The following is a 114,643-nucleotide window of genomic DNA, read 5'->3' on the forward strand; positions in this document are numbered from 1 at the left end:
GGGGTGAGGCTTTGGGGGGGGCGGGGTCGGCGGGGGGGGATGTGCTGGCGCGGTGGGGGTGGGGGGCCGGGAGGCCTTTGTGGGGGGGGGGGGGGCGGCGCCCCCTACCGGTTGAGGGCCGCCGCGCGGGGGAGCCGGGCGGGACCGGGGGCACCGGTGGTGTCCGGTGCCCCCGCCCGCGCGACATCCACCGACGGTGGCGCCTCGCGCCGGTCAGCGACGGCGACCCCGTCGCACCTTCAGCTCCTCGAACCGGGGCGCGTCGCCGTCGAGGACCCGCTGCCAGGCCCTGCGGTACAGGTCCGCGACCGGTTCCGTCGGCACGATCACGCCGAACGAGACGTGTTCGCCGTGGACCACGTCGAACAGCGGCAGCTTCCAACGCTCCAGCGGGACCCGGGGCGCCGGCTGTTCGGCCCAGCCGCCGGGCAGGAAGAGGGAACGGCCCGCGCGGGTCCGGGTGGCCTGGACCACGAGGTCGGTGGCGGCCAGTTCGGCACGGGCCGCCTTGAGCCGGGCCGGCTTCCAGCCCGTCCACCGGGCGGTGGCCCGGTCGGTCGGGTCGGGCATGGCGAGCAGCATCAGGTACAGCGTGGCCGCGTCCTCCCCGAGCCCGTACTCCTTGGCCGCCTCGGTGACCAGGTCGGGCACGGAGCGGCCCGGGTCCTGCGGCCACCAGGTGCTGGACCGGTCGCCCTCGCCCCCGATCGGCTCTCCGGGGTCGGTGAGCAGGGCCGCGAAACGCGGGTCGGACACCAGCCGCAGGGCGACCTCGGCCTGGTACGGGTGGCCGTCGGTGCGCGTGGCGGGCAGATGGGGGTCCTGGCCGGCCTCGTCGAGGAGGTCGACGCGGATGCCCGGGGCGGGCCGGTCGTCGTGGGTGGCGAGGACGACGGCACCGTAGCGCTCGAATCCCGGGCCGGTCTCGGTGGGCGCACCCGCGGTCTTCCGGAACTCGGGGAGGTTGATGTAGCGGCCGAGGTCGAGCATGAGGCCGGGGGCCGCCAGTCGTGCCCGCACGGCGGTCAACGCGGCCGGCAGCGCGGCGCGGACCGGATCGCCCGCGGGCAGCCGGTGGGCGAGCCAGGCGGTCAGGGCCACCGTGCTGACCAGGGTCGACACGGTGAACCCGGCTTCGTCGCCGACGGGCCGCACCCGGTCGCCGTTGACCTCCCAGCGCAGGTCCCGGGTGAGCTGCGGGGCGCCGGCCGGGTCCAGCAGCGCGGGCAGGGCTTCCCGTACGGGCCACACCGAGTGCTTGAGGGCGCGGACGGCGTCGCCGAGCAGTTCCTCGGGCACGGCGGGACGCCTGCCGATCCGGGCGTTCCAGACGGCGGCACCCGCGGCCACGTCCGGGCCCTCGGTCCACAGCCGGGCCGGGTCGGCGGGCAGCAGGGCGGCCACGACCGCGGCGCGCACGGCGCTGTCGAGGGTGCGCAGTTCGTCCTTGGCGACCGCCGCGGGCGCGGCCTTCACCCCGATGACGTGGCGGGCCTCGGTGGTGAGGAAGGTCCGCTCGTAGGCGTCGACCCGCGGCAGCCCGGCGACGACGAGCCGGGCCATCGTCTCGGTGGTGCCGGTCAAGCGGGCGAACTCCTCGGCAGCCGCGGGGAACCACGGCGCGGGACCGCGCGCGGCGAGCTCGGCCAGGAACTCCGCCAGCCGGACCGGGTGTTCGCCCCGGTCGATCGGGTCGCAGGACAGCATCCGGTAGGGCTCCGGCGCGGCGAACCGGCCCGCGGGGTCGTGGAAGAGGCCGGTGAAGTCGCAACCGTCCTTGCCCGGGGACCCGTGTGAGGTCACCGCGAGGAAGGCGCCGTCCGCCAGCGGCAGCAGGCCGTTCCAGGAGCCCTCCCGCTCGTCTTCCGAGGCGGTGCGCAGCCGGTGCGCGTCCAGGCGCAGGGTCACCGTGCGCCAGCGGTCGGACTCCGCGGACCCGCCCATCCCCAACCGGTCGAATCCGGCCAGCAGGAGCCGCAGCGCCTCGCGGTGTTCGTCGGTGGTGGTGCCGGCGGCGGCCCGGTAGGCGACCGTCGACATCCGGGCGATCACGGTGGACAACTCCGGCCTTCCGACGGGCAGTTCCGGTCCACTGAGATGCAGCCGGCCGTCCGCCCGGCCCGGTCCCGGGTCGGTGGCCTCGGCAGCGCGGGTCAGCATGCGCAGGGCGCGGAAGACGGTGTCGGCCTGCTCGTCGCGGTGCCACCAGTGGCTGCTCGACGCACTGAAACCGCTCATCGCGTCGCGCAGCAGCAGGTCCGCAGGGCCGGCCGGGCCCTCGTCCGACGGGCCGCCTTCCAGGGCCCGGGTCAGCCGGGTCGCCGCCGCGTCCAGGACGCCCTGCTGGGCCGCCGCGTAGCGCACGACCGAGGCGACGCCCTTCAGCAGGGCGGGGTGGGTGACGGACAACAGGGAGCGGATCGCACCGCGCAGCGCCTCGGCGTCCCGGTCGGCGGCGGCCGTCAGCAGGGCGGCGGCGGTGTCGCCGTCGATGCGCCGCAGCCCCGCGGAGCCTTCCGGGTCCCGCGGGGTCAGGCACTCCCAGTACTGCACCGGCGGCAGCAGGAGGGTGCCCTCGCCGAAGGGGCCCGCCGTGCGGTCGGTCTTCGCCCAGGCGGTGACGACGCCCTCCGCGTCCACGAGGTCGAGCTGCCAGCCGTTGCGCACGACCGCGGTGGGCCGCTCGGCGCCGGGGAACATCACCAGCGTGTGCGGCAGGCCGGCCTCGGCCGGGAGCGTGAGGGCGTGCCCGGCGAGGTCTTCGACCCGCACGGAACCGTCCGGGAGCGTCAGCCTGCGCAGGCCGACGAGTCCGTCCACGGGCGCGCAGGCGGGGGCGGCACCGGTCGTGGGGGAGGGCCGCAGCCGGCCGCCCGCGAGGCTGCTGCCCTCGGGGGCGTCCCGCAGCGCGTCGGCGAAGAAGGCGGGCCGGCTCATCCGGCCACGGTCGCCGGTGACCGGGTCGTACTCGTACCAGCCGTGCGCCGCGCGGTCCTCGGCGTCCGCGTGCCACACCCAGTAGGAGGAGCCGTCGAAGAGCAGCGGGCTCTCCTCGGGCACGGTGGTGTCGCCCGCGTGCACGACACCCCGGCCGGTGGTCCGGCCGCCGCCGGGCAGCGGCAGGGTGATCGGGAAGTTGCCCCGGTACCAGTCCATTTCGGTGCCGCGGGTGGAGCGCGGGCCCGCCAACGCCTCGACGCGGTCGGCCCGGCCGTGCCAGTAGCCGCGCAGACCGCCGTTGCCGCTGTCCCAGTAGACGAGGAGTTCGCCGTCGACGTGGTGGAAGCCCGGGTCGCCGCGGCGCTCGCCCGCGGGGATGCGCAGGTCGTGGGTGAGCAGGGTGCCCTCGGCGCCGATCACCCGGGCCTGGGCCGTGCCGGCGACCACGAGGTGGGGCCAGGCGTCGGCGACGATCAGATCCTCCACCTGGGTCTTCGGTACGAGGTCGGCCACCGCCTCCTCCCAGGCGGGCCAGCCGAGTTCGTCGAAGAGGCCGGCCCGCAGGGTGCGCACCAGCACGGGGGTCAGGTCGGTGGCGACTGCCTGGCGCACCTCGTCCTCGGCGAGCGCCAGCGCCTCGGAGGGCAGCCACTTCAGCCGGCCCAGCGCGGCGGGCAACTGGGGCAGACCGGCCACGGCGAAGCGCTCGACGGCCGCCGTGACCCAGCGGGCCAGCAGCGGGCGGCCACCCAGGGACGCGGCGAGCAGGCGGATGGCCCGCAGCCCGCCCTCGTGGTTGCCGAACTGTTCGGCGCCCTTCAGGAAGGCGTCGTGGAACCGGGCGTCGGCGCCCAGGAACAGCAGGTCCCGGTGTCCCTCGCCCTGTGCCCACGCGGTCAGCGGCAAGGCGTCGTCGCGCTCCGGGGCGGCCACCGGGACGTCCAGGGACAGCAGCAGGTCGATCAGGTCGATGTCGTGCGTGACCCGCACCGCACCGCCGGACGCACGGAGTTCGGCCCGCAGGCGGTCCACGGTCCGTTCCACCAGCCGGTACAGCTCAGGCATCCGGGTCGAGCCGCGCCAGGAGCGCGCCCGCTCGCGGAAGACGAGGAAGCGCTCCAGCCAGCCCGCCGTGCCGTCCCCCGGACGCTCCTCCTCGGGCAGCGAGGCGTCCCACAGGCCCGCAGCGGCGCCGGAGTCCTCCAGCACCTTGAGCCACAGCGCGGGCATCTCGTCGTCGTGGCCCGCGGGGACCATGTCCAGCAAGGTGCCGCGTACCCGCCGGTCCCGGAAGGCCAGCGCCACCAGCGCGGTCCGGTGGCCCTTCCACCAGCCGGCCGCGGCACGCACGGTGGCCGGCAGGCCGAGGAGCTCGCGGAGGTACTCCTGCTCGGCGAGGTCGGCGTCCCGGGCGGCGGCGCGGGCCAGCTTGCGCAGGTCGCCCGCCATCTGCGCGGACGGCGGGAGGCCGCCCGCCGTGCGGCGCAGACACAACCGGGTGAAGCGCCGCAGCGCCTCCTCGGCCGGTACCCGGGCGGCCAGCTCCCTGCCGTAGGCGGACAGCACCTTCACCGGCAGCGCGCCCGCCAGGGCGAATTCGAGGAACACCGCGTCCAGGCGGTCCTCCTCGATGAGCAGCCCGTGCTCCGCCTCGGCCTTGCGGGCCCGGGTGAACAACTGGGCCGCGTACGTGGTGTTCTCCTCGGCGAGGAAGACCCGGGCCGCCTGCTCGTAGAAGGTCGGCAGGAAGTGCGGGACGGAGGCCGCCAGCTGCGCGCCGAGTTCCACGTAGGCGTCCATGGCGGCCTTGGGCCGGGACTTCACCTGCCGCGCCACCCGCTCCAGGTCCGGTACGACGCCGAGCGCGTGGTGCCCGTCCGCGGGGTGGTGCACCAGCACCCACTCCGGGAAGCCCAGCGACTGGCGCAGCCCCAGCCCCACCACGGCCGGTTCCGCGTCCTGCTCCAGGCCGAGGAAACCGGCGGCGAGGTCCTCCGCCGCGCCCAGCTCACCGGCCACCAGCCGCACCACCACCCGGTCGTCGAGCCCCGGGTGGCGGTAGCTGCGCGCCGTCAGCGCAACCGCCCGCTCGCCCGCGTCCCGTGTGTCCGGCGGCAGGACCGCGCCCGCCGCGAGCATGTCCTCGTACGACACCTGCGTCCCCCCGCTCATGCGTCCTTGCCCTTCTCGACGTCCCGTCCGGCGTACAGCGCCGCAGCCATCCGCATCCCCTCCGACCAGGCCACCGGGCCCACCTCGTGCAGCGGCACGGCACGGCCGTCCTGACCGTGCCAGGTGAGGCCACCGGTCTCCACCGAGTCCTCCCAGTACGGCTCCCCGATCCACACGGAGGCCTCGACGGTGTGTCCGCCGTCGCGCACCCGGGCCGTGGAGTAGCCGCCCGAGACGCGGTAACCCAGGGAACTGGCGCGCGCGGCGAGGGCGAAGCGCGAACGGAACGAGCCACCCGCGAACTCGCGTATCTCGGTGGCCTTGGGGTCGAGGTCGTCGGGCCGCTGCCAGGTCGCCCGGTGGATCTGCTCGACGCGCTGGACGACGCCCAGCTCCGCGGCGAACTCCCGGAGGTCGTCGAGGTCGGGCAGCAGGACCGGGTGCGGCAGGGTCACCGAGCGCGGGGAGAGGCGGACCGTCTCGCCGTCGAGGTTCACCAACCGCAGTTCGCCGTCCGCGGTGGTGCCCCGCAGGAGGCCGACCTCGTCGGGGTCGTCGCCGACCACGGCCAGGTCACGCAGGGCCGACTGCCAGGCCTCGTCCGGCCACACCCGGGCCAGCAGGCCGGTCGGCACGGGCAGCGACGACACCATCCAGGAGTCCACCTGCGCGACACATCCCGCGGCGTGCCGATCCAGCCATTCCGCGAACCGTCGCAGCCGGTCCACCTCGGGGTGGTCCTTGAGGGCGCGCGGCAGGGACTTCAGCTGCCGCCCCGCCGCCCGACCCGAAGTGGCACGTGCTGCCACCCGTCCATCCATCAGGGCGACTTCGTACCCGTCACCCGCCGACAGCCAACCCACGATCCCCGCCTCACGCGTCAAGACAGCAAGAAGAACGCACAGTTCAGCCGGGAGTTGCCGGCATCACTGCGACGACAAGCGGAACGTTAGCGGCGATCACTGACAATCGACCCGGGTCGCTGTGGGCGGGCTCCGGGAAGGGGGCGGCGAGAGCGGTGCGGGGAGCACTCCGGTACGCGCTTCGCCGCTGGTCGCCGGGGCCGGCGGGCCCTGCGCCGGGGGGCTGGTTCCGGCCACTGGTCCGGTGCGCGGTCCCGGGGCGGAGGACGCCCACCGAGGGGCGACGGCGTACGGCGACTCGGGCCGCGGCGTCCGCCACCGTTGCTGGGACCCCGGCCGCCGGTACCGCGCCGCTGTCGCCGAAGGGGTCGGCGTCCCGGTGACCAGGGGCGGACCACGCGGTGCGGCGGAGGACCGGCGGCCGGGCGGGCGGGGCGCTGTCCGGAGGGCCGCGGGTGGGTCATCGGGGTGCCGGGTGAGCCCCGATCGTGACCGTGCGGCGCGCGGCACCGCCCCGGCCGCCCCCGCCTACTTCTGGTCCTCCGCGCCCGCGGTGCCTGAGCCGGTCGGCGAGGTCGGACGGGGCGCGGAGGAAGCGTCGGCGGCGACGGGAGCGGGGCCCTTGCGGCCGAAGAGCCCGATGAGGGCGGCGAGCCCCGAGAGGGCGCCGAGCGTGGCCCACCCGGCACCGTAGCCCGCGGTGGGGACGATCTCGCCGAAGGCGATGGGGAGGGCGAAGCCGCCGATCGCGGCGAAGGTGAGCATGAGTCCGATCGCGGTGCCGATGTGCTCGGCGTCCACGCGTGAGATCTCGGCGGGGACGCACAGCCACGCGGGGAAGCTGAAGAGGAAGACGAACCCGATCAGGGCCGAGAGGAACCACAACAGGGGGGCCGACCGGACGGGGACCAGGAAGAGGGCGGCGCTCATGGCGAGGAACGGCACGACCATGATCAAGCGGTAGTTCTTCAGCCGGTCCGCCACGTATCCGCCGAGCAGACTGCCCGGGATGCCGGCGAGGGCGAACACCGCGCCGAGCAAGCCTCCTTGGCCGCTGGTGAACCCGAGTTCGTCGATGGCGTACTCGCCGATCAACTGGGACGCGGTGATGTAGGCGCCGTACACCCCGACCATGGCTGCGCCGTAGATCCACAGTTGCCGGTCCCACAACGCCTTGGCGAGGCCCGCTCTGGTGATCTCGGCGCCGGCGAGTCCCGCTACATCCGGAGGGGTGGCGAACCACGCGGCGACGGCTGCCGCCACGACGAGGTTGACGGCCCCGCAGAGGATCAGCATGGTGCGCCAGCCGACGGCATCGGTGAGGGCGACGCACCCGTAGAGGCCCAGTGCGGCCCCGACGCTGAACGCGGCGCCGCCGGTGATGCCCAGCGCGAAGTTGATCTCGTGGTTGCGGAACCAGACGCTGACCGCGCTCACGGACACCGAGAGGAAGATCGATCCGCCGATTCCGGCCAGTACGCGGTACACGGCGAGGTCGGTGTACTCGACGGCGACTCCGGAGAGCACGCCGCCGACGCCCTCCAGGACGATTCCCAGGACGAGCGTGCGCTTGAGGCCGAGCCGGGTCGCGAGGAGGCCGGCGGGAACGTGGACGACGCCGTACCCGATGAGGAACAGGGCGATCAGGAAGGCCAACTGGGAGAAGGACGCCCCCAGGTCCTCGCTGATCGGGGTGAACGCCGAGGCGATGTTGAACCAGTTGAGCGTCAGGCCCACGTAGCCGGCCACCAGGAGGGCGAGCATGCGCCATCGGGCGGTGTAGACGTCTTGGGACATGGCGGGAGATCCCTTCGATGAGGTGGACCCCGGGAGCGGGGCGAGTGGGGGACCGACCGTCGACCGGTGGGGGGAGCGCGTGTTCGTGGTGCGTGCACGGGAGGGCGGTTTCCTGCACCGGCGTCGCGGGGCGGCGGCGCCGTTCGGCGCTTCGCGGTTGCTGACGCCGGGGACCGTGATCCGGCTGATCCGTCTGATCCGGCCGACCCCTCCGAATCCGACTGAATCCGGAGGGGAGCGTGCGGGAGAGGGCGAGGGTTGTTCGGCGCGCCTCTCCCGCTGCCCTGCCGGGGGACGACCGCCGGGCTATCGCTTCCTGACCGCGATCGCCTCGAACTCGACGATGAGCTCCGGCTGCACCAGCCCCGCGACGAACACGAAGGTCGAGGGCGGGCGGGTCGGCAGCCACCGGTCGCGGACCGACCGGATCTCTTCCAGCGCCTCCGGCCTGGCGATGAAGCCGGTGATCTTGACGATGCGGTCCATCGAACTGCCCGCCGCCTCCAGGGTGCGGGCCAGGTTGCGGAACGCCTGCTCGGTCTGTGCGAGCGGGTCGTCCACCCCGACGACGTCGCCCTGCTCGTCCCAGCCGATCTGGCCGGAGGTGAAGACGAGCTCGTCCACGGTGCCCGCCCAGTGCCATGCCGTGCCCGACAGGACACCGGGCACCTCCGTGACGAGGCCGAAGTCGGCGGCCACGTCAGTCCTCTTCGACGAGCGCGATCGCCCGGACCGGCCCGGCGGTACCGTTGGCGATCTTCAACGGCATGGCGATCACCTGGAAGCCGTGCGGGGGCAACTGGTCGAGATTGGCCATCTTCTCCATGTGGACGTACTCCTTCTCCAGCCCCAACAGGTGACAGGGCCAGAGGAACTTGGGGTCGTGGCCGTGCTCGTGGTAGTCCGCCGCCCACGCGGCGTACGGCCGGTCGTAGCTCCACGCGTCGGTGCCCACGGTGGTGACGCCCTGGTCGAGCATCCACTCCAGGGCCTCGCGGCTCATGCCGCCGCCCCTGGTCATGTACGCGTCCGTACCGAAGTACTTGTCGTTCCCGGTCATCGACAGCACGATGTCGCCGGGCTTGAGCGTGTAGTCGATGTCGCGGAACTTCTGCTGGAGCGTGTCGAGGGACACCTCCTCGCCGTCCGCGCAGTCCTGGATGTCGATCACCACCCCGTCGCCGATGCACCGCTCCAGCGGCCATTCCTCGATGGTCTTGGGCCGGGAGCCGTCCGCCATCACCGGACCGAAGTGCCAGGGGGCGTCCATGTGCGTCCCCGTGTGGTCGGTGATCTCCAGGTTGCAGATGGCGTACGCCTCACCGGGGGTGGGCCAGTCCTGCGGGTCGATGTCGTAGTTGTCCTTGTTCCACTTCGCCCCCTCGGAGTGGGGGACGAGGGTGACGCCCTTGCCGTCGAGGGTCGGATCGGTGTCGACGGTCATCGAGAGGTCGACGATTCTTCTGGCCATGGGACGGCCTCACTTTCCGCTTGTATCCACTTAATGGATATGGAGTCAACTATGCGGACACTGTGTCCGAGAAGGTAGGGGTGGTGGCGGAGCCCCGTCAATGGGTGTGCGGCTCCTCTTGCGGCTCCTCCCGGTGGGAGGGGGCGGCCCCGCCCCGGGTCGGTGGGCGCGCCCCGTCGCGGGCCCACCGGGTCAGGCGTCGGGCACCTGGCCGCCCGACGGGGGCCGGACGCGACCCGGAAGGGGCAGGTCACGGGCTGGAGGTGATAGACCCTGGCCCGGAGCGGCGAGGTCCCGGACCGGAGGGGCGGGGGCAGGGCCCGGAGCCCGCCGCCCGTCCCGTCGCGCCGCGGAGCCCCGGACGAACGCCTCGACCCGGGCGCGCAGTTCCCCCGTGGGGGCGAAGCACGCACGACGCAGCGCGGCGGCGTCGACGGCGGGCCCGGACGGCGACGGAGCGAGCACGCCTTCGGTGATCCGTTTGTTGGCGGCGGTCGCCCCCGGCGTCAGCCGGGCCGCGCGCCGGGCCAGGTCCAGTGCCGCCGCGACGTGACCGTGCTCGTCGGTGAGTTCCGCCAGGACTCCGGCCCGCCAGGCGCGCCGGGCGTCCACGCGACGCCCCAGCAGGAGCATCTCGCGGGTCAGCGAGCCGCCCCAGACCGAAGCGAACCGCTGGACGCCCGTGTCGGAGTAGACCAGACCGAGGTCGCCGGCCGGTACGCCGAACACGGCGCTGCGGGTGGCGACGCGCGCGTCGCAGCAGCAGGCCAGCTCCAGACCGCCGCCCAGGGCCGGGCCGGTGATGGCGGCGACGACCGGGAACCCGGCGTTCTTGATGGCCCCGAACACGGCGTGCGCGGGATGGGCGATCAGTTCCTCGGCGTGCCGGGCGAACCCGGGGCCGGCGACGCTGTGCAGGTCGTAGCCCGCACAGAACGCCGGGCCGGTGCCGGTGAGCACCGCGGCCCGGGCGTCGATGCCTTCGAACGCCCGGGCCAGCTCGTCGAGCGTCCGGGCGTCGAGGGCGTTCCGGCGGCCCGGCCGGTCGATGCTGACGACGGTGATGCCCGGTTCCGCCTCCTCGACGCGGACCCGGGGGCGTGCGCCCGGGTCACCGGCCATTCCCGCCCGCCCGCTCTTCGGCCAGCCGCAGGAAGGGTTCCAGGGCCCCGGGGTCGGCCAGGGCCGCCCGGTCCACCACCCGACCGGGATCGGCGCCCATCAACAGCCGTTTCACCGGAACCTCCAGGGGCTTGCCCGTGCGGGTCCGGGGGACCGCCTCGATCCGGTGCACCGCGTCGGGAACGTGCCGGGGGGAACAGTCCGCACGCAGCCGGGCCGCGATCGCCCGGCGCAGTTCCTCGTCGAGTTCGTGCCCCGGGGCCAGGACCACGAACAGCTCCAGCCGTGAGGTGCCGTCCGGATCGGCGAGGTCGACGGCGAGTGCGTCGACCACCGGGTCGAGCGTCAGGACGGACCGGTACAACTCGCTGGTGCCCATGCGGATCCCGCCCCGGTTGATCGTCGCGTCCGAGCGTCCGTGGACGACCACCCCGCCGTGCGGCCCGACCTCCAGCCAGTCGCCGTGGCGCCACACGGGCGGGTCGACGGCGTAGTGGGCGAAGTAGGCGTCGTGGTAGCGCGTGCCGTCGACGTCGCCCCAGAACTTCACCGGCATCGACGGCATCGGCGCGGTCAGCACCAGTTCGCCCCGCTCGCCGATCACCGGGCGGGCGTCCTCGTCCCAGGCGGCGACGGGCGCGCCGAGCGACCTGCGCTGCAACTCGCCCCGCACCACCGGCAGCGTCGGCACCCCGCCGATGAACGAGGTGCACACGTCGGTGCCGCCGCTGCTGGAGAACAGCCAGAGATCCGGGCCCAGTTCCTCGTACACCCAGTCGAAGACCTCCGGGGTGAGCGGGGAACCCGTCGAACCGACCGCGCGCAGCCGCGCCAGTGCTCCGTGTGCACGCGGGCGTACGCCCTCGGCCCGGGACGCGGCCAGGAAACCGGCGCTGGTGCCGAAACACGTGGTCCGCGTGGCCTCCACCACGTCCCACATCGCGGCCGTGTCGGGATGGCGCGGGCTTCCGTCGTAGAGCACGATCGCGGCGTCGGTGAGCAGTCCCCCGACGAGGAAGTTCCACATCATCCACCCCGTGCTGGTGAACCACAGGACGCGGTCGTCGGGGCGGGCGTCGACGTGCAGGTGCAGCTTCTTCAGGTGTTCCAGCACGATGCCGCCGTGCCCGTGGACGATCGGTTTGGGCACGCCTGTGGTGCCCGAGGAGTAGAGGATCCACAGCGGGTGGTCGAAGGGCACCCGGGCGAAGGAGAGGGGTGTCCGTTCGCGGCAGAAGTCGTCCCAGGTGACGGCGGGGCCGAGGCCGGCGAGCGGGCTGCCCGGGCGCAGGTGCTCGACGAGGACGACCCGGTCGAGCGTGGGCAGCCCGTCGACCATCCGGCGCACCGTGTCCAGGCGGTCGACCTCGCGTCCGCCGTAGCGGTACCCGTCCACCGCGATCAGTACGGTGGGGTCGATCTGCCGGAAGCGGTCCAGGGCGCTCGCGGCGCCCGTCTCCGGGGCGACGACGGACCAGATCGCCCCGAGGCTCGTCGTCGCCAGCAGGGCGACGACCGCCTCGATCGTGTTGGGCAGGTAGGCCGCCACGCGGTCGCCGCGGCCCACTCCGGCCGCGACGAGCCCGGCCCGGGCCCGCGCCACGCGGTCGTGCAGTTCCGCCCAGGTGACGTCCACGGGCGGTCGGGACTCCGAGGCGCAGACGATCGCCACCCGCTCGGGGTCGCGCCCGGCGAGGATGTGCTCCGCGTAGTTCAGGGCGACCCCGGGGAACCAGCGGGCACCGGGCATGGTGCGACCGTCGAGCACGGTCGTGGGGTCGCCGTCGGCGCGCACCTCGAAGTGGTCCCAGATCGCTTTCCAGAACCCCTCGATGTCCTCGACCGACCAACGCCAGAGGGTGTCGTAGTCGGGGCAGCGGACGCCGCGCTCCGCGGCGAGCCAGTCCTGGAAGCGGGTGAGTGCGCTGGCGGCGATCCACGGTGCGGAGGGCGTCCACAGCACCGGACGCGGCTGATCGGGCGGGTTCAGCATGCGAGGGCCTTCATCAGGTGTTCGGTGTACCGCATGAGCTGGTGGTCCTTTCCGGGAGGGGCGATCAGCTGGAGCGCCAGGTGGTGGTGGCCCGGTCCCAGCGGCACCGAGACGGCCGGGAGTCCGTGGGCGCCGGCGGCCCGGGTGAAGCGCGAGGCGTCGACCACCGCCGCGGGCCCGGTGACGGGCGGTGCCGCCATCGGCGTGGTGGGCAGCACGACGACGTCGACGTCGGTGAAGGCGCGCCGGGCGTGACGGGTCTCCAGCGACAGGGCCGATCGGGCCCGCGCGTACGCGTCCGCCGCCATGCGGCTGCCGTGGTCGAGCGCCGCCCGCACGCCCGGCTCGTCCGGCTCGATCCGGCCGGCCCAGCGGAGTGCCAGTTCGTGGGTGAGGACGGGGCCCAAGCCGCGCGGTCGCAGCGCGAACCCGACCTCGGCCACCTGGTGACCGGTGCCGGCGAGGCGGTCGACGACGCTCCGGAACGACGCGGCGATCGCGGGGGCGAGCGGCCCGTGCTCCGTCAGGTCCGACGGCACCCCGATGCGCGGCGGGGCACCGCTGCGGTCGACGTCCGGTGCGTCCGGCACGCCCAGGGCCTCGGCGGCGGTGCGGCAGTCGCGGAGCGAGGTGGTGAAGACTCCGACGCTGTCCATCGAGGGGGCCAGCGGAGCACAGCCGTCCATCGGCACCGCGCCGTGCGACAGCTTCGCACCGAAGGTGCCGCACCACGCGGCGGGCACCCGTACCGAACCGGCGGTGTCGCCGCCGAGCGCCAGCGGGACGATCCCGGCCGCCACCGCGGCGGCCGACCCGCCGGAAGAGCCGCCGGGCAGGGCGCCGGGGACCGCGGGGTTCGGGCACGGCGGCCGGCCGGGGGCCTGTCCGGTCATGCTCCAGCCGAGTTGGTCCATCGCGGTCTTGCCGATGACGACGGCGCCGGCCGCCCGCAGCCGCCGGACGACCGTCGCGTCCGCGGCGGCCCGGTGGATCGGCGTGCGCAGCCCCGCAGTGGTGGGCATCCCCGCCACGTCGAAGCTGTCCTTCACCGCGACCGGCACACCGGCCAGCGGCCCCAGGGCCTCGCCGCGTGCCCTTCGGCGGTCGATCTCGCGGGCGGCTTCCAGGGACTGCCGGTCCACCGCCCAGAAGATGCCGTCCGCCTCGACGGCCGCCGCGAGCGCCCGGCGGCACACCTGCTCGGCGGACCAGGTGCCGGCGCGCACCGCCGCCGCGATCGCCGTGGCGTCCCGGGGTCCTTGACCCGGGTCGGTGCTCCGCGCCGTCACGGGGTGCTCCCGGGGAACCCCACGGGACCGGTCTCGGGGCGCCCCTCCCGACGGTTTCGGCGGGGGTGGAGCGGGCAGGGCCGGCCGGGACGTCCCACCGTCCGGCCCCGCCCGGGCAGCGGCTTCACCGGGAGGTCCCGGCGGACGCCGCCAGGGCGTCGCGCGCCTTCAGGAACGGTTCCAGGGGCAGTCGGGTGAGGCCGGCGCCGACCTGGCCGCGGCCCGCTTCCCGATGCGCGAAGCCGTTGTTGACGACCGGGGTGATCCCGGTCCGGCAGACCAGGTCGACGTCGATGCCGACGGGCGTACCCCGGAAGCCGTCGAAGGGGATCAGGAACCGCCCGCTGCTGCCGCGGCAGATCCGCCGCATCTCGTCGACCAGCGCGACGGCCTGCTCGTGGGAGCCCCCGATGAACGAGCTGATCGCCGGGGCCGCGGTCAGGGCGAACGCGCCGAGTCCGACCGTCTCGGTGATGAAGGAGTCGCCCATCGCCGGGCAGGCGTCCTCGACGGTGAACCCGGGGAACACCTTCGGTTCGCCCACGGGCGCGGGCGCGGTGAACCAGCCGTCCACCCCGCTCACCCGCACGCCCAGCCGGCGGCCGTTCGCGCACATCGCGGTGACCAACCCGCGGGTGTCCTCGGCCGCGTGCGCGGCGTCCCCGAGCACCTTGGCCGCCGCCATCGAGAAGGCCAGGAAGGCGTGCGGATTGCCCGAGAGGAACTCCAGGACCGCGACGGCCGTGTCCGGGTCGGGGGAGGCCCGGACGACCCCCGGTGCCAGACGGGCCACGAGGGCGGCGGTGCCGGCGACATTGCGGTTGTGGCACTCGTCCCCGCGGCGCAGGCCCTCCGCCTGGAGGGCGGTGACGTCGATCCCGCCCCCGTCCTTCAGCGCCGCGTCGAGCACGGGGACGAGCACGTCCCGCATCCACCGCAGCCGGTCCAGGACCCGTTCGTTCGTCGAGCCGAACCGCAGCGCCTCGCCGAGGCCCTCGTTGAGCGGGGCGAACGCGGTCCGGCCGTCCGCGCCCGTCACCTCGACGACGGCGGTGCCGGGGGAGACGACGCCCGCCATCGCGCCCACCGCGCCGACCGAGTGGCACGGCACCAGGGACACGCCGCCGGAGTCGAACAGTTCGCCCGCCGCGCGCAGGTCCGCGGCCTGACCTTCGAGCACGAGGGCCCCGAGCACGGCACCGCGCATCGGTCCGGGCGGTGCGTCCCCGTCCAGCGGGGGACCCGCGTGCAGGAACGTCCGGACGCCGACGGCGTCCGTCACCTCACCCGCCCACCGGACCCCCGTGGCCACGACCGTGCCCGCGGTGAGCGCGCTCCATCCGTCGCCGTTGCTCATGCGCGCGGCGGCGTCCACAGGACGGGGTCGCTGGCCGGTGTCATCTTCGCGAGGATCAGTTCGTCGAAGGCGTTGGCCGTTCCCCACTGGTCCTGCTCCTCGGGCATGGTGCCCCAGACCTTGGGCGTCCAGCCGTGCTCCTCGTCGATCTGGATCAGTTCGGTGGTGTACTCCATGACGAAGCCGCTCGACGGCTCCTGGAAGTACGAGTACGTGTTGTCCCCGGCGCCGTGCCGCCCGGGACCCCACAGCGGCTGGACGCCGGCGCGCATGATCCGGCCCGTTCCGCGCATGAACTCGTCGATGCCGTTGAGCTCGAAGGACACGTGGTTCAGGCTCGTGTGCTTCGACTTGGCGAAGGCGATGATGTGGTGCCAGCTCCCCGTGCGCATGAAGCAGAAGAAGTCCTGGAGCCAGTCGGAGATCTTGAACCCCAGCACCTCGCCGTACCAGGCGACGGTCCGGTTCACGTCGGTGGTGTTGAACACCACGTGACTGATGAACTTCGGCCGCGACTCACCGCGTTCGACCGGCCGGTGGGCGCGCTGCTCGACCTCGGTCGCCAGTTCCAGGGCGCGGCCGTCGCAGTCGAAGAAGGCGCAGGAGTAGCCGCCCCCCAGCTCCGGCCGGTCGCCTGGCTCGCGGATGATCTGCGCGCCGCTGCGGGCGACCCGCTCGAACAGGGCGTCCACCCCGGCCCGGTCGCGGACGTCGAACGTGGTCAGCTCGATCCCGGCGACGTCGTTCTGGCGCAGTTTGACGATGTAGTTGCTGGGACACCCGGACCCGAACCAGCTCCGGCCCCGTTCCTCCTCGACCAGGTCGAGCTGCCAGAGGTCCCGGTAGAAGCCCCGTGCCACGGGCAGGTCCGCCACGGCGATCGCGACGGACCGCACGCTCGTGATCGGATGCGGCCCGGAGGGCGAGGCGTGGGCGGAGGGGGAGATGGACATGCGACTCTCGCTTTCTGGCCGAGGGCTCGGCCGTCGTCGCCCGGCAGGGCGGTGGCCACGCTCACCACGCAGTGGCGATGTACTTCGACTCCATGAATTCGAGCATTCCTTCGAAACCGCCCTCGCGGCCGAGGCCGCTCTCCTTGACCCCGCCGAACGGTGCCGCGGGATCGGAGAGGAGTCCCCGGTTGACGGCGACCATGCCGGCCTCCAGTCGGTCGGCGATCCGCAGCCCCCGGCGCAGGTCCGCGGTGTAGACGTACGCCGCGAGGCCGAGACGGGTGTCGTTGGCGGCCCGCACGACCTCGTCGTCGGTGTCGAAGGCGATGAGGCTCGCGACCGGGCCGAAGACCTCCTCGCGCACGATGTCCGCCCCGGGCGGGACGTCGACGAGGACGGTCGGCGCGTAGAAGGCCCCTTCCCCCGGTGGCCGTGCGCCGCCCGTGAGGATCCGGGCCCCGGCGGCCACCGCGGACTCCACCAGGGCGGCGACCTTGGTCACGGCACGCTCGTTGATCAGGGGCCCGCATTCGCTCGCCGGGTCGGTTCCCGGGCCGACGGTCAGCGCCGCGAACCGGTCCGCGAGGCGGCGGGAGACCGTCCCGATGAGGGAGCGGTGGACGTAGATGCGGTTGGCGGCGGTGCACGCCTGGCCGCCGTTGCGCATCTTCGCGATCATCAGGCCCTCGATCACCTCGTCCGCGTCGGCGTCGTCGAGCACGATGAAGGGGGCGTTCCCGCCCAGTTCCATGCTGGACTTGAGCACCGTGTCGGCCGCTTCGTGCAGCAGGACGCGTCCCACCTCGGTGGAGCCGGTGAACGACAGGGCCCGCACCCGCGGGTCGTGCAGCATCGCGCTCACCACCTCGCCGGAGCGGCGGGTGGTGACCACGTTGATCACCCCGTCGGGGACCCCGGCCTCCGTGCACAGCCGGGCGATCAGATAGGCGGTCAGCGGGGTCTCGGTAGCAGGCTTGAGGACGACCGGGCAGCCGGCGGCCAGCGCCGGAGCGATCTTCCGGGTGGCCATGGCGGCGGGGAAGTTCCACGGGGTGACCAGCACGGCGACGCCGATGGGCTCGTAGGTCACCACGATCCGGTTGGCGCCGCCGGGCGAGACGCCGAGCTGGCCGACGGCCCGGACCGCCTCCTCGGCGTACCAGCGGAAGAACTCCGCGGCGTAGGTGACCTCGCCCCGGGCGTCGGCGAGGGTCTTGCCGTTCTCCGCCGAGATGAGCCGGGCGATCTCGTCGGTGCGCTCGGTCATCAGTTCCCAGCAGCGCCGCAGGACCTCGGCCCGGTGCCGGGGGCTGGTCGCACGCCAGGAGTCGAACGCCTCGGCGGCGGCCCGGACCGCGGCCAGGCCGTCCTCGGCGCTGCCGTCCGGCACGCGGCCGAGCAGCTTCCCCGAGGACGGGTCGCGGACGTCGATGGTGTCGCGCGGGCGGCCGGGCGGCGCCGCGCCGATGATGAGATCGGAGAACAGCGGTTCGGTGGACGTCGTCATCGAAGGTCCTTCGCTCTGCGGGCGGGGAGGCGGCATCAGGCCGGGTTGCGGCCGAGGAAGAACTCGTGGTCCGGGGAGTCGGTGACGTCCAGACCGCCGGCCACGGCGGCGGCGCGCAGCTGCGCCATCTGGCCGTCGTTGATGCGGGACAGCGGTGCGCGCATGGGGCCGCCGTTGAACCCGTTGAGCCATCCCTGGTACTTCCACAGGTAGCGGTGGACCATCGCAGTGCCCGCCACGGCCTGGCCGACCACCGCGGAGTCGGCTTCCCGCACCGGGTGGATCCGCCAGTAGATCTCCATCGCCTCGTCGAACTTGCCCGCGCGCAGCAGGTCGAAGTAACGCGCCACCCAGGGGCCGTACGCCTCGTAGTTCGAGGTGCCCATCCACTGCATCCCGTACATCGAGTGCCAGGCCGGGGAGTTGGATTCGATCGGGTCCATGACGATGACCTGGTCGCGGTACTTGTGGAAGATCTCCGCGATGCCGCCGACCCCGGGGCCGCCGACCTCGCTCTTCACCGCGACGACGTTGGGGATCTCGTCGATCATCCGGCCGATCAGCTGCGGCGAGAAGTGGCTCGGGTGCAGCCGGCGGAAGTTCCACAGGTGCATCGCGAAGACGATGACCCCGAGGTTGGTGCTGTCGGCGACGGCCTTGGTGTAGTCGAAGACCTCCTGCTCGCTCTGCGGATAGAAGGTGAGCGGGTAGGAGAGGAGAACGAAGGTCGCCCCGCGCTTCTCCGACTCCTGGACCAGGCGGATGTTGTCCTGGAGGGTCGGCAGCGCGGCGTGGACGACGGTCTGGAGGCCGTCCCCGGCCTCGTCGACGGCGATCTCGGTGACGCGGATCAGTTCCTCGAAGGTGGTGCCGCACTCCGCGACGATCAGCGCGGAGGACATCCCGAGTTCCTTCTCCAGGGCGATGTCGTGGCGGACGGCGCGTTCGTTGATCTCGGTCAGATCGCTGGTGAACGTCGGCATCAGGCATCCGCAGATGCCCTTCATGTTCTCCCAGGCCCAGGCGCGGGCTTCCAGACGCGAGTAGCTCATGGACGGATCTCCGTTCGACGGGATGGACGTCGATCACGACGGACCGACGCGGGTCGGGACGCGGCGGGCAGCGGGCCTCGGCGCGTCAGAAGCGGACCGAACGTCTGATATCCAGATAGTGGATGACGTGACCGCTTAGTGGATAGTGGCGGAGGCTAGCAATCCCGTCCGGGTCGGTCAATGGGTCGCGCACGCCCTTCTCGAAGGTGACGGCGGGCGGGGCGAGTCGGACGTTTTTCGATGCTTCCGGGGGCATTGACACCCGGTTTTCCCGGTTGTAGCTTCACCGCACCCACTTAGTGGACATGATGTCCACTGTGCGGATATTGCCTGCTCGGAGACAGGAGTCTGCGGATGAACGAGGCAGGAAAGACCGAAACCCGTGTGAGCCGACAGTCGTACTGGGGCGACGACGCGTTCCACCTGGAGATGGAGCGGATCTTCCGGCGATGTTGGCTCTTCGTCGCCCACGAGAGCGAGATCGCCCGCCCCGGCGACTACGTCACCAGGAACCTGGGCGGTGAGGACGTCATCGTGACCCGCGACGAGCGCGGGGAGATCCGGGCGTTCCTCAACTCGTGCACCCACCGGGGCACCCAGCTGTGCCGGGCCGACCTCGGCAACTCCTCGCACTTCCGGTGCAGTTACCACGGCTGGACCTTCGCCAACTCCGGTGACCTCAAGGGCGTCCCGGAACGCAAACAGGTCTTCGACGCGTCCTTCGACAAGTCCGCGTTCGGCCTGGTGCGCGTCCCCCACGTGGACACCTTCCACGGCCTGGTGTTCGCCAGCTGGAACCCGGACGCCCCGCCCCTGGCCGAAGAGCTGGGCCCCGCCGCCTGGTACCTGCGCGGGGTCCTCGACAAGGGCGGGGACCTGGTCGCGGCGGGCCCGCCCGCCCGCGCCCGCGTCCGTACCAACTGGAAGCTCGGATCGGAGAACTTCGCCGGCGACGGCTACCACCTGGCGACCACCCACCAGAGCCCGATCGAGCTGGGCACCTACCTCAACACCGACGCGTTCCCCCAGCTCGAAGGGGTGTCGATGGCCGACATGCGCGGACGGTGCATCGTCGCCGGCAACGGCCACACCTTCCGCGTGCAGCACTACGACCTGCCCGGGACGGAGCCGGTCTTCCTCGGCTACCCGTCCGAGAAGTGGCAGACGATGGCCGAGGGCCTGGACGCCGGACAGGTCGACCTGATGTCACGGCTCTCGGTGCTCCACGGGAACGTCTTCCCCAACCTGTCGCTCATCGACGCCGCCGCCCTCACCTCGGGCGACGACACCCCGGCCGTGTCCTACGTGCAGTTCCGCGTGTGGCGGCCCCTCGACAGCATGCACTGCGAGCTGATGCTCTGGGCGCTCGTCCCGCAGTGGTACGACGAACAGCAGCGCACCCATTCCCTGCGGGCGAACCTGCGCATGGTCGGCCTGGCGGGCATCTTCGACACGGACGACCTCCAGAACTGGACCAGCGTCGCGGACATGAGCCGGGGCGCCGTGTCACAGACCGAGGACTTCGTCTACGAGGGCGGCCTCGCAGCACCCAAGGACACCGAGAAGTCCTGGCCCGGCGACGTCTACGACATCGACCACTCCGAGACCAACCAGCGCGAGCTGTACCGCCGCTGGGCGGAGCTGATGAACGACACCTCGTTCGCCTCCACCGGGGCGGGACGGAGGACGGCCCGATGAACGCACTCGCCCGGCACCTCCCGCACGGCCGGACGCCCGACCCCGGGACCTCGGACGCGCTGCGCCACTTCTTCGACGTCGAGGCCCGGCTGCTGGACGCGTACGCCTACCCCCAGTGGCTGCCGCTGCTGGAGGAGGAGTTCGTCTACCGCGTCCCCGTCACGGTCACCCGCGACGATCCCGCCCTGCCGCCGAACGTCCCCGGGGCCTACCTGGTCGACGAGTCGCGGGAGTCACTGGCGTCCCTGTGGGCCCGCCGCTTCGAACCGGAGCACATCGACTTCGCCTGGGGCGAGGTCCCGCTCCACCGCATCCGGCGGTTCGTCACCAACGTGGTGGCGGAACCCGGCGAGCGGGACGGCGAGTTCCTCGTCACCAGCAACGTGCTGATCAGCGTCACGCACCAGTCGCACCCCGCCGTCCTCGCCCCCGCGGGCCGCTGTGACGTGGTGCGCCGTCGCCCCGACGGTTGGGGGCTGGTGAGCCGCACCGTCGTCCTGGACGAGAGCGTCGTCCGGCTGCCGCACCTGCGGATGGTGATCTGAATGACCCCGCAGGTCCCCGGGGCCGGCGGCCTCCCGGGCGACGCGGAGGACGTCGTCGAGACGGAGTTCACGGTGGTCAACGAGTTCACGGCCGTACGCATCAGCAAGGTGCGGACCCGCAACGGCCACCGGGTCGAGATCCGGTCGCTGCGACTGGGCTTCCACGTCCGGCTCGACCCGCTCGCCCTCGAAAGCCTCAGCTGGCAGTCACCCGACGTGTTCTCCCAGTTCCTCGACCAGCCCTTCGGGCCCGCGGCCGGCCCCGCCCCCCGGTGACCCGCCCCCGGCGCGCCCGCCCGCCCCGGCGCGCCGCCCCGACCGCTCCCACCACCGCTACCGAGAAGGACACCCAGGATGCTCCTCCTGACTGACGACGAGGTCCGGAACTGTCTGCGGATGGACCGGCTCGTCGACGCACTGCGCGACGGCTACCGCATCGAAGCCGCAGGCTCCGTACAACTCCCCGACCGCGTCAACCTCGCCGCCGGGCCCGGCTTCTTCCGCCTCATGCCGGCCGTCGTCGGCGGCGCCGGGCTCATGGGCTTCAAGGTCTTCAACCAAGTCAGCGCCGGCGGCGTCCAGTACCTGATCGGCCTGTACGACGAGCGCTCGGGCGAACTGCTGGCCCAACTCGACGGAGCCTTCCTGACCGCGGCCCGGACCGGCGCGGCGACCGGCGTGGCAGCGGGCCTGCTCGGTCCGCGCGGCCCGGTCGAGGTCGGACTGATCGGCTCCGGACTGGAGGCGGAGACCAACCTCGCTGGCACCTGTGCGGCCCTCGACGTCACCGCCGTGTCGGTGTTCAGCCCGAACGCCGAACGCCGGAAGCGATTCGCCGAACGGATGGCCGAGCAGTTGGGGATCCCCGTCGTCCCGGTGGACAGTGCCGAACGGGCGGCCGCGGCTCCGGTGGTGGTCGTGGCGACCAACACCGGCATGGGTACCGGGCGGGTGGCCCTGCGCGGACAGTGGCTCGGCCCCGGCGCGACCGTGCTGTCGATCGGCTCCACCATGCCGGAGCTGCGGGAACTCGACGTCGACGTGATCGACCGCGCCGGCCTCGTCGTCAGCGACGCACCCGCGCAGGCGCGCGGGGAGTCCGGTGACCTGATCGCCGCCGACGAAGCCGGGGTCCTGGACGGCAAGCTGAGGTCGCTCGCCGAACTCACCGCGGACGGGGCGCACCGGGCGGACCCGGCGGACATCGCGGTCTACAAGTCCGTCGGCACCGCGCTCCAGGACCTCGTCGCGGCCCGCCTGGTGTACGAGCACGCCCGCACCGCCGGCACCGGCCTCGAAGTCGACCTGCTGCGGGTCAAGAAGCCGGCCGGCTCATGAGCGCCCCCGCCGCCGGCCGGCGCGCGGCCCTGGTCACCGGAGCCGCCAGCGGGATCGGCGCCGCGACCGCCCGAGCCCTCGGCCGGGCCGGGTACGCCGTCGCGGCCTGCGACCTGTCCGGCCCCGGCGCGCACCAGACCGCCGACGACATCCGCTCCACCGGCGGGACGGCCATGGCCTACCGCACGGACGTCACGGACGGGTCCGCGGTCGCCGACGCGGTGCGCGCCGCCGAACACGACCTGGGGCCGCTGGACGTCGTCGTGCACGCGGCCGGCATCTTCGACCAGAACCAGCCCTTCACCGAACTACCCGACGAAACATGGGAGTTGGTGCTCCGCGTGAACGTCCGGGGCACGGCCAACGTACTGCGGGCCGTGCTGCCCGCCCTGACCGGTCGGGGTCGCGGCAGCATCATCACCGTGGCCTCGTCGGCGGGACTCGTTCCCCGGGGCGGCGGAGCCGCCTACATCGCCTCCAAGCACGCGGTGGTGGGCCTGACCCTGAAGGTGGCCGCCGAGGTCGCGGCCCAGGGCGTCCGTGTCAACGCGGTCGCCCCCGGCTGGATCCCGACCCGGCTCTTCGAGACCAGCGCGACCGCCCTGCGCGCCGGGTCGGCCCGGCCCGGCGCGGTCCCGGACGAACCGGCCCCCGTCGGCGGCACGATCCCGATGCGGCGCCCCGGCACGGTCGACGAGGTCGCGGACGGGATCGTCTTCCTCGCCGACGAGCGCTCCCGCTACATCACCGGCGCCGTCCTGCCGATCGACGGCGGCTATCTCGTCGCCTGACGAGGCCGTGCCCCCTCCCGAAACCGCCGGCGTCCCGGCACCATCCACGATCCAGAGGTACTGCCATGAAAGTGACCGCCCATCTCACCAAGTGCCGTGGGTACGGCAGTTGCATGCTCGAAGCCCCGACCGTGTTCGATCTGGACGAGGACGACAACCGGGTCGTCGTGCTCGACGAGGAACCGCCGGAGGAACTGCGCGCCAGGACCGAACGTGCGGTGCGCTCCTGCCCGGCCCGTGCGCTCCAGGTGACCGGCTGATGTCCCGTACCGAGCACGTGACGATCGTCGGTGCCTCCCTGGGCGGGATGTCGCTCGCCCAGGAACTGCGCCGGCTCGGCTACGACGGACGGGTCACCCTGATCGGGGCGGAGCGCACCCGCGCCCACTACGACCGCACCCAACTGTCCAAGGACCTGCTGACCGGCCGCGCCGAACCCGAGTCCCTCTACCTGGCGACCGAGGACGAGATCGCCGGACTCGCGCTCGACCTGCGCACGGGCCGCCGTGCCACCGGGCTGCGCACGGGCGAGGGGAGCGCGACCGTCACCGTCGACGACGGATCGTCCCTGGCCGCGGACGTCGTCGTGATCGCCACGGGTTCCGCCGCCCGCCGGCCCCGCTTCCCGTCCGACCTGCAGGGGGTCCACTGCCTGCGCAGCCTCGGGGACGGCCTCGCGCTGCGCGCCGCGCTGGCCGACGCGAAGGACGTGGTCGTCCTGGGGGCGGGCTTCATCGGCTGCGAGGTCGCCGCCGCCGCACGGGAACTCGGCCGCAAGGTGACGGTGGTCGACGTCCAGCCCGTGCCGATGCACGCCGTGCTGGGACGCGTGGTCGGCGACCACTTCACCCGACTGCACCGGGCCCGGGGCACCGTCTTCGCACTCGGGACCGGCGTCGACGGGCTGGTCGGGGACGACCAGGTCCGGGGGGTGCGGCTGACCGACGGCCGGGTCCTGAACGCGGACCTGGTGGTCGTCGGGTTCGGCGGCGTCCCCGAGACGGGGTGGCTGGAGGGCTCGGGCGTCGCGGTGGACCACGGTGTGCTGTGCGACGACGCCGGCCGGACCGACGTTCCCGGTGTGTTCGCCCTCGGGGACGCGGCCCGCTGGTACTCCCCCCGCCACGGCGGCCCCGTACGGTCCGAACACTGGAACCACGTCGGCCTCCAGGCGACCGTGGTCGCCGAGAACATCGTCGCCGGCGCGGTGAGCAACGGGTCCGCCGCGGCGGCCCGGCTCGACGAGCTGCCTTCCTTCTGGACCGACCAGTTCGGCACCCGGATGCAACTGGTGGGGGCGCCCGCCCCGGACGACCGGGTCCACGTCCTCGCCGGCGAACCGGGGGAGTCCGGTCTGGTCGCCGTGTACACCAGGGACGGACGGATCACCGCCGCCGTGGCCGTGGACGCGCCGCGGGCCCTGGTCCGCCATCGCGCACAGGTGGCCGCGAACGCCCCGTGGCCGCCCGCCCCCTGACCGACGACGGACACGAACACCGCGGCCGACCGCAGACGCCCGGAGGGTGACGTGCCCTCCGGGCGCACGGGCGTCGCGGTGCTCGCCCGCCCCGCTACCGGGATGCGATCTTGCCCCGCCACCCGAGCAGTTGGGACAGCGAGGCGGCCAGACCGAGCACGACGTCACGAACCTCCGCGGGCGCGGGTCCGTCCGTGCGTGCGGTGATGAGGGACGCCGACCCCACGACGACCCCTGCGGCGTTGCGCACCGGAGCGGCGGTCGCCGTCGTCGCCGCGGCGATGTCCGGATCGGTGGTCACCACTGCGGCACTCCGCACCTCTTCGAGCACCCCGAGCAGTTCGGCCGCGTCGGTGATGGCCGTCTCGTCCTCGACGGACGTGAAGTGGTCCACGTAGGCGGCGCAGAAGTCGTCCGGCGCGAAGGCCAGGAGGACCAGTCCGCGCGCACCGATGTGCAGCGGGTACGGGCGGTAGGTGTTCGCGTACGAGAGGCCGGGAATCGGAACCCGCGGCTCGACGCTCGCGATCGCGATCGAGGCGTACGCTTCCCGTTCGGCGATCTGGACGAAGCCGCCCACGCGGTCGGCCGCGGTCCGCATCAGGGGCTCACCCGTGTGGAAGAGCGGATGTTCGTTCAGGTACGACGACCCGATCGCGAACAGTCGCCGACCCACGTAGTGCAACCCGGTCGCCTCGTCGCGGTGCACGAATCCGTGCTCACGGAGGTACACGAGGGTGCGGTGCGCGGTCGCCCACTTCGAGGAGGTGCGTTCGGCGAGCTCCGAGGCCCGCATCGGCTTCTCGGCGAGGTACTCCAGCATCTGCATGGCCCGGTGCATGCTCTGCATCGAGCTGGACGTGGAACCGCGAGCCGAGTCCCCACTTTCGAACATCGCCAGAATCTACCACGGGCGCCCGCCCCACTGATCATCGGAGCCGGGCCGGAACTCCCGGTGGGGGCTGGGGCGCAAGTGCACACGGGCGATCGACTTGCCGTGCCGACGGGGAGTACGCAACGGCACCCTGCGCGAAGATCGCCAAGGCGTTGGAGGAGGAAGGCGACACGGCCGGGTGAGTGTGTCGGAGGTGTGTCGCGAACAGTGAGAGACAGTGAGAAAGGGCGGGAGTCAGTGAGACTGACTCCCGCCCTTTTTCGTCGGCATTCGCGCTGGTCAGCGATAAACGATGCTGACCGACTGGCGAGTGCCCCCGGCAGGATTCGAACCTGCGCACACGGCTCCGGAGGCCGTTGCTCTATCCCCTGAGCTACGGGGGCGATGTCGCTTGCCGTAGTGGCGGCGACGGGTAGAACCCTACCAGCTCAGGCCGGGTGGTCCTGAACGGGTTTCGGTGCCCCGGCAGGGGTCGCGGAGGGCCCGTGGACGGGATCGTGTACCCCGGTGGGGTGGAAGTGGGGAAAAGCCGGACGCGACCGTCGTCGCCGACCTACTCTCGACATGTGCCAGGCGCCTCGGGCCGGGTGCTTGTTGTGGACGACAACAAGGTCATCCGGCAGCTGATCAGGGTCAATCTCGAACTGGAGGGGTTCGAGGTCGTGACCGCGGCTGATGGTGCCGAATGCCTGGACATCGTGCACGAGGTGCGCCCCGACGTGATCACCCTGGACGTGGTGATGCCCCGTCTCGACGGCTTGCGGACCGCGGCCAGGTTGCGGGCGGACCCCCGTACCGCGCAGCTCCCGCTCATGATCGTCAGCGCCTGCACCCCGCACGAGGTGGAGAGCGGCCTCGACGCGGGGGTCGACGCCTTCCTCTCCAAACCGTTCGAGCCCGGCGAGCTCGTCGGCATCGTCCGGAGCCTGCTCGGCCGGGACCACGGACCCGCGCCGGAGCGGGACGCCGAACCCGAGGAGCCCGAACCCGCCCCCGTCGGCGGAGAACACGAGTAACGACCCGGCGCGGGCACGCCACGGCGGGCCATCCACACCCCGCGACCGTCCGGGGCCCGCACCCGATGGCCCCACGGCCACCTTGCGTCACGCACCCCACGACCGTGCCGTCCCACACCCCGAAACCCCTGAGCGTGCGCGCGTCCACCTCCCCTACCCTGGTCGCGTGACCCCCGTCGAGCTGTCCCGAACCGTGCTGCACGCCGTGCGGTGCGCCGTGGACGCCGGGGAACTGGCCGTCGACGGGGAGGCGCTGCCCGGGCGGGTCGTGGTCGAACCGTCCCGGCCCGGCGGCAGCGGCGACTACGCCACGAACGTCGCCCTCCAACTCGCCCGGCCGGCCGGCCGCCCCGCGCCCCAGGTCGCCGAGGTCATCCGCCGACGCCTGCTGGACGAACACGGCGTCGCCCGGGTCGAGATCACCGGGCCGGGGTTCCTGAACCTCACCCTCGACCGCACCGCGCACGGCGACGGTGACCGCGACCTCGTCGCCCGCGTCCTGGCCGAGGGCGAGCGCTACGGACACGTCGAGCCACGGAGCGGCACCCCCCGTACCCCCCGCACTCCCGGCGCCCCCACCGAGCCGGCCGTCGAGCTCGCCGTCCCGGACGAGCTCCGGGCCCGCATCGTCGCCGAGACGGTGGAACGGCTCCTCGCCAGTCAGGGCGTCCGAACCGTCCGCGCGACCACGGGCACCGTGCTGCGCCCCGTGCCCGCCCACGGGGTCCGGGAGCCCGCGGCCGGGGACCTGCCCGCCGTCGCCGCCCTGCGGTGGGCCTTGCTGCACCCCGCCCCGCACGATGTGCCGAGGGACCCCGCCGACCACCTGTCGCGCCGCGAGGGCAATCCGCTGTTCCGGGTCCAGTACGCCCACGCCCGTACGCACGCCCTGCGGCGCAACGCCCGTGACCTGGGGTTCTCCGCCGAACCGGGGGAGTGGGCCAGCGCGGACGCTCCTGCCGCGCGGGCGCTGAGCGACTCGCTGGCGTCCTACCCACGTGTCCTCACCGCCGCCGCCGGACACCGCTCGCCCGATCGCCTCGCACGGCACCTCGTGGACCTCGCCGACGGCTTCCTGCGGTTCCAGGCCGAGTGCCCGGTGCTGCCCGTCGGGGACGAGAAACCCTCGGCCGCCCACCGGGCCCGGCTCGCGCTCGCCGAAGCCGCCGGGACGGTGCTCGCCGGTGGCCTCACCCTGCTCGGCATCGATGCACCCGAACACCTCTGAGATCTGAGAGAAGCCACGCAGACATGAGCCGTTCCGCCCACCCCGCCGGGCCCCGTCACGCCGACGTCCTCCCCGAGGGCCACTACGCCGCCCCGCCCACTGACCTGAACGCCGTCGACGGCAAGGTGTGGGCCCGTACCGTCGAGCGGGACGCGGACGGGGTGCTGACCGTCGGCGGGCTCCCGGTCACCCGGCTGGCCGAGGAGTTCGGGACCCCCGCCTACGTGCTGGACGAGAGCGACTTCCGGGCCCGTGCGCGGGCCTGGCGGGACGCCTTCGGCGCCGACGCCGACGTGTTCTACGCGGGCAAGGCGTTCCTGTCCCGGGCCGTCGTGCGCTGGCTCCACGAGGAGGGGCTGAACCTCGACGTGTGTTCGGGCGGCGAGCTCGCCACCGCCCTGTCCGCGGGGATGCCCGCCGAGCGCATCGCCTTCCACGGCAACAACAAGTCGGTCGAGGAGATCGAACGGGCGATCACCGCCGGGGTGGGCCGGATCGTCCTCGACTCCTTCGCGGAGATCGTGCGGGTCGCGCACACCGCCGACCGGCTCGGGGTGCGCCAGCGGGTGCAGATCCGGGTCACCGTCGGGGTCGAGGCCCACACCCACGAGTTCATCGCCACCGCCCACGAGGACCAGAAGTTCGGCATCGCGCTGGCCGGCGGTCAGGCCGCCGAGGCCGTGCGACGGGTGCTCAAGCTCGACGGGCTCGAACTCGTCGGCATCCACTCGCACATCGGATCGCAGATCTTCGACATGGCCGGCTTCGAGGTCGCGGCCCGCCGGGTGGTCCAACTGCTCGCCGCGGTGCGCGACGAGCACGGCGTCGAACTGCCCGAGATCGACCTCGGCGGCGGGCTCGGCATCGCGTACACGTCCGCCGACGACCCCCGCGAGCCGCACGAGATCGCCGGGGCGCTGCGCGAGATCGTCGGCCGCGAGTGCGAGGCGGCCGCGCTGCGCACGCCCAGGATCTCCGTCGAGCCGGGCCGTGCGATCGCCGGCCCCACGGCGTTCACCCTGTACGAGGTCGGCACGATCAAGCCGCTCGACGGGCTGCGCACCTACGTCTCCGTGGACGGCGGCATGTCGGACAACATCCGCACCGCGCTGTACGACGCCGAGTACAGCGTGTCGCTGGTGTCCCGGACGTCCGACGCCGAACCGATGCTGTCGCGGGTCGTCGGCAAGCACTGCGAGAGCGGCGACATCGTCGTGCGGGACGCGTTCCTGCCCGCCGACCTCGCGCCCGGCGACCTCATCGCCGTGCCGGCCACCGGCGCCTACTGCCGGTCCATGGCCAGCAACTACAACCACGTGCTCCGCCCGCCGGTCGTCGCCGTCGCGGACGGTGCGGCGCGGGTGATCGTCCGCCGGGAGACGGAGGAGGACCTGCTGCGGCTCGACGTCGGCTGACGGGCCGCGCCCGGAGTCCGGTGGTGCGTGACGTCGGTCACCACCGGCGGGGTGCGGTGCCCCGGACGCCGAAAGATCTGCGTCCGGGGTGCCGCGTCCCGTGAAATTGATGTCTCATGATACGGACAACGGGCAGAAACTCCCGTCCGGTGAGTGAGACTGGACCAACCGTAGAAGTACGAGAAGCGAGGTCGGATGATGCGTACGCGTCCGCTGAAGGTGGCGCTGCTGGGCTGTGGGGTAGTCGGCTCAGAGGTGGCGCGCATCATGACGACGCACGCCGACGACCTCGCGGCCCGGATCGGCGCTCCCGTGGAGCTCGCCGGTGTCGCCGTCCGTCGGCCCTCCAAGGTCCGTGCCGGGATCGATCCCGCGCTGGTCACCACCGATGCCACCGCCCTGGTCAAACGCGGTGACATCGACGTCGCCATCGAGGTCATCGGCGGCATCGAGCCCGCCCGCACGCTGATCCTGAACGCCTTCGAGCACGGTGCGTCCGTGGTCTCCGCGAACAAGGCGCTGCTCGCCCAGGACGGCGCCGCCCTGCACGCCGCCGCCGAGAAGCACGGCCGTGACCTCTACTACGAGGCTGCCGTCGCCGGGGCGATCCCGCTGATCCGGCCGCTGCGCGAGTCGCTCGCCGGCGACAAGGTCAACCGGGTGCTCGGCATCGTCAACGGCACCACCAACTTCATCCTCGACAAGATGGACTCCACCGGCGCCGGCTACCAGGAGGCCCTCGACGAGGCCACCGCGCTCGGCTACGCGGAGGCCGACCCGACCGCCGACGTCGAGGGCTTCGACGCCGCGGCCAAGGCCGCCATCCTCGCCGGGATCGCCTTCCACACCCGGGTCCGCCTCGACGACGTGTACCGCGAGGGCATGACCGAGGTGACCGCCGCCGACTTCGCGTCCGCCACCCAGATGGGCTGCACCATCAAGCTGCTCGCCATCTGCGAGCGCGCCGCCGACGGGGGTTCCGTCACCGCGCGGGTGCACCCCGCGATGATCCCGCTCAGCCATCCGCTGGCCTCCGTGCGCGGCGCGTACAACGCGGTCTTCGTGGAGTCCGAAGCCGCCGGCCAGCTGATGTTCTACGGTCCCGGTGCGGGTGGCGCGCCCACCGCGTCGGCCGTGCTCGGCGACCTCGTCGCCGTCTGCCGCAACAAGCTCGGCGAGGCCACCGGCCCCGGCGAGTCCGCGTACACGCGCCTTCCCGTCAGCCCGATGGGAGACGTCGTCACGCGGTACCACATCAGCCTCGACGTGGCCGACAAGCCGGGCGTCCTCGCCCAGGTCGCGACGGTCTTCGCCGAGCACGGCGTGTCCATCGACACCGTCCGTCAGCACGGACGGCCCGACGGGGACGGGGACGCCTCCCTCGTCGTCGTCACCCATCGCGCGCCCGACGCCGCCCTCAGCGGCACCGTCGAGGTGCTGCGTCGACTCGACACCGTGCGGGGTGTCGCCAGCATCATGCGGGTTGAAGGAGAGTAAGCAGCAATGACCCACCAGTGGCGCGGAATCATCGAGGAGTACCGGGACCGACTGCCGGTCACGGAGAACACGCAGGTGGTGTCGCTCCGCGAGGGCGGCACGCCGCTCGTCCCGGCGCAGCTGCTCTCCGAGCGCACGGGCTGTTCGGTGCACCTCAAGGTCGAGGGCGCCAACCCGACCGGGTCCTTCAAGGACCGTGGCATGACCATGGCGATCACCCGGGCCAAGGAGGAGGGTGCGCAGGCCGTCATCTGCGCCTCCACCGGCAACACCTCCGCCTCCGCGGCGGCCTACGCCGTGCGCGCCGGCATGGTCAGCGCGGTGCTCGTGCCGCGCGGCAAGATCGCCCTCGGCAAGATGGGGCAGGCCCTGGTGCACGGGGCGAAGATCCTCCAGGTCGACGGGAACTTCGACGACTGCCTCAGGCTGGCGCGGGCGCTGTCCGACAACTACCCGGTGGCCCTGGTCAATTCGGTCAACCCGGTACGCATCGAGGGTCAGAAGACCGCGGCCTTCGAGATCGTCGACGCCCTCGGTGACGCCCCCGACATCCATGTGCTGCCGGTCGGCAACGCCGGGAACATCACCGCGTACTGGAAGGGGTACGGGGAGTACGCCGCCGACGGTCCGTCGACCCGGACGCCCCGCATGTGGGGGTTCCAGGCGTCCGGCTCCGCGCCCATCGTGCGCGGCGAGATCGTCAAGGACCCCTCGACCATCGCCACCGCCATCCGGATCGGGAACCCGGCCTCCTGGCAGCTCGCGCTCGCCGCGCAGCGGGAGTCCGGCGGGTTCATCGACGAGGTGACGGACCGTGAGATCCTGCGCGCCTACAAGCTGTTGGCCTCGCGCGAGGGCGTGTTCGTGGAGCCCGCCTCCGCCGCTTCGGTCGCCGGCCTGCTGAAGGCCGCCGAGCAGGGCAAGGTCGACCCGGGGCAGACCATCGTCTGCACGGTGACCGGGAACGGCCTCAAGGACCCGGACTGGGCCGTCGCCGGAGCCCCGCAGCCGGTGACCGTCCCCGTCGACGCGGAAATCGCGGCCCAGCGCCTCGGCCTGGTCTGAGCGAGCTCCGACGCCACGGCCGTAGCCCCGCCGCCACGGCGGTGGTCGGCGGTGAGCACCCCGTCCCGTACAGAGGGGGGGCGCTCACCGGTGCGGCCGTGGCTACGGGCCCGTCGAACGGTCGTGACATCGATCCGGACGGCGGTGCGCGGCGGGTTCCCGCCGGATTTCCGCCCCCCGTGGCGCCCAGGTGCACCCGCCGCGTCCCCGTGCCCCGGTCGCGGCAGAGCGCGATCTGCACCGACCGTCGGGTTACACCGGTTCGGGGATGCATGGGGGGCTTGCGACACGCATCGTGCGCCTCCCGTGCGCCCTATGTCGCGACGGAACCTTCCTTCGATAGGCTGTACCGAACCCGTCCGCCGCATATGCCGCGGCGCCGCCCCACGCGGCCAGAGGGTGTTCCTGCACGTTGTTGAGAATCCAGCAGTTCAAGGAGAGTCGTCGAGCGATGGCCGGTCCCGCTTTCCGCGCCGCCGCCGTCCGGGTGCGCGTCCCCGCCACCAGCGCCAATCTCGGTCCGGGCTTCGACGCCCTGGGCCTCTCGCTGGGGCTCTATGACGACGTCGTCGTCCGGGTGGCCGATTCCGGGCTGCACGTGGACATCGCCGGCGAGGGCGGCGAGACCCTCCCCCGCGACGAGAGCCATCTGCTCGTGCGCTCGATGCGCACCGCGTTCGACCTGCTCGGGGGCCAGCCGCGCGGCCTGGAAGTCGTCTGCGCCAACCGCATTCCGCACGGTCGGGGCCTCGGTTCCTCGTCCGCCGCGATCTGCGCCGGGATCGTCGCCGCCCGGGCCGTGACCATAGGCGGCGACAGCAAGCTCGACGACGACGCCCTACTGGAACTCGCCACCGAGATCGAGGGCCACCCCGACAACGTCGCCGCGTGCCTGCTCGGCGGTTTCACGCTGTCCTGGATGGACGGCGGCGCGGCCCGTGCGATCAGGATGGACGCGGCCGATTCCATCGTTCCGGTGGTTTTCGTCCCCGGGAAGCCCGTCCTCACCGAAACCGCCCGCGGACTGCTGCCGCGCACCGTCCCGCACGTGGACGCCGCCGCCAACGCGGGCCGGGCCGCACTCCTCGTCGAGGCCCTGACCAGGCGCCCCGAGCTGCTGCTGCCCGCCACCGAGGACCGTCTGCACCAGGAGTACCGCGCCCCGGCGATGCCGGAGAGCGCCGCCCTGGTCGAGCGGCTGCGCGCGGACGGCATCCCCGCGGTGATCTCCGGCGCCGGTCCCACGGTCCTGGCGCTGGCCGACGGCGAGGTCGCCGACAAGGTCGCCCGACTGGCCGGCGAGGGGTGGGCCGCGAACCGACTCGCGCTGGATGAAGCGGGAGCGAGCGTGCTGCCGCTTGCGCACTGACACCGGCTTGCCGGATGTGGAGAGGGGGAATGTTTGTTGGGTCCGGTAGTGTTAATCTCAAGTCTGCACCCGACCCCACCATGACGAGGTGCTTCGTGTCCCCGTCCGGGACAACCATTCTTCCGGGAGCCCCCCAAGCCGTTACGTGCACTGCACGCAACGGTCTGCGTTAAACGCTCCGGAACCGGCTCGACCCAGCCGCGCGGCACTGCAATTCCGTGGCACGGCTCAGGGGAGCGCCACTCATCAGCAATCTCCTCCGCCGCTTTGGGCGGACCACCGCCCCGGCGCGGTCCACACCACAAGGACCAACGCCGGACAGCACAACCGGTCGCCGAGCCAGACAGGCCGACGCCCGCTCCAGGGAAGGACCCTTCGTGAGCGACACCACCGATCTGATGGGCGTGAGCGCCGACAGCACGGTCGACACCGCTGCCGCGCCCGCCACGGACGCCTCCGCCGCGTCCGCAACCGGTGCTTCTGCGGGGCGGCGCCGTCGCGGCACCGGCCTTGAGGGCATGGTGCTGGCCGAACTCCAGCAGGTCGCCTCCGGCCTCGGCATCAGGGGCACCGCGCGGATGCGCAAGAGCCAGCTGATCGAGGTCATCAAGGAGGCCCAGGCCGGTGCCGGCGCGCCGGGGAAGGGCGCTGACGCCCCCGCCGAGACCAAGCCGAAGCGCCGCGCCACCTCCAAGGCCCGCACCGGTGAGGACACCGCCGCCGACGCCCGGGCCGACAAGTCCGAGGCGCAGCCCGACCGTACGGCCGCCGAGCCCGCCGCCGCGTCCGCGAAGACCACCGCCGAGGCGCCCGCCCGCAAGGCCGTCGCCCAGCAGCAGATCGAGATCCCCGGTCAGCCCGCCAGCGACGACACCCCCGTCGTCGAGCGCCGCAGGCGCCGCGCCACCGCCGAGGCGCAGAGCCCCGAGACCGTCACCGCCGAGGCCAAGTCCGAGCCGTCCGCCGACAAGGGCGGCGACAGCGGTGCGGACGGGGCCGAGGGCCGCGGGGGCCGCCGGGACCGCCGGGGCCGCGACCGCGACCGCGACCGTGACCGCCGCGGCAAGGGCGACGACCAGGGCCAGCAGCAGAGCGGCAACCAGCAGCGTCAGCAGCAGGGCGGCCGTCAGGAACGCCAGGACCGGCAGGAGCGCCAGGAGCGTCAGGACCGGGTCAACAGCGGTCCGCAGGACGACTTCGACGACGAGGCCGGTGGCCGTCGCGGCCGTCGGGGCCGCTACCGCGACCGTCGCGGTCGTCGTGGCCGTGACGAGATCGGTGGTGTCGAGCCGCAGATCAACGAGGACGACGTCCTGATCCCCGTCGCGGGCATCCTGGACATCCTCGACAACTACGCCTTCATCCGGACCTCCGGGTACCTGCCCGGCCCCAACGACGTGTACGTGTCGCTGGCCCAGGTCCGCAAGAACGGCCTGCGCAAGGGCGACCACATCACCGGTGCGGTCCGTCAGCCGAAGGACGGCGAGCGCCGCGAGAAGTTCAACGCGCTGGTCCGACTGGACTCCGTCAACGGCATGGCGCCCGAACTCGGCCGTGGCCGGCCGGAGTTCAACAAGCTGACGCCGCTCTACCCGCAGGACCGGCTCCGTCTGGAGACCGACCCGGGCGTGCTGACCACGCGGATCATCGACCTCGTGTCGCCGATCGGCAAGGGCCAGCGCGGTCTGATCGTGGCCCCGCCGAAGACCGGCAAGACCATGATCATGCAGGCGGTCGCCAACGCGATCACGCACAACAACCCCGAGTGCCACCTGATGGTCGTCCTCGTCGACGAGCGTCCGGAGGAAGTCACCGACATGCAGCGGTCGGTGAAGGGCGAGGTCATCTCCTCGACCTTCGACCGTCCCGCCGAGGACCACACCACCGTCGCCGAACTCGCCATCGAGCGCGCCAAGCGCCTGGTCGAGCTGGGTCACGACGTGGTCGTGCTGCTCGACTCCATCACCCGTCTGGGCCGCGCCTACAACCTCGCGGCGCCGGCCTCCGGCCGCATCCTGTCCGGTGGTGTCGACTCGACCGCGCTCTACCCGCCGAAGCGGTTCTTCGGCGCGGCGCGCAACATCGAGGACGGCGGCTCGCTGACCATCCTGGCCACCGCGCTGGTCGACACCGGCTCGCGGATGGACGAGGTGATCTTCGAGGAGTTCAAGGGCACCGGCAACATGGAGCTCAAGCTCGACCGGAAGCTCGCCGACAAGCGGATCTTCCCCGCGGTGGACGTGGACGCGTCCGGCACCCGCAAGGAGGAGATCCTGCTCAGCGGTGAGGAGTTGGGGGTCGTCTGGAAGCTGCGTCGGGTGCTGCACGCGCTGGACCAGCAGCAGGCGATCGAACTGCTCCTGGACAAGATGAAGCAGACGAAGTCCAACGCGGAGTTCCTGCTCCAGATCCAGAAGACCACGCCGTCTTCGGGCAACGACTGACCGGTCCTGCTCCGGCCCCGGCACCGCCTTGTGCGGTGCCGGGGCTTTGTGCGTTGTGGTTCCCCGCGCAGCTCCCCGGGCCCCTCCGGTACGTCCTGGTGGGCCCCCGCTGTCCAGCACAGGTGCGCTGCACGTTTGCGCAGTTCCCCGCGCCCCTTTGGTGCGTTCTGGTGGGGCTGCGCTGTTCGGCACAGGTGCGTTGCACGTTTGCGCAGTTCCCCGCGCCCCTTTGTGTGCGTCCCGATGGACCCCCGCTGTCCAGCACAGGTGCGCCGTTCCCCGCGCCCCTGTCGGGGCACTCCTCTCCCACCGCCGAGACGCGGCGCCCCTCAGGGGCGCGAGGAACGGCGCGAGCAACCACCCCACACCCGCACGGGGCAGCGGACCGCAGCCGTGGATATAGGGGGCGCGGGGAACTGCGCAACACCACCCCGCACCCGCACGGGACAGCGCACCGCAAGCTGAACGCCCCGACAAGGGGCGCGGGGAACCCAGCGCACCGAGCAGAACAGCACACCGCAGGCCAACGCAGCCATCGAGCGCGCGCGGTGCCGAACCCGTACGGCCGGCTGGGTAGGATCGGCGGGCTGTTGCTGTGGGGACCGACGAGCGGGAGCTGGTGTGGGGACGGGACAGGGCGAGGGCCGGCGCCGAAGCCGGGTGGGACGGCTGCTACCAGCCGTGGCGACCACGCTCGCGCTACTGGGCTGCGGAGTCTTCGCCGTCACCTCGCACGCGGGCCCGCCCGAGCCACCGGAGCTGACCGGCGAGGTCGTGAAGCCGCCGCCCGGTGCGGTGACCGCACCCCCGACGCCCACGCCCACGGCCCCCTCGCCGGATGCCACCCGCTCACCGCGGGTCATCGGCGGCACCAACAGCACCGCCTCCTGGATGGTGCAGCTGGTGTACGTGCCCCCGGGCCAACGCGGCGGCAAGCACTTCGTCTGCGGCGGCACCCTCGTCGCACCGAACAAGGTCCTCACCGCGGCGCACTGCCTGGACGACCCCCGCACCGGCGAGCGACGCGACTGGGACCGCTTCGGCGAGGTGGCCGTCGGCACCCACCGCAGCGTCACGGTCGCCAACGACGCCCGGCGGGTGGACGTGGTCCGCACCTGGACCCATCCGGAGTACGACCCGCGGGAGTTCGCGCACGACGTGGCGCTGCTGACCCTCGCCCGCCCGGTCGCCCAGACGACGCTGGAGCTGGCCGGACCGGACGATGCGGCCCTGTACGCGCCGGGGCGCAACGCCATCGCCTACGGCTGGGGCGTGACCACCTCGCACGAGGACAAGGCCACCATCTCGCCGCTCCTCCAGAAGGTCACCCTGCCGCTCAACGCCGACCCGGCGTGCCGCGTCAACCTCGGCCCGGGGTACCGCACGGACGGCGGCATGCTCTGTGCGGGCCAGCTCGGCACGGGTGACGACGTCACCGGGCGCACCGTCTGCCCCGGTGACTCGGGCGGCCCCCTGGTCACCGGCAACAAGGTCGTCGGGGTGGTGTCCTGGGGCATGAGCCGGGGCAAACAGGTGTGCAACCTCGCCGGCACCTACGAGGTGTTCAGCAAGGTCTCCGCGTACCAGCCGCTGATCCGGCCCCGCGTCGACGACACCGACCTCGACCGGGACGGGCGCGCCGACGTCTTCGTGCGGACGCGCGACGGCGGTGCGGCACACGTCCTGCCGTCGAAAGGCCGCGGCTTCGCCGCCCGGACCGACCTGCCGGGGGAGTGGAGCGCGTACGACGTGGCCCTCCAGACGGACCTCAACCGCGACGGCCGGCAGGACTTCGTGTTGCGGCGGGCCGCGGACGGGGCCGTGCACTGGCGGTACCGGACGTCCGCGAACGGACCCTGGCGGGACACCACGATCGCCCGCGGCTGGGCCGACCGGAAATTCCTCGTCGTCCCCGGTGACGTCACCGGGGACCGACTGCCCGACCTGCTGTCCGTGACCGCGGACGGCACGCTGTACGTGCACCCGGGCAACGGCGACGGTTCGCTGGCGGGCCCGGTGCGCGCGGGCGACGGTTACCGGGGCTACAACTCGCTGCGCGGTCGCGGGGACTTCACCGGGGACGGCCGGACCGATCTGATCGCCCGCACCCGGGAAGGCAAGCTGTACCTCCTCGCGGGCACCGGTCGGGTAGCCGAACCGTTCGCGGCGCGACGGCACCTCCGCGACTGGCACGGGTACAACGCCCTGGTGGCCCCCGGGGACGTGACGGGCGACGGCCGGCCGGACTTCCTGGCCCGTTCGCGCGCCGGGAACCTGTTCCTCTACCCGGGCACCGGCAAGACCTCGTGGGGCGTCTTCGCCACCCCGATCCGGATCGGCGGCGGCTTCCAGCGGTACGACCTCCTCAGCTGAGCCGCCCCGGCACGGTCACCCTCCGTGCCCGGTGCGGCCGGGGGCGCGGGGTTCGGCCGACTGGTGGACGCCCGGCTGCGGGCCGACCCTGGAGGTGAGGACCCCAGAGCCCGAGATCCGAGGTGCCGATGCCCCAGGAGCGCACGGACGACCAGGCCCCCGGGCCCGGCGGGAGCAGCCCCCGGCGCCGCGGCGGACGCCACCGTGCGCTGCGCGTCACCGCCTGGACGGCGGCCGGCCTGATCGTCCTCGGCGGCTCCGGCCTCGGATACCTGTACGTCAAGCTGAACGGCAACATCCGGGGCATCGACATCAACGCCGTGCTCGGGACCGATCGGCCCCGCGATCGCGCCGACGGCTCCATGGACGTGCTGGTCCTCGGCTCCGACGCGCGTTCCGGTGCCAACGCCGCCTACGGCCGCGAGGACGGGGCCGCCCGCTCGGACACCGCGATGATCGTCCATGTGCACCGGGGGCACCGCTCGGCGAGCGTCGTCTCCATCCCCCGGGACACCCTCGTGGACCGTCCGGCCTGCGCCGACGGCCGGGGCGGCACCGTTCCCGCGGCCCGCTCGCAGATGTTCAACGCCGCCTACGAGGTCGGCGGCCCGTCCTGCACGGTCAAGACCGTCGAGGCGATGTCCGGCATCCGGATGGACCACTACGTGGAGGTGGACTTCACCGGCTTCAAGAAGCTGGTCGACACCTTGGGCGGGGTACGGATCACCACCACCCGGGCGATAGACGACCCGAAGAGCCGACTGCGCCTGCCGGCCGGCACCCACACCCTCGACGGCGAGCAGGCCCTCGGCCTGGTCCGTACCCGGCACGGCGTGGGCGACGGCAGTGACCTGGGGCGCATCCAGCTCCAGCAGGCGTTCCTGCGGTCCCTGATCGCCCGGATCGACGGCATCGGACTCTTCTCGAACCCGACGAAGCTGTTCGACGCGGCCGACGCCGCCACCAGCGCCCTGACCACCGACTCCGAGCTCGACTCGGTCACCAAGCTCGCCGGGTTCGCGGGCGGTCTGAAGAACATCGGCGCCGACGACGTCGACATGATCACCCTGCCGGTGGCCTACGACCCGGCCGACCCCAACCGGGTGCTGCCGCTGGCCCGCCAGGGCGCCCTGGTCTGGTCCGCCCTCAAGGCCGACCGGCCGGTGCCGGCCGCCGCGACGGTCGGTTCGGCCGCGGGACGGGGCGATGCCGGACGGGTGATCACCACCCCGTGAGTGAACGCGTACGGTCCCTCACCCGGTACGAACCGTCATCGGAGCGATCACACCACGACCCGTTCCGGTCGCATGCCGTCACGATCGAGGGTCTTCGGGGGCGTGGGCGGTCCCGTCCGGAATATCCGGTCCACCGTCCCGGTTTTGGGGGATGCGGCCAGTGCTGGCAGACTGGTACGTCGGCCCCGGTTCACGCCCGCGCAGCAGGCGCAGGCGACCCGGCGCCCTCCCGATCCTAGGAGACACCGTGAAGCGCGACATCCACCCCGAGTACGTCGAGACGCAGGTCAGCTGCACCTGTGGCGCGTCGTTCACCACCCGCAGCACGATCCAGGCCGGTTCCATCCGCGCCGAGGTCTGCTCCGAGTGCCACCCGTTCTACACGGGCAAGCAGAAGATCCTCGACACCGGTGGCCGCGTGGCCCGCTTCGAGGCCCGCTTCGGCAAGGGCGCTGCCAAGAAGTAGCGAGCCCACTGCGCCGGTTCCCGGCCGCCCACGGGCGGGTCGGGACCGGCGTTTTTTCCTGGCACGGCCCGCAGTACGGCCCGACCGCCGCCCCTTTGCCCCGCACCCCGGCCGTGGAGCACCCATCGGGCCCCGCCGGGAAGCCCGCCCCCGCCCGGCAGCCGACCCCGGCCGCACCCAGCATCACGCAGATCAGGAGCCCGGAGATGTTCGAGGCCGTCGCGGAGCTCGTCGACGAGCACACCCACCTGGAGCATCAGCTCGCCGATCCTGGGGTGCACGCCAACCAGGCGAACGCGCGCAAGCTCAACAAGCGCTACGCCGAGCTCACACCGATCGTCACCGCGTACCGGTCCTTCAAGCGCGTCGGCGAGGACATCGCCACCGCCCGCGAGCTGGCCGCCGACGACCCCGACTTCCTGGCCGAGGTCAAGGAGCTGGAGCGGGAGCGCGAGGGCCTGACCGAGAAGCTCAGGCTGCTGCTCGTGCCGCGCGACCCCAGCGACGACAAGGACGTCATCCTGGAGATCAAGGCCGGCGCCGGGGGCGACGAGTCGGCCCTGTTCGCCGGGGACCTGCTGCGCATGTACCTGCGCTACGCCGAGCGGGTCGGCTGGAAGACCGAGATCATCGACGCCACCGAGTCCGAACTCGGCGGTTACAAGGACGTCCAGGTCGCCGTCAAGACGAAGGGCGGCCAGGGGGCCACCCAACCCGGCCAGGGCGTGTGGGCCCGCCTCAAGTACGAGGGCGGTGTGCACCGCGTGCAGCGGGTGCCCGCGACCGAGTCCCAGGGCCGCATCCACACCTCCGCCGCCGGCGTGCTCGTCACCCCGGAGGCCGAGGAGGTCGACGTCGAGATCAACCCCAACGACCTGCGGATCGACGTCTACCGCTCCTCGGGGCCCGGCGGCCAGTCCGTCAACACCACCGACTCGGCCGTCCGCATCACCCACCTGCCGACCGGTGTCGTCGCCTCCTGCCAGAACGAGAAGAGCCAGCTCCAGAACAAGGAGCAGGCCCTGCGCATCCTGCGCTCCCGGCTGCTCGCCGCCGCCCAGGAGGAAGCCGAGCGGGAGGCCGCCGACGTCCGCCGCAGCCAGGTGCGCACCGTCGACCGCTCGGAGAAGATCCGCACCTACAACTTCCCCGAGAACCGCATTTCCGACCACCGTGTCGGTTTCAAGGCGTACAACTTGGACCAGGTGCTCGACGGGGAGCTCGACGCAGTCATCCAGGCGTGCGTCGACGCGGACTCCGCGGCCAAGCTCGCCGCCGCCTGACCCCCGGGCGCCGACCGAGCCCCGGCGCCCACCGACAGCTCAGCTCCGGAGGACTAGCGTGCAGCCACCCATTGGGGGTCGACCCCCAGGCCCCCGCAGTCTGCTGCTCGCTGAAGTGGCCCAGGCCACCCAGCGCCTGGCGGACGCGGGCGTGCCCTCGCCGCGCAACGACGCCGAGGAACTGGCCGCCTTCGTGCACGGCGTCAAGCGGGGCGAGCTGCACACCGTCCCCGACTCCGACGTCGACGCCCGCTACTGGGAGGCCATCAACCGCCGGGTGGCCCGCGAACCCCTCCAGCACATCACCGGACGCGCCTACTTCCGGTACCTGGAGCTCCAGGTCGGACCCGGGGTGTTCGTGCCCCGGCCGGAGACCGAATCGGTCGTCGGCTGGGCCATAGACGCGGTGCGCGCCATGGACGTCGTCGAACCCCTGATCGTCGACCTGTGCTCCGGCTCCGGGGCCATCGCCCTCGCCATGGCCCAGGAGGTGCCCCGCTCCCGGGTGCACGCCGTCGAGCTCTCCGAGGACGCCCTCGTCTACACCCTCAAGAACACCGAGGGCTCCCGCGTCAGCGTCCACCAGGGCGACGCCCTGGCCGCCCTGCCCGAGCTGAACGGACAGGTCGACCTCGTCATCTCCAACCCCCCGTACATCCCCCTCACCGAGTGGGAGCACGTGGCGCTGGAGGCCCGCGAGTACGACCCCCAGATGGCGTTGTTCTCCGGCGACGACGGCCTCGACACCATCCGCGGCCTCGAACGCACCGCCCACCGGCTGCTGCGCCCCGGCGGCATCGTCGTCGTCGAACACGCCGACACCCAGGGCGGGCAGGTGCCGTGGATCTTCAGCGAGGAAGCCGGCTGGGCCGACGCCGCCGACCACCCCGACCTCAACAACCGGCCCCGATTCGCGACCGCGCGCAAGGCACGCCCGTGACGTCCCGGCCCCCGAACCACACCCAGAACGCGCACGAGGAGGCCCGCTAGATGGCACGGCGATACGACACCAACGACGCGACCGACCGCATCACCGGTCTGCGTGAGGCCGGGTCCGCCGTCCGCCGGGGCGAGCTGGTCGTGCTGCCCACCGACACGGTCTACGGCATCGGCGCCGACGCCTTCAGCTCCGAGGCGGTCGCCGACCTGCTCGACGCCAAGGGTCGCGGGCGCAGCATGCCCACCCCCGTGCTCATCGGTTCCCCGAACACCCTGCACGGGCTCGTCACCAACTTCTCCGAGCTGGCCTGGGAACTGGTGGACGCGTTCTGGCCCGGAGCCCTCACCCTGGTCGCCCGGCACCAGCCGTCCCTCCAGTGGGACCTCGGTGACACCCGGGGCACCGTCGCCGTCCGGATGCCGCTGCACCCGGTCGCCATCGAACTGCTCACCGAGGTCGGTCCGATGGCCGTGTCCTCCGCGAACCTCACCGGGCACCCCGCCCCCGAGAACTGCGACGCCGCCCAGCAGATGCTCGGCGACGCCGTCTCCGTCTACCTCGACGGCGGCCCGACGCCCGGCATCGTGCCCTCGTCCATCGTGGACGTCACCGGCGAGGTGCCCGTCCTGCTCCGCGCCGGCGCCCTAGACGCGGACGAACTGCGCAAGGTGGTACCCGACCTTGAGGTGGCCAATTGACGGCCCCTGAGGGGCGTGGCATAGGCACGGGGGTCACCGGCACCGGGGACACGTTCCGCATCCTCCACGTCAGCACCGGCAACGTGTGCCGCTCGCCCATCACCGAGCGGCTGACCCGGCACGCCCTGGTGGGGCGGCTCGGCGACCCGCTCGGCGGCGGGGTCGTCGTGGAGAGCGCGGGCACCTGGGGCCACGAGGGCGCGCCCATGGAGACCAACGCCGAGACGGTCCTCGCCGACTTCGGCGCCGACCCCACCGGCTTCACCGGACGCGAACTCCTCGACGACCACGTCATCCGCGCGGACCTCGTGCTGACCGCCACCCGCGACCACCGGGCGCAGGTCATCTCCATGGGCCACTCCGCGGGGCTGCGCACCTTCACCCTGAAGGAGTTCACCCGGCTGGTGCGCGCCATCGACCCGGCGACCCTGCCCGACCCCCGCGACGAGGGGGTCGTCGAACGGGCCCGCGCCCTGGTGCGGGCCGCCGCCGCGCTGCGCGGCTGGCTGTTGGCACCGTCCGTCGAAGCCGACGAGGTGTTCGACCCGTACGGGGCGCCCCTGCCGTTCTTCCGTTCCATCGGCGACGAGATCCACGAGGCGCTGGACCCGGTGGTCACCGCGCTGACGGGCGTCACCGCGCGACGCTGAACCGGCCGCCACCGGGCCCGGAACCCGGCGGCGGCACGCACGGGGAGCCGGAGGGCCCACGCCCGTCCTGACGCTGCCCTCACCGTCGTGCAGGGGCCCCGCAGTGATCGTCGCCGGCCCGTCGCCGCTCGCCCACGGCGCGAGGGCCGCACGGGGTCTGCCGGCGGCGGGGATCACGGTGGACACCTGTGCCCTCCCCGGTACGGACGGCTGCGGACCACGGCGGGGAACGGCCGCCACCACCACTCGGGGGAGGGGCGGACCGCAAACGGCGCGGATCGCGGTACTGTTCGCGGCGGCGCTCCGTGGCAAGATCGTCGGAACGTCCGTCCGGGACGAGGTGCGAACACTCGTCCGTGCCTGGCCGGCCTTCGCGCCGTAACCCCGACCAGCGGCGGTGACGCACTTCCGCCGGGGCCACACGCGCGCGGAGCGGTACGGCGGGCGACGATGACGGGGACCATAGGTTCTCCGTGCAACCATGCTCGCTACCCGGAAGTCCCCATACCCATGCACGCGAGGCTAGGCTGTGGGGCTGAGCTGGCCGAAGACATCTGTGGGGAAGCCTGTGCGTGAATACCTGCTGACGCTCTGTGTCACGGCTGCGGTGACCTATCTGCTCACGGGCCCGGTGCGGAAGTTCGCCATCGTGGCCGGGGCGATGCCGGAGATCCGCGCCCGTGACGTGCACCGGGAGCCCACGCCCCGGCTCGGCGGTATCGCGATGTTCTTCGGGCTCTGCGCGGGTCTCCTCGTCGCCAACCACCTCACCAACCTCAGTGAGGTCTTCGACGGTTCCAGCGAGCCGCGCGCCCTGCTGTCCGGCGCCGCCCTGATCTGGCTGGTCGGGGTCCTGGACGACAAGTTCGAGCTGGACGCGCTGATCAAGCTGGGTGCCCAGATGATCGCCGCGGGCGTCATGGTCATGCAGGGTCTGGCGATCCTCTGGCTGCCCATCCCCGGTGTCGGCATGGTCGCGCTCACCCAGTGGCAGTCCACGCTGCTCACCGTGGCGCTGGTCGTGATCACGATCAACGCGGTCAACTTCGCCGACGGGCTGGACGGGCTCGCCGCGGGCATGGTGTGCATCGCCACCCTGGCGTTCTTCCTCTACGCGTACCGCCTCTGGTTCGGCTACGGCCTGGAGGCCGCGGCCCCGGCGACCCTGTTCGCGGCGCTGCTGCTCGGCATGTGCCTCGGCTTCCTGCCGCACAACATGCACCCCGCGCGGATCTTCATGGGCGACTCGGGCTCGATGCTGATCGGTCTGGTGCTCGCGGCGGGTGCCATCTCCATCACCGGTCAGGTCGACCCGGACAGCCTGTTCGGCCCCGGGCAGGCCGGCGGTCTGCGGGAGGCGGTGCACGCCACGGTGCCCGTCTACATCCCGCTCATCCTGCCGCTCACCATCATCGCGCTGCCCGCCGCCGACCTCGTCCTGGCGATCGTGCGGCGCACCTGGCGCGGCCAGTCACCGTTCGCCGCCGACCGCGGACACCTGCACCACCGGCTCCTCGACAGCGGTCACTCGCACAGCCGCTCGGTGCTGATCATGTACTTCTGGGCCGCGCTGATCTCCTTCGGCACACTGGCCTACTCGGTCAACGCCGCGTCCATGTGGATCGTCCTGGGCGTCGCCGTGCTCAGCGCGGTGGGCCTGGTGCTGCTCCTGCTGCCCCGCTTCACCCCGCGTGCGCCGCGCTGGGCCGAGGCGTTCGTACCGCCCCGCTACCGGCGCCGCAAGCTCCCCCTCGGCGCCGCTGAACAACTCGCCGGCGCCGAGGGGGAGTCGGAGCCCGCCGCGGTGACGGTCTCCGGATACCCGGGCGCGAGCCTTACCGAAGTCCCCGTGGGGGCCGGTGTGGGCGCCGGGGCCGCTGCGTCGCACGGTGTGCGGGCGGCAGGGGATAACGGTTCCGGCACATTCGCGGGAACGGAGGGTGTCCCCGCGGTGAAGGACGGGGGAGCCGTCCGCGCCGCGGGCGACACCGAAGGCGTCAACGGGGGCGCGGCGGCCGGGGGTTCGACCGGGCCCGTCCGGGCCGGGGGCGTCAACGGGGCGACGGCATCCGGCCTCAGGCACCGCTTCCGCGACCGCCGCCGGGCCGACACCTCGCGCTGAAACGGCGCCCGTCGCGGGCGTCGCGGGGCGGCGTGGTGGTTCCTCCGGCGTCCACCGCAGTCCTCACCGGACCGCCGCGTGCGCGAAAAGTGCTCGATCGCTGACGCTTTGTGGCCAACTCGCCGTGCCGTACCGGCCAGGCAAACGCCCTCAATACCAGTCAAAGAGCCTTCTGTCATGCACATATGGGCCGGTTCACTCTCATGTGTGACTGCTGGCACACTTCACAGGTAAAGACCTCATCAAATAGTTTGTGATACCGTTCACGAGAACCCGGGGTAGCGCCGGAGGACCGTAGTGCGACGGCCTTCTGGACCGACTTTCTGTCTCGATTTCCGGGTTTACGCTCGTCCATGACGACACCTGCCCCCATCCAGTAAGCGGAGTTGCCGCCATGCCGTCCCAAGACGCACGCACCGTCATCCATGCCGCCGTACCCACCGCAGTCGTGGGAGCCGTAGCCGCGGGCATCAGTGCCGCGGTCGCCGGTGGCAAGGGAGCGCTCGGAGCGGTTGTGGCGACCGCCGTCGTGATCCTCTTCATGGGAATCGGACTCGTGGTGCTCCTGCGCATCGCGAGGTCGCTCCCGCAGTTGTTCCAGGGCATGGGTCTGATGCTCTACACGACCCAGATCCTGTTGCTCTTCGTGTTCATGGCGACGTTCAAGGACACCGACCTCTTCAATCCGAAGACGTTCGCGGCCACCCTGGTCGCCACCACGCTCGCGTGGATCGGGGCGCAGGCCCGCGCCCACATGAAGGCCAAGATTCTCTACGTGGAACCCGAGGAATCGAAGGGTGAGAAGCCCGCGAAGACCGGTTCTTCGTCGTGAGGGGTAGGGCCGGTATAAGGGCGGGTCGGACTTACTGCTATCGTCCGGTGCCAACTGCGGCATCGCGGGCGCGGGCATCCAAGCTGACGCCTGCTCTAGCGCGAGGCTTGATGCCCGACCGCCGCCCCCACACCCGTAACACCAGTCCAGTGCCGTACTGCGGCTGCGCGCCGCGCCGACACAACGAGGTTGCCGTACCTATGCGCCACGAAGGAGCCCGCGGTGAGTGCTGACCCGACGCAGGTGCTCGCCTTCGAGACCGATTGCCACATCTTCGACGGTTGTGGCTTCCCGGCTCCCGGCCTGCACTCGTTCCTGTTCAAGCCCATCTGGGGCGACGCGGACAGCAACCTGTACTTCAACAAGCCGATGCTGCTCGCGATCCTCGGGTCGATCATCATCATCGGTTTCTTCTGGGCCGCTTTCGCCAAGCCCAAGATCGTCCCCGGCAAGCTCCAGATGATCGCCGAAGCCGGCTACGACTTCGTACGTCGGGGCATCGTCCACGAGACCATCGGAAAGCGCGAGGGCGAGAAGTACGTCCCGCTGATGGTCTCCCTGTTCTTCTTCATCTGGATCATGAACCTCTGGGCGATCGTCCCACTGGCCCAGTTCCCGGTGACGTCGATCATCGCCTACCCGATCGTGCTCGCGGGCATCGTCTACGTCACCTGGGTGTCGCTCACGTTCAAGCGGCACGGCTTCGTCGGCGCCTTCAAGAACTTCAGTGGCTACGACAAGTCGCTCGGTGCGGTGCTTCCGCTGGCCATGACGATCGAGCTCTTCTCGAACCTGCTCGTCCGCCCCTTCACGCATGCCGTGCGACTCTTTGCGAACATGTTCGCGGGCCACACGCTGCTGGTGCTCTTCACCATCGCGTCCTGGTACCTGCTCAACGGCATCGGCATCGCCTACGCGGGCGTCTCCTTCATCATGACCCTGGTCATGCTCGCCTTCGAGCTGTTCGTCCAGGCCCTCCAGGCGTACGTGTTCGTGCTCCTGGCGTGCAGCTTCATCCAGGGCGCGCTCGCAGAGCACCACTGAGCGCCCACTCCCGCTTCGTACTCGTCCGGTGGCCAACCCCCACCGGTCCGTAAAGAAAAGGAAGAACTGGCATGTCCCAGACTCTCGCCGCTGTCACCGGTGACCTGAAGGCTCTCGGCTCCATCGGCTACGGCCTCGCGGCCATCGGCCCCGGCGTGGGCGTCGGCATCATCTTCGGTAACGGCACCCAGGCCCTCGCCCGCCAGCCCGAGGCTGCCGGTCTGATCCGCGCCAACCAGATCCTCGGCTTCGCCTTCTGTGAGGCGCTCGCCCTCATCGGTCTGGTTATGCCGTTCGTCTACGGCTCCTGATCCAGCCGACGTTCAGCCACTAGACGAAAGGCACTGATATGAGCCAGCTGCTCATTCTGGCGGCCACCGAGGAGCAGAACCCCCTCGTTCCGCCGATCCCTGAGCTCGTCATCGGCCTGATCGCCTTCGTCATCGTCTTCGGCGTCCTCGCCAAGAAGCTCCTCCCGAACATCAACAAGGTTCTGGAGGAGCGCCGCGAGGCCATCGAGGGCGGCATGGAGAAGGCCGAGGCGGCCAAGACCGAAGCCCAGAGCGTGCTGGAGCAGTACAAGGCCCAGCTCGCCGAGGCTCGGCACGAGGCCGCGCGCCTGCGTCAGGACGCGCAGGAGCAGGGCGCCACGCTCATCGCCGAGATGCGCGCGGAAGGCCAGCGGCAGCGTGAGGAAATCATCGCCGCCGGTCACACGCAGATCGAGGCCGACCGCAAGGCCGCCGCTCAGGCGCTGCGCCGGGACGTCGGTCAGCTCGCCACCGAACTGGCCGGGAAGCTCGTCGGTGAGTCCCTCGAGGACCACGCCCGACAGAGCCGCACCATCGACCGGTTCCTCGACGAGCTCGACGTGAAGGCCGAGGCCGCCCGGTGAGTGCGCTGCACGGAGCCAGCCGTGAGGCCCTGGCCACGGCGCGTGAGCGGCTCGACGCACTGACGGACAACACGTCCGTCGACGCGTCGCGGCTCGCTGACGACCTGGCCTCGGTCACCGCGCTGCTCGACCGCGAGGTGTCCCTGCGTCGGGTCATCACCGACCCGGCGCAGTCCGGGGACGCCAAGGCCGGCCTGGTCGGTCGCCTCCTGGACGGGCAGGTCTCCGGCGAGACGGTCGACCTGGTCTCCGGACTGGTGCGTTCCCGCTGGTCGCGCTCGCGCGACCTGGTGGACGCGCTGGAGGAGCTGGCGGACGTCGCCGACCTCACGGCCGCCCAGCGTGCCGGCACGCTCGACGACGTGGAGGACGAGCTGTTCCGGTTCGGCCGGATCACTTCCTCGGACACCGGGCTGCGTGCCGCGCTCACCGACCGGACCGCGACGGCAGCCGCCAAGGAGCAGCTGCTGAGCACCCTGCTCAGCAGCCGCGCCCAGGCGCAGACCACCCGACTGGTCACGCGACTGGTCACCCGGCCCCGGGGACGTAGCCTGGAAGCGGGACTCGAGTCCCTGTCCAAGCTCGCCGCGGAGCGCCGTGACCGCATGGTCGCGATCGTCACCTCGGCCGTACCGCTGAGCGATCAGCAGAAGCAGCGTCTGGGTGCGTCCCTGGCAAAGCTGTACGGGCGTGCGATGCACCTGAACCTGGACGTGGACCCCGCGGTCCTCGGCGGAATCCGGGTGCAGGTCGGTGACGAGATCATCAACGGCGGCATCGCGGACCGCATCGACGAAGCCAGCCGCCGCATGGCCGGCTGAGCAACAGAACAACGTACGTCCGACGGCCCTGGTTGGGCCGTACAGAAGGATTCCTGGGGGTCGCCCCCAGACCCCCAAAGAACTTCGGGCCCAACAAGGAGAGCAGGGAACCCAGATGGCGGAGCTCACGATCCGGCCGGAGGAGATCCGGGACGCGCTGGAGAACTTTGTCCAGTCGTACCAGCCGGACGCGGCCTCGCGCGAGGAGGTCGGTACGGTCACCCTTGCCGGCGACGGCATCGCGAAGGTCGAGGGACTGCCCTCGGCCATGGCCAACGAACTGCTGAAGTTCGAGGACGGCACCCTGGGCCTCGCGCTCAACCTCGAAGAGCGCGAGATCGGTGCCATCGTCCTCGGCGAGTTCAGCGGCATCGAGGAGGGCCAGCCGGTGCAGCGCACCGGTGAGGTGCTCTCCGTCGCCGTGGGCGAGGGTTACCTCGGCCGCGTCGTCGACCCGCTCGGCAACCCGATCGACGGCCTCGGCGACATCGAGACCAGCGGTCGTCGTGCCCTTGAGCTGCAGGCCCCCACGGTCATGCAGCGCAAGTCCGTGCACGAGCCGATGGAGACGGGCTACAAGGCCGTCGACGCGATGACCCCGATCGGCCGCGGCCAGCGTCAGCTGATCATCGGTGACCGCCAGACCGGCAAGACCGCCCTGGCCGTCGACACCATCATCAACCAGCGCGACAACTGGCGCTCCGGTGACGTGAACAAGCAGGTGCGCTGCATCTACGTCGCCATCGGCCAGAAGGGCTCCACCATCGCGTCCGTGCGACGCGCCCTGGACGAGGCCAACGCGCTGGAGTACACGACCATCGTCGCCGCCCCGGCGTCCGACCCGGCCGGCTTCAAGTACCTGGCGCCGTACACCGGTTCGGCCATCGGCCAGCAGTGGATGTACGAGGGCAAGCACGTCCTCATCATCTTCGACGACCTCTCGAAGCAGGCCGACGCCTACCGCGCCGTGTCCCTGCTGCTGCGTCGTCCGCCGGGCCGTGAGGCGTACCCCGGTGACGTCTTCTACCTGCACTCCCGTCTGCTGGAGCGCTGTGCCAAGCTCTCCGACGACATGGGCAAGGGCTCGATGACGGGCCTCCCGATCGTGGAGACCAAGGCCAACGACGTCTCGGCGTTCATCCCGACCAACGTCATCTCCATCACCGACGGCCAGTGCTTCCTGGAGTCCGACCTGTTCAACGCCGGTCAGCGTCCGGCCCTGAACGTCGGTATCTCGGTCTCCCGCGTCGGTGGCTCCGCCCAGCACAAGGCGATGCGCCAGGTCTCCGGCCGACTCCGCGTCGACCTCGCCCAGTTCCGTGAGCTGGAGGCGTTCGCCGCCTTCGGTTCCGACCTGGACGCCGCGTCGAAGGCGCAGCTGGAGCGCGGTCAGCGCATGGTCGAGCTGCTGAAGCAGCCGCAGTACCAGCCGATGGCCACCGAGGACCAGGTCGTCTCCGTGTGGGCCGGTACCACGGGCCGCATGGACGAGGTCCCCGTCGTCGACATCCGCCGCTTCGAGACGGAGCTCCTGGACTACCTGCACCGCGAGGAGCAGGGTCTGATGACCTCCATCAAGGAGGGCGCGAAGATGTCGGACGACACCATCACCGCCATCTCCGACGCGGTCGCGGCGTTCAAGAAGCAGTTCGAGACCTCGGACGGCAAGCTGCTCGGCGAGGACGCGCCTGCCGTCAACGTCTCCAAGTGACGTAGGAAGGGACCTGACTCATGGGAGCCCAGCTCCGGGTCTACAAGCGTCGCATCCGATCCGTCACCGCGACCAAGAAGATCACCAAGGCGATGGAGATGATCGCCGCCTCGCGTGTCGTCAAGGCGCAGCGCAAGGTGGCGGCCTCCGCGCCGTACGCGACCGAGCTGACACGCGCGGTCACGGCGGTGGGAACGGGTTCGAACACCAAGCACCCGCTGACCACGGAGGCGGAGACGGCTCGCCGCTCCGCGGTGCTGCTCCTCACGAGCGACCGCGGACTGGCCGGCGCCTTCAACTCCAACGCGATCAAGGCGGCGGAGCGGTTGACCGCCCGCCTCGAAGCGGAGGGCAAGGAGGTCGTCACGTACATCGTCGGCCGCCGCGGTGTCGCCCACTACAACTTCCGTGAGCGCGAGGTCGCGGAGCAGTGGACCGGCTTCACCGACGAGCCCACGTACGCGGACGCCAAGACGGTCGCCGGACCGCTGATCAGCGCGATCGAGCGGGACACGGCCGATGGCGGGGTCGACGAGCTGCACGTCGTCTACACGGAGTTCGTGTCGATGATGACGCAGAACGCGGTCGGCAGCCGGCTGCTTCCGCTGAGCCTGGACGAGGTCGCCGACCAGGCGCCCACCAAGGGCGAGATCCTTCCGCTGTACGACTTCGAGCCGTCGGCGGAGGACGTCCTCGACGCCCTGCTGCCGCGGTACGTCGAGAGCCGGATCTACAACGCGATGCTCCAGTCGGCCGCTTCGAAGCACGCCGCCACGCGGCGTGCGATGAAGTCGGCCACCGACAACGCGGGTGAGCTGATCAATACGCTCTCCCGACTTGCCAACGCGGCCCGCCAGGCCGAAATCACCCAGGAAATCAGCGAGATCGTCGGCGGCACCGCAGCCCTGGCCGACGCGAACGCGGGGAGTGACAGGTAATGACGACGACAGTTGAGACGGCCGTTGCCACGGGCCGCGTCGCCCGGGTCATCGGCCCGGTCGTCGACGTGGAATTCCCCGTCGACGCCATGCCCGAGATCTACAACGCCCTTCACGTCGAGGTCGCCGACCCGGCCAACGAGGGCGAGAAGAAGACGCTGACGCTCGAGGTCGCCCAGCACCTCGGCGACGGTGTCGTCCGTGCGATCTCCATGCAGCCCACCGACGGTCTGGTCCGCCAGGCCCCGGTGACGAACACCGGCAAGGGCATCACGGTGCCGGTCGGCGACTTCACCAAGGGCAAGGTGTTCAACACCCTCGGCGAGGTGCTGAACCACCCCGAGGAGAACGCCAACGTCGGTGAGCGCTGGCCGATCCACCGCACCGCCCCGCCCTTCGACCAGCTCGAGTCGAAGACCGAGATGTTCGAGACCGGTCTGAAGGTCGTCGACCTCCTCACCCCGTACGTCAAGGGTGGAAAGATCGGTCTGTTCGGTGGTGCCGGTGTCGGCAAGACCGTGCTGATCCAGGAAATGATCATGCGTGTCGCCAACCTCCACGAGGGCGTCTCCGTCTTCGCGGGCGTCGGCGAGCGCACCCGTGAGGGCAACGACCTCATCGACGAGATGGAGGAGTCCGGCGTCCTCGACAAGACGGCGCTGGTCTTCGGCCAGATGGACGAGCCCCCGGGCACCCGGCTGCGCGTGGCCCTCGCGGGTCTGACCATGGCGGAGTACTTCCGCGATGTGAAGAAGCAGGACGTGTTGTTCTTCATCGACAACATCTTCCGCTTCACCCAGGCCGGTTCCGAGGTGTCGACCCTGCTCGGCCGGATGCCCTCCGCGGTGGGTTACCAGCCGAACCTGGCCGACGAGATGGGTCTCCTCCAGGAGCGCATCACCTCGACCCGTGGTCACTCGATCACCTCGATGCAGGCGATCTACGTCCCCGCGGACGACCTGACCGACCCGGCCCCGGCCACCACCTTCGCCCACCTCGACGCGACGACGGTGCTCTCCCGTCCGATCTCGGAGAAGGGCATCTACCCGGCCGTGGACCCGCTGGACTCCACGTCCCGCATCCTGGACCCGCGGTACATCGCGAAGGAGCACTACGACGCGGCCATGCGCGTCAAGACGATCCTTCAGAAGTACAAGGACCTCCAGGACATCATCGCGATCCTCGGTATCGACGAGCTGGGCGAGGAGGACAAGCTCGCCGTCCACCGTGCCCGTCGCGTCGAGCGGTTCCTGTCCCAGAACACCCACGCCGCCAAGCAGTTCACCGGTGTGGACGGTTCGGACGTGCCGCTGGACGAGTCGATCACCGCGTTCAACGCGATCTGCGACGGCGACTACGACCACTTCCCGGAGCAGGCGTTCTTCATGTGCGGTGGCCTTGAGGACCTGCGCAAGAACGCCAAGGAGCTGGGCGTCTCCTGAGCCCCGTGCTCATGGGTGAGGGGGCCCTGCCCGGCCCCCTCACCCACGCCTCTACACTTTTGACCCAACACCCGGCCCACCCGCCGGGTGGTGACCCGAGGAGCACCCTTGGCTGCTGAGTTGCACGTCGAGCTGGTCGCCGCGGACCGGAATGTCTGGTCCGGCGAGGCCACCCTGGTCGTCGCGCGCACCACCTCCGGCGACATCGGCGTCATGCCCGGTCACCAGCCGCTGCTCGGTGTGCTGGAGTCGGGCCCGGTGACGATCCGTACGAGTGACGGCGAGACCGTCATCGCCGCCGTTCACGGCGGGTTCGTTTCGTTCGCCGACAACAAGCTGTCGCTGCTGGCCGAGATCGTCGAGCTGTCGGACGAGATCGACGTCCAGCGCGCGGAGCGGGCGTTGGAACGCGCGAAGGGCGAGGCGGACGCCGCCGCCGAGCGACGCGCCGATGTCCGCCTGCGTGCGGTGGCGGTGCGCTGACCTGGCGCACTGTGTGACATGACTCAGCCGCGGCCCGGTCCGGAGACTCTCCGGACCGGGCCGCGGCTGAGGCGATGCTGGATCCGTTCCGCTGTTCCGTTACTGATGAGGCGAGGAGGTCGGTGCCGATGATCCTCGCTCTTCTCGTAGGCGGTATCGCGGTAGTCGCACTGGTTGTGGTCGGGCTCTTCGCCTTCGGACTGCGCCGCAGGCTGATCCAGAGGTCGGGGGGAACCTTCGACTGTAGCCTCCGCTGGGACATCCCCGAGCCCGCAGGCGTAGGGCCGGCCGACACCTCGGGCAAGGGGTGGGGGTACGGCATCGCCCGGTACAGCGGTGACCGGATCGAGTGGTTCCGCGTCTTCTCCTACGCGCACCGCCCGCGGCGGGTGCTGGAGCGTTCCGCCATCGAGGTGATCGGCCGCCGGGACCCCGAGGGCGAGGAGGAGTTGGCGCTCCTCTCGGACGCGGTGGTCCTCGCCTGTTCGCACCAGGGCGTGCGGCTGGAGTTGGCGATGAGCGAGGACGCGCTCACCGGTTTCCTGGCGTGGCTGGAGGCCGCGCCGCCCGGACAGCGGGTGAACGTCGCCTAGCCGCCCTGCGGGCTGACACGCATCACGTCGACCGGGCCGGGTCGCCCGCTCCGGTCGCGGGCGCGCCGCCGTCAGGCGAAGGCCGGCATGACACTGCGGTGGATCAACCGCAGTTGCTCCCGGGCACCGGGTACCTGCGGCAGGTCCCGTCCGGTGAAGGCCCGCACCAGGGCCCGGTCGGTCACCGCGCAGATCATGTGGTTGACCCCGGCCGGGGCGATCTCCGTCGCGATCTTCGCCACGCACTCCTCGGGCGTGCCGGACACCGAGAGCCGCTCCGCCACCTCGGGCGAGGTCAACTCGATGCCCCGGGCCAGATCCCCGGCGCGGATCGCGTCGATCGCCGGCGCCAGTTCGGCGGGGTCCACCCCGTTGCGCCGCAACTGCTCCTCGGGCATGGCGGAGGCATAGATCCCCACCATGCTGCGGGCCGCTTCCCGGGCCGCGGCGGAGTCCTCGGCGACGGCGAAGACCACCCAGGCCCCGATGTCCAGCGCGGTGACGTCCTTGCCCGCGCGCTCGGCGCCGATCCGCAGGTGGCGCATCAGGTACTCGTAGGCCTCCCGGGTGTAACTGAGGGCGTGATGGCAGCCGTCGGACAGCTCGGCCGCCGCTTCGAAGGTCTTCGGTCCGCGCATCCCGCCGAGCTTCAACAGCAGGTGCTCCTGCACGGGGCGGGCGAAGGTGAACAGCCCCTCGTAGGTGTGGAACCGACCCTGGTAGGTGATGGCGCCGTCGTCCAGCAGGGTCCGCACCACATGGAGCGCCTCCTTGGTGCGGGACGACGGAAGGCCCGGTACGCGCTGGGCGTACCGGGCTCGGAAGCCGGGGAGGCGGGGGGCGTTCCTGACCCTCCGGCTTCGACCGTGTGGCCGGTGTGGGACCGGCCGGTGCGATCCGGAGGTGCCGGTGTGGGACCGGCACCCCCGGGCGCGGGTTACTTCAGACCAGCGTCGAGCGCGGTGATGAGTTCACCGTTGCTGGTGTCCCCGTCAGCCGACCAGAAGAAGGCGCCGCCGAGCTTCTGACCCTTGGCCCAGGCCATCTTGGTCTTGATGGTGGCCGGGGTGTCGTAGCTCCACCAGTTGCTTCCGCACTTGGCGTACGCGGTGCCGGCGACCGTACCGGTCGACGGGCAGGAGTTCTTGAGGACCTTGTAGTCCTCGATGCCCTGCTCGTACGTGCCCTGGGCGGGCCCGGTGGCGGTGCCGCCCGGCGCGTCCTGGGTGACGCCCGTCCAGCCGCGGCCGTAGAAGCCGATGCCGAGGAGCAGCTTCTTGTCGGGCACGCCCTGCGCCTTGAGCTTGGCGATGGCGTCGGCCGAGGTGAAGCCCTGCTGCGGGATGCCGTTGTACGTGCTCAGCGGCGAGTGCGGAGCCGTCGGGCCCTTCGCGGCCCAGGCGCCGAAGAAGTCGTACGTCATCACGTTGTACCAGTCGAAGCTGGTGGAGGCACCGGCGTAGTCAGCCTTGTCGATCTTGCCGCCGTTGGAGGCGTCGGCGGTGATCGCGGCGGTGACCAGGTTGTTGGCACCGAACTTGGCACGGGTCGCCGCTGCGATCTTCTTCAGCGCGTCCGGACCACTGTTGTCGCAGGTGAGACCACAGGCGTTCGGGTACTCCCAGTCCAGGTCGATGCCGTCGAAGACATCGGCCCAGCGCGGGTCCTCGACCATGTCGTAGCACGACTGGGCGAAGGCGGCCGGGTTCTGCGCGGCCTGGGTGAAGCCGCCGGACCAGGTCCAGCCGCCGATGGAGAAGAGGATCTTGATGTGCGGGTACTTCGCCTTCAGCTTGCGCAGCTGGTTGAAGTTGCCGCGCAGGGGCTGGTCCCAGGTGTCGGCGACACCGTCGACGGACTGCTCGGCGGTGTACGCCTTGTCGTAGTCCGCGTAGGAGTCACCGATGGTGCAGCGACCGTTCTGGACGTTACCGAAGGCGTAGTTGATGTGCGTGATCTTCGCCGCGGTCCCGGAGGTGTCCAGGTTCTTCACGTGGTAGTTGCGTCCGTAGACGCCCCACTGGGTGAAGTAGCCCATCTTGATCTGGCCGCCGCCGCCGGTGCCGCCGTCGCCGGGGGTGCGCACCGCGGTCGCGGCGCTGGCCGGACCGGTCTGGTTGCCGGTGTCGCGGGCCTGGATGCTGTACGAGTAGTCCGTACCCGCGGCCAGCGTGGTGTCGGTGTACGTGGTGTCGCCGGTGGTGGCCGGGTTGACCGTCGCGACGACCGCGCCGTCCCGCAGGACGTCGTAGTTCTTGATGCCCTTGTCGTCCGTCGCCGGACCCCACGACAGCTTCACCGAGGTGGTGGTGAGGCCGGAGGTGGTGGGCTTGCCGGGAGCCGTGGGGGGCTCGTCGCCCGGAACGACGCCTCCGTCACAGGAGCCGTTGTTCAGGGAACAGTTGCTGGGGGAGCCGCTGCCGGAGCCGTTGAACCCGAAGGTGACGGACTTACCGGGCTCGACGGTCCCGTTCCAGCCCAGGTTCTTGGCGGTCCAACGGTTGCCGTTGTTGGTGACCGTGGCGTCCCAGGACGAGGTGGCCTTGGTACCGGTGGGGAAGTCCCATTCCACGGTCCAGTTGCTGAGCGTGGTGGTACCGGTGTTCTTGACCGTCCAGCTGCCGCCGAAACCGCTGCCCCAGTCCTGGGTCTTGGTGAAGGTGGCAGTGGCACTGGTGGCCGCAGCAGCCGGCGTTGCCAGGGCGACCAGTGCGGAAAGGGGCAGTGCCAGGGTCGCTAGCCCTGCCACAGCTTTGGTTCTGAAGCGCATGCTGCGCCTCCTCGGGTGAGTCCGGTAGTGGGGATGGTGGAACCCAACCTGCGCCGCCCGTGAGTACGCGCCGTAGTGATCTCATGACCATGACACGCTCACCGCAGTGCCGCGAGAATAGAAAGGTCTGGACCATCGGTCAAGAGGTCTGGACCAACGAAGCGAAGGCATCGCAGGTCAGAGCCTTGGGAACCCCATGGGTTCACCAACTGACGCTTGCTCACCATCCGTCACAGTGGACGTTGGTGCCCCCGAGTCACTTCCAACTCCCGGCTTTCACCACCCACTGTGACACTCCGGGGTGCGCGGCACGGCGCACTTCCCGGTATCGCCCCGGTCGCCCGCGCTCCGGCGCACGTCCTTGCAGGTCCGGGCCCTTGGTGGCGCTCGTCACACCGGGGGCGGGGCGCTGTCCGGGACGTTCCGGAGCGTGGCGGTCGGGCAGCGGAGGGGCAACGCCTATCCGCACAGCCCCAGTTCGCGGGCGAGCACCGCGGCCTGGACGCGACTGCGCAGCTCCAGCTTCCCCAACATCCGGCTGACGTGCGTCTTCACGGTGGCCTCCGCCATCTCCAGACGCGCCGCGATCTCGGCGTTGGACAACCCCTCCCCGATGCACTGGAACACCTCGCGCTCCCGTCGCGTCAACGTCTCCAGCACCGCCTGGTCCGCCGCCGAACTCCGGCTGGAGCGGGCCGGGTTCGCGAACTCGGCGATCAGTCTTCGGGTCACCGCGGGGGCGATCAGGCCCTCGCCCCGCCCCACCGCCCGCACCGCCGCGAGTAGGTCCCTGGCCTCGGTGTTCTTCAGCAGGAAGCCACAGGCCCCGGCCCGCAGCGCGCCGAACACGTACTCGTCGAGGTCGAAGGTGGTCAGCACCAGGACGTCCGCCAGGCGCTCGGCCACCACCTGGCGGGTCGCCGACACCCCGTCCAGGACCGGCATCTGCACGTCCATCAACACCAGGTCGGGGCGGAGTTCCCGGGCCAGGTCCACGGCCCGTTGCCCGTTCTCCGCCTCGCCCACGACCTCGATGTCCTCGGCACTGCCGAGGATGAGCACGAGACCGGCCCGCACGGCTGACTGGTCCTCGGCGACGAGCACGCGGATCATGGGGTCACTCCTTGGCCTGGGACGGGCCTGAGGTGCCCGATGCGGCGGACGTGCTGGATGCGGCGGACGGGCCTGACGGGCCTGACCTGTCTGAGGGGGCCGCTGTGCCGGGCGGGCCGACCGTGTCGACGGGGAGGATGGCGCGAACGCGCCAGATCTTGCCGTCCTCGGGCCCGTCGTCCGGTTCGGGACCCGCCCCGAAGAAGCCGTGCAGCAGCGCGGTGCGCTCCCGCATCCCCACCAGACCGGCCCCCGAACCGGGTGCCCGGGGCCCGTCCCGTTCGCCGTGCGGGCTGGTGACCGTGACCGTCAGGGAGTCCGCGTCCCGGGTCAGCCGAACGTGCACCCGGCCCGGCGATGCGTGCTTGAGGGCGTTGGTCAGGGATTCCTGGACGATCCGGTAGGCGGCCAACTCCACCGGCGCGGGCAGCCGCTGGTCGTCCGCGGGGCGGGCGTCCGTCAACAGCACGTCCAGACCATTGGCACGGGCACCCGCCACCAGGGCGTCCAGCCCGTCGAGCGTGGGCGCCGCCGCGGGCTCCAGATCGCCGGCGGAGTCCCGCAGCAGACCGATCAACCGACGCATCTCGGCCAACCCGGCGACGCTGTTCTCCCGGATGACGCCCAGCGCGGTCCGGGTGGTCCGCTCGTCGTCCAGGGAGAGCGCGGCCGTCGAGTGGATGGCGATGGCCGACAGGTGGTTGGCCACCAGGTCGTGGAGTTCGCGGGCCATCCGGGCGCGCTCGGCGCTCACGGCCTGGACCCGGTCCATCTCGGCCAGCAGCGCGGTCTGCTCCGCGCGCAGCCGTTCGGCCTCGGCGGTCTCGCGGTGGTTGCGGACCAGGACGCCGGTGGTGGCCGGGGTGATGGAGATCAGGGCCGTCACCACGCCGATCAGGATCGCCTCGGGCGTCCGGAACCAGGCGAGGAAGCCGATCGTCGCGGCCACCGAGATCAGTCCGCACGTCACCGGGATGCGCCGGGCGTTGGCGGGGGTGCCGTAGACGACGGCGGCGTAGACCAGATCGGTGAACATCACCAGGGTCGCCAGGTTGCCCGTGGTGAACTGGTCGGCGATGACCGCCACGGTGCCGACGGACAGGGCGACCTGCGGCCGGGTCCGCCGCATGGTCTCCATCGCCGCGGCCACCACCATCGGCACCAGGGACCACCCCTCGCCGAGCGGCCGGTCGAACTGGAGGTGCAGGCCGAGCGCCCACATCAGAAGCCCGCCGAGCAGCCCGCCGAGGGCGATCACGGCGTCCAGCCGCATCGAGTCCGGCGGCAGTGCCGACGGAAGCCGACGGCTGCGCGGAATCCGGTGGGCGGACGAATCGGACGGGCTCGGCATGCTCCCATCCAACACGCACCGGCTCCTCGGGACATCACCGCGCGGTCGGAACACCTCGCTGGTCACTACACACAAGGATGCAGTCCGAGGTCGGTCCCGGCGACGACGATCCGGGGCGGTCCTGGCGGGAGCATGGAAGCAGTCCCGGCGGGGGAACGGCGGGGGGCAACGGAGGATTCGGACTGTGATCGTCACCCTGATCGTCATCTGCGAGGTCGGCTTCTGGGTCCTGCTGGCCGCCGGACTCTGCCTGCGGTACCTGGCCCGGATGCCCCGGCTCGGCGCCGCGGTGCTGCTGTGCGAGCCGCTGCTCGAAGTGGTGCTGCTGGTCGTCACCGCCGTCGACCTGAAGAACGGCGCCGCACCCGACTGGAAGCACGGACTGGCCGCCGTCTACATCGGCTTCACCGTGGGGTACGGGCACTACACCGTCAGCCGGATCGACGCGCGCTTCCAGCACCGCTTCGCGGGTGGCCCGCCACCGGCGCTGCCCCCGAAGTCCGGGCCCGCCCGGGCGCGCCACGAGCGTCGGCTGTGGGTGCGCACGGTCGTCGCCGCGGCGGTCGCCTGCGCCCTGCTCCAGGGCGCGATCTGGTACGTCGGGGACGGCGGCGGGGACACCTCCTCGCTCGCCGGGTGGCAGGGCACCGCGCTGAAGGCGGTCCTGATCCACGGCCTCGTCGCCCTCGCCTACACCCTCTGGCCGGGCAAGGAGCCCGTCGACGCGGGCTCCCCCAAGCCCTGACCGCCGTCGCGCCGACGTCCGCTCAGCGCTCGCCGCCCGGCACCCACAGGACGTCCCCGTCGGGGTTGGCGACCCGGGCGAGGATGAACAGCAGGTCGGAGAGGCGATTGAGGTAGGTGGCGGTCAACGGGTTCATGGTCTCGCCGTGCGCCTCCAGCGCCGCCCAGGTGGACCGCTCGGCCCGCCGGACCACGGTGCACGCCTGGTGCAGCAGGGCCGCGCCGGGCGTGCCCCCGGGCAGGATGAAGCTCCGGAGCTTGGTGAGCCGCTCGTTGAACCGGTCGCAGTCCTCCTCCAGCCGGTCCACGTAGAACTGCTCCACCCGCAGCGGCGGGTACGCGGGCTCGGCGACCACCGGGGTCGACAGGTCGGCCCCGACGTCGAAGAGGTCGTTCTGCACCCGGGTGAGGACGGCGACGACCTCCTCGCCGAGGTCCCCGAGGGCGATGGCGGTCCCGAGCACCGCATTGGCCTCGTTGGCGTCGGCGTAGGCGGCGATCCGCAGATCCGTCTTGGCCGTGCGGCTCATGTCCCCGAGGTTGGTGGTGCCCTGGTCCCCGGTCCTGGTGTAGATGCGCGTCAGATTGACCATGGGCCTCAGCGTAGTGAGGTGCGCTCCTCCCGGAAGACCCGCGTGCCCGCGGTCACGGCCGCCGCCGCGAGTCCCAGCGCGATCAGCGCCCCGACCAGCACGTCCCCGGTCGCGTACTGCCCGGCGTAGGCGTCCCGCACCGCCTCCACCAGGTAGCGCAGCGGCACCAGGTGCGACAGGGCGTCCAGCCAGCCCGGGGCGAGGGACATGGGGAGCATCAGCCCCGACAGCAGCATCACGGGCAGCGTCACCGCGTTTACGGTGGGCCCGAACTGGTGGGCCCCGGTCAGCCGCATCGCCAGCGCGTACGACAGCGAGCCCAGGGCCACCGTCAGCAGCGCCACGAAGGCGAAGCCGATGAGCAGGCCGAGGACCGGAGCGCGCAACCCCATCAGCAGTGCGGCGCCGACCACCAGCACCGACTGGCAGGTGAGCAGCGCGGCGTCGAGCAGGACCCGGCCGAGCAGCAGTGCCAGCCGACTGACCGGGGTGACCCGCATCCGGTCGATCACCCCCTGGCCCTTCTCGACGATGACCGAGAACCCGGCGAAGGACGCGCCGAACAGCGCGAGTTGGAGCAGCAGCCCCGGGGCGAGGACCTGCCAGGAGTCACGGCCCCCGTCGAGCGGGAGGCCGGTGAGCAGGGGGCCGAAGAGGACGAGGTACAGCAGCGGCATCACCATGCCGAACAGCATCTGGAACCGGGAGCGCAGCACCTTGCGGGCGTAGCGGCCGAAGACGAGCGCGGTGTCGGAGAGCAGGACGGGCACGTGGGTCTCCTGCGGGGTCGCGGGGGCGGGATGCGGCGGGCGGGTCACACGGCGACGGGCGCGGTGTCCCGGGGGAGCGGGTCGCGGCCGGTGACGGCCAGGAACGCGTCCTGGAGGGAGGCGTCGATCGATCCGGCGTGGGCCAGCTTGAGCGCGGTCGGGGTGCCGTTCGCGACCACCACGCCCCGGTCGACGACGACGAGCCGGTCGGCGAGCGCGTCGGCCTCGTCGAGGTAGTGGGTGGTCAGGACGATCGTGGTGCCGTGCGCCTCGCGCAGGGTGCGGACCAGGTCCCACAGCACGGCGCGGCCGGCCGGGTCGAGTCCGGTGGTCGGCTCGTCCAGGAAGAGCACCTCGGGACGGTGGGTGAGGCCCATCGCGAGGTCGAGGCGGCGCCGCTGGCCGCCGGAGAGGGCGGCGGTCGGCCGGTCGAGCAGTGCGTCGAGGCCCAGTTCGGTGGCGAGCTCCTCGGCCCGCGCCACTGCTTCGGCCTTGCCGAGCCGGTACAGGCGGCCCTGGGTGACGAGTTCCTCGCGGACGCTCAGGGTGGGGTCGAGGCCACCGGACTGGGCGACGTAGCCCGTGCGGGCGCGGACGCCCGCGGGGTCGGTGGCGAGGTCGTGGCCGGCGACGGTCGCGGTGCCGCCGGTGGGGCGCAACAGGGTCGTCAGCATGCGCAGGGTGGTGGTCTTCCCGGCGCCGTTGGGGCCGAGGAGACCGAGGATCTCGCCGCGCCCGACGGTGAGGTCGACGCCCCGGACGGCCTCCACGGGGCCGCGCGGGGTGCGGAAGGTCCGGGCGAGGCCGGACGTCGTGATGACTGCCATGACCCCAGAAAAACAGAGGCCCTTAAATTTTGCAATGCCTCCAAAATTTCAGGGACGGCAAAAAGTGAACGATGTCCAGGGGTCGATAGGCTCGGACCATGGACGACGCACGGACACGCGGCAGCGGGGGCCCCTCCCTGGGCGACGGCGCCGACGGCGCCGACGGCACCGACGGCACCGCACGGGATGCGGCGGGCGCGCCCGAAGGGCTGCGGGAGCGCAAGAAGCGGCGCACCCGGCAGCACATCTCCGACGTCGCCACCGGGCTGTTCCTGGAACGCGGCTTCGACGCCGTCACCATCGCCGAGATCGCCCATGCCGCCGACGTCTCCGTGAACACCGTCTACAACTACTTCCCGGCCAAGGAGGACCTCTTCCTCGACCGGGCCCCGGACCTCGCCGACCGGCTCGCCGGCTGGGTGCGCGGACGGCTCCCCGGGGAGTCCGCCGCCCGGGCCGTGCTGCGCCACCTGCGCTCCGAGGTGGAGGCCGTGTCGCCCCGGGTCGGCCTGACCGAGGGGTACGACCGCTTCCTCGTGGTGGTGGAGGACGCCGCCGGGCTGCGCGCCCGACTGTGGCTGCTGGACCAGGAGATGTTCACCCGACTGGAGCGGGCGCTACGCGAGGAGACCGGCGCCGCGCCCCGCGACCGGCTGCCCTCGCTGATGGCCGGACAGATCGACTGGGTGCACCGGACGGTCATGGGTGTCATCCGCTCCGGTCTGATCGAAGGCGGCAGCCCCGAAGCCGTGTCGCGCGAGGCCCTGGACGCCCTGGACGACATGGAGGAACTGCTCGGCGAACGGGTCCTCAACTACGCCGTGCGCACCGCGGGATGAGCCCGCCCGGCCGGGGGCGACACGCGGTACGGGGCGAGGGGGGTGTGATGTCGGTCATTCGGGGCGTGACACGCATCTCTTCCCTGTCATCAGGGCCCGCAGTGCCGCTAGGGTCCGCCGAAGGGGTGCGGGGAACTCAACGTCAACAGCGGGTGAGGGGTGCAACGTGGCACGCAAGCTGGCCGTCATCGGAGCCGGGCTGATGGGCTCCGGAATCGCGCAGGTGTCCGCCCAGGCGGGCTGGGACGTCGTCCTGCGCGATGTCACCGACGAGGCGCTGACCCGCGGCACCGACACCATCCGGGCGTCCTACGACAGGTTCGTCGCCAAGGGCAAGCTCGACGCCGTGGACGCGGAGGCCGCCCTCGCCCGGATCACCACCACCACCGACCTGGACGCCGTGGCCGACGCCGATCTCGTGGTGGAGGCCGTGTTCGAGAAGCTGGAGGTGAAGCACGAGATCTTCCGCGCCCTCGACAAGATCGTCGGCGAGGACGCGGTCCTCGCCTCCAACACCTCCGCCATCCCGATCACGAAGATCGCCGCGGCCACCGAACGACCCGAACGCGTCGTCGGCACCCACTTCTTCTCGCCGGTCCCGATGATGCAGCTGTGCGAACTCGTCCGCGGGTACAAGACCAGCGACGAGACCCTCGCCACCGCCCGGGAGTTCGCCGAGTCGGTCGGCAAGACCTGCATCGTCGTCAACCGCGACGTCGCCGGCTTCGTCACCACCCGGCTCATCTCCGCCCTCGTGGTCGAGGCCGCGAAGCTCTACGAGTCGGGAGTGGCGAGCGCCGAGGACATCGACCTCGCCTGCAAGCTGGGCTTCGGTCACGCCATGGGCCCGCTCGCGACCGCCGACCTCACCGGCGTCGACATCCTGTTGCACGCCACCGGGAACATCTACACCGAGTCCCAGGACGAGAAGTTCTCCCCACCCGAATTGATGCGCCGAATGGTGGACGCCGGTGACATCGGGCGCAAGAGCGGGCAGGGCTTCTACAAGCACTGAGCGGACCCGCCGCCGCTCACGGAGCGGGCGGACGGGGCACGCGGTCCGGGGGTCGGGCGACCCTCCGGTCAGCGGAACCGATCTGACGCACCCTCACCCCGAGGATCACTCCTCGGGGTGAATTCGATATCGGTTCGCTTACAACCAGCAACTACGGTCGCCCACCGGCAGTCAGTTGCAGTGACATGGCCGGACAGCAGTACGGACCACTCGGGCGGGCCCGCACCACCGACCACTGACCGCGGTCACCCATCCGCGGTCACCCATCCGGGTCACGGCCCGGGTCACCTTTCGCCGACACGGAGCACGGGGAGCGCATATGTACATCAGGGGCGACCACGCCGAGCTGGTCGTCGGGGGCCGCCTCGACGTCCGCAGCGCGGCGGACGCCCGTACGGCCTTGCACTCGGCGGTCGACGACGGCGCCGGTGACCTGGTGCTCGACCTGTCCGAACTCGACTCCTGGGACGCCACCGGACTCGGCGTCATCATGGGCGCGCACCGCCGCGCGGGACGTTGCGGCCGGCGGCTCGTGCTGCGTGACGTGCCGCCCCAGATGCAGCGCCTCCTGGTCGCGACCCGGTTGCACCGCATCCTCGCCATCGAGGGCGGCATCGGCGTCGAGTCGCTGCCGCGCGTATGACCACGGCGATTCTCATCGGACTGTGACGTCCCGGGCCCCCCGAGACGCGCCCGTTCGGGGATACTGGCGCGAGATCCAGTGCCCTGGCACCCGCCCGCACGGCAACCCGCGGGGAGGGGAGCCGCGTCGGTGACGGCAGCGCCGAGCGCGGACCAGCGGGTGGGGCGCGGTACACAACGCTCTTGGGGGGCTTTGACCATGGACCCGACCAATCGGGAACCGGAGCAGCACGACCCGGACGCCCCCGGGAACCGGGAAGCGTACGAGGACGTGTTCGACCGTCACGATCAGGCCACTTCCGGCGCCCGCGGTCAGCAGCGCCCGGAGCCGGTCGACGGCGCACCGACGACGAACCGGTTCCTGCCCGCCGTCCGGGGGGACCGGTCGCCCGTACCCGTGGCCGGCCGGGCCGCACCGCCCCGACCCCGGCCGCCCCGCGACCCGCTCACCCCGGACCTCGGCGGCGCGCACCCCGCCCGCCGCCCCGCCCGACTGGTCGCCGGCGACCTGTCCCTGCTCGTCAACCCCGTCGACGGCAGCGAGATCGCGACCTGCCCGCCGGGCGAGCGCCCGGGCCCGCCCGAACGGCACACCGCCGAGGCCCGCGAGGAGGTGCGCCGCGCCGCCACCCCACCCGTGCCGGCGGGTCCCGCACTGGCCAGACCGCCCCTGCTGGAACGCCAGGAGGAACGCGAACACCTGGTCCAACTCATCGCCCGGGGGCGTTCGGTGCGGCTCACCGGAGCCACCGGCTCCGGTCGGACCGCGCTCCTCGACGCCGTCGCCGAGCAGTGCGCCGACCTGGCGCCGGACGGGGTCATCCGGCTCACCGGCTTCCGCCGCACCGTCACCGACCTCTTCCACGACCTGTACGGCGCGGTGTTCGACAGCGCGGGGCACCGCCCCGACCGGGCCACGCTCGTCGAACGGGTCCGGGAGATCGGCGCCGTCGTCATCGTGGACGACCTGTCCTTCGGCGGCACTCCGCTCGACGAACTCCTCGACGCCACACCCGAGTGCGCGTTCCTGCTCGCCGTGGACCCGGACACCCCCGCGCCCACCGCCGACGCGCCCGTCGAGGACGTGACGCTGGACGGCCTCAGCCGGGCCGCGAGCACCGAACTCCTGGAGCGGGCCACCGGGCGCGTCCTCACCGAGGAGGAGAGCAACTGGGCCGGTGACCTGTGGTTCGAGTCGGAGGGGCTGCCCCTGCGGTTCGTGCAGGCCGGCGCCCTGCTGCGCCAGCGCGACGCCCGGCGCCTGCGCCTCACCGCCGACGACCCGACTGCCACCGGCACCGGCACCGGTACCGGCACCGAGGACGGGCAGCCCGACAGCGTGCGGGACCTCCCGCTGCCGTCCCCCGCCGAGGCCGCCGCACCCGCCGCGCTGCTGGCCGCGGACCTCAGCGAGTCGGCCCGGGCGGCCCTGCGGTTCGCCGTCGCCCTGGACGGCGAGGTCCCGCACCAGGCGCACCTGCCCGCCCTGGTCGGGGACACCCACGCCGATGCGGCCCTCGCCGAGCTCGCCGCCGCCGCCCTGGTCACTCCGGTCGGGGCCCGGCACCGGCTGGCCGCCGGCGTGCGCACCCAGTTGCTGGCCGCCGGCTACCCCGACGACCCGGACCTGGCCGACACCGCCGAAGGGCCCGGCACCACCACCGGTGACCCGCACGCCCTGATCGCGGCCCGCCACTACGCCTGGTGGACCGGCCACCCCTCGGTGACGCCCCGAAGGGTCGCCGCCGAAGCCGACGCCGTGTTGACCGCGCTCACCGCCGTCGCGTCCACCGCCACCGCGAACGCCCCCCTGGACCCGGCGGACGAGGAGGGCGGCCCCAGCGCGCCGGTCGGACTCGCCCGGGCCGCCGCGCCCGTCCTCGCCGCCGGCGGCGACTGGAACGCCTGGGAGGCCGTGCTCCGGCTCGGCGTGGAAGCCGCCCGGCACACCGGAGAGGTCGCCGACGAGGCGTACTTCCACCACGAGTTGGGCGTCCTCGCCCTGTGCGCCGGGCAGTTGGGACGGGCCAGGGCCGAACTGGAGGCGTCCGTCGCGCTGCGCGGCGCGGTCGCCGACCGCCGCGGCGCCGTCGCGGGACGCCGGGCGCTCGCCCTGGTCACGGACCGCTCCGGGCAGACGCCCGCAGCCGACTGGGGCGGTGCCCTCGGGGCGAAGGCGGCCGGGGCACGGTACGAACAGCCGGCCGTGCCGCCCGCCGCTGCCACCCGCGTCATACCGCTGCCCCCGGCCGCCACTGCCGTCACCGCCGTCCCCCCGGTCATGGGTGCCGCAGACGGCTCGACGACACTGGTCAGTTCGGTGCGACCGCCCGTCGCCGGGTTCTCCGCACGGGTCCGCAGGGCGCGCCGGGTGGTGCTCCACGGCACGCGGCGCAACCTCGCCGCCGCGGGGGCCGGTGCGCTGCTCGCGGCGGTGCTCGGCACGGTGGTGACGCTCGGGATGATCTCGGAGGACGCCCCCGTCCCCGCCGACCGGGTCAGGACGAACCCCTCCGCCAGCCAGGGCGTCGACGACGGACGCGGCTCCGACGACGACGGCAAGGAGACGGCGGACGCCACCACCTCGGGGGACGCGGGGGACACCCAGAACGTCGCGGACGAGACCGACCAGCGCACCGGCTCCACCAGCCGTCCCGTGGTTCCCGGCGCCACCTCGGCCACCCCCTCGGCCCCGAGCGCCTCGCAGTCCCCGGGGCCGGGCTCCAGCGGGCGGCCCACGAGCTCGGCGCCGGGCGGCGGTCCGACCGAGCCGAGCAGCCCCACCACCTCCACCGGAACGGGTCCGTCCCCCAGCGGTGAGCCCACGCCCCCGGCGTCGACCGGGCCGCCCTCGCCCAGCGCGCCGCCGACCACACCGACCGGTCAGCCGCCCACCACTGCCCCGCCGACCACGGGCCGGCCGAGTACCCCTCCGTCGCCGCCCGCGGCGAGTTCCACCACCGACCGGTCCGCCGGTCCGTCCGGTCCCGTCCGGGTGTCCCCGCCCGCCGAGACTGCCGACGGCGCCGACGGCCCGGGCAGCCCGGACCCGGTGCAGTGAACGACACCGGCCGCGGGCGGGGTCGATGACCCGCCCGCGGCCGGGAGGCTGATGTGCGTGGCGCCGGGGACCGGCTAGAACAGGCGGAGTTTGTCGTCCTCGATGCCGCGCAGGGCGTTGTAGTCCAGGACCGTGCACCCGATGCCCCGGTCGGTCGCGAGGACCCGGGCCTGCGGCTTGATCTCCTGCGCCGCGAACACCCCGCGCACCGGCGCGAGATGGGGGTCACGGTTGAGCAGTTCCAGGTACCGGGTCAGCTGCTCGACCCCGTCGATCTCGCCGCGCCGCTTGATCTCCACCGCGACGGTGCCGCCCGTCGAGTCCCGGCACAGGATGTCCACCGGGCCGATCGCCGTCGGGTACTCCCGGCGGATCAACGTGTAGCCCTCGCCGAGGGTCTCGATGCGGTCGGCGAGCAGCTCCTGGAGGTGCGCTTCCACCCCGTCCTTGATGAGCCCCGGGTCCACGCCGAGTTCGTGGGAGGAGTCGTGGAGGACCTCCTCCATGGTGATGATGAGCTTCTCCCCGCCCTTGTTCACGACGGTCCACACCCCACTGTCGTCCCCCGTGCCCTCCTTCAGGGTGCAGGGCGGCGACATCCAGTTGAGGGGCTTGTAGGCCCGGTCGTCGGCGTGGATGGACACGCTGCCGTCCGCCTTGATCAAGATCAGGCGGGGGGCCGACGGAAGATGGGCGGTGAGCCGGCCCGCGTAGTCCACGGAGCAGCGGGCGATGACGAGACGCATGGTCGACCACGCTACTGGACGCCCGGTGCTCCACGCGATTCGCCCTGGAAGGACCCCGTACGCGAGTGGCCGGTTGTGGCCGCGTTCTCCTGGTGCGGTCTGGACACGGTGCTTACCGTGGAAGCGGGAGGTCGCGGAGCGTGCACGCTGCGTAGGCGGACTCCCGCCCTGTCCGTGAACCCCCGGGACCGGGGGTGCGAGAGGAGAACCCATGTCGCTCGACGTCTCACCGGCGCTCCTGGAGCAGGCCGAGCGAGGCGAGGTCGACGAAGCCGCCTTCGTCGACTGCGTCCGGACCTCCCTGCCCTTCGCATGGGAGATGATCAGCTCCCTGGTGGCCCAGCTGAAGGTGGACGGCGGCGAGTTCGCCGACAACCAGACGCCCCCGCCGGACGAGCAAGCGCGCGGCGAACTGCTGCGCGCGCTCGCCAGTGACGCGATTCGCGGCACGCTGGAGCGGCACTTCGGAGTGAGGCTCGCGTTCCAGAACTGCCACCGTGTCGCGGTGTTCCCGCTGGACCCGGGGGTGGACGCGACGCTGGCCCGCTTCACCTCGATCCGCAACCAGCTCCTCAACCAGTCGCCGGAGCTGCGTGACTGCTGACGGTCGCCCAGCGGCCCGCCGTCGTGGACCCGGCACCCGCCGTGACAGGTCCACGACGGCGGGCCGTGCGCACCACGGTCCGTGGAGCGACCCCGCGGCCGTCGGTTCCGGCTGCCCTCACCGCAGCTGCGGCAGCACCTCGGAGCCCAGCCGGCGGATGTTCTCCTCGGTGGCCGCCAACTCGCCGGACCCCTCCGTCAGGAGGGCGAACCGGGTCAGGCCCGTGCGCTCCGCGGTGGCCGCGAGCGTGTCGGCGCAGTGCTGCGGGGTGCCCACGGGATGGAGGGAGCACAGCAGGTCCGTGTAGGCCACCGGATCGCGCATGGTGCGGGCCCGGCCGTCGACCGTGACGTGCGCCGTGAGGCCCTGGCGCAGCCAGCCCGGCATCGCCTTGCGCAGCGACTCGGACGCCTCGGCACCACGGTCGGCGATCTGCACGACCCCCGCCGAGACGTGCGCCGCGTCCAGCACCTCTTCGACGCCGAGGCCGGACGCCCGGGCGTGCGACCGCCACAGGGCCAGCATCTGCCCCTTCTCCTCGTCGGAGGCGTGCATGCCGAGCAGCATCGGCAGACCCCGTTCCGCGGCGAGCCGCACCGAGCCCGGTGACGTACAGGCGACGACGACTTCCGGCCCGTTCGTGCCGCAGGGTCCCTGCGCGGGCTGCGGTACGACGTCCACCGGGCGGAACCGGAACCGGTCCGTCTGCGCGCCGACCCGGGACTCCGTCAACCAGCGCATCAGCAGATCGAGGGATTCCGGGAAGCCCGTCTCGAACGCCGGCAACCCGGCGCCGAAGACCTCCAGATCGACCCACGGCCCGCCCCGTCCGACCCCCAGCGAGAAGCGCCCGCCGGAGGTGATGTGCAGCAGTGACGCCTGTTCGCCGAGGGCCACCGGATGGACCGTCGGCAGCACGCTCACGGCCGTTCCCACCCGGAGCGTCCGGGTGCGGCCCAGCAGCAGCGCCGCCAGGGTGACGGCCGAGGGGCACGTGCCGTACGGCACGAAGTGGTGCTCGGCCAGCCACACCGCGTCCAACCCCGACTCCTCGGCGACCTCCGCCGTCCGCACCGCCCGGTGCAGCGCCTCCCCCTGGCTCTGCCCCGGGAACTGGGCCGCCAGGACGAAACTTCCCACGCGCATGTCTCTCCTTCTTGGCACCGGTCCCGGTGCTCCCCCTCGTTCCCCCTAGGCAACAACGCACCACACGTGCCGAAGGCACGGCCGCCCGGAGGATTGACGGATTGTCGGGGTATTACGGGGCGATTGCGGGAACCCGGACGTGCACCCGCCGTTCGGGGTGACGCGTAGGCTGGACGGGACCTGTCGCTGTTCCCCTGAGATCGTGAGGTGCGCCCGTGTCGCCGCGTCGTAATCGCCCCAAGGGCGGCAAGGACTTCGCAGAAGCCGGGTCCGGCGACGACCACGACCGGTACGGCGGTTTCGAGTCCGTCCACACCTGGCGTGGTGAGGAGTGGTCCGTACGCCATGTGGCGGGCGCGAGCACGGTGGGCAAGACGTACCGGTGCCCCGGCTGCGACCAGGTGATCGCCTCCGGGGTACCGCATGTGGTGGCCTGGCCGCAGCACGCGGGTGTGGACGACCGACGACACTGGCACAAGGCCTGCTGGGCCGCCCGCGACCGTCGGGAGAGCCGCGTGCAACGGGGGCGCGGCGCCCCGCGGCACTGACGCCGGGCCCACCCGTCGTGGTCCGGGTCGCCCGGGTATCGTCACCTCCGGTGGACGTCACCACGGACGGTGGACGTCACGGCGGAACAGGGGTGGTACCGCATGTCCTTCTCCCCCCAGCGCCAGGCGCGGGTCCTGACGGTCGCGTTCACGGCCACGGCCGCACAACTGGGCGCCGTCGCCCTCGCCTTCGCCGTCTTCGTGGCGAGCACCGCCACCGAGTCGCCCTTCCTGCCGGTCCTGACGCTCTACGCCCTCGTGTACGCCCCGCTCGTCGTCCTGGCCCTCGCCCTGCTGGGCACGGCGCTCTACGCCCTGCCGGTGCTCGTCTTCGCGGACCGGGCCGTCGCTGCTCGGGGCGGGTCCACCGGGCGCTGGCGGGCCGGCTTTGCCGTGACGTTCGGCGCGCTGTACGCCCTGCTGCTCACCTTCGAGGCGCCGGCGGACTACCCCTGGGCGTTCGGCGCGCTCGTCCTCGCCAGCGTGCTGCCGCTGCTCGCGGTCGCCCGGTCGGACCGTCGTCGCTCCGGTGGCCGGGAGCCGAGCACTGCCGGCTCGGCCAGCCGGTTCTGGGGGATCGCCCTGGTGGCCGTGCTGACCCCGGCCCTCAGCAGCGCAGCCCTCACGGCGTTCGCCTAGCCGGACCGGTACTCCGGCCACCGGGTTCTGGCACCATGAACCGCGCTGCGAAAGGCAACGGTCAACAACCGGCAAAGCCCCTCTGAAACCCCAGGTCAAAAAGGGTGTTCCCCGCGCGAGCGGGGGTGGACCGGACGGTGGCAAGGAGACCTTCGTCGTCTTCGAGTGCTCCCCGCGCGAGCGGGGGTGGACCGAGCTGGTGTTGTTCCGTCGGCGCCCGCTTTGGAGCCGACGGGCCCGTGCCCCGGCTGTAGGGCACAGCCCTCCGCGGCCGGGGCGGGAGCTCAGCGAGCGTCGGACGCGTCCTTCAGCTGGTGGGCGAACACCAGCTGTTCCAAGCGGCGGAGACAGGGTTCGCAAGTGAGGAACGGTGCCGTTCCATGGACGGTCTGCACGGGGCCGAGCCACAACACGTCGATGCCGCGGTTCTCGCACCGCCAGCAGTCGCCGACACGCCAAGTCCGAACGATCACGCGCGTACCCGGGACCGACAGTTGCACGAGCACGGCGACGGCCGCTTGCGGACGCCCAGGTGGAGAACCGCCCGCCCACCGCGGACCCGAAGTGCGCCGGAGGTTCGCTCCCGGCACTGGTGGTCGTCGGTCCCGAAGATGCGGGCCTTGATGCACGGCGCGCACGGCATGGCCTCCGGGAGGCACCGCCGGTGGAGATGCACGGGCGAGCCGGGCCCCGACGGGGAGAAGCGGGGCTTCGATATCTGGCGCTGCCACCATCGGATCGGCTCGGTGCAGCGCGCGCAGTACCTGAGGGTCGTGCGGACCAAGGGTTCCTCGCAGACGAAGAGGGTGGAGGGGGAGGGCTCCGGCTCGTCTCCGGACAGGGGGAGGCGAACCGAAGCCATGGGGGCGCCGGCCCGGCCGGCGGCTCAGGACCGGGTGGTGATGCCGTACGCCAGCGCGATGATCAGCATGGCCAGCGACGCGACGTACAGCACTTGGTCGACACCGGGCCTCATCGCGGCTGTTCCGGGAGGCCGGTCGGGGGGTCCCAGCCCGGCCGCATGGTCACGTGCTCGTCGCCTGCGCAGCAGACCGTGCAGTACGCGATCCGTCCGCGCCGAGCGGCGACGTACTCACCGAACCCCTGGTGCTCCCAGATGGGGCGCTGGCAGGCGCCGCAGACGAGGAGTTCGCCCTTGCCCTCGGTGTCGGTGAGCGGGCCGGTGATCGATTCGATCGCCGTGCGGAGGTCATCAGGGTCGGTCAGCGGAACGGGGTCCCGCGGTTCCCGGAGCCACCACCGTTCCATGCCGGCGGCTCCCACGCCGGGGATGGACAGGACGTCTCCCATCTGATGGTGGGTGATGGCGGCTCCGGGGGCGTCCGGCCACTGCTCCGTGCCGCGCGGGGACACGATCATGGTGTAGGTGTCGTGTCGGTCATCGGTGATCACCGGCCCGCAGTTCTTCCGTACGGTGGCCAGGCGCCTCAGCACGAGGTTGCCCCAGGTGGACGGCATGCTCACTGCAGCCCACGTCCCATCGAGCCGGACCCGGTGCGCGACGGTGTCGAGCAGCGATTCCGTCAGGGGAACGGGCGGCGGGGCGATGACGAGACCGACGCCGGGGGTGCCCGTGCGGGCGGCCAGCGCCCGCAGGACGATCCCCAGCCGACGCCCGCCGAGGAAGTCGACGAAGCCGATCGGGAGCGTGGTGGACCCTTTGACGGACCGTATGACCGACAGGAACGCGCGCTCGCCGAGGTCGAGCCGGAGGATTCCGAATCCGCTCTCAAAGCGGTCCCAGTCCATGGACGCGCCGTCGGCGGTTCGGTCGACCAGCAGGTCCCGTACGTCATCCCGGGCGAGGAGGTCGCCCTCCTCGATGAGGGCGGCGACGGCTGCCTGCTCCCGCAGATCCCGTGTACTGGCCCAGATGCTTAGTTGCGTTGCCAGCGCTGCGGACGGGTCAGTCGGTTCGATCATGTGCGCACCCCGACGGCCACCGTGTCCGAACCGGCGAGCGTTGCCAGGGCCCGCAGGACGATCGTGAGGCGCCGCTCACCGAGCGCGGCGATCTGCCGGAGGGGTAGGGCCGTGCGCTGCGCGATCGCCAGAACGAACGCGAGGAACACCGCGTCCGACTCCGACAACTGGTTGAGCAGGCTGTGGCGGCGGCTCAGGCGCGGCCAGTCGCAGATCATTTGGCCGTTGCGTTTCACGGCCAGGGAATTACGGACGCTATCGCGGGTGATGAGGTCGTCGTCCGCGGCGAGTGCGCTGACCGCTGCGCGATCAGCGGTGCTTTCACCTTTCGCCCACTCGGCTAGGAGATCGCTCAACGAGGGCGGCGACAATTCTGAGGGTTGCGTCACTGTGTTTCACTCCGGCCCGACTTGGTTGGGGAGTCACAGCATTTCGCTGCCGTGCAGGTGTATCCGATACGTTCCGCAGACCAGCATCGCGCGCAGAGCGTATCGTCGCGGCCATGAGCGGTCGGGCACCATGGACATCCGTTCGGTTACGCGTCGCCTGGGTCAACCGAGACTGGGCATCTCTCCTCAAGGAGTACAGACGTGCAGCCCAGTTGACGCAGCGGGATCTAGAGAAGATCATCGGAATTCCGCAATCTCACATCGCGCTCATTGAGTCGGGCCGCCGGACGGTGAAATATGCCAAAGTCAAAGAGCGCATTGCCGAGGGGCTGTCTGTGCCTGATGAACTGAAGGGTGTCACCGGGGCCCCCGAGGCGTGGGGCCCCGACCCGGAATTGCGGGACAGATTGGCTCTCACCCAGCGCACTGGACGCGTAGACATGCGCGTTGCCGACTGGATCACGAGATGTCTCGCAGAGCAACGTCGGGCAGAAGACGAGATCGGCGGTGACGAACTCCGCCCGATAGTCCTCGCGCAGCTCCACGCCGTCGCCCGGCTACTCCCGAACGCGTCGTACGACACGGCAGACCGGCTGCTGCTGCTCGCCGCCGAGCACGCACACTGGTTGTCCTGGGTGTCCTGGCAGTACGACCGCCGTGGCGCCGCCCTCACGTGGTTGGACCTCGCCGCTGGATGGGCCGCAGACGGCGGCCACACCGACATGACTGCCTGGATCGGCCGGATGCGGGCCTACTACACGCTCGTGCGCCAGGACCCCCACCGCGCGCTCCGCGTAGTGGAACAGACCCGGATCGCGTCCCCGGATGTATCGCCCGCCACGGTGGCCGCCATCGCTCATCAGGAGGCGATCGCCGCGGCAGCCATCGGTGCGAGGGACCGCGCCCGGCGACTGGTGGACGAGGCTCAGCAAGCGGCGGCGCAGGCCCCAAACGTGGAAGACCGGCCCGGGTGGCTGTACTGGCTCACTCCGGTCCGGTCGGAAGTCCAAGCCGCAGAGGCTGCGTACACCCTGCGGGACTGGTCGGACTCCGTCACCCGTTTCCGCGCGAGCTTGCCGGGCCTGCTGGTCGAGTACCCCCGTGACCACGCCTACTACAGCCGTCAGCTGGAGGACGCGACCCGCCGCGTCTAGTTCGCATGGATGGGCTCCAGGCGGCTCAAGATGCCGAAGCCCTGGTGGAACTCCTCCGCGAGGGCTTCGGCCTTCTCCCACGTGAGGTCAGGGTCTTCCACCTCCCGGTACCCCTCCATGGGCGGCTCCGCCCCAGTCAGCGTCTGATGGTCGGCCGGGATCATCACGAACCGCCATCGGGTCACCATCTGCATGCGGGCCACGGAGAACGTTCCCGGGTCGGCATGTCCCGCCTCGGCACGGTGGTCGCGCAGCTCGCGCAGAACGTCTGCCATGTGCGCGCCCTCGGTGTCGTCCGTCCACCGACCTAACTGATCTTCCAGCACGACGTGTTCCTCGGCGACGGCGCCGGGAGTGGTGTACCAGACGGAGAAGTGCCGCATGTGCGCAGTGCCTCCAGCAAGTTGAGGACCCCCGTGGTGTCGGGACCCCGGGGGCGTGGCCAGCCTACGCGCGGGGTAGCTGCCTACGCGGGCAGATGGCGAAGACCACCTGCCACGCACCGCGCCCCCGGCGCCCTCCGAGGGGAGGGCGCCGGGGGCGCGTACGTGCGGGGGTCCGGCTCAGACGTCCCTGCGGTCGAGCAGCGCGAAGGCGCCCACCACCGCGGCGACCGTCAGGACGATCAGGAAGACCAACTGCGGGGTGCCAGTGGCCTCCCCGTCGAGCATGAAGATCTTCGCGAGCGCGTTGGGCGCGGCGTAGTCCGCCATGATCTCGCCGAAGTCACGGGTGCTCGGGGAGATCATCAAGAAGGCGGGCATGATCGACGGCACCAGCACCGCACCGAGCATCGTAGTGATCGCGCCCGCCGAGTGCCGCAGCATCGCACCGACGGCGACGGACAGCACGCCGATCAGCGAGACGTACAGGGACCCCTTGAAGACGGTGCTGAACCAGGGCTCGCTGCTGGCGCCGCCGTGCATGCCGGCGGTCACCACGCCCACGAAGCTGGTCGCGAGGACCGACACCGTGAACGCCACCGCGAAGAAGATGAGGAACTTCGCGGCGAGCACCCGCCAGCGCGCGGGCGAGGCGGTGAGCGTGGTGCGGATCATGCCCGTGCCGTACTCGGAGGAGATCACCAGGACGCCCAGCGTGATCAGGCAGATCTGCCCCAGCACCAACCCGAAGAACGCGGGGATCGTGTACGGCGTGTCCACGTAGTCGTCACTGTTCGTCTGCCCCGCGACGAGCAGTCCGAGCCCGATGACCAGGGCGAGGAACGTGCCGAGCGTCCACATCGTGGAGCGCACCGACTTGATCTTCGTCCACTCGGAGGTGAGGGCGTGCCCCAGGTGGGTGCGCGTGATGGGGATCGGCGAGGTGTACGCGCCGCCGGGCTGCTGCCAGGCGGCGGCCGGGGCCGCCGGTGCCTGCTGCGGGGGCGGCGTGGGCGCGGTGCTCATCAGGATCCCTCGGTGATCTGCTGGGTCGGGGCGGAGGTGCGGGGGGCCGCGGGGGCCACCACCGGCGGGGCCGGGGTCGCGTACGGGTTCGGCACGGCCGGCGCGGGGCCGGCACCCTGCGGCGGCAGCGCGAACGGCTGTCCGCCCTGCTGGGGAGGCGGGGGCGCGTACCAGCCGGGCTGGCCCTGGCCCGCCACCGGCACCTCGGGCGGCGGCAGCGCGCCGGGCGGCAGCTGCTGCTGGAGGCCGGCCTTCAGGTCGACGGTGGAGCGGTAGTCCACCACGCCCTGGGTCATCCGCATGTACGCCTCCTCCAGCGACGCCTGGTGCGGCGACAGCTCCCAGAGGCGGACGTCGTGGCCGTGCGCGAGGTCGCTGATCCGGGGCAGTTTCAGCCCCATGACCCGCAGGGCGCCGTCCGGCTCGGACAGCACCTGGCCGCCCGCCTCGGTCAGTGCCGCCGTCAGCTTCTCGCGCTGCTCGGGCTCGCTGTCCGGGGTGCGCACGCGGGCGAAGTCGGCGGAGTTGTGCGAGATGAAGTCGCCCACGCTCATGTCGGCGAGCAGCTGACCGCGACCGATGACGATGAGGTGGTCGGCGGTGAGCGCCATCTCGCTCATCAGGTGGGAGGAGACGAAGACGGTGCGGCCCTCGGCGGCCAGCGACTTCATCAGGTTGCGCACCCAGAGGATGCCCTCCGGGTCGAGACCGTTGACGGGCTCGTCGAAGAGGAGGACCTGGGGGTCGCCCAGGAGCGCCGCGGCGATGCCCAGGCGCTGGCCCATGCCGAGCGAGAAGCCCTTGGACCGCTTGCGGGCCACCTCCTGGAGGCCCACCACGCCGAGGACCTCGTCCACCCGGCGGGCCGGAATGCCCGAGAGCTGCGCCAGGCACAGCAGGTGGTTGCGGGCGTGCCGACCGCCGTGCACCGCCTTGGCGTCGAGCAGGGCACCGACCTGACGGGGGGCGTTGGGAAGCTTGCGGTAGGGGTACCCGCCGATCGTCACCTGTCCCGAGGTGGGCTCGTCCAGCCCGAGGATCATGCGCATCGTCGTCGACTTGCCGGAACCGTTGGGCCCCAGGAAGCCGGTGACGGAGCCGGGTCGCACCTGGAAGGAAAGGTTGTACACGGCCGTCTTGGCGCCGTAGCGCTTCGTCAGGCCGACTGCCTCGATCATGCTCCGCACACCCATCCGCAGGTTCAGGACGTCGGGGCACACGCCCCCGTAAGGATTAGGAGGATATCCGGGCCTTGACGGTTCCGGCCAAAAGCGGATCAGCCGTCGAACGGCGGGATCTCGTCCCCGCCGTCCGCCCGGACCCTCCAGCCTCCCTCGTCCCGCCGTCCTCTCCCTGGCAGCCGTCCTCTCCTTGCCCGGTGCCCGCCGCCCTGCCCGGTGCGAAGGGCTCAGGCGTCCCGGCGCTTCAGCAGCACGTAGCCGCCGATCAGGGCGGCGATCACCCAGACGACCATGATCGCCAGACCGCCCCAGGGGCCGTACGGGGTGTCGTCGTTCGGCGGGGTGACGACCTGCATCACCTTGGCGCCCGCCTGGTCCGGGAGGAACCGTCCGACCTCCTTCGTCGCCGACACATTGGCGAGGATGGCGGAGACCAGGAAGAAGAACGGCATCAGGATGCCCAGCGACAGCATCGGACTGCGTAGCATCGTCGCGACGCCCATCGAGAACAGCGCGATCAGGGCCATGTACAGCCCGCCGCCGATCACCGCCCGCAACACCCCCGGGTCGGAGATCGCCGCGCGGTACTCGCCGAGCGCCGCCTGCCCCAGGAAGAACGTCGTGAAGCTGGTGACCAACCCGACCACCAGGGCCAGCGCCGTCGCCACCGCGAGTTTCCCGGCCAGGAACAGACCGCGCTGCGGCACCGCGGCCAGCGAGGTGCGGATCATGCCGGTGCTGTACTCGTTCGAGACCACCAGCACCCCGAACACGATCATCGCGAGCTGTCCGAGACTCATCCCGGCGAAGCTCACGACCGTCGGGTCGAAGGCGAACTGGTCTTCCCGGCTCAGATTGCCGAACTCGTTCTTCGCCAGCACGCTGATCAGCACGCCGAGCGCGACCGTCACCGCGAACGCCAACGACAGCGTCCACACCGTGGACGCCACCGACCGGATCTTGGTCCACTCCGACCGGATCACCTGGGCCACCGCCATCTCAGGCCCCCTTCCCGTCGCGCCGCTGCCAGTCCTCGCCCCACCCGGGCCCGGGCGGTGGCGCCGCGCTGCCGTCGGGCACGCCGGGATCGTGGGCGTGGTACTCCACCGAACCGGCGGTCAGCCGCATGAACGCCTCCTCCAACGAAGCCTGCTGGGGACTCAGCTCGTGCAGCACCACCCGGTGCTCCGCCGCCAGCTCGCCCAGCTTCTCGGACCCGTGCCCGTCGACCTCCAGGGCGCCGCCCGCCGCCTCGACGACGGTGATCCCGTTCTGCTGCAACACGTCGAGCAACCGTTCGGGCTGTGGGGTGCGCAGTCGTACGTACGAGCGGGAGTTCTCCCGGATGAAGTCCGCCATCGACGTGTCCGCGAGCAGCTGCCCCTGCCCGATCACCACCAGGTGATCGGCGGTGAGCGCCATCTCGCTCATCAGGTGGGAGGAGACGAAGACGGTGCGGCCCTCGGCGGCCAGCGACTTCATCAGGTGCCGGATCCAGTGGATGCCCTCCGGGTCGAGACCGTTCACCGGCTCGTCGAACATCAGCACGCGCGGGTCACCGAGCAGGGCCCCCGCGATGCCGAGCCGCTGACCCATGCCCAGCGAGAACCCCTTCGCCTTCTTCTTGGCCACCGCCGTCAGACCCACCGTGTCGAGCACCTCACCCACCCGGGCCCGCGGGATGCCGTTGGACTGCGCCAGGCACAGCAGGTGGTTGTACGCGCTGCGCCCGCCGTGCATCGCCTTGGCGTCCAGCAGCGCGCCGATCGCCGTGAGCGGGTCCCGTAGCCGGTCGTAGCGCTGCCCGTCGATCCGGACCTCGCCCGAGGTCGGATGGTCGAGTCCCAGCATCATCCGCATAGTGGTCGACTTCCCGGCCCCGTTGGGACCGAGGAACCCGGTGACGATCCCGGGTCGCACGGTGAACGTCAACCCGTCCACCGCCAGCTTGTCACCGAACCGTTTGGTCAGCCCCTCGAGCTCGATCATCCCCCCACGCTAAGCGGTGCGGATCGCTCCTGCCTGTTGTACGGACCCACAGAACCCGGACCGGTGATCAGGTGCCGCTCCGTCAGCCCGCCGGCCTCCGCACGCGCATGTGCCCGGCGCGGCCGTCGGGGCCGTGCCGGGCACATGAAGCCGGTCCGCGTGAGGGAACGCGGAGCAGCGACTACCGGGTCTGCTGCGCCGGGACACCCCGCGAGACGGTCTCGTCCTCGACCGGGGAGCTGGCCGCGGCCACCGCCGCGCCCGTGAGCGTCGCCAGCATCTCGCGCACATTGGTGAGCTGCGCGTTGATGGAGTCGCGGCGGTTGGTGAGGGCCGCCAGCTCACGCTCGGATTCGCTGCGGATGCGGTCCGCCTTGGCGTTGGCGTCGGCCACGATGTCCTCGGCCTGGCGCTGCGCCGTCTCCACGGTCTGGCGGGCGCGGCGCTCCGCGTCGGTGCGCAGCTTCTCGGCCTCCAGACGCAGCTGCTCGGCACGGTGCTCGATCTCGGCCAGACGCTTCTCGGCCTTCGCCTGACGCGACGCCAGGTCCCGCTCCGACTGCTCGCGGCGCTTGGCCAGGTTGGTCTCGAAGTCGGCGGCGGCCTGAGCGGCCTTCGCACGGGTCTCCTCGAAGAGGGCGTCCGCCTCCTCGCGCTTCGACTGGGCGTCCTTCTGGGCCTCGGCCCGCAGCGAGGACGCCTCGCCCTTCGCCTTCTCGACGATCCGCAGGCCCTCGTCCTCGGCCTTCGCCTTGCGGTCGGCCGCGAACGTCTCGGCGTCGTTGCGCACCTGCTGGGCCGCCGACTCGGCCAGCTCCCGGTGCTGCTCGGCGGCGCGCCGGGCCTCTTCGCGCAGGTCCTTCGCCTCCTCCTCGGCGAGGCGGAGGATCTTCTCGACGCGCGCGCCGAGGCCGGCGTACGACGGCTCGGCGTCGCTGACCTGTGCCTGGGCGTTCTGCGTTTCGAGGTGGAGTTCCTCGATCCGCTTCTCCAGCGCGGTGATCCGGGTCAGGGCACTGTCGCGATCGGAGACGAGCTTGGAAATGCGTTCGTCCACCTGAGCGCGGTCGTACCCACGCCGCACAAGCTCGAAGCCGTAGGGGGAAGTGTCGCTCATGGGGTTCCTGTCGAATGAGACCGGTGAGGTGATAGGGGGAATCCTAGGGGGCGGAACGGCGTGTCATCGAGCGGATACAGTTTTGATGCGGAGAATGACACCCCTTTTGGGTGGCGGAGCCCACCGGTAGGGAGCCGAGACACCGTCAACCACAGCCAACAAGCACGGACATCGGTGGGGCAAGGGCCCGGAGGCCACGAGACGCCATCGATTTCGGCCGATAAGCAGCCCCCGTGCGGCGCCGCCGCCCCACCCCGCCGCCCCGCCCTTCAGGGGTGCCCCGAAGGGGCGCGGGGAACTGCGCGAGCAACCACCGCGCACCCGCGGGCAACCGGAACGGCCCGCCCGAACGGAACCGGCCGTCCGGGCGCACCGCGCAAGCCGTGCGCCCGGCTAGCTTCCCGACGGCTTGCCGCCCGGCCGGGCGGCGCCGGCCGCGGCGCCGGCCTTGACCCCCGCGGCGCCGGCCGGCTTGTTCCCGCTCGGCGGCGCCTCGAAGGACTCCAGCGCCTCCAGCACGTCCTGGACCCGGGAGATCTCCGCGTTGATGTCCTGCCTGCGGCGCACCAACACGTCGAGTTCCCGCTGTCCGTCGTCGACCGTCTGCTTGGCCTGCTGCTCGGCCTCGGACCGGAGGCGCTCGGCCTCCCGGGTCAACTCGGCCTTCTTCGCCTCGGCCTCCTTCAGCAGGCCCTCGGCCTTCTTCACCGCTGCGATCCTGACCCGACCCGCCTCCGAGTTCGCGTCCGCCATCAGGTCCTTGGCCTTGGTCTGCGCCTCGGTCAACTGCTCCTCGGCGGCCTTCACCAGCGCATCGCACCGTTCGCCCGCGGACCGCATGGCCTCCGACGACTCCCGGCGCGCCCGCTCGTGCAGCTCCTCGATCTCGCCGGTGATGCGCTCGCGCAGCTCCTCCGCCCGCTCCCTTATGGCGGTGGCGTCCCGGCGCGCGCCGACCAGCAGTTCGTCCGCGTCCGTGCGGGCCCGCTCCACCAGCGAGTTGCCCTCGACGGTGGCCTCCGCGACGAGCCGTTCGGCCTCCGCACGGGCCGCCCCGACCATCGTGTCGGCCTGCTCCTCGGCGTCCGCCGTGGTCGTGCGGGCCTTCTCCTGCGAGTCGTTGGTGAGCTTGTCCGCCTCCGACACGGCCTCCGTGATGAGCGCGTCGACCTGCTCGGCCGCCTCCGAACGCCGCTTGTTGGCGTCCTTGCGGGCCTGGTCCATCGTCCGCTCGGCCGCGTTGCGCGCCTCGCCGAGCACCTGCTCGACCTCGGTACGGGCCTGGGTACGGATCCGCTCGGACTCCGTGCGGACGCGCTCCGCGTGCTGCTGCGCCGACGCGACCGTCTCCGATGCCTGGGCCCGCAGCCGCTCCGCCTCGCCGGTGGCCTCCGAGACCAACTGCTCGGCCCGCGCCATCGACTCGCTGCGGGTGCGTTCGGCCGTCGCCGTCGTCTCCGTGCGCAGGCGCTCCGCCTCCCGGTTCGCCTCCCCGACGAGCTGGTCGGCCTGGCCCGCGGCCTCGGAGCGGATGCGGTTCGCGTCCTCCCGGGCCTCGGCCCGGGTCCGTGAGGCGTTCTGCTCGGCCGTGCCGATGGTGTCGGCGGCCTCGGTCCTGGCCCGCTGCGCGTGCTCGGAGGCGTCCGAGCGCACCCGCTCCGCCTCGGCGATCGCCTCGCTGACCGTGCGCTCCGCGAGCGCCTTCGCCGCCTCGGTCTCCTCCTGGGCCTCCCGGCGCACCCGGGACGCGTCCTCGCCGGCCCGCTCCCGCTCCGCGTACGCATCGGCGCGGACCCGGTCGGCTTCCTCCTGGGCCTCCGTCCGGGTGCGCTCCGCCGCGTGTTCGGCGGCGCTGCGCAGTCCGGTGACCTCCTCCTGCGTCTGTTCCTGGAGCCCGGCCACCGCGTCCCGTACGGACTGGGCCGTCTGTTCGGCGCTGCTGACCAGCTCCGTGGCGCGGCGGTCCGCCTCCTCGCCCAGCCGGGTCGCCTCGGTCTGCGCCTCCTCGACCCGTCCGCGCGCCGAGGCGAGCAGTTCCTCGCTGCGGGTGCGGGCCCGCTCCCGCTCCTGGTCGGCCTCGGTACGGGCCGCCCCGAGCAGTTCCTCGGCCTCCCGGCGCCGTCGGGCCGCCTCCTCCTGCGCAGCGGTCAGCGCCTCGGCGGCCTCGGTGGCCGTCCGATCGGCCGCCGCTGCGGCCTCCGCACGCACCCGGTCGGCCTTCTCACGGGCGTCGACCGACAGCCGTTCCGCCTCCGCGGTGGCCTCCGCACGCACCCGCACGGCGATGTTCTCGCCCTCGGCGCGGGCCGTGGCGGCGTCCGCCGCGGCCTCGGTGCGCAGCCGGTCCGCCTCCTCCTCGGCCTGTGCCTGGAGGGCGCGGGCGCGTTCCGCGGCCTCGGTGCGCAGCCGCTGGGACTCCTCGGTGGTCTCCCGGCGGACCTGGGCGGCCTCGTCCCGCGCGTCCTTCAGCGCCTGCTCGGCGGAGGTCAGCCGGTCCTCGGCCTCGCTGCGCAGTCGGGCCAGCTCTTCGTCGGCCTCCGCGCGCTTGGCGGCCACCGCCCGCTCGGTCTCCTCGCGCAGTTCCCGCGCCACCCGCTCGGCGGCCGAGGTGGTCTGCTCGGCCTGCTCCTCGGCTTCCGCGCGCTGCCGCTCGGCCTCGCCGCGGGTGCGCTCCAGGGTCTCCTCGGCCTGCTTGCGCAGGGTCGTGGCGCGTTCGATCGCCTCGGTGCGGACCCGCTCGGCCTCGGTCTGCGCGGCCTTGCGCAGCTCGTCCGCGTCGGCCCGCGACTTGGCGAGGAGTTCCTCGGCGGTCTTGGCCGCCTCCTCGATCTGCTGCACGGCCTCGCGCCGGGCCTCGCCCCGGATGCGCTCGCCCTCCGCGACGGCGTCGGCCCTCAGCTGCTCGGCCTCGCCGCGCAGCCTGCGGGCCTCCTCCTGGAGCTCGACCGTCTTGGCGCGGTACTCCTTGGTGTCGTCCTGGGCCGCGCCCTTGAGCTGTTCGGCGATGTCGTTCGCCTCGCCGCGCAGCCGCTCCGCCTCGGCCTCGGCCTCGCCGCGCAGCCGTTCGGCCTCCTCGGTGGCGGCCTTGGTGGTGGCCCGGGCGTCCTCGGTGGCCTTGGTCAGCACCTCCTCGGCGGTGCGGGCGGCCTTGCCGAGCTGGGAGGCGGTCTCCTCGGCGGTGACCGTACGGGCCTTCTCGGCGGCCTCGGCGACGATCTTCTCCGCCTCGGCCCGGGCGTCCTCGACCAGCTGCTCGGCCTCGGCCTTGGTGCGCTCGGCCTCCTTGGTGGCCTCGCCGACCAGCCGGGCGACCTGCTCCTTGGCGGTCCGGGTGCGCTGCTCGTTGGCGGACTCGGCGCTCGCCAGCCGTTTCGTGGCGGTGTCCTTGGCCTCGGTGAGGACCTTCTCGGACTCGGTGCGCGCGGTGCGCAGCGCGGTCTCCGCCTCCGCCATCCGCTCCTCGGCGGCGCGTGCCTGTTCGGCGGACTGACGGCGTGCCTGGTCGGACTCGGCGGCGGTGGTGCTGCGCAGTTGTTCGGCGCGGTCGGTGGCCTCCTGCGCCTGTGCGGAGGCCGTGTTCAGCATCCGCTCGGCGTCGGCGCGGGCCCGTCGCATCAGGGCTTCGGCGTCGGTGCGGGCGGACTCCGCCTCGGCGACGACCCGCTGCCGGGCCTCGTCGGCGACGCGCTGGGCCTCGCTGCGGGCGGCGGCGAGCCCCTGTTCGGCCTCGGCGCGGGACTCGTCGAGCAGTCGGCGGGCCTGCTGCTCGGTCCGGGCGCGCAGTTGCTCCGCCCAGGCGACGTTCTCGTTGACGTGGGACTCGACGGTGGCGCGGCGCTCGGAGAGTTCCTGGTCGAGCTGCTGGCGGCGCGAGACGGCCTCGGCGTGCAGCTCGGACTGGAGTCTGGCCTGCTGTTCCGCGTGCTCCTGGCGCAGTCGCTGGGTCTGGGCGCGGACGTCACGCAGCTCGCGCTCGGTGTCGGCGCGCAACTGCTCGGCCTGGACCTGGGCGTTGCGCATCATCTGCTCGGCTTGGTAGCCGAGGTCCCCGCCGTCGTAGGCGGGGCGCGTCGCGAGGGTGCGCCGTGCTTCGTGCAACTTGGCCCGTAGCACTTCGACCTGGTAGCCGCGGTCCTCGGCGTGCTGAACGGCCTTCTCCCGCTCGGTCTTCAGCCGCTCCATCTCGGCCTCGAACCGAGAGAGGTGGTCGACGTCAGCCCGCTCTCGCTCCTGGCGTTCGTAGCCCCGCACTGCGCGGTCCCATCCGTCCCCTGGTCGTAACGCTCTCCAACGAGCACCGTTCATCCGCCCGAACGGGGCCCCCGGGGAAATGGTGTCAGATCACCGGCGGAGCCTGGGCAGCCGCCCCGACGCACGCCCCGACACCCGGACCCCGGCCATGGACCGCCCCAACGATGTGGCGGCCGTGGCCAACCCTACCGGCCCCCGTCTCCCTCTTGGCCTGGCCGACGACGTTTTCCTGCCGGGGCGCCGTGGTTGGCGCCGCGGTCCGCACGGTGCGAAGGCCCCGGTGACCGCGGGGAGCGGAGGGGGGAACGGGTGCGGCGGAGGGCCGGTACGCGGGGGCGCCCGGCCCGGGCGTGCCGTCGCGGGGCCGGCCGGGCGGCGACGGCGTACGGACCGCGCGGTACGTCCCGGCCCCGTCCGACCCGCCCAGGGGCCACGGGGGCGGGAACCGGTTCAGGGGGCGGGGTGTCCCCCGGGCGGGTCGGACGGGGCGGGGGCCGCGGAGGTCACCAGTTCGGTGAGGATGCCGTGGCAGTCCTTGGGGTGCAGGAAGGTGATCCGGGAGCCCATCGAGCCGCGCCGGGGCTCCTCGTACAGGACCCGTACGCCCTTGTCGCGGATGTCCGCCGCGTCGGCGTCCACGTCGGCGGTGCCGAACGCGACGTGGTGGACGCCCTCCCCGTTCTTGGCCAGCCACTTGCCGACCGGGGAGTCCTCGCGGACCGGTTCGAGCAGTTGCAGGTAGGTGGCGCCGCCGTCGTCCGTACCGTTGATCCTCAGCATCGCCTCACGGACGCCCTGCTCCTCGTTGATCTCGGAGTGGTACACCTCGAAGCCGTACGTGGCACGGTAGAACTCGACCGTCTTGTCGAGGTCGAAGCAGGCGATCCCGATGTGATCGATACGCGTCAGCATCCCCCTAGTCCATCGGTCCGCGCAGGGGTCACGCAAGGTGTGCGCCGTCACACTCGACGGGCGATGACCCCGGGGCGTACCGCTCAGTACATTTGAAGTAAACCCTCGTTCACTTCTCAGCAGCACGCTGAAAGGGGATCACCCGTCATGTCGGGAACGACCGGTACCACCTCAGTGATCGTCGCGGGCGCACGCACGCCCATGGGCCGCCTGCTGGGCTCCCTGAAGTCCTTCTCGGGCGCTGACCTCGGCGGATTCGCCATCAAGGCCGCGCTGGAGCGGGCCGGGATCGCCGGCGACCAGGTGCAGTACGTGATCATGGGGCAGGTGCTCCAGGCCGGCGCCGGCCAGATCCCCGCCCGGCAGGCCGCCGTCAAGGCGGGCATCCCGATGGACGTGCCCGCGCTCACCGTCAACAAGGTCTGTCTCTCCGGACTGGACGCGATCGCGCTGGCCGACCAACTGATCCGCGCCGGCGAGTTCGACGTGGTCGTCGCGGGCGGTCAGGAGTCCATGACCAACGCCCCCCACCTCCTGCCCAAGTCGCGCGAGGGCCACAAGTACGGGGCGATCGAAATGCTCGACGTGATGGCGCACGACGGGTTGACCGACCCGTTCGAGTCCATCGCCATGGGGGAGTCCACCGAGAAGCACAACACCCGCCTCGGCATCGGCCGCGCCGAGCAGGACGCCCTGGCCGCGCAGTCGCACCAGCGCGCCGCCGCGGCCCAGAAGAACGGTCTCTTCGCGGCCGAGATCACGCCGGTCGAGGTGGTCCAGCGGCGCGGCGAACCGGTGTTGGTCGACCGGGACGAGGGCATCCGGGCCGACACCACCGCCGAGTCGCTGGGCAAGCTGCGCCCCGCCTTCGCCGCGGACGGCACCATCACCGCCGGGTCCGCCTCCCCGATCTCCGACGGGGCCGCCGCCGTCGTCGTCATGAGCAAGGCGAAGGCCCAGGAGCTGGGCCTGGAGTGGATCGCCGAGATCGGCGCCCACGGCAATGTCGCGGGCCCCGACAACTCCCTGCACTCCCAGCCGTCCCGCGCCGTCCTGCACGCCCTCGGCAAGGAGGGCATCGGCGTCGACGACCTCGACCTCATCGAGATCAACGAGGCGTTCGCCGCGGTCGCCCACCAGTCAATGCAGGACCTCGGGGTGTCGGCGGAAAAGGTGAACGTCAACGGGGGCGCCATCGCCCTCGGCCATCCGATCGGGATGTCCGGCGCCCGGCTCGTCCTGCACCTCGCGCTGGAGCTGAAGCGGCGCGGCGGCGGCATCGGCGCGGCGGCGCTGTGCGGGGGCGGCGGCCAGGGCGACGCGTTGATCGTCCGGGTGCCGAAGGGCTGACCGCACCGTCGCGGGCAGCACAGCCGAAGCGACCGCGGGCAGCGCTGTCCGCGGTCCCAGGAAGGGAACCGTGCGCGTGAACAGTGACGTCTCCTCGCTGGTGGCCGCCGCCCGCAGCGGGCGGCCGAGGGCCGTCGCCCGGCTGATCACCCTGGTGGAGGGGGCGTCGCCGCAACTGCGCGAAGTGATGGCCGCCCTCGCACCCCTCACCGGCAACGCCTACGTGGTGGGCCTCACCGGGCCGCCCGGCGTCGGCAAGTCGACCACCACCTCGGCACTCGTCACCGCCTACCGGCGCCAGGGAAAGCGGGTCGGGGTGCTCGCCGTCGACCCCTCGTCCCCGTTCTCCGGGGGCGCACTGCTCGGGGACCGGGTGCGGATGTCCGACCACGCCTCCGACCCGGGGGTCTACATCCGGTCGATGGCCACCCGCGGCCACCTCGGCGGGCTGGCCTGGGCGGCGCCGCAGGCCATCCGGGTACTGGACGCCGCCGGCTGCGAGGTGATCCTCGTGGAGACGGTCGGGGTGGGCCAGTCCGAGGTGGAGATCGCCGCCCAGGCCGACACCTGCGCGGTGCTGCTCGCCCCCGGGATGGGGGACGGCATCCAGGCCGCGAAGGCGGGAATCCTGGAGATCGGCGACCTGTACGTGGTGAACAAGGCCGACCGGGACGGCGCCGACGCCACCGCCCGGGAGCTGAACCACATGCTGGGCCTGGGGGAGGCCCGCGGCCCGGGGGACTGGCGTCCGCCCATCGTCCGGACCGTCGCGGCCCGGGCCCAGGGCATCGACGAGGTCGTCGAAGCCCTGGAGAAGCACCGCGCCTGGATGGAGGAACGGGGGGTTCTCCTCCATCGCAGGCGGGCGCGTGCGGCCCGTGAGGTCGAGACGATCGCCGTCACCGCCTTGCGGGAACGGCTGGCCGACCTGCACGGGGACCGCCGGCTCCGGGGGCTCGCCGAGGACGTCGCCGCGGGTCGTACCGACCCCTACACGGCGGCCGACGTGTTGACCCGGGCGCTGACCGAGGGCTGACGTCCTGGGCCCGGCGGGGTCCGGGCCCGGTGCGGTCAGCGGCCTCGGCCTCAGTCGTCGGAGCCGTCGTCGGAGTCGGCGGAGTCGGCCGTGTCCTTGGCGGGCACGGTCTTGGCCGTATCGAGCGAGACCGTCCAGTCGCGCTCGGTGCCGTTGCTCAGCACCTCGACGTCCCAGGCGCCCTTCTTGCCGTCCGCGTCGAGGTCCAACGAGATCACGGTGCCCTTCGCCGCGGCCACCTCCGCCGCCTGCTGGGCGCTCACCGCGGCGCCCTTCGCCGCGGCCAGCTCGTTCTTGGTGTCGTTCTGGTCGTCCTTGTCATCGGAGTCGTCCTTGTCGAGGGACGAACCGAGGACCTTGCCGGTGCCCGGGTCCACGACGACGGTGTAGACGTCCCGCTTGCCGTCGATCACCTCGATGTCCCAGGCGACCTTGCCGTCGTCCTCGTCCAGGTCGACGGAGACGGCGGTGCCGGCACGCTCGCCCAGAGCGGTGGCGATCGCGTCGGCCGCGGTGACCTTCACCCCGGCGGGCAGCCGGCCGGTGTCCTCGCGGTCGTCGTCCCGTCCGTCACGGTCGTCCGCAGTGTCGTCCTCGCGGTCGTCCTTGTCGTCCTTGTCATCACGGTCATCGCTGTCGTCGCCGGCGTCGTCGGTCAGCTGGACGCTGGACTTCTGCACCGTCCGGTCGTCGTCACCGCCGTCGGCACCCGCCACCGCGACGGCCGTGGCCGTGCCCGTGCCCACCAGCAGTGCGCCAGTGATGGCGGCGATCAGGACCTTGCGCTTCATGAACCCTCCCGAGTCCGCAGTTCGGTGCTTGTTTGGTGTCTGCGGTAACCAATCTGCAGAAGACATGCTGAAGTGAGGCTGAAACCGGCTGAAGGGATCTTCAGGTTCCGTTTGGGAGGCTGTGCACATGCGCCTTTTGATCGTGGAGGACGAAAAGCGGCTCGCCCTGTCGCTCGCCCGGGGACTGACCGCCGAGGGGTTCGCCGTGGACGTCGTCCACGACGGGCTCGAAGGGCTGCACCGGGCCAGTGAGGGCGCCTACGACCTGGTCGTCCTCGACATCATGCTGCCCGGCATGAACGGCTACCGGATCTGCGCCGCCCTGCGCGCCGCCGGCCACGACGTACCGATCCTGATGCTCACGGCGAAGGACGGCGAGTACGACGAGGCCGAGGGCCTCGACACCGGGGCCGACGACTACCTGACGAAACCGTTCTCCTATGTGGTGCTCGTCGCCCGGGTCAAGGCCCTGCTGCGGCGCCGCGGACGCGTCGGCGGCTCGCCCGTGCACGTTCTCGGCGACCTCGTGGTGGACACCGCCGCCCATCAGGTGCGGCGCGGCCCGGACGAAGTGCCGCTCACCGCCAAGGAGTTCGCCGTACTGGAGCAGCTGCTCCTGCGGTCCGGTGAGGTGGTCTCCAAGAGCGAGATCCTGGAACACGTCTGGGACTTCGCCTACGACGGCGACCCCAACATCGTCGAGGTGTATGTGAGCGCGCTCCGCCGCAAGCTGGGGGCCTCCCTCATCCGGACCGTGCGCGGCGCCGGCTACCGCCTGGAGACCGGGCGATGAGACGGCTGTTCGGCTCGGTCCGCGCCCGGGCCACCCTGGGGGCGACGCTCGTGGTGGCCGTCGCGCTGGTCGCCGCCGGCACCGGGCTGCTGCTCGCGCTGCGCGCCAGCCTCATCGGTCAGGCGGGCAGCCAGGCGGACTCCACCGCCAACCGGGTCGCCTCCCAACTGGTGTCCGGCGTGGGCTACCGCGAGCTGGACCTGCCCGACGGCGAGGACGGCCGCCCCGTACAGGTCCTTGACGCGCAGGACCGGGTGGTCGCCGTCAGCGAGGGGCTGGAGCGCATCAGCGGCACGGCCTCGAACGAGGTGCGCCCGCACTCCGGGGCGCCCGCGCCCGACGGCGCGAAGGACCGCGACGGCGAGGACTCCGAGGACGCGCACGACCGGGACGACCGGGCCGACGACGGGGCCGCCGACCCCGAGGACCGGGAGAGGGGGGAGATCTCCGACGAACCGGTGCACAGTGACGGCACGGCGACCGTGGACGGGGAGTCCGCCGCGTACCTGTTCGCCCGGATCGACCTGGAGGCCCCCGACAAGGGCGAGCTGCGGGTGTACGCGGGCGCCCCGCTCTCCGCGGAGCGCAGCGCCGTCGACACGGCGACGACCGCGATGCTCATCGGCTTCCCGCTGCTGCTCGGCGTGGTGGGCGGGGTGACCTGGCTGGTGACCCGGCGGGCGCTGCGACCCGTCGCGGACATCCGGCAGGAGATGGCGGCGATCACCGCTTCCGAGGACCTGCGGCGACGCGTTCCGGTGCCGGGCACCCATGACGAGATCGCCCGGCTCGCGCGCACCACCAATGTCACGCTGGCCGCCCTGGAGTCGTCCGTGGAGCGGCAGCGCCGGTTCGTCGCCGATGCCTCCCACGAGCTGCGCAGTCCGATCGCCTCCCTGCGCACCCAGCTGGAAGTGGGCGCCGCACACCCCGAGTTGCTGGATCTGGAGGGTGCGGTCGCCGACACGGTCCGGCTCCAACAGCTGGCCGCGGACCTGTTGTTGCTCGCCCGGCTGGACGCGGGGGAGCGGCCGGGGGACGCGCGGATGGACCTCGCGGCGCTGACCCGGGAGGAGCTGTCCCAGCGGGTGGGCGACCGGGTGCCCGTCGAGCAGGAGCTCGTCGAGGGCGTCGAAGTGGCTGGTTCCCGAGGGCAGTTGACCCGGGTGCTGGGCAATCTGGTGGACAACGCCCAGCGGCACGCGGCCACGGGCGTACGGGTGACGGTGGGGGTGCGCGACGGGTCCGCGGTGCTCGCCGTCGGGGACGACGGGGACGGGGTGCCCGAGGCGGAGCGGGAGCGGATCTTCGAACGGTTCGTGCGGTTGGACGACGCCCGCAGTCGTGACGACGGCGGGGCGGGGCTCGGGTTGGCGATCGCCCGGGACGTGGCCCTGCGGCACGGGGGCACCCTCACGGTGCGGAGCTCGCCGGCGGGCGGTGCCCTGTTCGAGCTGGTGCTCCCGCTCGCCGGGGTCTAGCGGACGCGGGGCGGGCACCCCGGATAGGGGCGCCCGGTGTCGTGGGCCCGCGGTGCCGTGGGTCGGGGGGTGGGTGCCCTCGGTCAGCGCGGGGGTGGCCGGCACCCCCGGGCGGTGGCCCGGGGGGCGGGGACCGGGCTTGGCCCTCGCCCGGTCGGTGGGGTCAGAGCCTGCCGCGCTGGACGCGCAGGTGCTCCGCGATCGGGGTGAGCGACTTGTGGAGCGTTTCGAGGTCTTCCGGACCGATCAGGTCGATGAAGTGCCGTCGTACGGAGGCGACGTGGTGCGGTGCCACCTTGCGCATGGTCTCCAAGCCGTGCTCGGTGAGCACGGCGAACAGCCCCCGGCGGTCGGACTCGCAGTGCTCGCGGCGCACCAGTTCCGCGTTCTCCATCCGCGTGATCTGGTGGGACAGTCTGCTCTTGGACTGGAGCGTGGACGCGGCGAGGTCGCTCATGCGCATCCGGTGTTCGTCGGTCTCCGAGAGGTTGACGAGGATCTCGTAGTCGTTGATCGTCAGGCCGAACGGCTGGAGGTCCTTCTCCAGTTGATGCTGTAGCAGGCGGTTGACCTCCAGGTGGGTGCGCCAGGCGCTCTGCTCGGCGTCGGTCAGCCAGGGGGTAGCCGTCTCGGTCTCCATGAATCCTATTCTACCCTAAGAGGTTGAATTGTTAACGAATCTTGGGGGTGTGACGCTGCGCACGCGTTCGATGTCACACTCCGCAGACTACCGCTCACAGCCCGAAGCGGCGTTGCAGGTCTCCGAGCTGTCCGGGAAGGCGCGGTACGCCCTGCCCGGGTGCGCCGTGGTTTCCGGGCACGCCCGCCTGGTGCGGCACGACCCCGGTGTCCTGCTCCGCCATCAATCGCTCGCTGGACTGGAGCAGTACCGTACCCGCACCCACGAACTCGAACTGGTGCTCCTCCCCGGACGTTCCGCCGAGCCCCGTCAGCGCACGTAGACCGCCGATCACGCCGGTCATGTAGGCGTGGTCGTAGTGGTGGCACGGCGAGGGGCAGTCCGCCCACCCCACGAGCGCCTGCGGATCGACGCGCAGCGGGGGTTCCATGAAGACCACCGGACCGTTCGACGCGGCGACGAACTTGCCGGTGCCGATCAGCGTCAGGAACCCCGGAACGATCGATTGCTTGAGCGCGAGACTTGGCTGAAAAGCGAGCAGATTGCCCGAGCGTATCGTCAGGTTGCCGTCATCCAGGTCAAAAGAGTTGACGTCGAACGCCCGGTCGGCGAGCAGCAGCTTGCCCGTCCCGGACGCCACCACCCAGTCACTGGCGTGCAGGGGGGAGTGGAACGAGGTGCGCACCAGCCGGTCGAGACGGCCGTGGCCGATCCCGTTGAACTCGATCGACCCGTAGTAGGCGATCATCTTGCCCTTCTGGAGGAACCACTCGCTGTTCGCGAGCTCCACGCAGAAGGTGTAGCTGTCGACGTTGTCGTCCGACGGCAGGGTCGTGGGGTCGTGCACCACCGGTCCCGGCGCCCCGTACTTGCTCGGTGTGCTCACAGTTTCTCCTCCGACGCCTGGACGTACACCACGCCCTGGCCGCTCAGTTCGAGCTGGAACGCCTCGCCCGAACCCCGGCCCACCATGTCCCGCCAGCCCAGCGCCGTCGACAGCTTGTTGCGGAGCTCGCCGCGGTGCGCCACGTACGCCTGCGGGTCGACGTGCACCGGGCGCTGCGGGGTGACCGGCAGCTCGATCACTCCGCCGTGCGCCATCACGGCCACCGAACCGTGGCCCTGGAGCGTGGTGGTGAACAGGCCCTGCCCCGTCACCTGGCCGCGCACCATGCCCATGACCCCGCCCTGCGCACCGAGGAACATCGTGCCCTGCTGGAGCGTCCCGTCGAAGGCCAGCAACCGGTCCGCCTCCACGTACAGGGTGTCCCCGCTCAGGGGGATCACCTGGACGTGGTGGCCGCCGTGCCCGAACAGGACGGTCCCGTTGCCCTCGACGGTCATCAGCGGGGTCGCCTCCCCCGCGACGCGGCGCCCGATCATCGAGGTCAGCCCGCCCTGACCGCCCTGGACGTTGGGCGTGAACGTCACGTCGCCCCGGTAGGCGAGCATCGCCCCGCGCTGGCTGAACAACCGCTGCCCGGGGGCCACGGTCGCCTCGATCATCTTCGAGTTGATCTCACGGAACGGCATCAGACGTCCCCTCCGACGGTGTTGCGCTCGCTGGGCTGCACGTACACCAGTCCGTCGCCCTCGAAGCGGATCTGGAACGCCTCGCCGCCGCCCTCCCCGATCAGCGTGCGGAAGGTCACCCCCGCCTGGAAGGTCTGCCGCAGGTCGCCCTGATGGGCCACGTACGCGCCTGGGTCCACCGACAACGGGTGCTGCGGGGTCACCCGCAGCACGACGGCCGGACCGTCCGAGGTCAGTGCGGCCTGCCCGGTGCCCTCCACGGTCGTGGTGAACAGACCGCCGCCCTGGGTCGCGCCGCGCAGCCCGGTGAAGGTGGTCCCGGTGCGCAGCCCGGCGTCGGTGGCGAGCAGATTGCTCGCCTCCACGTACAGCTTGTCGCCGTGCAGTTGCACCAGGTTGATCTCGCTCGCCCGGTCGGCGAACCAGCAGGTGCCCTGGCCCTTCACCTCCATCACGGTGAGCTGCTCGCCGGTGAGGCGGCGCGTGACCATCCCGCGCAGCCCCTCACCGCCGCCGCTCATCTTCTTGAAGCTCACCTGGCCGTCGTACGCGACCATCGAGCCGTTCTTCGCCCTGACCGTGTCGCCGGACATGTCGACGGCGAGCACTTTGCTCCCTTGGAGCCGGAACGTTGCCACCCTGCGAAGGTAACCGGACCCCGGCGCCGCGGCACAGGGCCCCCGGGCGAGCGGCACCGGCTCGTGACGTCGGCGCCGGCTTCCGGTGCGCGACTGTGACGCATCCGTCGTTCCCGGCGGGCACCCCGGGCTGGGGACGCGCCGACCCCGATGCCACAATGGGGACGCTTGTGCACACGTTCACAAAGCGTGCGGAGCCGATCCGTACTCCTCCCGAAGCCCGAAGGTGACCCTCCCCCGTGGACATCAAGACCGCATCCGCACTCCGCCGCCTGCGCCTGGTCTCGGCGCCCGAGGCCATCTCGTTCCTGCTGCTGCTCGTCTGCTCGGTCCTCAAGCGGACGACCGACTTCAACGCGGTGCCCGCCATGGGCATGATCCACGGTCTGCTGTTCGTCGTGTACGTGGTCTTCTGGCTGGACGCCTGGAACCGCACCAAGTGGTCGCTGGGCACCGCCGCCCTGTACTTCGTGCTGTCGGTCCTGCCCTTCGGCGGGTTCGTCGCGGAGCGGCGCCTCAAGGCCGAGGCCGAGGCCGAGGTCATCGCGGCGCGCGCCCGCCGCGAGGGGGTCGTCCAGGCATGATCGTCGCCTTCTCCGTCACCCCGCTCGGCGTCGGCGAGGACGTGGGGGAGTACGTCGCCGACGCCGTCCGGGTCGTCCGCGAGTCCGGGCTCCCGAACCGTACGGACGCGATGTTCACCTCCGTCGAAGGTGAGTGGGACGAGGTCATGGACGTCGTCAAGCGGGCCGTCGCCGCGGTCGAGGCGCGCGCCCCGCGGGTTTCGCTGGTGCTCAAGGCGGACCTCCGCCCCGGGGTCGGCGACGGCCTCACCTCCAAGGTCGAGACCGTCGAACGGCACCTCGCCGACGGCTGAGCCCCTCCGTACCGCACGTTCTTCGTGACGGCCGTCCCTGGACCGGGGGCGGCCGTCACGCGTACGCCCACCCTTGCGTTACGCCCGCGCCGCGCACCGGGGGCACGTACAGGTCGGCCAGGCCGAGGTCAGTATCGGCGCCGGTTTCGCCGACGCGTAGACGCCCTGCGGGTCGCCCCAGGTCCGACCGCCGTCACGGGACACCCGGAGGGTCAGCAGGGGGCGTTCGCCGGGGGGCGGCTGCTGCGGGTCGGGGGGACTTCCGGGTGGGGGGTCCTGGCGCGTGGGGTCGGTCGTCATGTCGAACGACGCTAGAGACCGCCGGGACCGGTGACCATGGCAGTTCCGTGCGGAGGCGACAGGAGGTGCCACGCAGGGTCACACCGGCAGCCCCATCGTGTCGGCGAGGGAACGCATCTCTTCCGTGAGGGTCCGTCGCCTGGCCACGACGTGGGCGAGGACGTCCCGGGCGTACGGCTGGTTCGGTAGCCACTGCGGGGCTGCGGCGCGGACCCCGGCCAAGGTGTCGACGGCCAGCCCGTACTGCCGCGTCCTCGCGTATGCGTTGGCCACGTCGAGCAGATGCCGGTTGCGGTTGTTCGACGTGGGACGGAACCCTCCCGTCGGGACCTTCGACGCCAGCTTGAGGACCACGTCGGGACGGTCCAGGACCATGGCGTTCTCGGTCCGCTTCAGGGTGACCGTCACCGGGCCGAAGGCGCGGAGGAAGTCGTCGCCCGGGATGAACTCCCGCCCCAGGGCCACGGCGGCGGAGTGGGCGAAGCGCAGGGCTTCCTCCGCCTCGTCCGGGCGGTTGTCCCGTACGGCCGCGGCCGACAGGCGCAGCAGCAGCCACCCCCATGCGCTGAGTTCGTCGGGCGTCGCGCGGGAGAGCCGGGGTTCCGTTTCGTCGGCCCATTGGGCAGCCAACTGCCGGGCCCGGTCCAATCTGCCCTGGCGCAGCAGCAGCCAGCACATCGTGTTGACCGTGGACGCCCCCTGGAGTCGGTCCGCCGAGCCGGCGAGGGCCGCGCCCAAGCACCGCTCGGCGGCCTCGAACTGGCGGGTCTGGGTCAGTAGCCACCCGGTGAGCTGCAACAAGCGCACCCGCAGGGCCCGACCCTCGGGCGCGAGCCGAGCGGCTGCGTCGGCGTCCCGGAGCAGCGCGGGCAGCACCGTGCTCAACTCCGCGAAGCGGTCGCCGGAGAACAGGGGGACGGCGGCGCTCAGTGCGTCACGCAGACCGTCCAGGGTCGGTGGTTCGTCCACGTCGGCGGCCCCGGTCGCCGAAGCCGTCAGGGCGTTCCTGACGGGAGCCCACTGGTCCGATACGACGGTGCCCGCCCCGTCTTCCACGGCCTCGGCCACCAGACGCGTGGTGGGCACCCCGAGCGCCGCGGCGAGCTTGCGTACCGTCTCCAGGCGGGCGTCTCGCCGCTCCCCCTGTTCGAGCTTCCTGATCAGCGACACCGACACACCGGACTCGCGCGCGAGCCCGTGTTGCGTCAGCCCTCGACGCTTGCGGACGCCCCGCAGCCGTTCACCCAAATCGGCAGGCATGGGCCGAGGGTACGCCCGGGCACGCGGCCGTTGTGCTGAGCTGGTGCGTGGGTAGACCAGACCTGGACGTTCCCCAGCCGTGCTTGAGGGTGAAGTGAAGCACCGTACGTTCCTGACCGACGGGCCGTCCGCGGACGATTGGGAAGCGAAACTGGCCGTGTACGGGACCGCGTACATGAGTCAGGAGGCCGCCGACATCCAGCGTCGCGTCACGGGCGAGCTGGTCGTGGTGCAGCAGCAACTGGACACCCCTCAGCTGTGGTCCGTCGCCGCACGGCTCATGACGCTGTACGCCAAGACGTTCCCCGGCTCCGACGGCTCCAGGGCCGTGAACTGGTACCGCATGGCAGCTCGGGCGGCCGACGAGTCGGGCGACGACCACACCCGGGTGTGGGTACGGGGACGGGCGGCGATCGCCCTGGGGTACGAGGGGGCGTCCCTCGGCATCGCCGACGTGTTGGCCGATCAGGCGATGGCGATCAGCGACAAGCCCTCGCTCGGACTCCTGAACGCGACCATGGGGAAGGCGCACGCGGCGGCCGTCCGGGGCGACCGCGCGAGCGCGCGACAGCTCATGCACCAGGGGCGCCGGGTGTTCGACGCGGTGGCCTCCGCCGAACAGACCTCCGACTACGCGGTGCCCTGGTGGCGCATGAACGTCTTCGTCTCGTTGCTCGCGGCTCGACTCGGGGGCGAGGACGCAGCGGTCGGGGCGCAGGACGCCGCGCGACGGGAGCTGCCGGCCGTCCTGCCCCGGTTCGCCACGCACCTCGAACTGCACCGGGGGCTGATGCTCGCGCGCTCCGGGGACCGGACGGGCGGCGTGGCGTACGCGCGGACGGCCCTGAGCGAACTCCCCCGGGAGAAGCACTCGCTGACGCTGCGACTCCTCATGGCCGAGGTGGAGCGCACCTGACGGACGGAGCGGGCGGGAACCCCCGTTCGGCGGGAGGCGGGTCGGGGCTCCGTGGTACACCGGAAGGATCGACCGCGAGACGAGGTAGGGAGTTCACTGATGGGTGTGCCGACGACCGGGAGTCCGTTACCGAGCGACACGAAGGTGCTGACCATCGGGTTGCACCCGAGTGCCATCGACTACGGCCAGCTGTCCGACGGGATCGACGAGGCACAGCTCACCGCGCGGATCGCCGTCGGGCACGCGGCGCTGCGGGAGGCCGGGTTCGACGTCGTGAGCTGTCTGATCGGCACGTCGGCGGACGACGCCGAGGCGACGGTGCGCAAGGAGCTCGGTCGGCACACCGTGGGCCTGGCGCTGATCGGCGCCGGCGTGCGGGTGCTCCCCGAACACACCCTGCTGTTCGAGCGGCTGGTGAACGTCCTCACCGAGGCGGCGCCCGGCATCCGGCTGTGCTTCAACACCGCGCCGGAGAACACCGTCGACGCGTTGGACCGCTGGCTCGCCCGACCGCAGACGTGACGGACGCCGTCCGCGGCGGCCCCGCAGGAGCGCACCGCGGACGGTCGTCCCGGACTCGCTAGCCCAGGGTCTTCGCCAACAGCTCGGCCGTCGACGCGATCAGCGGGTCCACGGCCGGGGCCGCCTCGGTGAAGCGGGTGCTCAGCACCACGAGCAGCACCGGCGTGCCGTCCGGGGTCCAGGCCACGCCCGCGTCGTTGTTGGTGCCGTACCTTCCGCCGCCCGTCTTGTCGGCCAACGTCCAGTCGGCGGGCAGACCCTTGCGGAAGCGGGTCCCGCTGGTGGTGTTCCGCAGCATCCAGTCGGTCAGGCGCGCGCGGTCCGGGCCAGCCAGCGCGTTGCCGAGGACCAGCCGGGCGTAGGTCACCCCGATGGCCGCCGGGGTGGTGGTGTCGGTGACCCGGTCGGGTTCCGCCGAGTTCAGTTCGGGCTCCCACCGGTCGAGCCGGGTCACCCGGTCGCCGAGCGAACGACAGAACCGGGTGATCGCGGTCGGGCCGCCCAACTCGCGCAGCAGCAGATTGGCCGCGAAGTTGTCGCTGTACCGGATGGTCGCGTCGCACAGTTCGGCGATGGTGATGCCGTGGTCGATGTGCACCTGGTCGTCGGTGACCGGCGAGTGCGGGATCTTCTCGACCTCTTCGGCCGTGTAGAAGAGCCGTGTGTCCAGGAACTCGCCGTTGCGGCCCAGGTCGCGCAGGACGGCAGCCGCGGCGAGGGTCTTGAAGACCGAGCAGATCGGGAACAGGGTGTCGGCCCGGTGGCGGACGGTCCGTCCGGTCGCCATGTTGCGGGCGAAGACACCGAGTTCGGCGTCGTGTTGCTGTTCCAGTGCGCGCAGTTCCCGTCCGATCCCGGACGCGCGCCCCCGCGACGCCGCCCGGGCGGTTCCCGAGGTGCCGACCACGCTCAGCGCGGCCAGTCCGGCGCCCGCACCGAGCACCGCCCGGCGTCGGGTGACCGACTCCGCCGAGCCGCTGCGTATGCCCTGGTGTCCCCGTACGTCCTGGTGTCCTCGTGCTGTCATGTGCCTCCCCTTCGGTGGGCCGCCGGAGCGTCTTCCGGCGGAACGTCCCACCCCATCACAGGTGGGCCGCCGCAACGGGGTGGCTCGGGTGGCGTGTTGCCCACGTCCCGGCAGCCCTCGTGCCCCGGCCCGTCCGTCCCCCCGGCCCCCGGCCCCGGGTCCCCGCCCCGGGTCACTCGCCGCCGGACAGCAGGGCCATGCCCAGCGGGGTCCGCTCGTACAGCACCCGGTGGCCGTACCGGCGGGCGGTGAGCAGGCCGGCGTCCCGCAGCGCGATCAGGTGGGCGGACACCGAGGACGGGGCGAGGCCCAGCCGCTGGGCCAGTGCGGTGGTGCTCGCCGACTCGTCCAGCGCGGCCAGCACCGCGGCCCGGTTCGCCCCCAGCAGCCGGGCCAGCGCCGCGCGCCCCCGCTCCGGCGCCGCCGGATCGCCGCTCCACAGTCCGCCGATGCCCCGCACCGGGTAGACCAGGGTCGGTTGCCAGGGCGGGTCGTGGCCGCCGATCACGTCCGGCCAGGAGAACACGCTCGGCATCAGCACCAACCCCCGTCCGTCCAGCTGCCGTTCGTGCTCGCCGTGGAAGGCCACGGTGAGGGTGGTGTTCGCCCACACCATCCGCCGGTCCAACTCGCCGAGCAGCGCGCCCAGTCCGATGTCCGCGAGTCGCCGGGAGTGGTGGGCGACATCCGCTTCGAGCAGGGCGCGCAGTCGGGGCCAGTCCGGCTCCACCAGGACCTGCCAGGCCCGTTCCAACAGGTCCGCCACGTCCCGTACCGCGCGGGCGGGGTCCGCGAGCAGCGCTCGGCCGAGGGCGGTGTCCGCTGCGCCCGGGGTGTGGCCCAGGGCCGTCAGCATCTCCGCGCGGGCGGCGTCCGGATCGGCGGCGCGCACGGCGGCGATCTCCTCGGCGAACGAGGCCGCCGGGCCGATCGGCGGCGGGCCCAGCCAGTCGGGGCTGTGCCCGCGGTGGGGCATCAGCAGCCAGATCGGCGCGAGGTCGAGCGGCTGGCCCGTCGCCTCGATCCGCCGCAGCCAGCGCGGGTGGTAGCCGTGTCGGTCCGGGCGCCGCAGGGTGCGGACCGCCTCCTGCGTCTCCCAGAGCGGGGAGATGGCGAACCGGGACGCCAACAGGTCGTCCGGGGTGAAGTGCAGACGCATCGGCACGGGGCCTCCCGGACGGCGGCGGATTCGGCTGGGGGCGAATCAGTATGCCCGGCCCGGAAGGGGGCCCAGGGTGGCTTCCTATGACGGAGGAACCGCAGGGACATGAGGGAGGGGCGGCGGGGACGGAGGAACCCCCCGCCGCCGGGACCGTGCCCGACGGCGACGGGGGCGGCGACGGCGACGGCGACGGCGACGGCGACGGGGGCGGGGGCGGGGGCGGTGACCGTGACGGCTACCGGGACGTCTTCCGGGTGGTGGAGTTCCGGTGGATCTTCACCGCGCACCTGTTCTCGCTGCTCGGCGTCGTCGTCAGCGAGATCGCGCTGACCGTGCTCGTGTACCGGCTGACCGGCTCGCCGTTCCTCAGTGCGCTGGCCTTCGCGCTCGGCATGCTGCCGTACCTCGTCGGCGGCACCCTGCTGGCCGGGATCGCCGACCGGTACCCGGCGCGGCGGGTGCTCGTCGTCTGCGATCTGGTGTGCGCGGGGTGCGCGGCGCTGATGGCGCTGCCGCTGACCCCGGTCGCCGGGCTGCTGGCGCTGCGCTGCGCCATCGCGCTGGTCGCGCCGGTCTTCAACGGCACCCGGATGGCGACCCTCGCCGACGTCCTCGGCTCGGGCGACCGCTTCGTGCTGGGGCGTTCGCTGCTGCGGATCGTCTCGCAGAGCGCGGTCCTCGTCGGCTTCGGGCTCGGCGGGCTGCTGCTGACCGTGGTGTCCCCGCGGGGCGCCCTGGTGATCACCCTGGGGACGTTCCTGCTGTCGGCGGTGCTGCTGCGGTGCGGCACCCGGCGGCGGCCGGCCCGCCAAGCACCGGACGGGGAGGCGTCGGACGGGGGGTCGCTGACCCGGTACTCGCTGAACGGGGTCCGTGCGGTCCTCGCCCACCGCAGGCTGCGCGCCCTGCTGCTGTTCCTGTGGGTGCCGCCGATGTTCGTGGTCGTCCCGGAGGCGCTGGCCGCCGCGTACGCGGACCAGATCGGGGCGGGGACCGCCGTGGTGGGACTGCTGATGTGCGCGATGCCGGTGGGCACCGTCCTCGCGGAGCTCTTGGTGGGCGCAGCGCTCCGGCCGCGCACCCGGGAGCGGATCGCCCTCCCGCTCGGCGCCCTGCTGTTGCTGCCGCTGACCGGGTACGTCCTGGTCCCCGAGCCGAGCTGGGCGGTGCTCCTGCTCTTCCTGGGCGGGGCGGGCTTCGCCTACACCCTGGGCGCCGACCGGTGGTTCGTGGACGCGGTGCCCCCGGGCCTGCGGGGCCGGGCGATGACGGTGCACACGGCCGGACTGATGACCGTCCAGGGCGTGGGCATGGTGCTCGCGGGCGCCGCCGCGGAGGTGTTCGCGGTCAGTACGGTGGTCGCGGGGGCGGGGGTGATCGGCACGGTGGTGTGCGTGCTGCTGGCGGTCGAGGTCCGGCGCACGGCGGCCGGTGGACCGGGGTCGGCGCCCGTGGCCGGGGCGCCGTCCGCACCGTGATCCCGGACGGGTGCGGGGCCGGATTTTGTGGAACCGGGGGCTCCGGACCGAAGGGCGAGACGGAGCTGAACGGCATATGACCGGCCGGTAGGGTCGCATCGTGCCGAAGCCACTGAGTCTCGCCTTCGATCCGATCGCCCGCGCCGATGAGCTCTGGAAGCAGCGCTGGGGCAGCGTCCCCTCGATGGCCGCGATCACCTCGATCATGCGCGCGCACCAGATCCTGCTGGGCGAGGTCGACGCGGCCGTCAAGCCGTACGGACTGACCTTCGCCCGCTACGAGGCGCTGGTGCTGCTCACCTTCTCCAAGGCGGGCGAGCTGCCGATGTCGAAGATCGGCGAGCGGCTGATGGTCCACCCGACCTCGGTCACCAACACCGTGGACCGGCTGGTGCGCTCCGGGCTGGTGGAGAAGCGGCCCAACCCGAACGACGGTCGGGGCACCCTCGCCTCCATCACGGACAAGGGCCGCGAGGTGGTGGAGGCGGCCACCCGGGACCTGATGGCGATGGACTTCGGGCTCGGCGCCTACGACGCGGAGGAGTGCGGGGAGATCTTCGCGATGCTGCGCCCGCTGCGCGCCGCCGCCCGAGACTTCGAGGGGTGAGCGGGGCGAGCGGCGAGGGGTGAGCGGGGGCCGGGGCGAGGGGTGACCCGCTCGAAGATCGGGCATCTGCGGTCGTTACGCTCGGGCCATGAAGCAAACCGTGCTGACGCGCTACCGGGTGATGGCGTACATCACCGCCATCTGGCTGCTGGTGTTCACCGTGGCGATCATCCTGAAGTACGGCTTCGAGACCGGCGACACCATGGTCATCTCGCAGATCCACGGGTTGCTGTTCATCGTCTACGTGGTCTTCGCCTTCGACCTCGGCTCCAAGGCGAAGTGGCCGTTCGGCAAGTTGCTGTGGGTGCTCCTCGTCGGCTGCATCCCGTTCGCCTCGTTCTTCGTCGAGCCGAAGATCAGCCGTGAGACCCGTTCGCTGATCACGGACCGTGCGCCGGAGCCCGTCAAGGCGTGACCGTCCGGGGCCGAGCGCCCCTTCCGCCGGAGCCCGTGGCGGACTCCGGCGGTTTCCCATCGACATTTACTAGGACGTCCTAGTAAATTCGAAGCATGGACGCTGACGCGATCGAGGAGGGCCGCCGCCGCTGGCAGGCCCGGTACGACGCCGCCCACAAGCGCGACGCCGACTTCACCACGCTCTCCGGCGATCCGGTCGAGCCCGTCTACGGCCCCCGGCCCGGCGACACCTACGAGGGCTTCGAGCGGATCGGCTGGCCCGGGGAGTACCCCTTCACCCGCGGCCTGCACCCGACCGGCTACCGGGGCCGCACCTGGACCATCCGCCAGTTCGCCGGCTTCGGCAACGCCGAGCAGACCAACGAGCGGTACAAGATGATCCTCGCGGCGGGCGGCGGCGGCCTCTCCGTCGCCTTCGACATGCCCACCCTCATGGGACGCGACTCCGACGACGGGCGCTCGCTCGGCGAGGTCGGCCACTGCGGGGTCGCCATCGACTCCGCCGCCGACATGGAGGTCCTGTTCCGGGACATCCCGCTCGGCGACGTCACCACCTCGATGACCATCAGCGGACCGGCCGTCCCCGCCTTCTGCATGTACCTGGTCGCCGCCGAACGCCAGGGCGTCGACCCCGCCGTCCTCAACGGCACCCTCCAGACCGACATCTTCAAGGAGTACATCGCCCAGAAGGAGTGGCTCTTCCCGCCCGAGCCGCACCTGAGGCTGATCGGCGACCTGATGGAGCACTGCGCGCGGCACATCCCCGCGTACAAGCCGCTCTCGGTCTCCGGCTACCACATCCGCGAGGCCGGTTCGACGGCCGCGCAGGAGCTGGCGTACACCCTCGCCGACGGCTTCGGGTACGTGGAGCTGGGCCTCTCGCGCGGACTCGACGTCGACACCTTCGCCCCCGGGCTCTCCTTCTTCTTCGACGCGCACCTCGACTTCTTCGAGGAGATCGCCAAGTTCCGGGCCGCCCGTCGGATCTGGGCCCGCTGGATGCGCGACGTGTACGGGGCCCGCACCGCCAAGGCGCAGTGGCTGCGGTTCCACACCCAGACGGCGGGGGTGTCGCTCACCGCCCAGCAGCCCTACAACAACGTCGTCCGCACCGCCGTGGAAGCCCTCGCTGCGGTGCTCGGCGGCACCAACTCGCTGCACACCAACGCCCTCGACGAGACCCTGGCGCTCCCCTCCGAGCAGGCCGCCGAGATCGCGCTGCGCACCCAGCAGGTGCTGATGGAGGAGATCGGCGTCGCCAACGTGGCCGATCCGCTCGGCGGCTCCTGGTACGTCGAGCAGCTCACCGACCGGATCGAGGCGGACGCCGAACGGATCTTCGAGCAGATCGAGGAGCGCGGCCGGCGGGCCCACCCCGACGGCCAGCACCCCATCGGGCCGATCACCTCCGGCATCCTGCGCGGCATCGAGGACGGCTGGTTCACCGGTGAGATCGCCGAGTCCGCGTTCCGCTACCAGCAGTCCCTGGAGAAGGGCGACAAGCGCGTGGTCGGCGTCAACGTCCACCACGGGTCCGTCACCGGCGACCTGGAGATCCTGCGGGTCAGCCACGAGGTGGAACGCGAGCAGGTGCGCTCCCTCGCCGACCGCAAGGCCGGGCGCGACGGCGTACGGGTGCGCACCGCGCTGGACGCGATGGTCGCCGCGGGCCGGCGCGGCGACAACATGATCGAGCCCATGTTGGAGGCGGTGCGGGCCGAGGCGACCCTGGGGGAGATCTGCGACGTGCTGCGCGTCGAGTGGGGCGTCTACACCGAGCCGCCCGGCTTCTGACCCCGTGGCCGCGGGGGCCGACGGGCCCCCGCGTCACACCGTCGTGACACCGCTTTTCGCTGAGCCGCGCCCAGGGGGGAGGATGTACCCATGCAGCCACGGAACATGTCCATGAGCGGGGTCGTCGACCTCGGAGCGGTCAAGGCCGCCCAGGAGGCCAAGGCGAAGGCGGAGCAGGCCCGGGCCGAAGCGGCCCGGCAGGGCGGCGGCGGGGCCGTCGGCCCGTCCGCCCTCGTGATCGACGTCGACGAGGCCGGTTTCGAGAGCGAGGTGCTCCAGCGCTCCGCCGAGGTGCCCGTCGTCATCGACTTCTGGGCCGAGTGGTGCGAGCCGTGCAAACAGCTCGGTCCGCTCCTCGAACGGCTGGCCGTCGAGTACAACGGCCGCTTCCTCCTCGCCAAGATCGACGTCGACGCCAACCAGATGTTGATGCAGCAGTTCGGTATCCAGGGCATCCCGGCGGTCTTCGCCGTGGTCGCCGGGCAGGCGCTGCCGCTCTTCCAGGGCGCGGCCCCCGAGGCCCAGATCCGCCAGACGCTCGACCAGCTGGTGCAGGTCGCCGAAGAGCGCTTCGGGCTGACCGGGCTGGACGTCAACGCCGACGCCGGCGCCGGTGCCCTGGAGTCCGACGCGCAGCCCCAGGTTCCGGCCGGACCGTACGACGCGGTCCTCGAAGCCGCCGCGCGCGCCCTCGACACGGGCGATCTCGGCGGTGCGGTGCGGGCGTACAAGAACGTGCTGACCGAGGACCCCGGGCACCCGGAGGCGAAGCTCGGCCTCGCCCAGGCGGAGCTGCTCCAGCGGGTGCAGGGCGTGGACCCGCAGGCCGTGCGGCGGGACGCCGCGGACCGCCCCGCCGATCCGGCCGCGCAGATCGCCGCCGCCGACCTCGACCTGGTCGGCGGTCATGTGGAGGACGCGTTCGGGCGGCTGGTCGACGCGGTGCGCCGCACGGCGGGCGACGACCGCGAGGCGCTGCGGCTGCGGCTGCTGGAGCTGTTCGAGGTGGTCGGTGCCGACGATCCGCGGGTGGCCGCCGCGCGCAGGACGCTGGCCCGGGCGCTGTTCTAGTCCCTCTCGTCCCGTCTCCCCTCTCCCGTCTCCCCTCTCCCGTCTCCCGTCTCCCGTCTCCCGTCTCCCCTCTCCGCTTTCCCCTCTCTGCCCCGTTCTCCCGACTCCGTCCCGTTCGCCCCCGTCCGCATCTCGGCAGGGGCGAACGGGGTTTTCGAAAACAAGTTCGCAAACTCGCGATCTTCGCAGAATCTTCACAACAGCGACCCACGGTCACTGCACCTGTGTCCCGGTCGGCTTTCTGCCCCGTTTCGTCCTTGGTGGAAGTGGCGCGTGGGGTCTCTGTGGCAACCCTGTGTAGTGAGGCCGTGCCGCACGGTCGCGAATCGATAGCCTTTCGATTACCAGTCGGTAACGAAGCCCTTGTGCGTACGGCCCGGATACACCACCATCGGCGACGCTCGGTCCATTCCCTCAGCGCCCGGCGGCCAGCCCGGGACCGGGACCCTGGGTTCCCCCGAGCGGTCGGTGACCCGTGGCCTTCCCGCGTCAACAGGGGCCCAGGGGGTACCGGCCCGGGACAGGGGGGTCTTCGCCGACCGGCGGAGCCTGTCCGGTTGTCGCGCGTGACCTGTCGGGCGCGACCTGTGGTCGTCGCCCGGGGGTGATCGCCCGCGCTTCGGGCGCGTACCGAGGGCGGGCGCTCTCCTCACCGGCGACGTGACACGTCTCCCAACCCTGCCCGACCGAGCCACCGCGAGGGGCCGGTCGACGCCGGAGATGGATGTCCGAGGAGGAGGAAAGTCATGGAGTCCGTGGCTCGTGGCGGTACCAGATGGAAGCGGTTCGCCGTGGTCATGGTGCCGAGCGTCGCGGCGTCCGCCGCGATCGGCGTCGCCCTCTCGCAGGGTGCGCTGGCGGCGTCGTTCAGTGTGTCGGGGCAGCAGTTCAAGATGACCGCCAACCGGCTCGACGGCAACGGGTACATCCAGTACAACGCGGTGGACAGCGGTGAGTCGGGGAACCACGCGGTGTCCGTCATCGGGCTGGAGGACGCGGTCATCACGGATCTGTGCCAGTCCGTGGTGGTCCCCATCGGGCTGTTCGGCGACGTGACGCTGAAGCTCTCCGCGGGGCGGCCCGGTGATCCGGAGGTCGTGGCCAACAAGCTCTACATCGACACGGACGAGCTCCAGGCCAACGCCACCTTCCGGGAGATCGACATGGGCGTCTCGGTCGACGACACCACCAAGGGGCCCGGCCCGTCGCCGGGCGACCGGTACGAGCCCGGCTCCTTCGCCCAGCAGGCCGATTCGGTGGTCTTCACCGATCTGCGGCAGCGCGCCCGGGCGACCAGCGCGGGCACCTTCAAGCTGTCCGGCATGGCGATGAAGGTGCAGAGGGGCAAGCACGAGTGCTTCTGATGTTCCTGAGCGACCACCGCCCGGTGCCCGCCCGGCGCCGGGCGCCGTGACCGGGCGGCCCCGGGGCCGCACCCGGACCCCGACCCGGGCCGGCGCCGGGCGCCCGGCCGCGCCGCGCCCGAGCACCCCCGCACCGAGAACCGCCCGCGCTACCCGAGGAGCTGTACGACATGAGTGCCGAAGCGCACGAAGGGCTGGGCGACCGGGCCCACGGCTGGCGGCGGTCGTTCAGGCACTGGCGCGGTCAATGCCCCTTCTGGGCCGGCGTGTTGACCCTGCTGGGCGGCCTGCCGATCATGTACTTCCCGTACGCCAACCTCACGTTCGGCACCGTCACCATCCGGATGGCCACCACCGCGGGCGCCGGCTCGCTGATCATCGGTGTCCTCCTGATCGTGCTGGGCCTGACCATGTGGTTCCAGAAGCACTCACGGATCTTCGCGGGCGTGGCGGCGATCCTGCTGGCCCTGGTCTCGCTGGTCGTCTCCAACTTCGGCGGCTTCGTGGCGGGGTACGCACTCGCCCTGGTCGGCGGAGCGATGGCGATCGCCTGGGCCCCGGGCGCACCCGTCGCGGACCCGGACCCGGGGCCGGACGGGCACCGCCGTGCCGGCTGAGGGGGCGCCCTGCCCGTCGGACGCAGACCCGCCCCGCACCCCGCGGCCGGGACCCCGTCACGCGGCCCCCAGGAAACCGCTGTTGACCCGGTGGCAGGTGCCCGCCGGGAAGGCGATCGCGATCGCGGCGATGCCGACCGCCGTCCTCATGGGCCTGGGGATGACCCCGACGCTCGCCCAGGCCCGACCCGCCGTCCCCGACAACCCCTTCCGGGACGGCCCCTGCGTCGCCGCTCCGGAGGGCCCGACGGGAGACGGGGCGGCGGAGGGCGCCGAGGCCTCCGATGACCGCGCCGATGACGGCACCGACGACCGCAGCGATGACGGCACCGACGACCGTGCCGACCGTTCCGGCGACCGGGTCGAGCGGTTCCCCGTACCGGCCCGCTCCCGACCGCCGTTGGAGCCCCTGCACCCCTCGGGCCCGCTGGCCGCCCTGGACTCGATGAGCGTGGGTGACGCGGTCCGGGACCTGCTCGCCCCGTCCGGACGGCAACCGCCCGCGCCCGCCCCGACGGCATCGGCCTCCGGGTCGGCGCCGGGTGACGGCGTCGGGCGGTCCCCCGGCCCCCGTGCGGTCTCGACCGCACGCGAGGGGACGGTACGGACCCCGCGCCAGGACCCCACCGGCACCGCGCCCCCGCAGTCGTCCGCGCCGGACGCGCAGCCGTCCGCACCGGACGCCGAGGGCAAGGTGCCGTTCCCCTGCGCCGTCGAGAAGCGGTCCGACGGCACGCCCGAGCAGCCCGCCGCCCCGATCCCCGGGCGGCCCTGGCTCCTGGAAGCCAGCTCCCTCTTCCTGCGCGGGCTCACCTACCACGGCGTGGTCAACCTGACGATGCCGGACGGACGCACCAAACAGGCCCTCAAGTTCACCGCGGACGACGGCGTCGACATCGGCGACCTGCACCAGAGCGTGACCGACGCCGACGGCCGGACGTACCACCTGCGGGCGGCCCGGAGCTCCGTGTCCACCCTGCGCGGCGGACGCGTGACGATGTACACCGAGCGCCTCGAAGGCCGACTGTTCGGGACGATCCCGATCGTCTTCGACCCGGAGCACCCGCCGCCGCTGGACCTGCCCGCCGCGTACTTCACCCGGGTCCGGATGGTGCAGGCCGGTCAGTTCGGCGGCGACCTGACCGTCCCGGGCCTGCGCCAGTCCGTCAGCGACTGACGCCCACAACGCCTTCAGGGGCGCCCCGGGAAGGGGCGCCCCTGAAGGCGTTCGACCTGCGGCGGAACTAGTCGCGCTCGCCGTTGCCCAGGTGGTGGACCCGGACCATGTTGGTGGTGCCCGGCACCCCGGGGGGCGAGCCGGCGGTGATGACGACGGTGTCGCCCTCCTGGAAGCGCTTCAGTTGCACGATCTCGGCGTCCACCAGACCGACCATCTCGTCGGTGGTGTTGACGTGCGGGACCACGTAGGCGTCGACGCCCCAGCTGAGCGCCAGCTGGTTGCGGGTCGACTCGTCGGTGGTGAAGGCGACGATCGGCTGCGCGGCGCGGTAGCGGGACAACCGGCGGGCGGTGTCACCGGACTGCGTGAAGGCGATCAGGCCCTTGGCGCCGAGGAAGTCGGCGATCTCGCAGGCGGCACGGGCCACCGAACCGCCCTGGGTGCGGGGCTTCTTGCCCGGCACCAGCGGCTGGAGGCCCTTGGAGAGCAGCTCCTCCTCGGCCGCGACGACGATCTTCGACATCGTCTTCACGGTCTCGATCGGATAGGCGCCGACCGAGGACTCGGCGGACAGCATCACCGCATCGGCACCGTCCAGGATCGCGTTGGCGACGTCGGACGCCTCGGCGCGGGTGGGACGGGAGTTGGTGATCATCGACTCCATCATCTGGGTCGCCACGACCACCGGTTTGGCGTTGCGGCGGCACAGCTCGATGAGCCGCTTCTGCACCATCGGGACCTTCTCCAGCGGATACTCGACGGCCAGGTCACCGCGGGCGACCATCACCCCGTCGAACGCCGCCACCACGGCCTCCATGTTGGCCACCGCCTGCGGCTTCTCCACCTTGGCGATGACGGGGACGCGGCGCCCCTCCTCGTCCATGATCTTGTGCACGTCGTCGACGTCGGCGGCGTCCCGCACGAAGGACAGGGCGACCAGGTCGCAGCCCATCCGCAGGGCGAAGCGCAGGTCGTCGATGTCCTTCTCGGACAGTGCGGGGACGTTCACGGCCGCGCCGGGCAGGTTGATGCCCTTGTGGTCGGAGATGACACCGCCCTCGATGACGATCGTCCGCACCTCGGGGCCCTCGATCCCGGTCACCCGGAGTTCGACGTTGCCGTCGTTGATGAGGATCGGGTCGCCGATGCGGCAGTCCCCGGGCAGTCCCTTGTACGTGGTGCCGCAGATGGACTTGTCGCCGGGCACGTCCTCGGTGGTGATGGTGAACTCGTCGCCGCGCACCAGCTCGACCGGACCCTCGGCGAAGGTCTCCAGCCGGATCTTCGGTCCCTGGAGGTCCGCGAGGACACCGATGGCCTGACCGGTCTCCCGAGCGGCATCGCGGACGCGCTCGTACCGGGCCCGGTGCTCCTCGTGGGAGCCGTGGCTCATGTTGAAGCGGGCCACGTTCATCCCGGCCTCGATCAGCGACTTCAGCTGCTCGAACGAGTCGACGGCGGGGCCCAGGGTACAGACGATCTTGGAACGGCGCATGAGGCTCATCCTATCGGTTTGTTTCAATGCGGAATATTCCGCCTGGTGGAAGCTACAAATGGGCGGGCGCCTGCTCAGGTGTGTTGATACGTGTCCACGAGGGGCGGGGTGGACGCGAGCCGGAGCGTACGTCCCGGCCGCGCACTCAGCCCCGCACCAGTGCGTACGTCTGCGTGGCGATCTCCAGCTCCTCGTCCGTCGGGACCACCGCGACCGCCACCCGCGCGTGCGCCGGCGAGATCAGCCGCGGCTCCCCGCCGCGCACGGCGTTCAGGTCGCCGTCCACGACCAGGCCCAGCTCCTCCAGACCGGCCACCGCCGCCTCCCGCACCGGCGCCGCGTTCTCCCCGACCCCGGCCGTGAACACCACCGCGTCCACCCGGCCCAGCACCGCGTAGTAGGCGCCGATGTACTTCTTCAGCCGGTGCACGTAGACGTCGAACGCCAGCCGGGCCGCCTCGTCGCCCTCCTCGATGCGCCGCCTGATCTCCCGCATGTCGTTGTCGCCGCACAGTCCCACCAGCCCGCTGCGCTTGTTCAGCAGCGCGTCCACCTCGTCGATGTCCAGGCCCGCGACCCGCTTCAGGTGGAACACCACCGCCGGGTCCACGTCACCCGACCGGGTACCCATCACCAGACCCTCCAAGGGGGTCAGCCCCATGGACGTCTCCACGCACACCCCGCCGCGCACCGCCGACGCCGAAGCCCCGTTGCCCAGGTGCAGCACGATCACATTGACCTCGGACGGGTCCTTGCCGAGCAGTGCGGCCGTGCGGCGCGACACGTACGCGTGCGAGGTGCCGTGGAAGCCGTAGCGCCGGATGCGGTGGGCGTCGGCGGTCGCCACGTCGATCGCGTAGCGGGCCGCCGACTCCGGCATCGTCGTGTGGAACGCCGTGTCGAAGACCGCGACCTGCGGCAGGTCCGGACGCAGCTCCCGAGCGGTCCGGATGCCGGTCAGGTTCGCCGGGTTGTGCAACGGCGCCACCGGGATCAGCCGCTCGATCTCCGCGATGACCGCGTCGTCGATTCACGGTCGGCTCGGTGAAGTGCTTGCCGCCGTGCACCACCCGGTGCCCGATCGCCGCCAACTGGGGCGAGTCGAGGCCCAGCCCGTCGGCCGCCAACTCCTCGGCCACCGCCTTCAGCGCCGCCGTGTGGTCCGCCATCGGCTCCGTACGCTCCCGGGGCTCCGCCGCACCGCCCGTGAGCGGCGAGTGGACCAGCCGGGAGCCCCGCTCGCCGATCCGCTCCACCAGTCCGGAGGCCAGCCGCGAGCTGTCCCGCATGTCCAGGAGCTGGTACTTCAACGAGGAGGAGCCGGAGTTGAGGACGAGGACGCGGTGCGGGGTGAGGGGTGCGATCACGGGAGGGGAACCTTCTGCTGCGGGGGAGGGGGAGGTCATACGGAGGCGGGGTCGCCGGCGGGAGCGGGGTCGGCGGTCGGGGACGCGGGCGGCCGGACGGCGGTCGCGCCCTGCGCCTGGATCGCCGTGATGGCCACCGTGTTGACGATGTCCTGCACCAGGGCCCCGCGCGACAGGTCGTTCACCGGCTTGCGCAGCCCCTGGAGCACCGGCCCGACCGCGATCGCGCCCGCCGAGCGCTGCACGGCCTTGTACGTGTTGTTGCCGGTGTTGAGGTCCGGGAAGATCAGCACGCTCGCCTGCCCCGCCACCGGGGACTGGGGCAGCTTGGTCGCCGCCACCGACGGCTCCACCGCCGCGTCGTACTGGATCGGGCCCTCGATCCGCAGGTCGGAGCGCTGCTCCCGGACCAGCTCGGTCGCCTCGCGGACCTTGTCGACATCGGCGCCCGTACCGGAGGTGCCCGTCGAGTACGAGAGCATCGCGATCCGCGGGTCCACCCCGAACTGCTCCGCCGTCGCCGCCGACTGGATCGCGATGTCCGCGAGCTGCTCCGCGTTCGGGTCCGGATTGACCGCGCAGTCCCCGTACACGAGGACCTTGTCGGCCAGGCACATGAAGAACACCGACGACACGATCTTGGCGCCGGGGCTGGTCTTGATGATCTCGAACGCGGGGCGGATCGTCGCCGCCGTCGAGTGCACCGAACCGGACACCATGCCGTCCGCCAGGCCCTCCTGGACCATCAGCGTGCCGAAGTAGTTCACGTCCGCGACCACGTCGTACGCCAGCTCCACGCTCACCCCGCGGTGCGCCCGCAACTCGGCGTAGCGCGCGGCGAACCGGTCCCGCAGTTCCGAGGTCTGCGGGTCCACGAGGTCCGCGTCACCGAGGTCCACGCCCAGGTCGGCGGCCTTCTTGCGGATGGCCTCCACATCGCCCAACAGGGTCAGGTCGCACACCCCGCGGCGCAACAGCACGTCCGCCGCCCGCAGCACCCGTTCCTCGGTGCCCTCCGGCAGCACGACCCGGCGCCGGTCGGAGCGCGCCTGCTCCAGCAGCTTGTGCTCGAACATCATCGGCGTGACCCGGGTGCTGCTCGGCGCCGAGACCCGGGTCATCAGCTCCGCGGTGTCGACGTACCGCTCGAACAGGCCGAGCGCGGTCTCCGCCTTCCGCGGCGTGGCCGCGTTCAGCTTGCCCTCCAGTCCGAACAGCTCCGCCGCCGTGGGGAAGCTGTTGCCGGGCACCGAGATCACCGGGGTCCCCGGTGCCAGCCGGGCCGCCAGGGTGAGGATCTGCTCCGGTGGGCGCTCGCCGAGGGTGAGCAGCACGCCCGCGATCGGCGGCGCCCCGGAGCTGTGCGCGGCGAGCGAACCGATGACCAGGTCCGCGCGGTCCCCGGGCGTGACGACCAGGCACCCCGGAGTCAGGGCGGGCAGGAAGTTCGGCAGCATCGCACCGCCGATGACGAAGTCGAGGGCGTCCCGGGCGAGACCGGAGTCATCACCGAGCAGAACCGTTCCGCCGAGTGCGGCGGTGACCTGGGCGACGGTCGGCGCCGCCAGCGCGGGTTCGTCCGGCAGCACCCAGCACGGCACGGGCAGCCGGGCCGCCAACCGCTCGTGCACGGCCTCGCGGTCCTTCGGGTCGACCCGGTTCACCACCAGCGCGAGCACGTCGCAGCCCAGTGCCTCGTACGCGCGGTACGCATTGCGGGCCTCGGCGCGCACCGACTCGGCGCTCTGGCCCCGGCCGCCGACCACCGGCAGCACCGACGCCCCGAACTCGTTCGCGAGCCGTGCGTTCAGCGCCAGTTCGTCGGGTAGCTGGGTCGCGGCGAAGTCGCTGCCCAGGACGAGGACGACCTCGTACTCCTCGGCCACCCGGTGGAAGCGCGCCACCATCCGGGACACCAGTTCGTCGGTGCCCTGCTCGGCCTGGATCGTGGACGCCTCGTGGTAGTCCATCCCGTACGCGGTCGACGGGTCCTGGCTGAGTCGGTACCGGGCCCTGAGCAGGTCGTACAACCGGTCCGGTCCATCGTGCACGAGGGGGCGGAACACGCCCACCCGGTCGACCTGGCGGGTCAGGAGCTCCATCACCCCCAGCTCGACGACCTGGCGGCCGTCGCCCCGGTCGATCCCGGTCACGTACACGCTGCGCGTCACGCGTGCCCTCCGTTTCGTCGCCGCGCCAGCTTTCGCGTGCGTCCGATTCGTGATCGTTCGGGCGCGGTCCGTGTGTGGTTCGTAGTCCCCTCTTGACAATACCTGTGCGTGTCGTTAAGACGCCCGCCGGAGTGCAGAGCAGGGAGGCGGGTGGCCCGGGCCGTGACCGCTGGGACGCCGGAGGTTCTGGTGGTCCCCGATATCACGTCTTCGGTCTGGACCAATGTGGTGGGAGTACCGGCGGGAGGGGTGCCCGGTGTGCCACCGTGGAAGAATCAGGCGGGCTCAACAGGACCAGCAGCGAGCAGGAGACAGAGCACGATGCGCATCGGAGTACTCACGGCGGGCGGCGACTGCCCCGGCCTGAACGCAGTGATCCGTTCGGTCGTGCACCGGGCCGTCACCCACCACGGTGACGAGGTGATCGGCTTCGAGGACGGTTACGCCGGCCTGCTCGACGGCCGCTACCGTCCCCTCGACCTGAACGCCGTCAGCGGCATCCTCGCCCGCGGCGGCACCATCCTCGGCTCCTCGCGGCTGGAGCGGGACCGCTTCCGCGCCGCCTGCGAGAACATCCGGGCGCTCGCCACCGAGATCGGCTTCGACGTCCTCATCCCGATCGGCGGCGAGGGCACGCTGACCGCCGCCCGGATGCTCGCGGACGCGGGCCTGCCGGTGGTCGGCGTCCCCAAGACGATCGACAACGACATCTCGTCCACCGACCGCACCTTCGGCTTCGACACGGCCGTCGGCGTCGCCAGCGAGGCGATGGACCGGCTGAAGACCACTGCCGAGTCGCACCAGCGGGTGATGGTCGTCGAGGTCATGGGGCGCCACGCCGGCTGGATCGCCCTGGAGTCCGGCATGGCCGCCGGCGCGCACGGCATCTGCCTGCCGGAACGCCCCTTCGACCCGGCCGACTTGGTCGCGCTGGTCGAGGAGCGGTTCGCCCGGGGCAAGAAGTTCGCCGTCATCTGCGTCGCCGAGGGCGCGCACCCCGCAGAGGGCACGATGAACTACCAGAAGGGCGAGATCGACCAGTTCGGGCACGAGCGGTTCCAGGGCATCGGCACCGCGCTCGCCTTCGAGCTCCAGGAGCGCCTGGGCAAGGAGGCCAAGCCGGTCATCCTCGGTCACGTCCAGCGGGGCGGTACGCCGACCGCGTACGACAGGGTGCTCGCC

The 114,643-nt window shown here is 71.9% G+C and carries 99 protein-coding genes, 1 tRNA gene and 4 pseudogenes (1 of these 104 cut by a window edge); 59 read left to right on the forward strand and 45 right to left on the reverse strand.

The window, feature by feature from the left end:
• Window positions 1-213: 213 nt before the first annotated feature.
• The 12 genes from ACFV88_RS17865 to ACFV88_RS17920 form a co-directional block, all read right to left on the reverse strand.
• Window positions 214-5,112, reverse strand: coding sequence for a DNA-binding protein (locus ACFV88_RS17865; RefSeq protein WP_385492054.1), 4,899 nt, complete (start codon window positions 5,110-5,112; stop codon window positions 214-216).
• Window positions 5,109-5,975, reverse strand: coding sequence for a DUF4132 domain-containing protein (locus tag ACFV88_RS17870; protein WP_385492398.1), 867 nt, complete (start codon window positions 5,973-5,975; stop codon window positions 5,109-5,111). Before ACFV88_RS17870 ends, ACFV88_RS17865 begins: the two co-directional genes overlap by 4 nt.
• Window positions 5,976-6,503: 528 nt before the next feature.
• Entirely contained in the window at window positions 6,504-7,772 is a 1,269-nt protein-coding gene (locus ACFV88_RS17875) for a nitrate/nitrite transporter (protein WP_385492057.1), read from the reverse strand.
• 306 nt (window positions 7,773-8,078) lie between these two features.
• Window positions 8,079-8,471 carry a RidA family protein gene (locus ACFV88_RS17880; RefSeq protein ID WP_385492060.1) on the reverse strand — a complete coding sequence of 131 codons (393 nt, stop codon included), beginning with the start codon at window positions 8,469-8,471 and terminating at the stop codon, window positions 8,079-8,081.
• A gap of 1 nt (window position 8,472) precedes the next feature.
• Entirely contained in the window at window positions 8,473-9,243 is a 771-nt protein-coding gene (locus ACFV88_RS17885; RefSeq protein WP_385492063.1) for a cyclase family protein, read from the reverse strand.
• 192 nt (window positions 9,244-9,435) lie between these two features.
• The gene (locus ACFV88_RS17890; protein WP_385492066.1) at window positions 9,436-10,365 is read right to left on the reverse strand and encodes an enoyl-CoA hydratase/isomerase family protein; all 930 of its coding nucleotides are present in this window, start codon (window positions 10,363-10,365) and stop codon (window positions 9,436-9,438) included.
• Window positions 10,355-12,358, reverse strand: coding sequence for an acetoacetate--CoA ligase (locus ACFV88_RS17895; RefSeq protein ID WP_385492069.1), 2,004 nt, complete (start codon window positions 12,356-12,358; stop codon window positions 10,355-10,357). Before ACFV88_RS17895 ends, ACFV88_RS17890 begins: the two co-directional genes overlap by 11 nt.
• Window positions 12,352-13,647 carry an amidase gene (locus ACFV88_RS17900; protein WP_385492072.1) on the reverse strand — a complete coding sequence of 432 codons (1,296 nt, stop codon included), beginning with the start codon at window positions 13,645-13,647 and terminating at the stop codon, window positions 12,352-12,354. Before ACFV88_RS17900 ends, ACFV88_RS17895 begins: the two co-directional genes overlap by 7 nt.
• A gap of 124 nt (window positions 13,648-13,771) precedes the next feature.
• Complete coding sequence (locus ACFV88_RS17905) at window positions 13,772-15,004, reverse strand: DUF1116 domain-containing protein (RefSeq protein WP_385492075.1); 1,233 nt, start codon at window positions 15,002-15,004, stop codon at window positions 13,772-13,774.
• Window positions 15,001-15,957 (reverse strand): VOC family protein, encoded by a 957-nt coding sequence (locus ACFV88_RS17910; protein WP_385492078.1) that lies wholly within the window; start codon window positions 15,955-15,957, stop codon window positions 15,001-15,003. The genes ACFV88_RS17905 and ACFV88_RS17910 overlap by 4 nt, the downstream gene beginning before the upstream one ends.
• 61 nt (window positions 15,958-16,018) lie before the next feature.
• Window positions 16,019-17,464 (reverse strand): NAD-dependent succinate-semialdehyde dehydrogenase, encoded by a 1,446-nt coding sequence (locus ACFV88_RS17915; RefSeq protein ID WP_385492081.1) that lies wholly within the window; start codon window positions 17,462-17,464, stop codon window positions 16,019-16,021.
• A gap of 35 nt (window positions 17,465-17,499) precedes the next feature.
• Window positions 17,500-18,516 (reverse strand): dihydrodipicolinate synthase family protein, encoded by a 1,017-nt coding sequence (locus ACFV88_RS17920; protein WP_385492084.1) that lies wholly within the window; start codon window positions 18,514-18,516, stop codon window positions 17,500-17,502.
• Between the two features lie 354 nt (window positions 18,517-18,870).
• On the opposite strand from ACFV88_RS17920, the gene ACFV88_RS17925 reads away from it, so the two are divergent.
• The 7 genes from ACFV88_RS17925 to ACFV88_RS17955 all read left to right on the forward strand — a co-directional run bounded on the left by ACFV88_RS17925 (window position 18,871) and on the right by ACFV88_RS17955 (window position 24,365).
• Window positions 18,871-20,214, forward strand: coding sequence for a Rieske 2Fe-2S domain-containing protein (locus tag ACFV88_RS17925; RefSeq protein WP_385492087.1), 1,344 nt, complete (start codon window positions 18,871-18,873; stop codon window positions 20,212-20,214).
• Window positions 20,211-20,759 (forward strand): aromatic-ring-hydroxylating dioxygenase subunit beta, encoded by a 549-nt coding sequence (locus ACFV88_RS17930; protein ID WP_385492089.1) that lies wholly within the window; start codon window positions 20,211-20,213, stop codon window positions 20,757-20,759. The genes ACFV88_RS17925 and ACFV88_RS17930 overlap by 4 nt, the downstream gene beginning before the upstream one ends.
• Window positions 20,760-21,035 carry a hypothetical protein gene (locus ACFV88_RS17935; protein WP_385492092.1) on the forward strand — a complete coding sequence of 92 codons (276 nt, stop codon included), beginning with the start codon at window positions 20,760-20,762 and terminating at the stop codon, window positions 21,033-21,035.
• Between the two features lie 78 nt (window positions 21,036-21,113).
• Window positions 21,114-22,097, forward strand: a complete 984-nt coding sequence (locus tag ACFV88_RS17940; protein ID WP_385492095.1) for an ornithine cyclodeaminase family protein — start codon at window positions 21,114-21,116, stop codon at window positions 22,095-22,097.
• The gene (locus ACFV88_RS17945; RefSeq protein WP_385492098.1) at window positions 22,094-22,888 is read left to right on the forward strand and encodes an SDR family NAD(P)-dependent oxidoreductase; all 795 of its coding nucleotides are present in this window, start codon (window positions 22,094-22,096) and stop codon (window positions 22,886-22,888) included. The genes ACFV88_RS17940 and ACFV88_RS17945 overlap by 4 nt, the downstream gene beginning before the upstream one ends.
• Window positions 22,889-22,953: 65 nt before the next feature.
• Entirely contained in the window at window positions 22,954-23,148 is a 195-nt protein-coding gene (locus ACFV88_RS17950; protein WP_385492101.1) for a ferredoxin, read from the forward strand.
• A complete protein-coding gene (locus ACFV88_RS17955) occupies window positions 23,148-24,365 on the forward strand; it encodes an NAD(P)/FAD-dependent oxidoreductase (RefSeq protein ID WP_385492103.1) in 1,218 nt (405 codons plus the stop codon). Before ACFV88_RS17950 ends, ACFV88_RS17955 begins: the two co-directional genes overlap by 1 nt.
• 94 nt (window positions 24,366-24,459) lie before the next feature.
• On the opposite strand, the gene ACFV88_RS17960 is transcribed toward ACFV88_RS17955, so the two are convergent.
• Both ACFV88_RS17960 and ACFV88_RS17965 read right to left on the reverse strand, forming a co-directional pair.
• The gene (locus tag ACFV88_RS17960) at window positions 24,460-25,260 is read right to left on the reverse strand and encodes an IclR family transcriptional regulator (protein WP_385492106.1); all 801 of its coding nucleotides are present in this window, start codon (window positions 25,258-25,260) and stop codon (window positions 24,460-24,462) included.
• 311 nt (window positions 25,261-25,571) lie between these two features.
• A tRNA-Arg gene (locus ACFV88_RS17965) sits at window positions 25,572-25,643 on the reverse strand.
• A gap of 135 nt (window positions 25,644-25,778) precedes the next feature.
• Between ACFV88_RS17965 and ACFV88_RS17970 the strand changes: the two genes are divergently transcribed.
• The 25 genes from ACFV88_RS17970 to ACFV88_RS18090 all read left to right on the forward strand — a co-directional run bounded on the left by ACFV88_RS17970 (window position 25,779) and on the right by ACFV88_RS18090 (window position 53,820).
• The gene (locus ACFV88_RS17970; RefSeq protein ID WP_385492400.1) at window positions 25,779-26,276 is read left to right on the forward strand and encodes a response regulator; all 498 of its coding nucleotides are present in this window, start codon (window positions 25,779-25,781) and stop codon (window positions 26,274-26,276) included.
• Window positions 26,277-26,442: 166 nt separating this feature from the next.
• Window positions 26,443-27,504 carry an ArgS-related anticodon-binding protein NrtL gene (gene nrtL, locus ACFV88_RS17975; protein ID WP_385492109.1) on the forward strand — a complete coding sequence of 354 codons (1,062 nt, stop codon included), beginning with the start codon at window positions 26,443-26,445 and terminating at the stop codon, window positions 27,502-27,504.
• 23 nt (window positions 27,505-27,527) lie between these two features.
• Window positions 27,528-28,919, forward strand: coding sequence for a diaminopimelate decarboxylase (gene lysA / locus ACFV88_RS17980; protein WP_385492112.1), 1,392 nt, complete (start codon window positions 27,528-27,530; stop codon window positions 28,917-28,919).
• A gap of 195 nt (window positions 28,920-29,114) precedes the next feature.
• On the forward strand, window positions 29,115-30,416 hold the full coding sequence (locus ACFV88_RS17985; protein ID WP_385492114.1) for a homoserine dehydrogenase: 1,302 nt from the start codon (window positions 29,115-29,117) through the stop codon (window positions 30,414-30,416).
• Window positions 30,417-30,422: 6 nt separating this feature from the next.
• Entirely contained in the window at window positions 30,423-31,481 is a 1,059-nt protein-coding gene (thrC, locus tag ACFV88_RS17990) for a threonine synthase (protein WP_385492116.1), read from the forward strand.
• A 451-nt stretch (window positions 31,482-31,932) separates the two neighbouring features.
• Window positions 31,933-32,850, forward strand: coding sequence for a homoserine kinase (gene thrB / locus ACFV88_RS17995; RefSeq protein WP_385492119.1), 918 nt, complete (start codon window positions 31,933-31,935; stop codon window positions 32,848-32,850).
• Between the two features lie 377 nt (window positions 32,851-33,227).
• Window positions 33,228-35,294, forward strand: coding sequence for a transcription termination factor Rho (gene rho / locus ACFV88_RS18000; RefSeq protein ID WP_385492121.1), 2,067 nt, complete (start codon window positions 33,228-33,230; stop codon window positions 35,292-35,294).
• A gap of 681 nt (window positions 35,295-35,975) precedes the next feature.
• Entirely contained in the window at window positions 35,976-37,667 is a 1,692-nt protein-coding gene (locus ACFV88_RS18005) for a trypsin-like serine protease (protein ID WP_385492123.1), read from the forward strand.
• Between the two features lie 128 nt (window positions 37,668-37,795).
• Window positions 37,796-38,902 carry an LCP family protein gene (locus ACFV88_RS18010; protein ID WP_385492126.1) on the forward strand — a complete coding sequence of 369 codons (1,107 nt, stop codon included), beginning with the start codon at window positions 37,796-37,798 and terminating at the stop codon, window positions 38,900-38,902.
• 247 nt (window positions 38,903-39,149) lie between these two features.
• Window positions 39,150-39,368 (forward strand): 50S ribosomal protein L31, encoded by a 219-nt coding sequence (rpmE, locus tag ACFV88_RS18015; protein WP_385492129.1) that lies wholly within the window; start codon window positions 39,150-39,152, stop codon window positions 39,366-39,368.
• A 206-nt stretch (window positions 39,369-39,574) separates the two neighbouring features.
• Window positions 39,575-40,651, forward strand: coding sequence for a peptide chain release factor 1 (gene prfA, locus ACFV88_RS18020; protein ID WP_385492131.1), 1,077 nt, complete (start codon window positions 39,575-39,577; stop codon window positions 40,649-40,651).
• Window positions 40,652-40,709: 58 nt separating this feature from the next.
• On the forward strand, window positions 40,710-41,591 hold the full coding sequence (gene prmC, locus ACFV88_RS18025; protein ID WP_385492133.1) for a peptide chain release factor N(5)-glutamine methyltransferase: 882 nt from the start codon (window positions 40,710-40,712) through the stop codon (window positions 41,589-41,591).
• Between the two features lie 50 nt (window positions 41,592-41,641).
• Window positions 41,642-42,289, forward strand: a complete 648-nt coding sequence (locus ACFV88_RS18030; protein WP_385492136.1) for an L-threonylcarbamoyladenylate synthase — start codon at window positions 41,642-41,644, stop codon at window positions 42,287-42,289.
• Entirely contained in the window at window positions 42,286-42,939 is a 654-nt protein-coding gene (locus tag ACFV88_RS18035; protein WP_385492139.1) for a protein-tyrosine-phosphatase, read from the forward strand. The genes ACFV88_RS18030 and ACFV88_RS18035 overlap by 4 nt, the downstream gene beginning before the upstream one ends.
• Window positions 42,940-43,507: 568 nt before the next feature.
• Entirely contained in the window at window positions 43,508-45,061 is a 1,554-nt protein-coding gene (locus tag ACFV88_RS18040; protein ID WP_385492142.1) for an MraY family glycosyltransferase, read from the forward strand.
• Between the two features lie 394 nt (window positions 45,062-45,455).
• Window positions 45,456-45,893, forward strand: coding sequence for a hypothetical protein (locus ACFV88_RS18045; protein ID WP_385492146.1), 438 nt, complete (start codon window positions 45,456-45,458; stop codon window positions 45,891-45,893).
• Window positions 45,894-46,115: 222 nt separating this feature from the next.
• Entirely contained in the window at window positions 46,116-46,937 is an 822-nt protein-coding gene (gene atpB, locus ACFV88_RS18050) for a F0F1 ATP synthase subunit A (protein ID WP_385492149.1), read from the forward strand.
• Window positions 46,938-47,008: 71 nt separating this feature from the next.
• Window positions 47,009-47,248, forward strand: coding sequence for an ATP synthase subunit C (locus ACFV88_RS18055; RefSeq protein WP_005311859.1), 240 nt, complete (start codon window positions 47,009-47,011; stop codon window positions 47,246-47,248).
• A 38-nt stretch (window positions 47,249-47,286) separates the two neighbouring features.
• Window positions 47,287-47,832, forward strand: coding sequence for a F0F1 ATP synthase subunit B (locus tag ACFV88_RS18060; protein ID WP_385492152.1), 546 nt, complete (start codon window positions 47,287-47,289; stop codon window positions 47,830-47,832).
• A 5-nt stretch (window positions 47,833-47,837) separates the two neighbouring features.
• Entirely contained in the window at window positions 47,838-48,653 is an 816-nt protein-coding gene (locus ACFV88_RS18065) for a F0F1 ATP synthase subunit delta (RefSeq protein WP_385492402.1), read from the forward strand.
• A 115-nt stretch (window positions 48,654-48,768) separates the two neighbouring features.
• Window positions 48,769-50,364, forward strand: coding sequence for a F0F1 ATP synthase subunit alpha (gene atpA / locus ACFV88_RS18070; protein WP_385492155.1), 1,596 nt, complete (start codon window positions 48,769-48,771; stop codon window positions 50,362-50,364).
• A gap of 20 nt (window positions 50,365-50,384) precedes the next feature.
• Window positions 50,385-51,302 carry a F0F1 ATP synthase subunit gamma gene (locus tag ACFV88_RS18075; RefSeq protein WP_385492158.1) on the forward strand — a complete coding sequence of 306 codons (918 nt, stop codon included), beginning with the start codon at window positions 50,385-50,387 and terminating at the stop codon, window positions 51,300-51,302.
• A complete protein-coding gene (gene atpD, locus ACFV88_RS18080) occupies window positions 51,302-52,744 on the forward strand; it encodes a F0F1 ATP synthase subunit beta (protein WP_385492161.1) in 1,443 nt (480 codons plus the stop codon). Before ACFV88_RS18075 ends, atpD begins: the two co-directional genes overlap by 1 nt.
• Window positions 52,745-52,852: 108 nt before the next feature.
• Window positions 52,853-53,227, forward strand: coding sequence for a F0F1 ATP synthase subunit epsilon (locus tag ACFV88_RS18085; protein WP_385492164.1), 375 nt, complete (start codon window positions 52,853-52,855; stop codon window positions 53,225-53,227).
• 128 nt (window positions 53,228-53,355) lie between these two features.
• The gene (locus tag ACFV88_RS18090; protein WP_385492167.1) at window positions 53,356-53,820 is read left to right on the forward strand and encodes a DUF2550 domain-containing protein; all 465 of its coding nucleotides are present in this window, start codon (window positions 53,356-53,358) and stop codon (window positions 53,818-53,820) included.
• A gap of 71 nt (window positions 53,821-53,891) precedes the next feature.
• On the opposite strand, the pseudogene ACFV88_RS18095 reads toward ACFV88_RS18090, so the two are convergent.
• From ACFV88_RS18095 to ACFV88_RS18110, 4 genes and pseudogenes are all read right to left on the reverse strand, one after another.
• A pseudogene (locus ACFV88_RS18095) lies at window positions 53,892-54,608 on the reverse strand (LLM class flavin-dependent oxidoreductase); the annotation flags it as partial.
• Between the two features lie 149 nt (window positions 54,609-54,757).
• Window positions 54,758-56,590, reverse strand: a complete 1,833-nt coding sequence (locus ACFV88_RS18100) for a glycosyl hydrolase family 18 protein (RefSeq protein WP_385492170.1) — start codon at window positions 56,588-56,590, stop codon at window positions 54,758-54,760.
• 459 nt (window positions 56,591-57,049) lie between these two features.
• Window positions 57,050-57,703, reverse strand: coding sequence for a response regulator (locus ACFV88_RS18105; protein ID WP_385492173.1), 654 nt, complete (start codon window positions 57,701-57,703; stop codon window positions 57,050-57,052).
• 4 nt (window positions 57,704-57,707) lie between these two features.
• A complete protein-coding gene (locus ACFV88_RS18110) occupies window positions 57,708-58,976 on the reverse strand; it encodes a histidine kinase (RefSeq protein ID WP_385492404.1) in 1,269 nt (422 codons plus the stop codon).
• Between the two features lie 262 nt (window positions 58,977-59,238).
• On the opposite strand from ACFV88_RS18110, the gene ACFV88_RS18115 reads away from it, so the two are divergent.
• Window positions 59,239-59,799 (forward strand): hypothetical protein, encoded by a 561-nt coding sequence (locus ACFV88_RS18115; RefSeq protein ID WP_385492176.1) that lies wholly within the window; start codon window positions 59,239-59,241, stop codon window positions 59,797-59,799.
• Between the two features lie 22 nt (window positions 59,800-59,821).
• Here ACFV88_RS18115 and ACFV88_RS18120 read toward each other — a convergent pair whose 3' ends face one another.
• From ACFV88_RS18120 to ACFV88_RS18130, 3 genes are read right to left on the reverse strand one after another with little or no spacing between them, the layout of a single operon-like run.
• On the reverse strand, window positions 59,822-60,391 hold the full coding sequence (locus ACFV88_RS18120; RefSeq protein ID WP_385492178.1) for a cob(I)yrinic acid a,c-diamide adenosyltransferase: 570 nt from the start codon (window positions 60,389-60,391) through the stop codon (window positions 59,822-59,824).
• A 5-nt stretch (window positions 60,392-60,396) separates the two neighbouring features.
• On the reverse strand, window positions 60,397-61,161 hold the full coding sequence (locus tag ACFV88_RS18125) for an ABC transporter permease (protein WP_385492181.1): 765 nt from the start codon (window positions 61,159-61,161) through the stop codon (window positions 60,397-60,399).
• Window positions 61,162-61,205: 44 nt separating this feature from the next.
• The gene (locus tag ACFV88_RS18130) at window positions 61,206-61,988 is read right to left on the reverse strand and encodes an ABC transporter ATP-binding protein (RefSeq protein ID WP_385492184.1); all 783 of its coding nucleotides are present in this window, start codon (window positions 61,986-61,988) and stop codon (window positions 61,206-61,208) included.
• A gap of 98 nt (window positions 61,989-62,086) precedes the next feature.
• On the opposite strand from ACFV88_RS18130, the gene ACFV88_RS18135 reads away from it, so the two are divergent.
• The 4 genes from ACFV88_RS18135 to ACFV88_RS18150 all read left to right on the forward strand — a co-directional run bounded on the left by ACFV88_RS18135 (window position 62,087) and on the right by ACFV88_RS18150 (window position 67,545).
• Window positions 62,087-62,827, forward strand: coding sequence for a TetR/AcrR family transcriptional regulator (locus ACFV88_RS18135; RefSeq protein ID WP_385492188.1), 741 nt, complete (start codon window positions 62,087-62,089; stop codon window positions 62,825-62,827).
• 166 nt (window positions 62,828-62,993) lie between these two features.
• The gene (locus ACFV88_RS18140; protein ID WP_385492191.1) at window positions 62,994-63,842 is read left to right on the forward strand and encodes a 3-hydroxyacyl-CoA dehydrogenase family protein; all 849 of its coding nucleotides are present in this window, start codon (window positions 62,994-62,996) and stop codon (window positions 63,840-63,842) included.
• Window positions 63,843-64,161: 319 nt separating this feature from the next.
• Window positions 64,162-64,485 (forward strand): STAS domain-containing protein, encoded by a 324-nt coding sequence (locus ACFV88_RS18145; protein WP_385492193.1) that lies wholly within the window; start codon window positions 64,162-64,164, stop codon window positions 64,483-64,485.
• A gap of 198 nt (window positions 64,486-64,683) precedes the next feature.
• Complete coding sequence (locus ACFV88_RS18150) at window positions 64,684-67,545, forward strand: ATP-binding protein (protein ID WP_385492196.1); 2,862 nt, start codon at window positions 64,684-64,686, stop codon at window positions 67,543-67,545.
• A 74-nt stretch (window positions 67,546-67,619) separates the two neighbouring features.
• Here the strand turns inward: ACFV88_RS18150 and nucS are convergent, their stop codons facing one another.
• Entirely contained in the window at window positions 67,620-68,291 is a 672-nt protein-coding gene (gene nucS, locus ACFV88_RS18155) for an endonuclease NucS (RefSeq protein ID WP_385492199.1), read from the reverse strand.
• A gap of 211 nt (window positions 68,292-68,502) precedes the next feature.
• Here nucS and ACFV88_RS18160 point away from each other — a divergent pair, with 211 nt between their 5' ends.
• On the forward strand, window positions 68,503-68,895 hold the full coding sequence (locus ACFV88_RS18160; protein ID WP_385492202.1) for an SCO5389 family protein: 393 nt from the start codon (window positions 68,503-68,505) through the stop codon (window positions 68,893-68,895).
• Between the two features lie 117 nt (window positions 68,896-69,012).
• On the opposite strand, the gene ACFV88_RS18165 is transcribed toward ACFV88_RS18160, so the two are convergent.
• Window positions 69,013-70,041, reverse strand: a complete 1,029-nt coding sequence (locus ACFV88_RS18165; RefSeq protein ID WP_385492205.1) for an LLM class flavin-dependent oxidoreductase — start codon at window positions 70,039-70,041, stop codon at window positions 69,013-69,015.
• A gap of 215 nt (window positions 70,042-70,256) precedes the next feature.
• Between ACFV88_RS18165 and ACFV88_RS18170 the strand changes: the two genes are divergently transcribed.
• A complete protein-coding gene (locus tag ACFV88_RS18170; RefSeq protein WP_385492208.1) occupies window positions 70,257-70,589 on the forward strand; it encodes an ATP/GTP-binding protein in 333 nt (110 codons plus the stop codon).
• Window positions 70,590-70,691: 102 nt separating this feature from the next.
• Window positions 70,692-71,228 (forward strand): hypothetical protein, encoded by a 537-nt coding sequence (locus ACFV88_RS18175; protein WP_385492211.1) that lies wholly within the window; start codon window positions 70,692-70,694, stop codon window positions 71,226-71,228.
• Between the two features lie 284 nt (window positions 71,229-71,512).
• Here the strand turns inward: ACFV88_RS18175 and ACFV88_RS18180 are convergent, their stop codons facing one another.
• The 3 genes from ACFV88_RS18180 to ACFV88_RS18190 all read right to left on the reverse strand — a co-directional run bounded on the left by ACFV88_RS18180 (window position 71,513) and on the right by ACFV88_RS18190 (window position 73,528).
• Window positions 71,513-71,701, reverse strand: a complete 189-nt coding sequence (locus ACFV88_RS18180) for a hypothetical protein (protein ID WP_385492214.1) — start codon at window positions 71,699-71,701, stop codon at window positions 71,513-71,515.
• Between the two features lie 499 nt (window positions 71,702-72,200).
• Entirely contained in the window at window positions 72,201-73,172 is a 972-nt protein-coding gene (locus tag ACFV88_RS18185; protein ID WP_385492217.1) for a hypothetical protein, read from the reverse strand.
• On the reverse strand, window positions 73,169-73,528 hold the full coding sequence (locus ACFV88_RS18190; protein ID WP_385492220.1) for a hypothetical protein: 360 nt from the start codon (window positions 73,526-73,528) through the stop codon (window positions 73,169-73,171). Before ACFV88_RS18190 ends, ACFV88_RS18185 begins: the two co-directional genes overlap by 4 nt.
• 146 nt (window positions 73,529-73,674) lie before the next feature.
• Between ACFV88_RS18190 and ACFV88_RS18195 the strand changes: the two are divergent.
• A pseudogene (locus ACFV88_RS18195) lies at window positions 73,675-73,899 on the forward strand (helix-turn-helix domain-containing protein); the annotation flags it as partial.
• Between the two features lie 102 nt (window positions 73,900-74,001).
• Window positions 74,002-74,715 (forward strand): XRE family transcriptional regulator, encoded by a 714-nt coding sequence (locus ACFV88_RS18200; protein ID WP_385492410.1) that lies wholly within the window; start codon window positions 74,002-74,004, stop codon window positions 74,713-74,715.
• Here ACFV88_RS18200 and ACFV88_RS18205 read toward each other — a convergent pair.
• From ACFV88_RS18205 to mce, 8 genes are all read right to left on the reverse strand, one after another.
• On the reverse strand, window positions 74,712-75,098 hold the full coding sequence (locus ACFV88_RS18205) for a hypothetical protein (protein ID WP_385492223.1): 387 nt from the start codon (window positions 75,096-75,098) through the stop codon (window positions 74,712-74,714). The two genes, ACFV88_RS18200 and ACFV88_RS18205, sit on opposite strands and share 4 nt — an antisense overlap.
• Window positions 75,099-75,278: 180 nt before the next feature.
• Entirely contained in the window at window positions 75,279-76,124 is an 846-nt protein-coding gene (locus tag ACFV88_RS18210; RefSeq protein ID WP_385492226.1) for an ABC transporter permease, read from the reverse strand.
• On the reverse strand, window positions 76,124-77,302 hold the full coding sequence (locus ACFV88_RS18215; RefSeq protein WP_385492229.1) for an ABC transporter ATP-binding protein: 1,179 nt from the start codon (window positions 77,300-77,302) through the stop codon (window positions 76,124-76,126). The genes ACFV88_RS18210 and ACFV88_RS18215 overlap by 1 nt, the downstream gene beginning before the upstream one ends.
• A 230-nt stretch (window positions 77,303-77,532) precedes the next feature.
• The gene (locus tag ACFV88_RS18220; RefSeq protein ID WP_385492232.1) at window positions 77,533-78,303 is read right to left on the reverse strand and encodes an ABC transporter permease; all 771 of its coding nucleotides are present in this window, start codon (window positions 78,301-78,303) and stop codon (window positions 77,533-77,535) included.
• A 1-nt stretch (window position 78,304) separates the two neighbouring features.
• A complete protein-coding gene (locus ACFV88_RS18225) occupies window positions 78,305-79,294 on the reverse strand; it encodes an ABC transporter ATP-binding protein (protein WP_385492234.1) in 990 nt (329 codons plus the stop codon).
• 181 nt (window positions 79,295-79,475) lie between these two features.
• A complete protein-coding gene (locus ACFV88_RS18230) occupies window positions 79,476-80,411 on the reverse strand; it encodes a cellulose-binding protein (RefSeq protein ID WP_385492237.1) in 936 nt (311 codons plus the stop codon).
• Window positions 80,412-80,804: 393 nt separating this feature from the next.
• Window positions 80,805-84,662, reverse strand: coding sequence for a polarized growth protein Scy (gene scy, locus ACFV88_RS18235; RefSeq protein ID WP_385492240.1), 3,858 nt, complete (start codon window positions 84,660-84,662; stop codon window positions 80,805-80,807).
• Window positions 84,663-85,112: 450 nt separating this feature from the next.
• The gene (gene mce, locus ACFV88_RS18240) at window positions 85,113-85,574 is read right to left on the reverse strand and encodes a methylmalonyl-CoA epimerase (RefSeq protein ID WP_385492243.1); all 462 of its coding nucleotides are present in this window, start codon (window positions 85,572-85,574) and stop codon (window positions 85,113-85,115) included.
• Window positions 85,575-85,721: 147 nt separating this feature from the next.
• Between mce and ACFV88_RS18245 the strand changes: the two genes are divergently transcribed.
• Window positions 85,722-86,924 carry an acetyl-CoA C-acetyltransferase gene (locus tag ACFV88_RS18245; RefSeq protein ID WP_385492245.1) on the forward strand — a complete coding sequence of 401 codons (1,203 nt, stop codon included), beginning with the start codon at window positions 85,722-85,724 and terminating at the stop codon, window positions 86,922-86,924.
• A gap of 76 nt (window positions 86,925-87,000) precedes the next feature.
• Complete coding sequence (meaB, locus tag ACFV88_RS18250) at window positions 87,001-87,960, forward strand: methylmalonyl Co-A mutase-associated GTPase MeaB (protein ID WP_385492248.1); 960 nt, start codon at window positions 87,001-87,003, stop codon at window positions 87,958-87,960.
• Window positions 87,961-88,010: 50 nt separating this feature from the next.
• On the opposite strand, the gene ACFV88_RS18255 is transcribed toward meaB, so the two are convergent.
• Complete coding sequence (locus ACFV88_RS18255; protein WP_385492251.1) at window positions 88,011-88,751, reverse strand: PepSY domain-containing protein; 741 nt, start codon at window positions 88,749-88,751, stop codon at window positions 88,011-88,013.
• Between the two features lie 127 nt (window positions 88,752-88,878).
• On the opposite strand from ACFV88_RS18255, the gene ACFV88_RS18260 reads away from it, so the two are divergent.
• Together ACFV88_RS18260 and ACFV88_RS18265 are read left to right on the forward strand one after the other, a co-directional pair.
• Window positions 88,879-89,544 carry a response regulator transcription factor gene (locus ACFV88_RS18260; protein WP_385492254.1) on the forward strand — a complete coding sequence of 222 codons (666 nt, stop codon included), beginning with the start codon at window positions 88,879-88,881 and terminating at the stop codon, window positions 89,542-89,544.
• Window positions 89,541-91,025, forward strand: a complete 1,485-nt coding sequence (locus ACFV88_RS18265; RefSeq protein WP_385492257.1) for an ATP-binding protein — start codon at window positions 89,541-89,543, stop codon at window positions 91,023-91,025. Before ACFV88_RS18260 ends, ACFV88_RS18265 begins: the two co-directional genes overlap by 4 nt.
• Window positions 91,026-91,188: 163 nt before the next feature.
• On the opposite strand, the gene ACFV88_RS18270 is transcribed toward ACFV88_RS18265, so the two are convergent.
• From ACFV88_RS18270 to ACFV88_RS18285, 4 genes are all read right to left on the reverse strand, one after another.
• Window positions 91,189-91,665, reverse strand: coding sequence for a MarR family winged helix-turn-helix transcriptional regulator (locus tag ACFV88_RS18270; RefSeq protein ID WP_385492260.1), 477 nt, complete (start codon window positions 91,663-91,665; stop codon window positions 91,189-91,191).
• A gap of 94 nt (window positions 91,666-91,759) precedes the next feature.
• Window positions 91,760-92,551, reverse strand: coding sequence for an AIM24 family protein (locus tag ACFV88_RS18275; RefSeq protein ID WP_385492263.1), 792 nt, complete (start codon window positions 92,549-92,551; stop codon window positions 91,760-91,762).
• A complete protein-coding gene (locus ACFV88_RS18280; RefSeq protein WP_385492265.1) occupies window positions 92,548-93,198 on the reverse strand; it encodes an AIM24 family protein in 651 nt (216 codons plus the stop codon). The genes ACFV88_RS18275 and ACFV88_RS18280 overlap by 4 nt, the downstream gene beginning before the upstream one ends.
• A complete protein-coding gene (locus ACFV88_RS18285) occupies window positions 93,198-93,836 on the reverse strand; it encodes an AIM24 family protein (RefSeq protein ID WP_385492268.1) in 639 nt (212 codons plus the stop codon). The genes ACFV88_RS18280 and ACFV88_RS18285 overlap by 1 nt, the downstream gene beginning before the upstream one ends.
• A gap of 239 nt (window positions 93,837-94,075) precedes the next feature.
• Between ACFV88_RS18285 and ACFV88_RS18290 the strand changes: the two genes are divergently transcribed.
• Window positions 94,076-94,420, forward strand: a complete 345-nt coding sequence (locus tag ACFV88_RS18290; protein ID WP_385492271.1) for a DUF3817 domain-containing protein — start codon at window positions 94,076-94,078, stop codon at window positions 94,418-94,420.
• Complete coding sequence (locus ACFV88_RS18295) at window positions 94,417-94,713, forward strand: MTH1187 family thiamine-binding protein (RefSeq protein WP_385492274.1); 297 nt, start codon at window positions 94,417-94,419, stop codon at window positions 94,711-94,713. Before ACFV88_RS18290 ends, ACFV88_RS18295 begins: the two co-directional genes overlap by 4 nt.
• Before the next feature lie 378 nt (window positions 94,714-95,091).
• Here the strand turns inward: ACFV88_RS18295 and ACFV88_RS18300 are convergent, their stop codons facing one another.
• On the reverse strand, window positions 95,092-96,273 hold the full coding sequence (locus ACFV88_RS18300) for a helix-turn-helix domain-containing protein (protein ID WP_385492277.1): 1,182 nt from the start codon (window positions 96,271-96,273) through the stop codon (window positions 95,092-95,094).
• Window positions 96,274-96,349: 76 nt separating this feature from the next.
• Here ACFV88_RS18300 and ACFV88_RS18305 point away from each other — a divergent pair.
• Together ACFV88_RS18305 and ACFV88_RS18310 are read left to right on the forward strand one after the other, a co-directional pair.
• Window positions 96,350-97,189 (forward strand): annotated as a pseudogene (locus ACFV88_RS18305) (XRE family transcriptional regulator); the annotation flags it as partial.
• A 99-nt stretch (window positions 97,190-97,288) separates the two neighbouring features.
• A complete protein-coding gene (locus ACFV88_RS18310) occupies window positions 97,289-97,711 on the forward strand; it encodes a hypothetical protein (protein ID WP_385492280.1) in 423 nt (140 codons plus the stop codon).
• A gap of 58 nt (window positions 97,712-97,769) precedes the next feature.
• Here the strand turns inward: ACFV88_RS18310 and bla are convergent, their stop codons facing one another.
• Together bla and ACFV88_RS18320 are read right to left on the reverse strand one after the other, a co-directional pair.
• Window positions 97,770-98,738 carry a class A beta-lactamase gene (bla, locus tag ACFV88_RS18315; RefSeq protein WP_385492282.1) on the reverse strand — a complete coding sequence of 323 codons (969 nt, stop codon included), beginning with the start codon at window positions 98,736-98,738 and terminating at the stop codon, window positions 97,770-97,772.
• Window positions 98,739-98,910: 172 nt separating this feature from the next.
• A complete protein-coding gene (locus tag ACFV88_RS18320; RefSeq protein ID WP_385492285.1) occupies window positions 98,911-99,903 on the reverse strand; it encodes a DUF5937 family protein in 993 nt (330 codons plus the stop codon).
• Window positions 99,904-99,983: 80 nt separating this feature from the next.
• Between ACFV88_RS18320 and ACFV88_RS18325 the strand changes: the two genes are divergently transcribed.
• From ACFV88_RS18325 to ACFV88_RS18360, 8 genes are all read left to right on the forward strand, one after another.
• A complete protein-coding gene (locus ACFV88_RS18325; RefSeq protein ID WP_385492287.1) occupies window positions 99,984-101,378 on the forward strand; it encodes an MFS transporter in 1,395 nt (464 codons plus the stop codon).
• A gap of 100 nt (window positions 101,379-101,478) precedes the next feature.
• The gene (locus ACFV88_RS18330; protein ID WP_385492290.1) at window positions 101,479-101,985 is read left to right on the forward strand and encodes a MarR family winged helix-turn-helix transcriptional regulator; all 507 of its coding nucleotides are present in this window, start codon (window positions 101,479-101,481) and stop codon (window positions 101,983-101,985) included.
• An 88-nt stretch (window positions 101,986-102,073) separates the two neighbouring features.
• Complete coding sequence (locus ACFV88_RS18335) at window positions 102,074-102,400, forward strand: DUF3817 domain-containing protein (protein WP_385492293.1); 327 nt, start codon at window positions 102,074-102,076, stop codon at window positions 102,398-102,400.
• A 95-nt stretch (window positions 102,401-102,495) separates the two neighbouring features.
• The gene (locus tag ACFV88_RS18340; RefSeq protein WP_385492296.1) at window positions 102,496-104,196 is read left to right on the forward strand and encodes a methylmalonyl-CoA mutase; all 1,701 of its coding nucleotides are present in this window, start codon (window positions 102,496-102,498) and stop codon (window positions 104,194-104,196) included.
• A gap of 90 nt (window positions 104,197-104,286) precedes the next feature.
• The gene (locus ACFV88_RS18345) at window positions 104,287-105,267 is read left to right on the forward strand and encodes a tetratricopeptide repeat protein (protein ID WP_385492299.1); all 981 of its coding nucleotides are present in this window, start codon (window positions 104,287-104,289) and stop codon (window positions 105,265-105,267) included.
• Between the two features lie 746 nt (window positions 105,268-106,013).
• On the forward strand, window positions 106,014-106,631 hold the full coding sequence (locus tag ACFV88_RS18350; RefSeq protein ID WP_385492302.1) for a DUF6230 family protein: 618 nt from the start codon (window positions 106,014-106,016) through the stop codon (window positions 106,629-106,631).
• A 170-nt stretch (window positions 106,632-106,801) separates the two neighbouring features.
• A complete protein-coding gene (locus tag ACFV88_RS18355; RefSeq protein WP_385492305.1) occupies window positions 106,802-107,248 on the forward strand; it encodes a DUF6114 domain-containing protein in 447 nt (148 codons plus the stop codon).
• 82 nt (window positions 107,249-107,330) lie between these two features.
• Window positions 107,331-108,425: a hypothetical protein gene (locus ACFV88_RS18360; RefSeq protein ID WP_385492308.1), complete on the forward strand. Its 1,095-nt coding sequence runs from the start codon at window positions 107,331-107,333 to the stop codon at window positions 108,423-108,425.
• Between the two features lie 67 nt (window positions 108,426-108,492).
• On the opposite strand, the gene pyk is transcribed toward ACFV88_RS18360, so the two are convergent.
• From pyk to pta, 3 genes and pseudogenes are all read right to left on the reverse strand, one after another.
• The gene (pyk, locus tag ACFV88_RS18365) at window positions 108,493-109,923 is read right to left on the reverse strand and encodes a pyruvate kinase (RefSeq protein ID WP_385492311.1); all 1,431 of its coding nucleotides are present in this window, start codon (window positions 109,921-109,923) and stop codon (window positions 108,493-108,495) included.
• Between the two features lie 145 nt (window positions 109,924-110,068).
• A pseudogene (locus ACFV88_RS18370) lies at window positions 110,069-111,329 on the reverse strand (acetate kinase).
• Window positions 111,326-113,461: a phosphate acetyltransferase gene (gene pta / locus ACFV88_RS18375; protein ID WP_385492314.1), complete on the reverse strand. Its 2,136-nt coding sequence runs from the start codon at window positions 113,459-113,461 to the stop codon at window positions 111,326-111,328. The pseudogene ACFV88_RS18370 and the gene pta overlap by 4 nt, the downstream one beginning before the upstream one ends.
• A 321-nt stretch (window positions 113,462-113,782) precedes the next feature.
• Between pta and ACFV88_RS18380 the strand changes: the two genes are divergently transcribed.
• Window positions 113,783-114,643: the 5' portion of a 6-phosphofructokinase gene (locus ACFV88_RS18380; RefSeq protein WP_385492317.1), read on the forward strand. 165 nt of this gene lie beyond the right edge of the window; only the first 861 of its 1,026 coding nucleotides appear in the window; its start codon is at window positions 113,783-113,785; the stop codon falls past the right edge of the window.

Source organism: Streptomyces sp. NPDC059816 (genome assembly GCF_042732055.1).
In the GTDB taxonomy this organism is placed as follows: Bacteria; Actinomycetota; Actinomycetes; order Streptomycetales; family Streptomycetaceae; genus Streptomyces.

What these genes read in the sequence shown, in the direction of transcription:
- ACFV88_RS17865 (WP_385492054.1), bottom strand. Translation starts at nt 5,112, where the DNA reads ATGAGCGGGGGGACGCAGGTGTCGTACGAGGACATGCTCGCGGCGGGC.
- ACFV88_RS17875 (WP_385492057.1), bottom strand. Translation starts at nt 7,772, where the DNA reads ATGTCCCAAGACGTCTACACCGCCCGATGGCGCATGCTCGCCCTCCTG.
- ACFV88_RS17885 (WP_385492063.1), bottom strand. Translation starts at nt 9,243, where the DNA reads ATGGCCAGAAGAATCGTCGACCTCTCGATGACCGTCGACACCGATCCG.
- ACFV88_RS17890 (WP_385492066.1), bottom strand. Translation starts at nt 10,365, where the DNA reads ATGGCCGGTGACCCGGGCGCACGCCCCCGGGTCCGCGTCGAGGAGGCG.
- ACFV88_RS17895 (WP_385492069.1), bottom strand. Translation starts at nt 12,358, where the DNA reads ATGCTGAACCCGCCCGATCAGCCGCGTCCGGTGCTGTGGACGCCCTCC.
- ACFV88_RS17905 (WP_385492075.1), bottom strand. Translation starts at nt 15,004, where the DNA reads ATGAGCAACGGCGACGGATGGAGCGCGCTCACCGCGGGCACGGTCGTG.
- ACFV88_RS17910 (WP_385492078.1), bottom strand. Translation starts at nt 15,957, where the DNA reads ATGTCCATCTCCCCCTCCGCCCACGCCTCGCCCTCCGGGCCGCATCCG.
- ACFV88_RS17915 (WP_385492081.1), bottom strand. Translation starts at nt 17,464, where the DNA reads ATGACGACGTCCACCGAACCGCTGTTCTCCGATCTCATCATCGGCGCG.
- ACFV88_RS17920 (WP_385492084.1), bottom strand. Translation starts at nt 18,516, where the DNA reads ATGAGCTACTCGCGTCTGGAAGCCCGCGCCTGGGCCTGGGAGAACATG.
- ACFV88_RS17925 (WP_385492087.1), top strand. Translation starts at nt 18,871, where the DNA reads ATGAACGAGGCAGGAAAGACCGAAACCCGTGTGAGCCGACAGTCGTAC.
- ACFV88_RS17930 (WP_385492089.1), top strand. Translation starts at nt 20,211, where the DNA reads ATGAACGCACTCGCCCGGCACCTCCCGCACGGCCGGACGCCCGACCCC.
- ACFV88_RS17935 (WP_385492092.1), top strand. Translation starts at nt 20,760, where the DNA reads ATGACCCCGCAGGTCCCCGGGGCCGGCGGCCTCCCGGGCGACGCGGAG.
- ACFV88_RS17940 (WP_385492095.1), top strand. Translation starts at nt 21,114, where the DNA reads ATGCTCCTCCTGACTGACGACGAGGTCCGGAACTGTCTGCGGATGGAC.
- ACFV88_RS17945 (WP_385492098.1), top strand. Translation starts at nt 22,094, where the DNA reads ATGAGCGCCCCCGCCGCCGGCCGGCGCGCGGCCCTGGTCACCGGAGCC.
- ACFV88_RS17950 (WP_385492101.1), top strand. Translation starts at nt 22,954, where the DNA reads ATGAAAGTGACCGCCCATCTCACCAAGTGCCGTGGGTACGGCAGTTGC.
- ACFV88_RS17955 (WP_385492103.1), top strand. Translation starts at nt 23,148, where the DNA reads ATGTCCCGTACCGAGCACGTGACGATCGTCGGTGCCTCCCTGGGCGGG.
- ACFV88_RS17960 (WP_385492106.1), bottom strand. Translation starts at nt 25,260, where the DNA reads ATGTTCGAAAGTGGGGACTCGGCTCGCGGTTCCACGTCCAGCTCGATG.
- lysA (WP_385492112.1), top strand. Translation starts at nt 27,528, where the DNA reads ATGAGCCGTTCCGCCCACCCCGCCGGGCCCCGTCACGCCGACGTCCTC.
- ACFV88_RS17985 (WP_385492114.1), top strand. Translation starts at nt 29,115, where the DNA reads ATGATGCGTACGCGTCCGCTGAAGGTGGCGCTGCTGGGCTGTGGGGTA.
- thrC (WP_385492116.1), top strand. Translation starts at nt 30,423, where the DNA reads ATGACCCACCAGTGGCGCGGAATCATCGAGGAGTACCGGGACCGACTG.
- thrB (WP_385492119.1), top strand. Translation starts at nt 31,933, where the DNA reads ATGGCCGGTCCCGCTTTCCGCGCCGCCGCCGTCCGGGTGCGCGTCCCC.
- ACFV88_RS18010 (WP_385492126.1), top strand. Translation starts at nt 37,796, where the DNA reads ATGCCCCAGGAGCGCACGGACGACCAGGCCCCCGGGCCCGGCGGGAGC.
- prfA (WP_385492131.1), top strand. Translation starts at nt 39,575, where the DNA reads ATGTTCGAGGCCGTCGCGGAGCTCGTCGACGAGCACACCCACCTGGAG.
- ACFV88_RS18030 (WP_385492136.1), top strand. Translation starts at nt 41,642, where the DNA reads ATGGCACGGCGATACGACACCAACGACGCGACCGACCGCATCACCGGT.
- ACFV88_RS18045 (WP_385492146.1), top strand. Translation starts at nt 45,456, where the DNA reads ATGCCGTCCCAAGACGCACGCACCGTCATCCATGCCGCCGTACCCACC.
- ACFV88_RS18055 (WP_005311859.1), top strand. Translation starts at nt 47,009, where the DNA reads ATGTCCCAGACTCTCGCCGCTGTCACCGGTGACCTGAAGGCTCTCGGC.
- ACFV88_RS18060 (WP_385492152.1), top strand. Translation starts at nt 47,287, where the DNA reads ATGAGCCAGCTGCTCATTCTGGCGGCCACCGAGGAGCAGAACCCCCTC.
- atpA (WP_385492155.1), top strand. Translation starts at nt 48,769, where the DNA reads ATGGCGGAGCTCACGATCCGGCCGGAGGAGATCCGGGACGCGCTGGAG.
- ACFV88_RS18075 (WP_385492158.1), top strand. Translation starts at nt 50,385, where the DNA reads ATGGGAGCCCAGCTCCGGGTCTACAAGCGTCGCATCCGATCCGTCACC.
- atpD (WP_385492161.1), top strand. Translation starts at nt 51,302, where the DNA reads ATGACGACGACAGTTGAGACGGCCGTTGCCACGGGCCGCGTCGCCCGG.
- ACFV88_RS18090 (WP_385492167.1), top strand. Translation starts at nt 53,356, where the DNA reads ATGATCCTCGCTCTTCTCGTAGGCGGTATCGCGGTAGTCGCACTGGTT.
- ACFV88_RS18100 (WP_385492170.1), bottom strand. Translation starts at nt 56,590, where the DNA reads ATGCGCTTCAGAACCAAAGCTGTGGCAGGGCTAGCGACCCTGGCACTG.
- ACFV88_RS18105 (WP_385492173.1), bottom strand. Translation starts at nt 57,703, where the DNA reads ATGATCCGCGTGCTCGTCGCCGAGGACCAGTCAGCCGTGCGGGCCGGT.
- ACFV88_RS18110 (WP_385492404.1), bottom strand. Translation starts at nt 58,976, where the DNA reads ATGCGGCTGGACGCCGTGATCGCCCTCGGCGGGCTGCTCGGCGGGCTT.
- ACFV88_RS18120 (WP_385492178.1), bottom strand. Translation starts at nt 60,391, where the DNA reads ATGGTCAATCTGACGCGCATCTACACCAGGACCGGGGACCAGGGCACC.
- ACFV88_RS18130 (WP_385492184.1), bottom strand. Translation starts at nt 61,988, where the DNA reads ATGGCAGTCATCACGACGTCCGGCCTCGCCCGGACCTTCCGCACCCCG.
- ACFV88_RS18135 (WP_385492188.1), top strand. Translation starts at nt 62,087, where the DNA reads ATGGACGACGCACGGACACGCGGCAGCGGGGGCCCCTCCCTGGGCGAC.
- ACFV88_RS18145 (WP_385492193.1), top strand. Translation starts at nt 64,162, where the DNA reads ATGTACATCAGGGGCGACCACGCCGAGCTGGTCGTCGGGGGCCGCCTC.
- ACFV88_RS18150 (WP_385492196.1), top strand. Translation starts at nt 64,684, where the DNA reads ATGGACCCGACCAATCGGGAACCGGAGCAGCACGACCCGGACGCCCCC.
- nucS (WP_385492199.1), bottom strand. Translation starts at nt 68,291, where the DNA reads ATGCGTCTCGTCATCGCCCGCTGCTCCGTGGACTACGCGGGCCGGCTC.
- ACFV88_RS18160 (WP_385492202.1), top strand. Translation starts at nt 68,503, where the DNA reads ATGTCGCTCGACGTCTCACCGGCGCTCCTGGAGCAGGCCGAGCGAGGC.
- ACFV88_RS18165 (WP_385492205.1), bottom strand. Translation starts at nt 70,041, where the DNA reads ATGCGCGTGGGAAGTTTCGTCCTGGCGGCCCAGTTCCCGGGGCAGAGC.
- ACFV88_RS18175 (WP_385492211.1), top strand. Translation starts at nt 70,692, where the DNA reads ATGTCCTTCTCCCCCCAGCGCCAGGCGCGGGTCCTGACGGTCGCGTTC.
- ACFV88_RS18185 (WP_385492217.1), bottom strand. Translation starts at nt 73,172, where the DNA reads ATGATCGAACCGACTGACCCGTCCGCAGCGCTGGCAACGCAACTAAGC.
- ACFV88_RS18200 (WP_385492410.1), top strand. Translation starts at nt 74,002, where the DNA reads ATGCGCGTTGCCGACTGGATCACGAGATGTCTCGCAGAGCAACGTCGG.
- ACFV88_RS18205 (WP_385492223.1), bottom strand. Translation starts at nt 75,098, where the DNA reads ATGCGGCACTTCTCCGTCTGGTACACCACTCCCGGCGCCGTCGCCGAG.
- ACFV88_RS18210 (WP_385492226.1), bottom strand. Translation starts at nt 76,124, where the DNA reads ATGAGCACCGCGCCCACGCCGCCCCCGCAGCAGGCACCGGCGGCCCCG.
- ACFV88_RS18215 (WP_385492229.1), bottom strand. Translation starts at nt 77,302, where the DNA reads ATGATCGAGGCAGTCGGCCTGACGAAGCGCTACGGCGCCAAGACGGCC.
- ACFV88_RS18220 (WP_385492232.1), bottom strand. Translation starts at nt 78,303, where the DNA reads ATGGCGGTGGCCCAGGTGATCCGGTCGGAGTGGACCAAGATCCGGTCG.
- ACFV88_RS18225 (WP_385492234.1), bottom strand. Translation starts at nt 79,294, where the DNA reads ATGATCGAGCTCGAGGGGCTGACCAAACGGTTCGGTGACAAGCTGGCG.
- ACFV88_RS18230 (WP_385492237.1), bottom strand. Translation starts at nt 80,411, where the DNA reads ATGAGCGACACTTCCCCCTACGGCTTCGAGCTTGTGCGGCGTGGGTAC.
- mce (WP_385492243.1), bottom strand. Translation starts at nt 85,574, where the DNA reads ATGCTGACGCGTATCGATCACATCGGGATCGCCTGCTTCGACCTCGAC.
- ACFV88_RS18245 (WP_385492245.1), top strand. Translation starts at nt 85,722, where the DNA reads ATGTCGGGAACGACCGGTACCACCTCAGTGATCGTCGCGGGCGCACGC.
- ACFV88_RS18255 (WP_385492251.1), bottom strand. Translation starts at nt 88,751, where the DNA reads ATGAAGCGCAAGGTCCTGATCGCCGCCATCACTGGCGCACTGCTGGTG.
- ACFV88_RS18260 (WP_385492254.1), top strand. Translation starts at nt 88,879, where the DNA reads ATGCGCCTTTTGATCGTGGAGGACGAAAAGCGGCTCGCCCTGTCGCTC.
- ACFV88_RS18265 (WP_385492257.1), top strand. Translation starts at nt 89,541, where the DNA reads ATGAGACGGCTGTTCGGCTCGGTCCGCGCCCGGGCCACCCTGGGGGCG.
- ACFV88_RS18270 (WP_385492260.1), bottom strand. Translation starts at nt 91,665, where the DNA reads ATGGAGACCGAGACGGCTACCCCCTGGCTGACCGACGCCGAGCAGAGC.
- ACFV88_RS18280 (WP_385492265.1), bottom strand. Translation starts at nt 93,198, where the DNA reads ATGCCGTTCCGTGAGATCAACTCGAAGATGATCGAGGCGACCGTGGCC.
- ACFV88_RS18295 (WP_385492274.1), top strand. Translation starts at nt 94,417, where the DNA reads ATGATCGTCGCCTTCTCCGTCACCCCGCTCGGCGTCGGCGAGGACGTG.
- ACFV88_RS18300 (WP_385492277.1), bottom strand. Translation starts at nt 96,273, where the DNA reads ATGCCTGCCGATTTGGGTGAACGGCTGCGGGGCGTCCGCAAGCGTCGA.
- ACFV88_RS18310 (WP_385492280.1), top strand. Translation starts at nt 97,289, where the DNA reads ATGGGTGTGCCGACGACCGGGAGTCCGTTACCGAGCGACACGAAGGTG.
- bla (WP_385492282.1), bottom strand. Translation starts at nt 98,738, where the DNA reads ATGACAGCACGAGGACACCAGGACGTACGGGGACACCAGGGCATACGC.
- ACFV88_RS18325 (WP_385492287.1), top strand. Translation starts at nt 99,984, where the DNA reads ATGACGGAGGAACCGCAGGGACATGAGGGAGGGGCGGCGGGGACGGAG.
- ACFV88_RS18335 (WP_385492293.1), top strand. Translation starts at nt 102,074, where the DNA reads ATGAAGCAAACCGTGCTGACGCGCTACCGGGTGATGGCGTACATCACC.
- ACFV88_RS18340 (WP_385492296.1), top strand. Translation starts at nt 102,496, where the DNA reads ATGGACGCTGACGCGATCGAGGAGGGCCGCCGCCGCTGGCAGGCCCGG.
- ACFV88_RS18345 (WP_385492299.1), top strand. Translation starts at nt 104,287, where the DNA reads ATGCAGCCACGGAACATGTCCATGAGCGGGGTCGTCGACCTCGGAGCG.
- ACFV88_RS18350 (WP_385492302.1), top strand. Translation starts at nt 106,014, where the DNA reads ATGGAGTCCGTGGCTCGTGGCGGTACCAGATGGAAGCGGTTCGCCGTG.
- ACFV88_RS18355 (WP_385492305.1), top strand. Translation starts at nt 106,802, where the DNA reads ATGAGTGCCGAAGCGCACGAAGGGCTGGGCGACCGGGCCCACGGCTGG.
- pyk (WP_385492311.1), bottom strand. Translation starts at nt 109,923, where the DNA reads ATGCGCCGTTCCAAGATCGTCTGTACCCTGGGCCCCGCCGTCGACTCG.